This is a genomic window from Pseudarthrobacter sp. NPDC058119 (assembly GCF_042884655.1).
Classification (GTDB): Bacteria; Actinomycetota; Actinomycetes; order Actinomycetales; family Micrococcaceae; genus Arthrobacter.
The window spans coordinates 55,764-166,495 of sequence record NZ_JBHVTN010000006.1 but is presented as its reverse complement, the minus strand read 5'-3'; the positions used below and the strand labels follow the sequence as shown (position 1 = coordinate 166,495).

General features: G+C 67.0%; 109 protein-coding genes, 1 tRNA gene and 1 pseudogene (2 of these 111 cut by a window edge). 46 read left to right on the top strand and 65 right to left on the bottom strand.

Annotation, left to right across the window (positions count from 1 at the left end; genetic code table 11):
• The 5 genes and pseudogenes from ACFVTD_RS14195 to ACFVTD_RS14175 all read right to left on the bottom strand — a co-directional run.
• On the bottom strand, positions 1–213 hold the 5' portion of the coding sequence (locus tag ACFVTD_RS14195) for an urease subunit gamma (RefSeq protein WP_387564066.1). 90 nt of this gene lie to the left of the window's left edge; the window shows 213 of its 303 coding nt (coding positions 1–213); it begins with the start codon at positions 211–213; its stop codon lies off the left edge, out of view.
• A gap of 95 nt (positions 214–308) precedes the next feature.
• Positions 309–866: a cysteine hydrolase family protein gene (locus ACFVTD_RS14190; RefSeq protein ID WP_387564064.1), complete on the bottom strand. Its 558-nt coding sequence runs from the start codon at positions 864–866 to the stop codon at positions 309–311.
• 62 nt (positions 867–928) lie between these two features.
• A complete protein-coding gene (locus ACFVTD_RS14185) occupies positions 929–1,933 on the bottom strand; it encodes a LacI family DNA-binding transcriptional regulator (RefSeq protein WP_387564062.1) in 1,005 nt (334 codons plus the stop codon).
• Positions 1,933–2,520: an HhH-GPD-type base excision DNA repair protein gene (locus ACFVTD_RS14180; RefSeq protein ID WP_387564060.1), complete on the bottom strand. Its 588-nt coding sequence runs from the start codon at positions 2,518–2,520 to the stop codon at positions 1,933–1,935. Before ACFVTD_RS14180 ends, ACFVTD_RS14185 begins: the two co-directional genes overlap by 1 nt.
• 57 nt (positions 2,521–2,577) lie before the next feature.
• Positions 2,578–2,790: pseudogene (locus ACFVTD_RS14175) on the bottom strand (alpha-L-arabinofuranosidase); the annotation flags it as partial.
• A 452-nt stretch (positions 2,791–3,242) separates the two neighbouring features.
• Between ACFVTD_RS14175 and ACFVTD_RS14170 the strand changes: the two are divergent.
• Complete coding sequence (locus ACFVTD_RS14170) at positions 3,243–3,974, top strand: ANTAR domain-containing protein (RefSeq protein ID WP_387564057.1); 732 nt, start codon at positions 3,243–3,245, stop codon at positions 3,972–3,974.
• A 40-nt stretch (positions 3,975–4,014) separates the two neighbouring features.
• On the opposite strand, the gene ACFVTD_RS14165 is transcribed toward ACFVTD_RS14170, so the two are convergent.
• The gene (locus ACFVTD_RS14165; RefSeq protein WP_387564053.1) at positions 4,015–5,037 is read right to left on the bottom strand and encodes a LacI family DNA-binding transcriptional regulator; all 1,023 of its coding nucleotides are present in this window, start codon (positions 5,035–5,037) and stop codon (positions 4,015–4,017) included.
• Between the two features lie 134 nt (positions 5,038–5,171).
• On the opposite strand from ACFVTD_RS14165, the gene ACFVTD_RS14160 reads away from it, so the two are divergent.
• On the top strand, positions 5,172–5,513 hold the full coding sequence (locus tag ACFVTD_RS14160) for a YciI family protein (protein ID WP_387564050.1): 342 nt from the start codon (positions 5,172–5,174) through the stop codon (positions 5,511–5,513).
• 57 nt (positions 5,514–5,570) lie between these two features.
• Entirely contained in the window at positions 5,571–6,149 is a 579-nt protein-coding gene (locus ACFVTD_RS14155; RefSeq protein WP_387564047.1) for a M23 family metallopeptidase, read from the top strand.
• Positions 6,150–6,198: 49 nt separating this feature from the next.
• On the opposite strand, the gene ACFVTD_RS14150 is transcribed toward ACFVTD_RS14155, so the two are convergent.
• Positions 6,199–6,271 (bottom strand) — tRNA-Lys (locus tag ACFVTD_RS14150).
• Between the two features lie 209 nt (positions 6,272–6,480).
• Here ACFVTD_RS14150 and ACFVTD_RS14145 point away from each other — a divergent pair.
• The 4 genes from ACFVTD_RS14145 to ACFVTD_RS14130 all read left to right on the top strand — a co-directional run bounded on the left by ACFVTD_RS14145 (position 6,481) and on the right by ACFVTD_RS14130 (position 9,661).
• Positions 6,481–7,140: a hypothetical protein gene (locus ACFVTD_RS14145; RefSeq protein WP_387564044.1), complete on the top strand. Its 660-nt coding sequence runs from the start codon at positions 6,481–6,483 to the stop codon at positions 7,138–7,140.
• A 315-nt stretch (positions 7,141–7,455) separates the two neighbouring features.
• The gene (locus ACFVTD_RS14140; protein ID WP_159634237.1) at positions 7,456–8,073 is read left to right on the top strand and encodes a DUF47 domain-containing protein; all 618 of its coding nucleotides are present in this window, start codon (positions 7,456–7,458) and stop codon (positions 8,071–8,073) included.
• Position 8,074: 1 nt separating this feature from the next.
• Positions 8,075–9,085, top strand: a complete 1,011-nt coding sequence (locus tag ACFVTD_RS14135) for an anion permease (protein ID WP_387564041.1) — start codon at positions 8,075–8,077, stop codon at positions 9,083–9,085.
• A gap of 168 nt (positions 9,086–9,253) precedes the next feature.
• Positions 9,254–9,661 carry a hypothetical protein gene (locus ACFVTD_RS14130; protein WP_387564038.1) on the top strand — a complete coding sequence of 136 codons (408 nt, stop codon included), beginning with the start codon at positions 9,254–9,256 and terminating at the stop codon, positions 9,659–9,661.
• 12 nt (positions 9,662–9,673) lie between these two features.
• Here the strand turns inward: ACFVTD_RS14130 and ACFVTD_RS14125 are convergent, their stop codons facing one another.
• From ACFVTD_RS14125 to pstS, 5 genes are all read right to left on the bottom strand, one after another.
• The gene (locus tag ACFVTD_RS14125) at positions 9,674–10,081 is read right to left on the bottom strand and encodes a hypothetical protein (RefSeq protein WP_387564035.1); all 408 of its coding nucleotides are present in this window, start codon (positions 10,079–10,081) and stop codon (positions 9,674–9,676) included.
• Between the two features lie 93 nt (positions 10,082–10,174).
• Positions 10,175–10,954 (bottom strand): phosphate ABC transporter ATP-binding protein PstB, encoded by a 780-nt coding sequence (gene pstB, locus ACFVTD_RS14120; protein ID WP_387564033.1) that lies wholly within the window; start codon positions 10,952–10,954, stop codon positions 10,175–10,177.
• 72 nt (positions 10,955–11,026) lie between these two features.
• A complete protein-coding gene (pstA, locus tag ACFVTD_RS14115; RefSeq protein WP_387564031.1) occupies positions 11,027–12,139 on the bottom strand; it encodes a phosphate ABC transporter permease PstA in 1,113 nt (370 codons plus the stop codon).
• Positions 12,140–13,072: a phosphate ABC transporter permease subunit PstC gene (gene pstC / locus ACFVTD_RS14110; protein WP_387564028.1), complete on the bottom strand. Its 933-nt coding sequence runs from the start codon at positions 13,070–13,072 to the stop codon at positions 12,140–12,142.
• A gap of 101 nt (positions 13,073–13,173) precedes the next feature.
• Positions 13,174–14,295: a phosphate ABC transporter substrate-binding protein PstS gene (gene pstS, locus ACFVTD_RS14105; protein WP_387564025.1), complete on the bottom strand. Its 1,122-nt coding sequence runs from the start codon at positions 14,293–14,295 to the stop codon at positions 13,174–13,176.
• A 251-nt stretch (positions 14,296–14,546) separates the two neighbouring features.
• Here pstS and ACFVTD_RS14100 point away from each other — a divergent pair, with 251 nt between their 5' ends.
• From ACFVTD_RS14100 to ACFVTD_RS14090, 3 genes are all read left to right on the top strand, one after another.
• Positions 14,547–15,674, top strand: coding sequence for an aromatic acid exporter family protein (locus ACFVTD_RS14100; protein WP_387564022.1), 1,128 nt, complete (start codon positions 14,547–14,549; stop codon positions 15,672–15,674).
• Positions 15,675–15,703: 29 nt separating this feature from the next.
• Positions 15,704–17,077, top strand: a complete 1,374-nt coding sequence (radA, locus tag ACFVTD_RS14095; RefSeq protein WP_387564019.1) for a DNA repair protein RadA — start codon at positions 15,704–15,706, stop codon at positions 17,075–17,077.
• Between the two features lie 124 nt (positions 17,078–17,201).
• Positions 17,202–18,884, top strand: a complete 1,683-nt coding sequence (locus ACFVTD_RS14090) for a sensor histidine kinase (RefSeq protein ID WP_387564016.1) — start codon at positions 17,202–17,204, stop codon at positions 18,882–18,884.
• Positions 18,885–18,935: 51 nt separating this feature from the next.
• Here the strand turns inward: ACFVTD_RS14090 and ACFVTD_RS14085 are convergent, their stop codons facing one another.
• Complete coding sequence (locus ACFVTD_RS14085; protein ID WP_387564013.1) at positions 18,936–19,175, bottom strand: hypothetical protein; 240 nt, start codon at positions 19,173–19,175, stop codon at positions 18,936–18,938.
• 121 nt (positions 19,176–19,296) lie between these two features.
• Here ACFVTD_RS14085 and ACFVTD_RS14080 point away from each other — a divergent pair, with 121 nt between their 5' ends.
• The gene (locus ACFVTD_RS14080) at positions 19,297–19,773 is read left to right on the top strand and encodes an NUDIX domain-containing protein (RefSeq protein ID WP_387564010.1); all 477 of its coding nucleotides are present in this window, start codon (positions 19,297–19,299) and stop codon (positions 19,771–19,773) included.
• Between the two features lie 123 nt (positions 19,774–19,896).
• On the opposite strand, the gene ACFVTD_RS14075 is transcribed toward ACFVTD_RS14080, so the two are convergent.
• The 4 genes from ACFVTD_RS14075 to ACFVTD_RS14060 are packed head-to-tail and all read right to left on the bottom strand — an operon-like array spanning position 19,897 to position 23,446.
• On the bottom strand, positions 19,897–20,301 hold the full coding sequence (locus ACFVTD_RS14075) for a universal stress protein (RefSeq protein WP_387564007.1): 405 nt from the start codon (positions 20,299–20,301) through the stop codon (positions 19,897–19,899).
• Positions 20,298–21,845: a tripartite tricarboxylate transporter permease gene (locus ACFVTD_RS14070; protein ID WP_387564004.1), complete on the bottom strand. Its 1,548-nt coding sequence runs from the start codon at positions 21,843–21,845 to the stop codon at positions 20,298–20,300. Before ACFVTD_RS14070 ends, ACFVTD_RS14075 begins: the two co-directional genes overlap by 4 nt.
• Before the next feature lie 9 nt (positions 21,846–21,854).
• Complete coding sequence (locus ACFVTD_RS14065) at positions 21,855–22,430, bottom strand: tripartite tricarboxylate transporter TctB family protein (RefSeq protein ID WP_387564001.1); 576 nt, start codon at positions 22,428–22,430, stop codon at positions 21,855–21,857.
• A gap of 5 nt (positions 22,431–22,435) precedes the next feature.
• Complete coding sequence (locus tag ACFVTD_RS14060; protein ID WP_387563998.1) at positions 22,436–23,446, bottom strand: Bug family tripartite tricarboxylate transporter substrate binding protein; 1,011 nt, start codon at positions 23,444–23,446, stop codon at positions 22,436–22,438.
• 142 nt (positions 23,447–23,588) lie between these two features.
• Between ACFVTD_RS14060 and ACFVTD_RS14055 the strand changes: the two genes are divergently transcribed.
• From ACFVTD_RS14055 to ACFVTD_RS14035, 5 genes are all read left to right on the top strand, one after another.
• Entirely contained in the window at positions 23,589–24,473 is an 885-nt protein-coding gene (locus ACFVTD_RS14055; RefSeq protein ID WP_387563995.1) for a LysR family transcriptional regulator, read from the top strand.
• A 142-nt stretch (positions 24,474–24,615) separates the two neighbouring features.
• The gene (gene kdgD, locus ACFVTD_RS14050; protein ID WP_387563992.1) at positions 24,616–25,530 is read left to right on the top strand and encodes a 5-dehydro-4-deoxyglucarate dehydratase; all 915 of its coding nucleotides are present in this window, start codon (positions 24,616–24,618) and stop codon (positions 25,528–25,530) included.
• A 28-nt stretch (positions 25,531–25,558) separates the two neighbouring features.
• Positions 25,559–27,172: an aldehyde dehydrogenase (NADP(+)) gene (locus ACFVTD_RS14045; protein ID WP_387563989.1), complete on the top strand. Its 1,614-nt coding sequence runs from the start codon at positions 25,559–25,561 to the stop codon at positions 27,170–27,172.
• Entirely contained in the window at positions 27,169–28,497 is a 1,329-nt protein-coding gene (locus ACFVTD_RS14040; protein ID WP_387563986.1) for an enolase C-terminal domain-like protein, read from the top strand. The genes ACFVTD_RS14045 and ACFVTD_RS14040 overlap by 4 nt, the downstream gene beginning before the upstream one ends.
• A gap of 78 nt (positions 28,498–28,575) precedes the next feature.
• The gene (locus ACFVTD_RS14035) at positions 28,576–29,928 is read left to right on the top strand and encodes an MFS transporter (protein ID WP_387563983.1); all 1,353 of its coding nucleotides are present in this window, start codon (positions 28,576–28,578) and stop codon (positions 29,926–29,928) included.
• Between the two features lie 38 nt (positions 29,929–29,966).
• On the opposite strand, the gene ACFVTD_RS14030 is transcribed toward ACFVTD_RS14035, so the two are convergent.
• Both ACFVTD_RS14030 and ACFVTD_RS14025 read right to left on the bottom strand, forming a co-directional pair.
• On the bottom strand, positions 29,967–31,193 hold the full coding sequence (locus ACFVTD_RS14030; RefSeq protein WP_387563980.1) for a beta-ketoacyl-[acyl-carrier-protein] synthase family protein: 1,227 nt from the start codon (positions 31,191–31,193) through the stop codon (positions 29,967–29,969).
• A gap of 7 nt (positions 31,194–31,200) precedes the next feature.
• Complete coding sequence (locus ACFVTD_RS14025) at positions 31,201–32,814, bottom strand: peptide chain release factor 3 (protein WP_387563977.1); 1,614 nt, start codon at positions 32,812–32,814, stop codon at positions 31,201–31,203.
• A 194-nt stretch (positions 32,815–33,008) separates the two neighbouring features.
• Here ACFVTD_RS14025 and ACFVTD_RS14020 point away from each other — a divergent pair, with 194 nt between their 5' ends.
• From ACFVTD_RS14020 to disA, 3 genes are all read left to right on the top strand, one after another.
• Positions 33,009–33,254 (top strand): hypothetical protein, encoded by a 246-nt coding sequence (locus ACFVTD_RS14020; RefSeq protein WP_387563974.1) that lies wholly within the window; start codon positions 33,009–33,011, stop codon positions 33,252–33,254.
• Positions 33,255–33,294: 40 nt separating this feature from the next.
• On the top strand, positions 33,295–33,795 hold the full coding sequence (locus tag ACFVTD_RS14015; RefSeq protein ID WP_387563971.1) for a 2'-5' RNA ligase family protein: 501 nt from the start codon (positions 33,295–33,297) through the stop codon (positions 33,793–33,795).
• A 269-nt stretch (positions 33,796–34,064) separates the two neighbouring features.
• Positions 34,065–35,141 (top strand): DNA integrity scanning diadenylate cyclase DisA, encoded by a 1,077-nt coding sequence (gene disA, locus ACFVTD_RS14010; RefSeq protein ID WP_141183018.1) that lies wholly within the window; start codon positions 34,065–34,067, stop codon positions 35,139–35,141.
• 87 nt (positions 35,142–35,228) lie between these two features.
• On the opposite strand, the gene ACFVTD_RS14005 is transcribed toward disA, so the two are convergent.
• Positions 35,229–35,912, bottom strand: a complete 684-nt coding sequence (locus ACFVTD_RS14005) for a hypothetical protein (protein WP_387563968.1) — start codon at positions 35,910–35,912, stop codon at positions 35,229–35,231.
• A 274-nt stretch (positions 35,913–36,186) separates the two neighbouring features.
• Here ACFVTD_RS14005 and ACFVTD_RS14000 point away from each other — a divergent pair, with 274 nt between their 5' ends.
• Genes ACFVTD_RS14000 through ACFVTD_RS13990 form a run of 3 tightly spaced genes read left to right on the top strand, consistent with a single transcriptional unit; the run spans position 36,187 to position 38,048 of the window.
• On the top strand, positions 36,187–37,005 hold the full coding sequence (locus ACFVTD_RS14000) for an A/G-specific adenine glycosylase (RefSeq protein WP_387563965.1): 819 nt from the start codon (positions 36,187–36,189) through the stop codon (positions 37,003–37,005).
• A 60-nt stretch (positions 37,006–37,065) separates the two neighbouring features.
• Complete coding sequence (locus ACFVTD_RS13995; RefSeq protein WP_387563962.1) at positions 37,066–37,497, top strand: DUF3592 domain-containing protein; 432 nt, start codon at positions 37,066–37,068, stop codon at positions 37,495–37,497.
• 29 nt (positions 37,498–37,526) lie between these two features.
• On the top strand, positions 37,527–38,048 hold the full coding sequence (locus ACFVTD_RS13990) for a hypothetical protein (protein ID WP_387563959.1): 522 nt from the start codon (positions 37,527–37,529) through the stop codon (positions 38,046–38,048).
• Here the strand turns inward: ACFVTD_RS13990 and ACFVTD_RS13985 are convergent.
• The 10 genes from ACFVTD_RS13985 to lysS form a co-directional block, all read right to left on the bottom strand.
• Positions 38,026–38,199: a hypothetical protein gene (locus ACFVTD_RS13985; protein ID WP_387563956.1), complete on the bottom strand. Its 174-nt coding sequence runs from the start codon at positions 38,197–38,199 to the stop codon at positions 38,026–38,028. The genes ACFVTD_RS13990 and ACFVTD_RS13985 overlap by 23 nt on opposite strands.
• A gap of 35 nt (positions 38,200–38,234) precedes the next feature.
• Positions 38,235–38,948: a dihydroxyacetone kinase phosphoryl donor subunit DhaM gene (gene dhaM / locus ACFVTD_RS13980; RefSeq protein WP_387563953.1), complete on the bottom strand. Its 714-nt coding sequence runs from the start codon at positions 38,946–38,948 to the stop codon at positions 38,235–38,237.
• The gene (gene dhaL, locus ACFVTD_RS13975; RefSeq protein ID WP_387563950.1) at positions 38,945–39,577 is read right to left on the bottom strand and encodes a dihydroxyacetone kinase subunit DhaL; all 633 of its coding nucleotides are present in this window, start codon (positions 39,575–39,577) and stop codon (positions 38,945–38,947) included. Before dhaL ends, dhaM begins: the two co-directional genes overlap by 4 nt.
• A gap of 2 nt (positions 39,578–39,579) precedes the next feature.
• Positions 39,580–40,581: a dihydroxyacetone kinase subunit DhaK gene (dhaK, locus tag ACFVTD_RS13970; RefSeq protein ID WP_387563947.1), complete on the bottom strand. Its 1,002-nt coding sequence runs from the start codon at positions 40,579–40,581 to the stop codon at positions 39,580–39,582.
• A 248-nt stretch (positions 40,582–40,829) separates the two neighbouring features.
• Positions 40,830–41,339, bottom strand: a complete 510-nt coding sequence (locus ACFVTD_RS13965; RefSeq protein WP_387563944.1) for an amino-acid N-acetyltransferase — start codon at positions 41,337–41,339, stop codon at positions 40,830–40,832.
• 27 nt (positions 41,340–41,366) lie between these two features.
• The gene (locus ACFVTD_RS13960) at positions 41,367–43,487 is read right to left on the bottom strand and encodes a prolyl oligopeptidase family serine peptidase (RefSeq protein WP_387563941.1); all 2,121 of its coding nucleotides are present in this window, start codon (positions 43,485–43,487) and stop codon (positions 41,367–41,369) included.
• A 388-nt stretch (positions 43,488–43,875) separates the two neighbouring features.
• Complete coding sequence (locus ACFVTD_RS13955) at positions 43,876–46,368, bottom strand: ATP-dependent Clp protease ATP-binding subunit (RefSeq protein WP_387563938.1); 2,493 nt, start codon at positions 46,366–46,368, stop codon at positions 43,876–43,878.
• Positions 46,369–46,713: 345 nt separating this feature from the next.
• Complete coding sequence (locus tag ACFVTD_RS13950) at positions 46,714–47,043, bottom strand: Lsr2 family protein (protein WP_387563933.1); 330 nt, start codon at positions 47,041–47,043, stop codon at positions 46,714–46,716.
• A 140-nt stretch (positions 47,044–47,183) separates the two neighbouring features.
• A complete protein-coding gene (locus ACFVTD_RS13945; RefSeq protein ID WP_387563930.1) occupies positions 47,184–47,360 on the bottom strand; it encodes a hypothetical protein in 177 nt (58 codons plus the stop codon).
• A gap of 2 nt (positions 47,361–47,362) precedes the next feature.
• A complete protein-coding gene (gene lysS / locus ACFVTD_RS13940) occupies positions 47,363–48,901 on the bottom strand; it encodes a lysine--tRNA ligase (RefSeq protein WP_387563927.1) in 1,539 nt (512 codons plus the stop codon).
• A 68-nt stretch (positions 48,902–48,969) separates the two neighbouring features.
• Here lysS and ACFVTD_RS13935 point away from each other — a divergent pair, with 68 nt between their 5' ends.
• A complete protein-coding gene (locus ACFVTD_RS13935; protein ID WP_387563924.1) occupies positions 48,970–49,884 on the top strand; it encodes an alpha/beta fold hydrolase in 915 nt (304 codons plus the stop codon).
• A 61-nt stretch (positions 49,885–49,945) separates the two neighbouring features.
• Positions 49,946–50,782: an alpha/beta fold hydrolase gene (locus ACFVTD_RS13930; RefSeq protein ID WP_387563921.1), complete on the top strand. Its 837-nt coding sequence runs from the start codon at positions 49,946–49,948 to the stop codon at positions 50,780–50,782.
• 63 nt (positions 50,783–50,845) lie between these two features.
• Here the strand turns inward: ACFVTD_RS13930 and ACFVTD_RS13925 are convergent, their stop codons facing one another.
• Both ACFVTD_RS13925 and ACFVTD_RS13920 read right to left on the bottom strand, forming a co-directional pair.
• A complete protein-coding gene (locus tag ACFVTD_RS13925; protein WP_387563918.1) occupies positions 50,846–52,348 on the bottom strand; it encodes a DHA2 family efflux MFS transporter permease subunit in 1,503 nt (500 codons plus the stop codon).
• 130 nt (positions 52,349–52,478) lie between these two features.
• Positions 52,479–53,045 (bottom strand): type 1 glutamine amidotransferase domain-containing protein, encoded by a 567-nt coding sequence (locus ACFVTD_RS13920; protein ID WP_387563915.1) that lies wholly within the window; start codon positions 53,043–53,045, stop codon positions 52,479–52,481.
• Positions 53,046–53,342: 297 nt separating this feature from the next.
• Here ACFVTD_RS13920 and ACFVTD_RS13915 point away from each other — a divergent pair, with 297 nt between their 5' ends.
• Positions 53,343–54,956 carry an HNH endonuclease gene (locus ACFVTD_RS13915; RefSeq protein ID WP_387563912.1) on the top strand — a complete coding sequence of 538 codons (1,614 nt, stop codon included), beginning with the start codon at positions 53,343–53,345 and terminating at the stop codon, positions 54,954–54,956.
• 59 nt (positions 54,957–55,015) lie between these two features.
• Here ACFVTD_RS13915 and ACFVTD_RS13910 read toward each other — a convergent pair.
• Both ACFVTD_RS13910 and ACFVTD_RS13905 read right to left on the bottom strand, forming a co-directional pair.
• A protein-coding gene (locus tag ACFVTD_RS13910; protein ID WP_387563909.1) for an IS5 family transposase occupies positions 55,016–55,898 on the bottom strand; the annotation gives its coding sequence in 2 pieces (ribosomal slippage) (positions 55,016–55,537 and positions 55,539–55,898; 882 coding nt in all).
• 46 nt (positions 55,899–55,944) lie between these two features.
• Positions 55,945–56,562 (bottom strand): TetR/AcrR family transcriptional regulator, encoded by a 618-nt coding sequence (locus ACFVTD_RS13905; protein WP_387563907.1) that lies wholly within the window; start codon positions 56,560–56,562, stop codon positions 55,945–55,947.
• Positions 56,563–56,689: 127 nt separating this feature from the next.
• On the opposite strand from ACFVTD_RS13905, the gene ACFVTD_RS13900 reads away from it, so the two are divergent.
• Positions 56,690–56,956: a hypothetical protein gene (locus tag ACFVTD_RS13900; protein ID WP_387563904.1), complete on the top strand. Its 267-nt coding sequence runs from the start codon at positions 56,690–56,692 to the stop codon at positions 56,954–56,956.
• A gap of 91 nt (positions 56,957–57,047) precedes the next feature.
• Here ACFVTD_RS13900 and ACFVTD_RS13895 read toward each other — a convergent pair whose 3' ends face one another.
• The 14 genes from ACFVTD_RS13895 to dacB all read right to left on the bottom strand — a co-directional run bounded on the left by ACFVTD_RS13895 (position 57,048) and on the right by dacB (position 71,174).
• Positions 57,048–57,989, bottom strand: coding sequence for a 4-phosphopantoate--beta-alanine ligase (locus ACFVTD_RS13895; RefSeq protein WP_387563901.1), 942 nt, complete (start codon positions 57,987–57,989; stop codon positions 57,048–57,050).
• Entirely contained in the window at positions 57,990–58,883 is an 894-nt protein-coding gene (locus tag ACFVTD_RS13890; RefSeq protein WP_387563898.1) for a Rossmann-like and DUF2520 domain-containing protein, read from the bottom strand. It abuts the gene before it with no gap.
• Complete coding sequence (locus ACFVTD_RS13885) at positions 58,876–60,531, bottom strand: PH domain-containing protein (protein ID WP_387563895.1); 1,656 nt, start codon at positions 60,529–60,531, stop codon at positions 58,876–58,878. Before ACFVTD_RS13885 ends, ACFVTD_RS13890 begins: the two co-directional genes overlap by 8 nt.
• Positions 60,528–61,040 carry a PH domain-containing protein gene (locus tag ACFVTD_RS13880; RefSeq protein WP_387563892.1) on the bottom strand — a complete coding sequence of 171 codons (513 nt, stop codon included), beginning with the start codon at positions 61,038–61,040 and terminating at the stop codon, positions 60,528–60,530. The genes ACFVTD_RS13885 and ACFVTD_RS13880 overlap by 4 nt, the downstream gene beginning before the upstream one ends.
• Positions 61,021–61,569 (bottom strand): DUF3180 domain-containing protein, encoded by a 549-nt coding sequence (locus ACFVTD_RS13875; RefSeq protein ID WP_387563889.1) that lies wholly within the window; start codon positions 61,567–61,569, stop codon positions 61,021–61,023. The genes ACFVTD_RS13880 and ACFVTD_RS13875 overlap by 20 nt, the downstream gene beginning before the upstream one ends.
• Entirely contained in the window at positions 61,566–62,111 is a 546-nt protein-coding gene (folK, locus tag ACFVTD_RS13870) for a 2-amino-4-hydroxy-6-hydroxymethyldihydropteridine diphosphokinase (protein ID WP_387563886.1), read from the bottom strand. Before folK ends, ACFVTD_RS13875 begins: the two co-directional genes overlap by 4 nt.
• A complete protein-coding gene (gene folB, locus ACFVTD_RS13865; protein WP_387563883.1) occupies positions 62,108–62,500 on the bottom strand; it encodes a dihydroneopterin aldolase in 393 nt (130 codons plus the stop codon). Before folB ends, folK begins: the two co-directional genes overlap by 4 nt.
• 13 nt (positions 62,501–62,513) lie before the next feature.
• The gene (gene folP / locus ACFVTD_RS13860) at positions 62,514–63,452 is read right to left on the bottom strand and encodes a dihydropteroate synthase (RefSeq protein ID WP_387563880.1); all 939 of its coding nucleotides are present in this window, start codon (positions 63,450–63,452) and stop codon (positions 62,514–62,516) included.
• 9 nt (positions 63,453–63,461) lie between these two features.
• Complete coding sequence (gene folE / locus ACFVTD_RS13855) at positions 63,462–64,106, bottom strand: GTP cyclohydrolase I FolE (protein ID WP_387563877.1); 645 nt, start codon at positions 64,104–64,106, stop codon at positions 63,462–63,464.
• Positions 64,107–64,115: 9 nt separating this feature from the next.
• Positions 64,116–66,179 carry an ATP-dependent zinc metalloprotease FtsH gene (gene ftsH / locus ACFVTD_RS13850; protein ID WP_387563874.1) on the bottom strand — a complete coding sequence of 688 codons (2,064 nt, stop codon included), beginning with the start codon at positions 66,177–66,179 and terminating at the stop codon, positions 64,116–64,118.
• Between the two features lie 222 nt (positions 66,180–66,401).
• The gene (hpt, locus tag ACFVTD_RS13845) at positions 66,402–66,953 is read right to left on the bottom strand and encodes a hypoxanthine phosphoribosyltransferase (protein ID WP_141158593.1); all 552 of its coding nucleotides are present in this window, start codon (positions 66,951–66,953) and stop codon (positions 66,402–66,404) included.
• Between the two features lie 29 nt (positions 66,954–66,982).
• Entirely contained in the window at positions 66,983–68,056 is a 1,074-nt protein-coding gene (gene tilS, locus ACFVTD_RS13840; protein ID WP_387564391.1) for a tRNA lysidine(34) synthetase TilS, read from the bottom strand.
• A 108-nt stretch (positions 68,057–68,164) separates the two neighbouring features.
• Positions 68,165–69,316 (bottom strand): zinc-dependent metalloprotease, encoded by a 1,152-nt coding sequence (locus tag ACFVTD_RS13835; RefSeq protein WP_387563871.1) that lies wholly within the window; start codon positions 69,314–69,316, stop codon positions 68,165–68,167.
• 361 nt (positions 69,317–69,677) lie between these two features.
• Positions 69,678–71,174 carry a D-alanyl-D-alanine carboxypeptidase/D-alanyl-D-alanine-endopeptidase gene (gene dacB / locus ACFVTD_RS13830; protein WP_387563869.1) on the bottom strand — a complete coding sequence of 499 codons (1,497 nt, stop codon included), beginning with the start codon at positions 71,172–71,174 and terminating at the stop codon, positions 69,678–69,680.
• Between the two features lie 156 nt (positions 71,175–71,330).
• Between dacB and ACFVTD_RS13825 the strand changes: the two genes are divergently transcribed.
• The 3 genes from ACFVTD_RS13825 (at position 71,331) to ACFVTD_RS13815 (ending at position 74,044) form a co-directional block, all read left to right on the top strand.
• Positions 71,331–71,819 (top strand): inorganic diphosphatase, encoded by a 489-nt coding sequence (locus ACFVTD_RS13825; RefSeq protein ID WP_018762663.1) that lies wholly within the window; start codon positions 71,331–71,333, stop codon positions 71,817–71,819.
• Positions 71,820–71,959: 140 nt separating this feature from the next.
• Positions 71,960–73,285 carry a carboxylesterase family protein gene (locus tag ACFVTD_RS13820; RefSeq protein WP_387563865.1) on the top strand — a complete coding sequence of 442 codons (1,326 nt, stop codon included), beginning with the start codon at positions 71,960–71,962 and terminating at the stop codon, positions 73,283–73,285.
• A 6-nt stretch (positions 73,286–73,291) separates the two neighbouring features.
• Positions 73,292–74,044, top strand: coding sequence for a DUF429 domain-containing protein (locus tag ACFVTD_RS13815; protein WP_387563862.1), 753 nt, complete (start codon positions 73,292–73,294; stop codon positions 74,042–74,044).
• Between the two features lie 4 nt (positions 74,045–74,048).
• Here the strand turns inward: ACFVTD_RS13815 and ACFVTD_RS13810 are convergent, their stop codons facing one another.
• Positions 74,049–76,487 carry a phosphoketolase gene (locus ACFVTD_RS13810; protein ID WP_387563859.1) on the bottom strand — a complete coding sequence of 813 codons (2,439 nt, stop codon included), beginning with the start codon at positions 76,485–76,487 and terminating at the stop codon, positions 74,049–74,051.
• 188 nt (positions 76,488–76,675) lie between these two features.
• Between ACFVTD_RS13810 and ACFVTD_RS13805 the strand changes: the two genes are divergently transcribed.
• Both ACFVTD_RS13805 and ACFVTD_RS13800 read left to right on the top strand, forming a co-directional pair.
• Positions 76,676–78,913: a catalase gene (locus ACFVTD_RS13805; protein ID WP_387563856.1), complete on the top strand. Its 2,238-nt coding sequence runs from the start codon at positions 76,676–76,678 to the stop codon at positions 78,911–78,913.
• A gap of 148 nt (positions 78,914–79,061) precedes the next feature.
• Positions 79,062–79,661 carry a hypothetical protein gene (locus ACFVTD_RS13800; RefSeq protein WP_387563853.1) on the top strand — a complete coding sequence of 200 codons (600 nt, stop codon included), beginning with the start codon at positions 79,062–79,064 and terminating at the stop codon, positions 79,659–79,661.
• A 68-nt stretch (positions 79,662–79,729) separates the two neighbouring features.
• Here the strand turns inward: ACFVTD_RS13800 and ACFVTD_RS13795 are convergent, their stop codons facing one another.
• On the bottom strand, positions 79,730–80,314 hold the full coding sequence (locus ACFVTD_RS13795; RefSeq protein ID WP_387563850.1) for a histidine phosphatase family protein: 585 nt from the start codon (positions 80,312–80,314) through the stop codon (positions 79,730–79,732).
• A 121-nt stretch (positions 80,315–80,435) separates the two neighbouring features.
• Positions 80,436–81,323: an HAD family hydrolase gene (locus ACFVTD_RS13790; protein ID WP_387563847.1), complete on the bottom strand. Its 888-nt coding sequence runs from the start codon at positions 81,321–81,323 to the stop codon at positions 80,436–80,438.
• 260 nt (positions 81,324–81,583) lie between these two features.
• Here ACFVTD_RS13790 and ACFVTD_RS13785 point away from each other — a divergent pair, with 260 nt between their 5' ends.
• A complete protein-coding gene (locus tag ACFVTD_RS13785; RefSeq protein WP_387563844.1) occupies positions 81,584–82,606 on the top strand; it encodes a hypothetical protein in 1,023 nt (340 codons plus the stop codon).
• A gap of 40 nt (positions 82,607–82,646) precedes the next feature.
• On the opposite strand, the gene serS is transcribed toward ACFVTD_RS13785, so the two are convergent.
• Positions 82,647–83,927: a serine--tRNA ligase gene (serS, locus tag ACFVTD_RS13780; RefSeq protein WP_387563841.1), complete on the bottom strand. Its 1,281-nt coding sequence runs from the start codon at positions 83,925–83,927 to the stop codon at positions 82,647–82,649.
• A gap of 88 nt (positions 83,928–84,015) precedes the next feature.
• Between serS and ACFVTD_RS13775 the strand changes: the two genes are divergently transcribed.
• Positions 84,016–85,113 (top strand): diacylglycerol/lipid kinase family protein, encoded by a 1,098-nt coding sequence (locus ACFVTD_RS13775; RefSeq protein WP_387563838.1) that lies wholly within the window; start codon positions 84,016–84,018, stop codon positions 85,111–85,113.
• 6 nt (positions 85,114–85,119) lie between these two features.
• Here the strand turns inward: ACFVTD_RS13775 and ACFVTD_RS13770 are convergent, their stop codons facing one another.
• The 3 genes from ACFVTD_RS13770 to ACFVTD_RS13760 form a co-directional block, all read right to left on the bottom strand.
• Positions 85,120–85,344: a hypothetical protein gene (locus tag ACFVTD_RS13770; RefSeq protein ID WP_387563836.1), complete on the bottom strand. Its 225-nt coding sequence runs from the start codon at positions 85,342–85,344 to the stop codon at positions 85,120–85,122.
• Positions 85,345–85,438: 94 nt separating this feature from the next.
• A complete protein-coding gene (gene pheA / locus ACFVTD_RS13765; protein ID WP_387563833.1) occupies positions 85,439–86,410 on the bottom strand; it encodes a prephenate dehydratase in 972 nt (323 codons plus the stop codon).
• Entirely contained in the window at positions 86,410–86,736 is a 327-nt protein-coding gene (locus ACFVTD_RS13760; RefSeq protein WP_387563830.1) for a rhodanese-like domain-containing protein, read from the bottom strand. Before ACFVTD_RS13760 ends, pheA begins: the two co-directional genes overlap by 1 nt.
• A gap of 207 nt (positions 86,737–86,943) precedes the next feature.
• Here ACFVTD_RS13760 and ACFVTD_RS13755 point away from each other — a divergent pair, with 207 nt between their 5' ends.
• From ACFVTD_RS13755 to ACFVTD_RS13745, 3 genes are all read left to right on the top strand, one after another.
• Positions 86,944–88,350: an amidase gene (locus tag ACFVTD_RS13755; RefSeq protein WP_387563827.1), complete on the top strand. Its 1,407-nt coding sequence runs from the start codon at positions 86,944–86,946 to the stop codon at positions 88,348–88,350.
• A 154-nt stretch (positions 88,351–88,504) separates the two neighbouring features.
• Positions 88,505–88,729 (top strand): hypothetical protein, encoded by a 225-nt coding sequence (locus tag ACFVTD_RS13750; protein ID WP_387563824.1) that lies wholly within the window; start codon positions 88,505–88,507, stop codon positions 88,727–88,729.
• Between the two features lie 585 nt (positions 88,730–89,314).
• Positions 89,315–89,767: a lipopolysaccharide assembly LapA domain-containing protein gene (locus tag ACFVTD_RS13745; RefSeq protein ID WP_387563821.1), complete on the top strand. Its 453-nt coding sequence runs from the start codon at positions 89,315–89,317 to the stop codon at positions 89,765–89,767.
• A gap of 16 nt (positions 89,768–89,783) precedes the next feature.
• On the opposite strand, the gene ACFVTD_RS13740 is transcribed toward ACFVTD_RS13745, so the two are convergent.
• The 3 genes from ACFVTD_RS13740 to ACFVTD_RS13730 are packed head-to-tail and all read right to left on the bottom strand — an operon-like array spanning position 89,784 to position 93,927.
• Positions 89,784–91,298, bottom strand: a complete 1,515-nt coding sequence (locus ACFVTD_RS13740; RefSeq protein ID WP_387563818.1) for a carboxyl transferase domain-containing protein — start codon at positions 91,296–91,298, stop codon at positions 89,784–89,786.
• A 1-nt stretch (position 91,299) separates the two neighbouring features.
• A complete protein-coding gene (locus tag ACFVTD_RS13735) occupies positions 91,300–92,508 on the bottom strand; it encodes a CaiB/BaiF CoA transferase family protein (protein ID WP_387563816.1) in 1,209 nt (402 codons plus the stop codon).
• 48 nt (positions 92,509–92,556) lie between these two features.
• Entirely contained in the window at positions 92,557–93,927 is a 1,371-nt protein-coding gene (locus ACFVTD_RS13730) for an SLC13 family permease (RefSeq protein WP_387563813.1), read from the bottom strand.
• Between the two features lie 133 nt (positions 93,928–94,060).
• Between ACFVTD_RS13730 and ACFVTD_RS13725 the strand changes: the two genes are divergently transcribed.
• Together ACFVTD_RS13725 and ACFVTD_RS13720 are read left to right on the top strand one after the other, a co-directional pair.
• Positions 94,061–94,759, top strand: a complete 699-nt coding sequence (locus ACFVTD_RS13725; protein ID WP_387563810.1) for a FadR/GntR family transcriptional regulator — start codon at positions 94,061–94,063, stop codon at positions 94,757–94,759.
• A gap of 137 nt (positions 94,760–94,896) precedes the next feature.
• On the top strand, positions 94,897–96,342 hold the full coding sequence (locus ACFVTD_RS13720; RefSeq protein ID WP_387563807.1) for a purine-cytosine permease family protein: 1,446 nt from the start codon (positions 94,897–94,899) through the stop codon (positions 96,340–96,342).
• A gap of 90 nt (positions 96,343–96,432) precedes the next feature.
• Here the strand turns inward: ACFVTD_RS13720 and ACFVTD_RS13715 are convergent, their stop codons facing one another.
• On the bottom strand, positions 96,433–96,984 hold the full coding sequence (locus tag ACFVTD_RS13715) for a DUF4190 domain-containing protein (protein ID WP_387563804.1): 552 nt from the start codon (positions 96,982–96,984) through the stop codon (positions 96,433–96,435).
• A gap of 34 nt (positions 96,985–97,018) precedes the next feature.
• Positions 97,019–97,615, bottom strand: a complete 597-nt coding sequence (locus tag ACFVTD_RS13710; RefSeq protein WP_387563801.1) for a LysE/ArgO family amino acid transporter — start codon at positions 97,613–97,615, stop codon at positions 97,019–97,021.
• 70 nt (positions 97,616–97,685) lie between these two features.
• On the opposite strand from ACFVTD_RS13710, the gene ACFVTD_RS13705 reads away from it, so the two are divergent.
• A complete protein-coding gene (locus ACFVTD_RS13705) occupies positions 97,686–98,612 on the top strand; it encodes a LysR family transcriptional regulator ArgP (RefSeq protein WP_387563798.1) in 927 nt (308 codons plus the stop codon).
• Here the strand turns inward: ACFVTD_RS13705 and ACFVTD_RS13700 are convergent.
• Complete coding sequence (locus tag ACFVTD_RS13700) at positions 98,572–99,507, bottom strand: nuclease-related domain-containing protein (RefSeq protein WP_387563794.1); 936 nt, start codon at positions 99,505–99,507, stop codon at positions 98,572–98,574. The two genes, ACFVTD_RS13705 and ACFVTD_RS13700, sit on opposite strands and share 41 nt — an antisense overlap.
• Before the next feature lie 241 nt (positions 99,508–99,748).
• Between ACFVTD_RS13700 and pgm the strand changes: the two genes are divergently transcribed.
• A complete protein-coding gene (gene pgm, locus ACFVTD_RS13695) occupies positions 99,749–101,401 on the top strand; it encodes a phosphoglucomutase (alpha-D-glucose-1,6-bisphosphate-dependent) (protein WP_387563791.1) in 1,653 nt (550 codons plus the stop codon).
• Here pgm and ACFVTD_RS13690 read toward each other — a convergent pair.
• Both ACFVTD_RS13690 and ACFVTD_RS13685 read right to left on the bottom strand, forming a co-directional pair.
• Complete coding sequence (locus ACFVTD_RS13690) at positions 101,398–101,928, bottom strand: 2'-5' RNA ligase family protein (RefSeq protein WP_387563788.1); 531 nt, start codon at positions 101,926–101,928, stop codon at positions 101,398–101,400. The two genes, pgm and ACFVTD_RS13690, sit on opposite strands and share 4 nt — an antisense overlap.
• A gap of 129 nt (positions 101,929–102,057) precedes the next feature.
• A complete protein-coding gene (locus ACFVTD_RS13685; RefSeq protein ID WP_387563785.1) occupies positions 102,058–102,663 on the bottom strand; it encodes a malonic semialdehyde reductase in 606 nt (201 codons plus the stop codon).
• Positions 102,664–102,864: 201 nt separating this feature from the next.
• On the opposite strand from ACFVTD_RS13685, the gene ACFVTD_RS13680 reads away from it, so the two are divergent.
• Together ACFVTD_RS13680 and ACFVTD_RS13675 are read left to right on the top strand one after the other, a co-directional pair.
• On the top strand, positions 102,865–104,217 hold the full coding sequence (locus tag ACFVTD_RS13680; protein WP_387563782.1) for a uracil-xanthine permease family protein: 1,353 nt from the start codon (positions 102,865–102,867) through the stop codon (positions 104,215–104,217).
• 77 nt (positions 104,218–104,294) lie between these two features.
• Positions 104,295–104,762, top strand: coding sequence for a hypothetical protein (locus ACFVTD_RS13675; RefSeq protein ID WP_387563779.1), 468 nt, complete (start codon positions 104,295–104,297; stop codon positions 104,760–104,762).
• Positions 104,763–104,779: 17 nt separating this feature from the next.
• On the opposite strand, the gene ACFVTD_RS13670 is transcribed toward ACFVTD_RS13675, so the two are convergent.
• Positions 104,780–105,685: an SGNH/GDSL hydrolase family protein gene (locus ACFVTD_RS13670; RefSeq protein WP_387563776.1), complete on the bottom strand. Its 906-nt coding sequence runs from the start codon at positions 105,683–105,685 to the stop codon at positions 104,780–104,782.
• Entirely contained in the window at positions 105,682–106,566 is an 885-nt protein-coding gene (locus tag ACFVTD_RS13665; RefSeq protein WP_387563773.1) for a GAF domain-containing protein, read from the bottom strand. The genes ACFVTD_RS13670 and ACFVTD_RS13665 overlap by 4 nt, the downstream gene beginning before the upstream one ends.
• Before the next feature lie 180 nt (positions 106,567–106,746).
• Here ACFVTD_RS13665 and ACFVTD_RS13660 point away from each other — a divergent pair, with 180 nt between their 5' ends.
• The 4 genes from ACFVTD_RS13660 to ACFVTD_RS13645 form a co-directional block, all read left to right on the top strand.
• A complete protein-coding gene (locus tag ACFVTD_RS13660) occupies positions 106,747–107,634 on the top strand; it encodes a LysR family transcriptional regulator (RefSeq protein ID WP_387563770.1) in 888 nt (295 codons plus the stop codon).
• 208 nt (positions 107,635–107,842) lie between these two features.
• The gene (locus ACFVTD_RS13655; protein ID WP_387563767.1) at positions 107,843–108,940 is read left to right on the top strand and encodes a tartrate dehydrogenase; all 1,098 of its coding nucleotides are present in this window, start codon (positions 107,843–107,845) and stop codon (positions 108,938–108,940) included.
• Positions 108,941–109,070: 130 nt separating this feature from the next.
• Positions 109,071–110,513, top strand: coding sequence for a C4-dicarboxylate transporter DctA (dctA, locus tag ACFVTD_RS13650; protein WP_387563764.1), 1,443 nt, complete (start codon positions 109,071–109,073; stop codon positions 110,511–110,513).
• Position 110,514: 1 nt separating this feature from the next.
• Positions 110,515–110,732, top strand: partial view of a glycerate kinase gene (locus ACFVTD_RS13645; RefSeq protein ID WP_387563761.1) — the start only. Its footprint extends 928 nt past the window's final position; the window shows 218 of its 1,146 coding nt (coding positions 1–218); the start codon lies at positions 110,515–110,517; its stop codon lies off the right edge, out of view.

Below are 110,732 nucleotides of genomic sequence, written 5' to 3'. Positions count from 1 at the left end.
TTCCATCACGTCCTCGCGGGTGAGCAGCGTGGTGCCGTAGCTCATGAGGTCCGCCACCGTCCTGCCGTCCCGGGCGCCCTCGATCAGCTCGTAACTGATGATGGCCACCGCCTCGGGGTAGTTGAGTTTGAGGCCGCGGGACTGCCTTCGGCGCGCCAGGTCGGCGGCCACCACAATCAGGAGCTTTTCCTGCTCACGCGGCAACAAATGCATGGGATTCCCTTCGACGGCCTGCGGCGTGCTGCCAGCGTAAGCGGGCCACGTTTCCGCCAGGTTTCATGACTATCAACAAAGGCTGTGGATCAGGACTACGTTGCCCGGTCAATCCGCGCCAGGATCTCCTCGGTGGACTGGATGGGCTGCCGATAGGTGGTGGACAGGATCCGGAGCATGTCGGCGGCATCCTGGTCGGCTTCCGAGGCCATGGCGTCCTTGGCGTAGGTGACCCGGATGTTGTGCGCGAACGCGTCAGCAGCCGTCTGGGCGATGCAGTTGTGGGTGGAGACGCCGGCCAGCACCACGTCGTCGGCGGCCCAGTTCCGCAACCTCGCCAGCAGGTTGGTTCCCACGAAGGCGCTGTCACGTGTCTTGTTCAACTGGGGCAGGTCCTCCTTCATGAGGCCGGGCACGGAGTGGGCCTGTTCGCTGCCACGGAAGATGAAACCCTGGCCGTCGTCCAGCATACTGAGGGTCCACGTGGATTTGTCCCGCTCGTGTTCGGTTCCGATCAGGAGGGCGGCCTGCCCGGCAGCCTTGAACCCTTCCAGCAGCCGGTTGCACTCCCCCACCACGCGCTCCTGCTGGGCGGCCAGTTCGGGCGCCTCGAAGAATGCGTTCTGCATGTCGATGACAAGGAGGGCGATCATGTGGGCACCTTTCCCTGGTGGGCCGGTTGGAAAAAGTTACCCGCCTGCAGGGCGTCGAAACCCTAGGGAGCCGATTCCCTGGTTTTCAGTTCGAACCCAGCCTCCACGTGCACACCCTGGGCCGAGGTCTCCCGCCCGGCGAGACGGTCCAGCAACAGGCTGATGGACCGCTCCGCAATCTCGTCCATGCCCGGCGCGACAGTCGTTAGGGAAGGGGACGCAAACCGCGATTCGTCGAGGTCGTCAAACCCTGCCACCGCCACATCCTGCGGTACTTTCACCCCGCGGACCTGTAATTCGTGCATGGCACCCAGGGCCAGGACGTCGTTCAGCCCGAACACGGCGTCGAACTTCACCCCGCTGTCCAGCAGCCGGGCGACGGCGGCGGCACCGGTGTCGCGGCGCCATTCAGCAGGTGCCACCAGCGCGGGGTCGTAAGGGATGCCCGCCTCCGCCAGCGCCGTCTTGTATCCGCCCAGGCGCAGGCCACCGGTGCCGGCGGACTGGCCCGCGTCCGCTCCGATCACGGCAATACGGCGGCGGCCGCCGGCCAGCAGGTGCCTGGTCAGGGCAGCCGCTGCTTCCCCGTTCTTCATGGTCACCAGGTCGAAGCGGGGATCCACAATGTGCTCACCCAGCATCACCAGCGGCTTCCTGCCCGCCCGCGCTGCTATGGCCTCCGCATCCACCGCCAACGGCGTGAACAGCAGGCCGTCCGTCAGCTGGCGGAAGGTCCCCTGGAGGGCGCCGAGTTCAGCGGCGGGCTCCGCGTCGGACTGCTCCACCAGCACCCGGTAGCCGTGCTTCGCCGCGGCTTTCATCAGCTTCGATGCCAGCTCGGCGTAATACGGTACGGAGAGGTCGGACAGCACCAGGCCCAGCATGGACGTCTTGCCGGACCGCAGGCTGCGGGCGGTGAGGTTTGCCTCGTAGCCCAGATCCGCTATGGCATCCTGCACCCGCTGCTTGGTGGCGGGACGGATGAATTCATAGTCGTTCAATACGTTCGAAACCGTTTTGAGGGACACCCCGGCCGCCCTCGCGACGTCGTTCATGGTTACTGCCATTAACGCTCTTTTCCAGCCTTCGCTGCCGCCTTCGCGGCCTGCTTGCTGGCGCGCACCTTGGCCAGGGATTCCGGGTCCACAATGTCAGCCACGGACAGGTAGGCGCCCTCGTCGCCGTAGTGGCCCGCTGCCTCGCGCCACCCCGTGGCCGTGAGGCCGCGCTGCTTGCCCAGCAGGGCCAGGAAGATCTTTGCCTTCTGCTCCCCGAAACCGGGCAGCGCCTTGAGCCGGCGCAGCACCTCGGCACCGTCCGGCGAACCCTTGGTCCAGATGGCGGCGGTCTCGCCGTCCCATTCGTCCTGGACGGCGGCGGCGAGCGCCTGGACACGGGCAGCCATGGAACCGGGGAAGCGGTGGACGGCGGGACGCTCCTTGAACATCTCCACGAATGCCGCCGGGTCATGCGTTGCGATGGCATCGGGTTTGAGCGACCCCAACCGCGTCCGGATCTTTTCCGGCCCGGCAAATGCAGATTCCATGGTGACCTGCTGGTCCAGCAGCATGCCGGTCAGGAGGGCGAAATCGTCCTCAGTCAGCAATTTGTCCGCGGCGGGATCACCCGTGATGTGCAGTTCCATGCCGTCCATCCTCCCACCTGCGGCCCGCCGTCGTCATAAGCGTTCCCGGCATTGCGTCCGGGCACGTCAGGACTCCACGGCCAGCCGGATCATGGACCAGGACACTGCCGGAAGCTCGGCGGTGAGCCCTCCGCCGTCGGCCTTGACCGTGGGGTTTCCGGACGGCAGGACCGAGGTGGAATCGTCGGCGCTGGCCCGCCAGTAGGGTTCCTTGTTGGCGTAGGTCACCGCTTCCAGCACGCGCACGTTGTTTGCCGTGCCGCTGCGTGCGTCAAGGGTGGCCCCGGCCATCCTTCGCAATGGCTCCGGCGCCTCATGATCGGGCCACGGAGCTCCTCACCTGCGGCAACGTCCCGGGCGCAGCGAACGGCCAGTCTCCAAGTACTACCTAATCGAAAAAACAGGTATCGGCTACGCATTCACCGGAGGCAGGAGGGCCATTAGGTTTTTCACAGGGACAAGGCCTCCAGGCTCTCGGCACTTGTCCCACTAGGGGGGTTCGAGACTTGGCTATGCATCAATCACAACATTTAGGCCCAAGCTTCCCGGTCCACAGGACCCGGGGTATAGGCGGGGCCGGCGACGAGGAGTCCTTCGAGACCAAGGGCTCTCCCCCAGCCGTCGCCGGCCCTCCGGCCCGCCTGGCCCCCCGCAGAGGCCATCCGCGGCTGACCTCCGCTGCCGGCCACGTAAAGGCCCCTCCGCGGAACAACGCCCTGCTCCTTGACCTGGTGAACGGCGCGCAGACCCTGGCCGATTCCCTGGACCTGCTGGTGGCGGCATCGGCTGCCCATGTGGTCGGGACCGCCGGCATCGACGTGGGCTGCGGGCTGGTGCTGCTCCAGCCCAAGCGCGGCCCTGCCATCACCGGTACCACCGACGAGGTGGTCCGGCTGCTCGACTGGGAGCGGGAAAGGGCTGAGGGGCCGGTGACCGATGTGATGTCCGGCGGCCACCCCGTGGCGGTCCTCCAACGCAACGGCGACTTCCGGTGGCGGCAGTACTCAGGCGAGCTGCAGGCGGCCGGCTTCGGCAGCACCCTTGCCGTCAGGCTCCGCCTGGACGCCGGTATTCCGTCCGACGACGGGGTCCCCGGCACCAGCGACCTCGGCCAGTCGAGTGCCGCCCTTGCCTTCTTCGCCCAGGACACAAAAGCGTTCCCACTCCAGGTCATCGCCGAAGCACGAAGCTTCGCGCAGCTGGCCACGAGAAGCCTCCAGATGGCCATCAACCTGCACACTGCACGCTCGCTGGCCACCGACCTGCGTTCGGCATTGGACAGCCGCACGTCCATCAACGTGGCGTGCGGAGTGATCATGGCCCAGAACAGGTGCTCCTACCAGGAGGCCTTCGCCATCCTTGCCAAGGCTTCAAGCCACCGCAACATCAAGGTCCGCAAGGTGGCCGAAGACATCCTTGAGCGCCTGCCCGAAGGTGCGCCGCACTCGCACTTCGGCCGCTGACCCGCAGACGCCCCTTCACGAACGGTTTACCGCCGCCTGCTCAGGAGGCCGACGCCGGCGCCGCGGTGCTGGCCCGGAGGACCAGCTGCGGCGGCACCACGGTGGAGCTCACCGCGGCCCCGGACTCGATCTCCGCCAGCATGATGTCCATGCAGCGGCGTCCCAGTTCCTCGAAGTCCTGCCGGACGGTGGTCAGCGGCGGCGTGAAGTACCCGGCTTCCGGCTGGTCGTCGAAACCCACCACCGAGACGTCGTCGGGCACCTTGACGCCCGCCTCCGTGAACGCCCGCAGGAGGCCCAGCGCCATCTGGTCATTTCCCACGAAGATGGCTGTCGCCGTGAGTCCGGACGCGAGCCGGCGGCCGATCGCGTAGCCGCTCCCCGCGCTCCAGTCCCCCTCCACCAGGAGGGATTCACCCAGGCCTGCTTCCCGGAGCACGGCCCGCCACCCCTCCGCCCGTTCGGCCCCGTCCGTCCAGTCGGGCGGACCCGCGATGTGTCCGATCTGCCGGTGGCCTTCCTTGACCAGATGCTCGACGGCGAGCCTCGCCCCGGCGCGCTGGTTCACCATGGCCCCGCTCACCGTCGCGCTGCCCGCAGAGCCCACGGCCACCACGGGCACCGGAAGGTTCATCTGCTCCAGCACGGCCAGGGTGTCCGCGTGCGGCACCAGCACCGCGATCCCGTCCACGGCCTGGTCCATGAAGTGGCCCACGGCGTCGGAAATGGCTTCCCGGCTGACCTCCCGCAGTGCCGCGATGCTGACAAAGTAGCCGGCGTTGCGGGCGGCATGCTCAACGCCCAGCAGGGTGTTGGCCGGACCGTACTGGGAAAGCTCACTGGCCAGCACACCGATGGTCTGCGAGCGCCGCGTGACCAGGCTCCGGGCCGCGGTGTTGCGCCGGTATCCCAGTTCCGCGATGGCTGCCTCCACCTTTTCCCGGGTTGCCTTGCTGACATTGGGGTGGTTGTTCACCACGCGGGAAACGGTCTGGTGGGAGACGCCGGCCACCTTGGCCACGTCTTCCAGGCGCGGCATCCGGCCCTTGCTGGTATTTGCCATGAGCCTATTGTGCCTGTGACCCCGGCGCCCCGCGTGCGCAACATGGGCCGGCGGTTCCGGATGGATCCTTGCGCGGCAGCTGTCCGGTGGAAAGGATGGGGAAGATCCCTGTTTGCAGTGAAGGAGCCGGCGGAATGACCAAATACCTGATCTCGTTTCCCAGCGGAGCCATGGACATCCCCGACGGCGGCCTGCAGGAAGTGGCGGACGCCGCGCACGCCGTGGTCCAGGAGGCAAAGGACGCCGGCGTCTGGGTTTTCGGCGGCGGGATCGACGAAAGCGTCCCACCCGTCATGGTTGACGCCGGCGGTACCGTCACGGCGGGCACCTACCCCCAGACGGCGCAGATCGAAGGTGGGTACACGGTGCTGGAGTTGCCGTCGTACGGGGATGCGGTGCAGTGGGCCGCGAAAATCGCCACGGCCTGCCGCTGCGCGCAGGAGGTGCGGGCTTTCCAGTACGACCCCGCCAGCTGAACCATGCACCCGGCGGAACCGTTTGTCCTTGCGTACCATTTCACGGGGCCTTGGCGGGTGCAGAACCCGCCGGCCGACCGTGTTCCCAGCCATGGGACACGGCTCTTCGCCACGAGCTTTGCCATCGATTTCACCCCGGTGGACGGGAATGGCCTGACCGCCCCCATCACCGTGGCCTCGCTGTTCCGGCCCGAGTCGCCGGAACGCTTCGTGGGGTTCGGGCGGCCCGTTACGGCCCCGGTGGACGGGCTGGTGCGCGCAGCCCATGACGGGGAGCCGGACCACCCCGCGCACCGCGGCTTTCCGTCGATCCGCTATGCCGCAACCCAGGCCCGCCGCGTACGGGAGGGGTGGCCAGGCTTGGCCGGCAACCACGTGATTATCGAGTCCGGTGGGGTGTTCATCGCCCTGTGCCACCTTCAGCGCGGGAGCGTCTGCGTCCAGGACGGCCAAGTGGTTGGCTGCGGGGCAGTGGTGGGCCGGTGCGGCAATTCCGGCAACAGCACAGAACCCCACCTGCACGTCCAGGCCATGGACTCGCCAGATCCGGCCCACGCATCCGCGGTTCCCATCACGTTCCCAGGCGGGCTGCCGCCGGGCGGGACGGTGGTGGAACCAGGGCTACGGGGCGGTTAAAAAGAAAAGTCCGCCTGCGTCAGCGGCGGACCTTCGTGGTCTTGATGGGTGGGCCCTGTGGGGCTCGAACCCACGACCCACGGATTAAAAGTCCGATGCTCTACCAACTGAGCTAAAGGCCCCTGCCGGCCGGTCAAACACGCTGTGCCTGCCCGTACGGCCCAATCCATTTCTGGACGTTAATACTCTAACCCATGGTTCCGGCCACTTCGCACACGCCGCGGCCCCGCCGTCGTGCCTTCCCACCCCTTGGTCCAGGCCTTTCCGGCCACCGGCGGACAAGCTCTACAGATGCTCGATTTCCCCGGCGGCACAGGAGTAGCGTGGGGGCATGAGCGAGCAAGCAGGAACCACTCCGTACGGCGGCAGCAACCGGCACCACAAGCCCAAGCCCTTCGCGCCGATGGACTTCGAGCCCTTCGCCGGTGGCGCCGATCCCGCCCGCGTGTCGGAGGCCGCCCACCTTGCAGCACAGGCGCTGGTCCGCCATGGCCGCGACAGCGACGATCCCGTGATCACCGAACGGCTGGTCAAGCTCGCCGACGAACAGGGGCTGGATGCGATCGCCGAGTTGTGGGCCGAGAGCCCTGCCCGCTCGCTTCCCGGCGCACTGTGGCGGCTCTACGCACTCCGTGCCGCCACCGTCCAGGACCCCGAACGCATCAGCGTCTATTTTCGCGCGGGACGGGACACCGCCCAAGTATCCAACGTGGTGGCCGGCGCGGCTGAGCCGCCGGGCGCGGACGAAATGCGCACCATGGCGGACGCCATCCTTTCCGGTGCGTTCGACGGCGATTTCGACGTCGCGCTGGAACGCTCCGCTGCGTTCTGCCGCGTGGTGGCACTCGGCCAGGCCACCCTGGCCGACGGCGCCGAGCACGCCAACGAGGCCCACGCCAGCAAACTGACCCGCAACTCCCACCAGCTGGTGAAGACCGCCGAGGACCTGGAACACGCGGCCAACGCGTGGCGCCTGGGCGAACTGGACTGAGGCGTCTTTTCCCCCGGCGGACCGGATTTCCGGGACGGACCAAGCCCCCACTGTCAAGATTGACTTGGGCCGGGGTAAGTAGAAGACTGAAACCGGTGCCGAACCGCGAAACCCCCGGGCTTCAACAATTAGCCGCCTAGAGCGGCCTACCGCCGAGAGGCGTATCCGGTTCGGCACCATTTTTCTGCCCTCTTCCAGGTGCCCGATTCCGGGGGTGCAGCCACGGGCCGGTAGAGTAATCCCCAGTTGCCCGCCGCCGTCAAGTCACGCGGCAGCAACCCCCGCCTTGATAAGTCCCTGGAGACCGGTAATCACGTGAAGCTGCGCCTTTTTCCACAGGAGCCCGCAGGGCTGAACCTGCTCTCACAAATGGCACAACAGATCGTGCTGGCCACCGCCACGCTGGCCGAGATCCTTGGCGTACCCGCGGACGAGCACGGCAAGCTTGTCGAGGACATGCACAACATCGAGGCCAAGTCCGCGGAACTGCATTTTGCGCTGCTGACCCATATGCGCACCAGCTTTGTGAACCCACTCCCCCGCGAGGACATGTACGCCCTGTCCCGGTACCTCAACGAGGCCATGGAGAAGATGGACGCGGCCGCGGAACTGGTGGCCCTGTACCGGCTCGACCGCCTGCCCAAACGGGCTGCCGACCAGCTGGAGATCATCAGCCGGCAGGCCGAACTGACCGTTGACGCCATGCGCAGGCTCAATGACCTGGACGACCTCGAGGATTACTGGATCGAGATCCTGCGCCTTGCCAAACGCGCGGAGCGGACACACCGCGTGTGGGTGGCGGACATGATCGCGGACATGAAGTGGGCGCAGTATTCCCGCAACCGCGACATCGCCAACCAGCTGGTGGAGGTCACCAAGGACATGCGGCGGGTGGCCACCCAGGTAGGCAGCATCATCGTCAAGGAATCCTGACGTGGCGGCCGTCATCTTTGGCGCCGTGGTCCTGCTGGCCGCGGCGTTTGCCTTCCTGAACGGCTTCCGTGACGCGTCCACGTCGGTGGCCCTCGCCGTGCGGAACCGGGCCCTCACCCCCAGCGTGGGCATCCTCCTGGCCGCGTTCTTCAACTTTGTCGGCGCCATCCTCAGCGCCCTGCTCGCCGTCGCTGTCAGCCGGACCTGGATCAGCCTCCCTGCCGGCACCGGCGGACTGGCCATCCTGGTGGCGGGCCTGGCCAGCGCCTGCGCGTGGGGCATCCTGATGTGGTGGCGCGGCATTCCCGCGTCATCCACCCATGCCCTGGTGGGTGGCCTGGCCGGCGCAGGCCTGGCCAGCCTGGCTGTCGGCGGCCCGGGGGTGGCCGGCGTGGACCAGTCGCTGCTGTTCCAGGTGGTCCTGCCACTGGTCCTGTCGCCACTGGTGGCCTACAGCGGTTCCTTCCTCCTGGTGTATCCGGCCACCTGGGTAGCCCGCTACACGCAGGCCAACGTGGTGAACCAGCGTTTCCGCCGGGGCCAGGCCGTCGCCGCGGGAGCGGTGGCGTTCGGCCACGGCCTGCAGGACGGGCAGCGCGTCAGCGCGGTCCTGCTGCTGGCCCTGCTGGCGGCAGGCTATGCCGACGGCGGGATCCCCACCTGGGTGGCGGCGCTCTCCGCGGTGATGATGACCGCCGGGACCCTTTTCGGGGGGTGGCGGATATCGCACACCATCGGCTACAAGATCACACGGATCGATCCCCTGCGCGGCTCCGTGGCCCAGACATTCAGTGCGGTGATGCTCTTTGTGGGTGCCATCGGGCTGCACTGGCCGCTCTCCACCACCCACACCGTCACCGCCGGCGCCCTGGGTGCCGGGGAGAACCAGCATTTTTCGGTCACCAACCGGAAGCTGGTCATCCGGATCCTCTGGCTCTGGGGGCTGACCCCGCTGGCCACCTGCGCCCTCGGCTTCGTGCTTGCGCTGGCCCTCTCCCCTATATCCATGTAGGCGGGGCGGCTCCCCTATACAGGGAATCCGGCGTGACGTACATTCAAAGTGCGCCCCCGGGGCAACGGTGCCGGGGACCGGCGTCCGCGCCGTGTGCAGGGCTGCGGACGACGCGCCGCTGCAGCCAACCGGCGGTCCGGATGCACAACGCGGAAAAGAGCAGGCGTCATGTCTCCCTCGTATTCCCGGCGCCCCCTTCCAGAGCCCCGGCAGCCCCGGTGCGAGGCCTGCGGAACCGAGCACCAGCTCACCATCCATGCGATCACGGCCATCGGCGCGGCAGGCGGTGACCTGGTCACGGTCTCCTACACCTGCAACGACTGCAATTTGTTCCAGGAACACACCGCGTACGCTACGGACGTGGCGGCTGCGCTGAACCAGGTGCACTGGATGACCCAGGTCATCCTCTTCGGGGACGACTACATCCACTGCGGCTTCCCCATGGAAGAGGCGGAGTTCGAGGTTGAGCGGCTCTGCTACCGCAGCGGCAGGCCGGGCAGTACGCTCAGCGCCGTGTCCCTCCCCACCCGAGTCCTGCGCTGCCATTGCGGGTTCCAGCTGGAGGTTCCGGAATAGCCACAGGGTTTGCTAGAGCTCCAGGGTGACGGGAGCTGCAGCCATCAGCACCGTGGTGAGTTCGTCCTGTGTCAGGTTGGCCGCCGTGCACAGTTCATGGTCCGCTACTCCGGCTGCCGAAGCTTTGCGGACCGCCTGCCGCAGGGACTCCTGGGCGGTATCCAGCTCCCACTGCATGCTTTCAAGGCGGGAACTGGTGCGCCACACCTCTGCCAGCACATCCTCTTCCTCAACGGGGGCCACGGCCAGCGAGAGATGCGGTTCGAGCTCCGGCGCCAGCGGCCCGGCTGCGAGGGGCCCCGCCAGCCCCGCCGCGGCGGCGAACGCCTGGGCCGGTTCCACGGCTTCCTGCACGGCGTCCAGTTCAGGTACGGAAACAGTAAGCTGGGGGCCCATGGGGTCACTGGCCGTCTGCGTCATGGCAAAACTCCTTTAGCGGGCTTACTACTAGTTCCGAAAGTATCTCGATTAGCGTACTAAACCCGTCAGTAGATCGCCAACGATGCCAATGGCTTACCCGAAACGGCCGGAGACGTAGTCCTCAGTGGCCTTCTCCACGGGGTTGCTGAAGATAGTGTGGGTGTCGCCGTACTCGATCAGCTTGCCCGGCTTGCCGGTGCCCGCGATGTTGAAGAACGCCGTCTTGTCGGACACACGCGCGGCCTGCTGCATGTTGTGGGTCACGATCACCACGGTGTACTGGTCCTTGAGCTCGTTGATGAGGTCCTCGATGGCCAGGGTGGAGATGGGGTCCAGGGCGGAGCAGGGCTCGTCCATGAGGATCACCTGCGGCTCCACTGCGATGGCGCGGGCAATGCAGAGGCGCTGCTGCTGGCCGCCCGAGAGGCCTGAGCCGGGCTTCTCCAGCCGGTCCTTGACCTCGTTCCACAGGTTGGCGCCCTTGAGCGAGCGTTCCACCAGGACGTCCGCCTCGCCCTTGGAGATCTTCTTGTTGTTCAGCTTCACGCCAGCCAGCACGTTGTCCCTGATGGACATGGTGGGGAACGGGTTGGGGCGCTGGAAAACCATGCCGATCTGCGAGCGCACGGTGACCGGGTCTACGCCGGGTCCGTAGAGGTTGTCGCCGTCCAGCAGGACCTCACCCTCGACGCGGGCGCCGGGGATGACCTCGTGCATGCGGTTCAGGGTGCGGAGGAAGGTGGACTTTCCGCAGCCGGACGGGCCGATGAACGCGGTGACGGACTTGGCTTCGATGTTGATGCTGACGTCCTCAACGGCGAGGAAATCGCCGTAGTACACGTTCAGGTCCTTGACGTCGATGCGCTTAGACATGGTGTTCCTTCACTTACTGGGTATGGATTGAAGTCTAGGATCCGCCGGGGTACGGCGGAAGGGAGTGCCTGGCTACCGGCCCGTTTTGGGAGCGAAGATCCTGGCGATCAGGCGCGCCACCAGGTTCAGGACCATCACCAGGATGATCAGCACCAGCGCCGCGCCCCAGGCCCGCTGCGATGACGGGTCCGGGTTGGAGGGCGAGGTGGGGTTCAGGATCTGGGTGTAGATGAACGTGGGCAGCGAGGCCATCCAGCCGCCGAACACGTTGGAGTTGATGCTGGTCGCAAAGCCCGCGGTAACCAGGATGGGCGCCGTCTCACCGATGACCCGGGCAATGGCCAGGGTGACGCCGGACGCGATGCCCGAGATCGCCGTCGGGATAACCACCTTGAGGATGGTCCGCCACTTGCGGACGCCCAGGGCGTAGGCGGCCTCGCGGAGCTCGTTGGGCACGATCTTGAGCATTTCCTCGCTGGAGCGCACCACCACGGGGATCATCAGCACGGAAAGCGCGACGGCGGCCACCGCACCGGTCTTGGTACCCGGGCCCATGACCGCGAAGAAGAACGCGGCTGCGAACAGGCCGGCCACGATCGAGGGGATGCCGGTCATGACGTCCACGAAGAACGTGATGGCCTTGGCCAGGCGGCCGTCGCGGCCGTACTCCACCAGGTAGATGGCCGTGAGCAGGCCAACAGGAACGGAGATGACGGTGGCCAGCAGAGTGATCTGCACGGTGCCCAGGAGGGCGTGGTAGATGCCGCCCATCACCGGGGCGCCGCTTTCCACAGCCTTGTTGTCGAAGGCGCCGGTGACGCCGTTCATGGAGGTGGTGAGGAATCCGGGGTCGATAAGTCCGGGGATGCCGCTGACCAGCACGGTCCAGATCACCGAAACGAGGGGCAGCAGCGCCACCAGGAACGAGCCAACCACCAGGCAGGTGGCCAGCTTGTCCTTGGCCTTGCGGGAGCCCTCCACGGCGGCGCTCCAGGAAACCAGGCCAACCGCGAACAGGATCGCGGAGACCAGGCCCCAGCCGAACGCGTTGAAGCCGATCAGGGCGAGGATGGCGGCGCCGACGATCAGGGCGCCGCCGAGCACCGCATACGGTGCGTACTTGGGCAGCTGGCCCTTGGTGAGGGCAGACCGCTTGCTGCGGACCGGGGTAAGCGTGGAGGTCATTTAGTTGGCTCCCGAGAATTCTTTGTGCCGGGTGATGACCCAGCGCGCGATCATGTTCACGCCAAGGGTGATGATGAACAGCACCAGGCCGGCGGCGATCAGGGTGCTGACCTTGAGGCCGCTGGCTTCGGGGAAGTTCAGGGCGATCTCGGCGGCGATGGTCTGGTTTCCGGACTGGATCAGGCTGGCAGTCAGTGCACCGGAGGAGAGCACCAGGGCAACGGCCATGGTCTCGCCGAGCGCACGGCCCAGGCCCAGCATGATGGCACTGATGATGCCCGGGCGGGCGAAGGGCAGTACGGCCATCCGGATCATTTCCCAGCGGGTTGCGCCGAGTGCCAGCGCAGCTTCCTCATGCAGCTTGGGGGTCTGCAGGAAGATCTCGCGGGACAGCGAGGTGATGATGGGCAGGACCATGACGGCGAGGACGATGCCCGCAGTGAGGATGGTCTTGCCGGTGGTGGAGGCGGGACCCTGGAAGATGGGGAGCCACCCAATGTTCGCCGCGAGCCAGCCGTAGGCCGGGGAGATTTCCTTGGCAAGGAACGCGGCACCCCACGCGCCGTAGACCACGGAGGGGATGGCGGCGAGCAGGTCCACCACGTATCCGAGCCCGGAGGCGAGGCGGCGCGGTGCGAAGTGGGAGATGAACAGCGCCACGCCGATGGCGATGGGGGTGGCGATCACCAGTGCGATGGCTGCGGCGATCAGGGTGCCGATCACGATAGGCCAGATGTAGGCGAAGAAGCCCTGGCCGCCCTGGATCTTGTCCGCGGGCGCGGTCAGCGCCGGAATTGCCTGGACTACCAGGAAGAGTGCGACGCCGAAAAGGACGGCGAGGATCAGGCACCCTGCGGCGAGCGTGGCACCGGAGAAGACTTTGTCCCCGGCGCGCCCAGCGCCTTGGGTACTGGTCAGGGAGGTGGCGGTCATTCGACGGCCCTTCGGTTCGTTGCTGGATTAAGGAAGCGGTGCAAAGCCAAGTTCCCCGCACTGCCGTCCGGCAGGCGGGGAACCCGGTTTTACAGCGTTGGCTAGGACTTGACCTTGACCGAGTCGATGGCCTTGGCGGCCTTTGCTGCGAGGTCGGAGGACAGCGGGGCGGACTTGGCCGAGTCAGCTGCGGCCTTCTGGCCCTCGCCGGAAATTACGTAGTGCTCGAAGGCCTTGACCAGGTCAACGGTCTCCTGCTTGTCGTAGGTGGTGCACAGGACGTGGAAGGACACCAGGACGATCGGGTAGGCCCCAGCGATGGTGGTCTTGCGGTCCAGCTTGATGGAGAGGTCGTTGGCGGCACGGCCTTCGACGGGCTTGCCGGCATCGACTGCCTTGGCAGCAGCGTCGGCGGAGATCTTGGTGAAGGAGTCGCCCACCTTGATCTGGGCAACGCCCAGCTTGCCGCTGACGGCGGAGTCGTCAGCGTAGGTCACGGCACCGGGGGTGTCAGTGACGGTCTTGACCACACCGGAGGTGCCCTTGGCGTTTTCGCCCTGGAGGCTGGCGGGCCAGATGCCGGCGGCCTTGTCGGTCCAGACGTCGGCCGCAGCGGCGGACAGGTAGTCCGTGAAGTTCTGCGTTGTGCCGGAGTCGTCGGACCGGTTTACCGGGGTGACCTTCAGGTCGGGGAGCGTTACGCCGGCGTTGAGGGCAGCGATGGCGGGATCGTTCCACTTGGCGATCTGGCCGCGGAAGATCTTGGCCACGGTGGTGGCGTCCAGCTTCAGGTCGGTGACGCCGGGAACGTTGAAGGCCACGGCGATCGGGGAGATGTAAACGGGGACGTTGATGGCGCCGTCGGGGCCGCACTTGTCCTTGGAGGAAGCGAACTCGGCGTCGCTCAGGTAGGCGTCCGAGCCTGCGAACTGGGCCGAGCCGTCCAGGATCGCCTTGCGGCCTGCGCCGGAGCCGTCCGGGGAGTACTGCACGCTGGCGCCGGAGTTGGCGGAGGCGAAGTTGGTCTTCCAGGCGTCCATGGCTGCGCCCTGGGCGGAGGAACCAATGCCGGTCAGCGTGCCGGTGACCTTGGGGCCATTGGCAGACTGGCTGCCTGCAGGCGCCGTGTTCGTGGCGTTGTCTGAACCGCAGGCGGTAAGCGCGAGTGCGCCGGCTGCGATAACAGCGATAGCCGCGTGGCGGCCGAAGCGGAGTGCCTTCACTAGATGTACCCCTTCCAGGGTTATTCAGGTGCGGGACAGGGACGGAGAGCCCTGCTGCGCGATGCGTACTTTTTGTACCTTCAAGCAAGTTATGGGCCGCAGGTAACGGGATGGGCTGTCCAAAGTGAACGGAGGATTAACGACGGCGGGATTTTGGCTGACAAATACCGGGTCACCATTGCGCAGATCACATGCGCGGTCGTAGTGCACCTGCGCAAGGCAGTGGATCGGCACTGAATAGTATTGGACCCATGGCCATCCCAGCAGGACTCTCAGCAACCAGGCGGTTCCTGCGCAGCCGAGTCCGGACCGGGCTGATCCGCAGCCGCAACTCGTTCGTTCCCGCCATCCAGATGACCGTCTGCGCCGTGGGCGCGTACGCCTTCGCGGAGTACATCCTCGGCCACACCGGGCCGCTCTTCGCCGCCACCTCGTCCCTGATCGCCCTTGGCTTCTCCCGCGAACCCCGGCTCCGGCGGGTGATGGAAGTGGGCCTTGGCTGCACCCTGGGCATAGTGGTGGGCGACCTACTCCTACACTGGCTTGGCGGCGCCATCTGGGTGGCCGCCGTCGTGCTCCTCTTTTCCATCCTGCTGGCCCGGTTCCTGGACAGCGGAAACATCTTCACCACCCAGCTGGCACTGCAGTCGCTGTTGGTGGTCCTGCTCCCGGCACCGTCCGGAGGCCCGTTCACCCGCAGTATCGATGCGGTGGTGGGCGGCCTGTTCGCCTTGCTGGTGACCATCCTGGTGCCCAAGGATCCCCGCCAGGAGCCGCGCCGGGACGTGCAGAAATTGCTGCATGAACTGGCGGAGGTGCTGCGCGAATGCGCCGGCGCGCTGGCCAACAGTGACTCCACGCAGGCCTGGCACGCCTTGATCCGCGGGCGGAACTGCCAACCACTGGTTGATGCCATGCGCCAGTCCCTTCGGGCGTCCGGCGAGGTGGCCACTCTGGCTCCCGCCTACCGCCGGCACCGCGATGAACTGGACCGGCTCAAGCAGTCCCTCGATTTCATCGACCTTGCCCTGCGGAACAGCCGCGTGTTCGCCCGGCGGCTGACCAGCGCCATCAACCACACGGCGCTCTCGGACGAGGCGACGGACAGCATCGCCGGCGTTCTGCAGGAGACGGCCGCCGCCATCGATGAGCTGTCGCTGGGGCTCGCGGAAACGCACGAAGGCGTCCGCCGCGCCCACCTGCGCACTGCCCGCCGGGACCTGAGCGAGATCGCCCTTCGCCTGCATCCGAAGCTGCTGGAGGTCCAGCGGCTGGAAGGCGAAACCGTTGTCATGCTGTTCCGGCCGCTGATGGTGGACCTGCTCGAAGCCACCGGCATGGACGCAGCCGAGGCCAGGGACGTCCTGCCCGCCCTCTAGTGTCAGTGCCCGCCACTAGTGTTTAACACATGGCAACAAAGACTTCCCGGGCGTCCAAGGCGCCCGCGTACAAATGCGCCGAATGCGGCTGGACCACCGCCAAGTGGGTGGGCCGCTGCGGCGAGTGCCAGGCGTGGGGCACCGTTGAGGAAACAGGCACGGCTGTTGCACGTACGACGGCGGCCACCACCGTTGTGGAGCCGGCCCGGCGGATTGCCGAGGTGGACGCAACCACCGCGGCGTTCCTGCCAACCGGCGTGGACGAACTGGACCGGGTCCTGGGCGGCGGCCTGGTGCCGGGTGCCGTCATCCTGCTGGCCGGCGAACCCGGTGTCGGCAAATCCACCCTGCTGCTCGACGTGGCCGCCAAGTTCGCCCGGACCGCCCAGGATGTCCTGTACGTGACCGGCGAAGAGTCGGCCGCCCAGGTGAAGCTGCGCGCCGAGCGGATCGACGCCGTCGCCGAATCCCTGTACCTGTCCGCGGAAACAGACCTGGGCCAGGCCCTGGGCCAGGTGGAGAAGATCGAACCCCGGCTGCTGATCGTGGACTCGGTGCAGACCCTCAGCAGCGCCGACGTCGACGGCAGCGCGGGCGGTGTGTCCCAGGTCCGCGAGGTGGCGGCGTCCATCATCGCGGCCGCCAAACGGCGGAACATGACCACCCTGCTGGTGGGGCATGTCACCAAGGACGGATCCATCGCCGGGCCGCGCCTGCTGGAACACCTGGTGGACGTGGTCTGCCAGTTCGAGGGTGAGCGCCACTCCCGGCTGCGTCTCCTGCGAGCCGTGAAGAACAGGTATGGGCCCACCGACGACGTCGGGTGTTTCGACCTCAACGAGAACGGCATCGAGGGCCTGGCCGATCCGTCCGGCCTGTTCGTCAGCCGCACCAAGGACCCGGTTTCCGGGACCTGCATCACGGTCACCATGGAGGGGCGCCGTCCTTTGCTGGCGGAGGTGCAGTCGCTGCTGGCCGAGAGCCCTAATTCCCAGCCGCGCCGCGCCACCAGCGGCCTGGACAGCTCGCGGGTGTCCATGCTGCTGGCGGTGCTGCAGCAGCGTGCGGGGACGCTCCTGCACAAGGACGACTCCTACGTTGCCACCGTGGGCGGGGTGAAGCTCAGCGAACCGGCCACGGACCTTGCCGTGGCCCTTGCCGTGGCCTCAGCCAAGGCCCGCAAGCCGTTACCCATCCGCCTGATCGCCTTCGGCGAGGTAGGCCTGGCGGGCGAGGTCCGGCCCGTTCCCGGAATCAACCAGCGCATCCAGGAGGCGCACCGGCTGGGGTTCACGCACGCCGTGGTTCCTGCCAGCCACACGGGGCCCGGGCCCGTGCCGGCCGGATTCTCCGTGCGGGAAGTGGAGCACCTCACGGAGGCACTCAGCCTGTTGATCGGCTAGCAGCCTGCAGCCCGGGTACTTCCGGATTGCGGCCGTGACGGCGGCCTGGGTCGCTGGCGGGTACTGTAAGGGCAGAACCTTCATGCAGACGGGGGTCGTCGATTTCTGTGCTGGGGGAAGCTTGGTGATCCAGGAAAAGCAGGGCGCCGCTGACGTTGCCGGCCAGGCACGCAGGGCGCCCATGCAGCCTGTTGTGTCGGACCGTCTGGATGGCCTGTTCGGGAGCCTCAGTGCGCGCAAGCGCGTAGCCGTGTGCCAATTGCCTGTTTCGCTGACTGTTGGGCTGGTGGTAGTTGCCGCGGCTGTCTTCAGCCCGGCGACGCTGGCCAGCGACCTGTTCCTTGCGGCCCTGTTGTTCCATCTGGCCATCGCCGCGACATGCGTGGCCATCCCGTGGGGCAGGCTCCCTTCCAATGCATTCGCCGTCATTCCGCTCCTTGACTGCCTGGCCATCGGGTTCACGCGCGAGGCGGGAGGCCCGGCCTTCAGTGTCCTGAGCATGACGTTGCTCTTCCCAGTGATTTGGCTTTCGGCGCAAGTCCGGCCGTACATGCCCGTTCTGGCTATTGCGGGGACCGTCCTCAGCGCGGTCGCCCCCTCCGTCCTCCAAGGGTCGGCGCCGGCGGGCGGATCAATGATCCGAATCCTCATCCTCCCCCTGGTGATGACCGTCCTCGCGGTCAGCGCCCACGTGGTGGCCACCACCATCCGCCGGCACCGCGTGCGGATCCTCCAGAGTGAGCAGGACCTGGCCCGCACCCTGGACGAAAGCATCCGCAGGCAGGGACTGCTCGACGCAGTGCTGAAGGCCGTGGGCGTGGGCGTGTGGGTGGTAGATGCCGGGGGCCGCACCGTGCTGGCCAACAAGGCCATGCGCACGGACCCTGCACTGTCCGGCGTCGTGGATCCTGCCGCCTCGCCGGGCCTGCTGATGGCCGACCGCTGCACCCCCGTACCGCCGGGCCTTCTTCCCGCAGCCCGGGCCGCGGCCGGAGACGCCTTCACCGATGAGCTGTATTGGGCCGGCCCTCCGGACCGGCAGCACGCCTACTCCGTGAGCTCGCACGGTTTCCCGTCGGCCGGGGGCCAGGAAGCCGGAGCGGTCATCACCTTTGTGGACGTCACCAGCCTAGTGAGTGCCCTGGCGGCCAAGGACGACTTCGTCGCCACTGTTTCGCACGAGCTGCGGACACCCTTGACCTCCATCCTGGGCTACCTGGAACTGGTCCTGGACGAACCCGATCACGAGGACATCAGGGAGGAGCTCCAGGTGGTGCGCCGGAACGCCGAACACCTGCTGAACCTGGTCAATGACCTCATCGCCGTGGCATCGGAGCGGGTGGACCTTGCCCTCGAGGAGACGGACCTGGCCCGGCTGCTGGCGCTGGAGGTTGACGCCGCCCTGCCCAAGGCGGCCGGCAACGGGCTCCAGCTTGTGCTTGAAGCGGAGGAGCCGCTCCCCGCCAGGGTGGATCCGGAGCGGATCAGCCAGGTGTTCAGGAACCTGCTCTCGAATGCCATCAAGTACTCCCCCAACGGCGGCGTCATCACGGCGCGGGCCCGCAGCACCGGCTCGGGCATGGCCTGCTCCATCACCGATACCGGGCTGGGGATGACGCCGGAAGAACAGGAACAGGCGTTCACCAAGTTCTTCCGTTCGGCGCGGTCACGCGAAACCGCCATCCCCGGCGCCGGGCTGGGACTGCCCGTCAGCAAGACCATCATCGAAGGCCACGGAGGTTCCATCAGCCTGGACAGCGAGCCCGGTGTGGGCACCACGGCAACGTTCATCCTGCCGCACGCCTAGCCGGCCCGGAACTTTGCCCACGCCGGCGCCGGCAGCAGGCGGGCTGGCAAGTCAGGACGGGGCGCCGGCCAGCCAACTGGAAACGTCGCTGCGCAGCACCAGCAGCGGGCCGCCGGTGGCGCTTACGTTGCCGTCGGTCACGTAGTACCCCCGGCCCGAGCCCGTTCCACCGGCCGCGCGGTCCAGGGCATCCACCAGGTGCCGCGGCAGGTGGCCCTGCGGACCAAGGCTGCGGAGCTCGTCCACTTCTTCCGGCGTGAGCCGTCCCAAAACCTCAGCAATGTTGGCCACGAGTGCTCCTTTCGAGCGGGGTGCCTGGCAGAGTGCCTGAAGGAATAACCTAGAGCAGCGCCGTGAACTCCACGTTAACGGTGGACGGCACCTGCACTTTTCCTGAAGATCCGGAGACCCAATGCCCATTCGAAGCGCAGGCATCCTGCTGTACCAACAGGACCCGGGCGCCCGGGTCGGGTTGCAGGTGTGGATCGCCCACATGGGCGGCCCCTTTTGGGCGCGCAAGGACACCCACGCCTGGTCCATTCCCAAGGGTGAGTACAACGACGGCGAGGACCCGCTGGCCGCAGCGCTGCGGGAGTTCGCGGAAGAGATGGGGACGGCCGCACCGGAGGCCGACTACCGGTTGCTGGGCGAGTTCCGGCAGTCCTCCGGAAAGCTCATTACGGCCTACGCCGCCGAGGCTGGGTTCGCCCCCCAAGTAATCACCAGCAACACGTTTCCGCTGGAATGGCCCAAGGGTTCCGGCAGAATCCAGCACTATCCCGAAATTGATGACGCCCGCTGGTTCCCGGAGCAGGAGGCCCGGACCAAACTCGTGAAGGGGCAGCTGCCCATCCTCGATGCACTGGTCGGGGGCTTGGCAACCAGCTAGGACACCTGCGCCAACGCACGGGGGCCGGGAACCCCCGCGGGGATGCCCGGCCCGGCCTGATGCGCCCCCGGTGTGGGGGAACAGCTGCAGCGGTGGAACGGCCTGCATGGGCAGGCCGGGTGGCTAGGAGCGGACCCCGTCGGCCTTGACCGCCAGCACCGGCCGGTCCGCCTGCATGAGGATCTGCTGCGCGTGGCTGCCCAGGATGAACTTGCCCACCTGGGTGCGGTGCCGGAGCCCGATCACGATCAGCGAGGCATCCACCTCCCTGGCCACGTCCAGGAACTCGTCAGCAAGGTCGTGTTCGTAGGGCGGCTGAATGACCGTGGCGGTGACGCCGGCATCAGCAGCCTTCTTCGCGGCCAGCGCCAGCACGCCTTCCGGCGCCACGGATTTGTCCACCAGGGCACCCTGGCGGGCAGAGTTCACGATGTACAGGTCCTTCTGCCGGAGCTGCGCTTCGGCGATGCCCGCGGCCAGGGCTGCCTCGCCGGCGGGGGTGGGAACGAAGCCGACGATGATGCTCATACCTTCTCCTTGATGTTCTGGTTGGTGAGGTTCCCGGCCGTGGCCGCTGCCGCCGTCGTGCCCTTGCGCCTGGCGACCAGGCTGCGGAGACCCGGCAGCACCGCCACGACGACAAAGACCACCAGCAGGGTTGCCGAGATGGGGCGGGTAAGGAATCCGGTGGGGTCGCCGCCGAAGACCAGGAGCGAGCGCCGCAGCGAGCTCTCCAGGAGCTCACCCAGGACGAAGGCCAGGACCAGCGGCCCCGGTTCGAAACCGAACTTCTTCATGAGGTAACCCAGCACGCCGAAGAACACCACGAGGGCCACATCGAACATGCTGTTGTTGATGGTGTAGGCGCCCAGCAGCGTAATCAAGGCAGTGATCGGTGCCAGGATGGCTGCGCGGACACGGAGGATGCGGACGAAGATGCCCACCAGCGGCAGGCTCATGATCAGCAGGAGGATGTTGCCGATGTACATGGAGTTGACCACGCCCCAGAACAGCTCCGGGTTTTGCTCCACCAGCTGCGGGCCCGGGGTCACGCCCTGGATCAGCAGCGCACCGAACATCAGTGCCATGGTGGCGTTGGCGGGAATGCCCAGGGTCAGCAGCGGAATGAACGACGACGTTGCTGCCGCGTTGTTCGCTGTTTCCGGCCCCGCCACGCCTTCGGGGGCCCCCTTTCCGAAGCGCTCCGGGTGCTTTGCCCGCTTTTTTTCCATGGCGTAGGAGGCCATGGATGCGATGGTGGCGCCGCCGCCGGGCAGGATGCCCAGGAAGAAGCCCAGGATGGAGCCGCGGGTGATGGCACCGGAGGCGTGCTTCAGGTCGGACCTGGCGGGCCAGACGTTGGAAACCTTCGACGGCGCCTTGGCGGCGCGGTGCCGTTCCTCGAGGTTGTAGAGGATCTCGCCCAGGCCGAAGAGGCCCATGGCGATGGGCACGAAGTCGATGCCGTCGGCGAGTTGGAGGCTGCCGAAGGTGAACCGGCTCTCGCCGGTGAAGACGTCCCGGCCAACGGTGGCGAGCAGGAGGCCCACGGCGGCCGCGATCAGCGCCTTGGCCTTTGAACCGCCGCTGATGGTTGCCACCAGCAGGATGCCCAGCATGGCCAGCGCCGAGTACTCCGCGGGCCCGAAGTCCAGGGCGAATCCTGCCACGGCGGGCGCCAGGAAGGTCAGGCCGATGATGGCAGCGGTTCCACCAATGAAGGACCCGATCGCGGCCAGGCCCAGCGCGGTGCCGGCCTTGCCCTGCCTGGCCATCTGATAGCCGTCAAAGACCGTCACCACCGAAGACGCCTCGCCGGGAAGCCGCAGCAGGACGGAGGTGATGGTCCCGCCGTACTGGGCACCGTAGAAGATGCCTGCGAGCATGATGATCGCGGTGACGGGCTCCACGCTGTAGGTCAGCGGAAGCAGGATGGCGATGGTGGCGGCCGGACCCAGCCCGGGCAGGACGCCGATCAGCATGCCGATCACGACGCCGATCAGGCAGTACAGCAGGTTCATCGGTTCCAGGACCACTGAAAAACCGTTGATCACGGGATTGAAGAAATCCACGGTGGTCTCCTAGAAGAGGTGGGGAATGGACGTGCCGAGGGCCAGGACGAAAATCCCGTAGAACGCCGCAACGACGATCGCGCTGACCAGGAGCGTGGAGCGCCAGGTTTCGCTGCCCAGGAACTTCATCCAGATGATGCAGAGGATGAGCGATGGAATCTCGAAGCCGATGACGGGCATGAGTGCCACCATGGCGGCCAGTGTGGCGAGGCCGGTAAGCGGTGCGAAGGAAAGCCTGGTGAATTTCTCTGCGTCCCGGTTATGCCGCCCCCACACCAGTTGGAAGATGGCCAGGGCCACCATCACGCAGCTGGTGAGGAACGGCCACAGCCCGGGCTCGGGCTTCTCCGGGGTGCCAAGGCCCATGGCAACGGAAAGGGCCAGGGCCCCGGTCCCGACGGCGAGCACCACCAGGGAGGAGGCCGCGTTGGCGAGCGGTCCTGCGGCAGGAGGCTTTTCCTCCTCCCACTGTGCGGCGAGTTCCTCGGGGGTCAAGGCTTCGGGCATCTCGTCCGGGCCGTCCCCGGCGGACTGCCGGGCGGACCTTCCATCCGGTCCGGCAGCCACTGCTGGAGTTGCTTCCATCGCGGTTACTTGTTCCCGCCAAGGCTGATGCCGTACTTCTCCACCAGTGACTTGTACCTGCCTGCGTAGTCCTTCCACTGGGTGAGGACTTCCTCGCCGGAAATCTCCTTGGGCGTCAGGAGGTTCTTCTTGTTGAATTCCTTGTAGGCGTCCGTCTCGAAGGTGTCCTTGAAGGCCGCGGCGAGCTTGTCCTTGACGTCCTGCGGGGTTCCCTTCGGAGCCGCGACGGCCCGGTACTGCGCCACCGGCACGTCATAGCCCGCTTCTTTGGCCGACGGGATGTCCGGCAGGAAGCTGTTGCGCTCTTCGGAGAAGACCATCAGCGGAGTGACCTTTCCGGCCTGGATCTGGGCCATGGCCTCGCCAAGCTGGATGGTGGTCAGCTCAACCTGGTTGCCCAGGACGGCGGTCAGGGCTGGCTTGCCGCTGTCGAACGGAACGTCGGTGCCCTGCACGTTTGCCTGCTTGAACAGGACGGTCTGAGCAAGCTGGCTGCCCGTACCCACGCCGGTGGTGCCGAACGTAACATTCCTGCCTGCGGAAGTGACGTCCTTGAAGCTCTTGAAGCCCGAGCCTTGGCTGGCGACCAGCACGTAGTCGTCCTGGGAGAGGCCGGTGATGATGTCCAGATCGTCCAGGTTGACGGCTTCCTCCTTGCTGACGGCAAGGGGCGTGATGGTGATCAGGGAGGCGGTGAGGAGGACCAGTTCCTGGCCGTCGGCGGGCTTGCCCGCAACTTCCTTCGTCGCCAAGGCACCGTTTGCGCCCGGCTTGTTCACCACGGGCATTGGTGCGCCGAGGGTCTTGGCGGCTCCGTCCGCAAGCGCCCTGGCGATGAGGTCGGTGCTTCCACCGGCGGCCTGGCCAACCGTCATTGTGACCGGGCCCGACGGGTACTTGGCGGAATTGCCGGCAGCGGCTCCGCCGGCAACGTTGCCACCGCAGGCTGTCAGTGCCAGCAGGGTGAAAGCCGACGCCGTTCCAAGGACGGCGCGGCGGGAAAGGAAGTGCATCATTGGAACTCCTAGGTGCAAGTGCGGGCTGGGGCGCCCGGGCGACTGTGAAGGGGGTCACCCCGCTTCGCTTTGTCGAGTGTAGGGAGCAGCTATGATGCCTGTCTAAGCCCTTATCTGCATCATTTGATACCCGGAAGGCATCATGTTTACGTTTGACCAATTGGCCGGCTTTATCGCCGTCGCGGAAGAGCTCCACTTCGGACGGGCCGCCGAGCGGCTGAACATGACGCAGCCGCCGTTGAGCCGCCAGATCCAAAAGCTGGAAAAGATCGTGGGGGCCGAACTGCTGGAACGGGACAACAGGAAGGTGGAACTCACCCCCGCCGGACACACTTTCCTGAAGGAGGCCCGCCGGCTTATGGCGCTGGCGGAAAGGGCCCCCGTGACAGCGCGGCGGATTGCGTCGGGGAAGTCCGGCGTCCTGCGCATAGGCTTTACCGCCGCCAGCGGCTTCAGCATCCTGGGACCCCTGCTGGAGGAACTGTCGGGCATCATCCCGGATGTGGAGATCGAACTGCAGGAACTGGTGACTGGGGACCAACTGGCCGGACTGGTGACCGGAGAACTGGACCTGGGGCTCGCACGGCCACCATTCGACACGGAAACCTTCGACTCCCACCTGCTTTACCGGGAGTCGATGATGCTTGCCGTACCCGAGGGACACCGCCTCACTTTGCTGGACCGGAGTATCACGGCAGACGATTTCAGCGACGAGCCCCTGATCATGCATTCCCCCACGCAGGCCCGCTACTTCTACGACCTCGTGGTCCGCATGCTCCCTATCCGACATGCCAACGTGGTGCATACCGTCAGCCAGATCCTCACCATGGTCTCGCTCGTGGCGGCCAAGCGGGGGCTGGCGTTCGTGCCACACTCCGCGACCCTGCTGGGCATTCGCGGGGTACAGTTCCTCCCGTTGGAGGACGGAGGCCACGAACAGGTGGAACTCCACGCCCTGTGGGGACGCAGAATCACCAACCCGGCGCTGTCACGGCTCCTGAAGGACCTCGAGTTCGCCATGGAGTGACTTCGGTGGGTGCGCTTGGCAATGCAGCAAAGGTATCAATGAATACAAAATTGCACTTAGACAGGCATGAGTGGACCCTCCTACGCTGGGGACGAACCATCACCCCTGCCGCCGCGCGGCGCACACACCAAAGGACCACACCGTGGCAAAGTACACTCCCCGCGAACTGGCGGACACCCTCAAGGAAGGCCTGCTTTCCTTCCCCGTCACCTCGTTCGATGCAAACCTGCAGTTCGATGAGGAGAACTACCGCAAGCACCTTGCCTGGCAGGCCAGCTTCCCCGTGGCCGGCCTCTTCGCAGCAGGCGGCACCGGCGAAGGCTTCTCCCTCACCCCTACGGAGTCAGAGCGGGTGGTGCGCACCGCCGTCGAGGAAGTAGGCGCCAGCGTGCCGGTCCTCGCCTCCGCCGGAGGTTCCACGGCCCAGGCCATCGAAAACGCACAGGCAGCCGAGGCAGCCGGCGCAGAGGGCATCCTCCTCCTGCCGCCGTACCTGACCGAAGCAGACCAGGGCGGCCTGGTGGAGCACGTCAGTGCCGTATGCCGTGCCACCTCCCTGGGCGTCATCATCTACAACCGCGCCAATGCCATCTACAAGGACACCACCGTGGCAACCCTGGCGGACCGCCACGAAAACCTCATCGGCTTCAAGGACGGCGTGGGCGACCTCGAACACGACGCCCGGGTGTACGCCAAACTGGGCGACCGCCTGTTCTACCTCGGCGGGCTCCCCACCGCCGAAACGTTCGCACTGCCCCTGCTGCAGCTGGGCATGAGCACCTACTCCAGCGCCATGTACAACTTCGTCCCCCAGTTCGCCGTGGACTTCTACCAGGATGTGCGCAACAACGACCGCGCCGCCGTCAACAAGAAGCTGAATGACTTCGTCATCCCGTACCTGGACATCCGAGACCGCGTGAAAGGCTACTCTGTGTCCATCGTCAAGGGCGGCCTGGACGCTATCGGCAGGTCGGCAGGGCCCGTCCGGGCGCCGCTGCAGAACCTGGCACCGCAGGACCTCGAGGACCTTAAAGCCCTCATCGCCGCCATTTCCTAGCCGTCACCGAAGACACAGGAGCAACCCCATGACCCTCACCGGGCATTCACTCATTGCCGGCCGGCCGGTTGCCGGCAACGGCAAGACCACCAATGGCTTCAATCCCGCCACCAACCAGCCTCTGGAGCCTGGGTACTCACTGATCACCGAAGAGCAGCTCACGACGGCGACCCGCGCCGCTGCGGATGCGTTCGCCTCCTTCAGCAGCCTGGCCCCGGACACCCACGCCGCGTTCCTTGAGTCCATTGCGGACAACATTGAAGCCATCGGCGAGGAACTCATTACCCGTGCCGGGCAGGAAACCGGTCTCCCCGCAGCCCGGCTCACCGGCGAACGCGCCCGCACCACCGGCCAGCTGCGCCTCTTCGCCACCGTCATCCGCCAGGGCGACCACCGCGGTGTCCGCATCGACCCCGCTATCCCCGACCGGGCACCCCTGCCCCGGGCCGACATCCGCCAACGCCAGGTCCCGCTTGGCCCGGTTGCGGTATTCGGCGCAAGCAACTTTCCGCTGGCCTTTTCGACGGCGGGCGGGGACACGGCGTCGGCCCTCGCCGCCGGCTGCCCGGTGGTGTTCAAAGCCCACAACGCCCACCCCGGCACCAGCGAACTCGTCGGCCAGGCCGTCACCAAGGCGGTCAAGGACCACGGCCTGCACCCCGGCGTGTTCTCCCTGATATACGGCCCCGGCTCCAGCATCGGCCAGGCGCTTGTGGCGGACCCCGCCATCAAGGCCGTCGGGTTCACCGGCTCCCAGTCCGCAGGGATCGCCCTCATACGCACCGCCGCCAACCGGCCCGAACCCATCCCGGTCTACGCCGAAATGTCCTCGCTGAACCCGGTCTTCGTCTTTGACGGCGCCCTTTCCGGCGACGCCGCAAGCATCGACACCCTCGCCGCCGCCTACGTCACCGCGGTCACCGGAAGTTCCGGCCAGCTCTGCACCTCCCCCGGCCTCCTGTTCGCCCCCACAGGCGAACTTGGGGACAAACTCGCCGCCGCCGTCGGACGCGCCATCGCCGCCTGCCCCGGCCAGACCATGCTCACCCAGGGCATCGCCAACTCCTGGAACGCCGGAACCGAGGCACTCAGCGCAGCAGCCGGCGTCGAACTCATCGGTCAAGGTACCCCCGGCGAAACCCGGAACGCGCCCGCACCCGCCATCTACGGCACCCAGGTCAGGGACTTCGTCACCAACGAGGTTCTGCACCAGGAAATCTTCGGCGCCGCATCCCTGGTGATCCGCTACAACACCACCGATGACCTCATCCAGGCGGCCGCACGGATCGAAGGCCAGCTCACCGCCTCCCTGCACCTGACCGAACAGGACTACGCGACGGCAGCACCCCTAATCCCCGTCCTCGAACAGAAAGTGGGCCGCATCATCGTCAACGGCTGGCCCACCGGCGTCGAGGTCGGCCACGCCATGGTCCACGGCGGCCCCTTCCCTGCCACCTCCGACTCCCGAACCACCTCCGTCGGAACCCTCGCCATCCACCGCTTCCTGCGGCCGGTCGCGTACCAGAACCTCCCCCAGGAACTCCTCCCCCAGCCGCTGCAGGACGCCAACCCCTGGCACCTGAACCGCCGCATCGACGGCGACATGGTCCCCGCAGCAGAGAAAGCAGACGTCAGCGCATGAGCACCCAGCCCACCATTGCAGGCATCGAGGTGGTGCCCGTCGCGGGCCACGACAGCATGCTGATGAACCTCAGCGGCGCGCACGGCCCGTTCTTCACCCGCAACGTGGTCATCATCACTGATTCGGACGGCCGCACCGGGCTGGGCGAGGTGCCCGGCGGCGAGAAGATCCGGACCACCATCGAGGAGGCCGGCGCCCTGATCAAGGGCAAGCCGGTGGCCCGGTACCGTTCGCTGCTCCGGGACGTCGCGGCCGAGTTCGCGGACCGTGACGCCGGCGGCCGCGGCCTGCAGACCTTCGACCTGCGCACCACCGTGCACGCGGTGACGGCTGTGGAATCGGCGTTGCTGGACCTGCACGGCCAGTTCCTGGGCGTCCCCGTGGCCGAACTGCTGGGCGACGGGCAGCAGCGCACGTCGGTGCCCATGCTCGGCTACTTGTTCTTCGTGGGCGACTACCAGCGCACGGACCTCCCGTACCTGGTGGAAACCAACCCCGCGGACCGGTGGGAGGAACTGCGCCGCCAGGAGGCCATGACGCCGGACGCCGTCGTCGCCCTGGCCGAAGCGGCCCAGGAGCGCTACGGGTTCAGCGACTTCAAGCTCAAGGGCGGCGTGCTGTCCGGCGACGACGAAGTGGATGTGGTCACCGCCCTCGCCAAGCGCTTCCCGGACGCCCGGGTCACCCTGGACCCGAACGGCGGCTGGCTCCTGGACGACGCCATCGGGCTGGGCAAGCGGATGCAGGGCGTGGTGGCCTACGCCGAGGACCCCTGCGGTGCCGAGGGCCGCTTTTCCGGCCGCGAGGTGATGGCGGAGTTCCGCCGGGCCACGGGGCTGAAGACGGCCACCAACATGATCGCCACGGACTGGCGCGAAATGTCGCACGCCATCCGCAGCAACGCCGTGGACATCCCGCTGGCGGACCCGCACTTCTGGACCATGCACGGTTCAGTCCGGGTAGCCCAGCTGTGCAACGAGTTCGGCCTGACGTGGGGCTCGCACTCGAACAACCACTTCGACATCTCGCTGGCCATGTTCACGCACACCGGTGCCGCTGCCCCGGGTGAGATCACCGCCCTGGACACGCACTGGATCTGGCAGGACGGGCAGGGCCTGACGAAGAGTCCGCTGCAGATCAAGGGCGGGGCCATCGAGGTTCCGGCCACGCCCGGCCTGGGCATCGAACTGGACCGCGAGGCACTGGACAAAGCCCACCAGCTGTATCTGGAGCACGGCCTGGATGCCCGCGATGACAGCATCGGCATGCAGTACTACGTCGACGGCTGGTCCTTCGACCCCAAGCGGCCCTGCCTGGTCAGGTAACAACCCTCTGGCCAAGGACCATCCGGAACATTTCTCCAGGGTCCCCGCCCTGGATCCCCATCCCAAAGGAAAAATTCAATGAAGTCTGTGGACAACGCCGTCCTGGACCTGGCATCCGCCACCAGGAAATTCTTCAAGCGCGTACTCCCCATCATGCTGGTCATGCTGGTCTGCAACCAGCTCAACCGCTCCAACATCGGCTACGCCCAGGACCACCTCCAGGCCGACGTGGGCATCGGCGCCGCCGCGTACGGTTTCGGTGCCGGCCTGTTCTTCATCGCCTACGCGATTTTCGAGCTCCCCAGCAACGTGATGATGGAAAGGTATGGTGCCAGGGTCTGGCTGACCCGGATCATGGTCAGCTGGGGCATCGTGTCCTTCCTCATGGCGTTCGTGCAGAACGAGGCCATGTTCTACATCCTGCGGTTCCTCCTGGGCGCCGCCGAGGCCGGTTTCTTTCCGGCTGTCATCTTCTACTTCGCCCGCTGGGTGCCCGCAGGCCAGCGGGGGAAGGCAACGGCGGTCTTCATTGCCGGGTCTTCCGTTGCCGCTGCCATCTCCGGTCCCATCGCGGGCATGCTGCTGAGCCTCAATGGCGCCTTGGGCATGCACGGCTGGCAGTGGCTTTTCGGGTTCGAAGGCGTGGTTTCGGTGCTGGTGGGAATCGTGGTGTTCTTCCTGCTGGACGCGAAGATCCAGGACGCCAAATGGCTGTCTCCCGCTGAAAAGGATGCCCTCTCCCAGGCCATCAACGCAGAGGACGCGGAACACACCAAGGCGGACGGCGGCAAGGCCAACCGCTGGAAAATGCTCCTCAACCCGCAGATCCTGCTCCTGTGCGGCATCTATTTCGCCATCCAGCTGTCCATTTACGCCAACACTTTCTGGTTGCCCAGCATCGTCAAGCGGATCCCCGGGACCACCGATCTCTCCGCCGGCTTCCTCTCCGCTATCCCCTGGGTCTGCGCCGTGTTCGCCATGTACTTCGCGGCGAAGTGGCAGGACAAGGCCAGGTCCAAGAAGCCACTGCTCGTTGCAGCGCTCCTGGTGGCCGCCGCCGGAACGTACGCGGCTGCCGTGGCCTCACCCGTGCTGGCACTGGTGTTCCTGGCCATCGCGGCCATGGGTTTCAAGAGCGCTTCGCCGCTGTTCTGGACCATCCCGCAGTCAGGCCTGCACCCGCTGGTCCTGGCGCCGGCCATCGCCATCATCAATTCGCTGGGCAACCTGGGCGGATTCGTGGCGCCGTTCGGCTTCGGCATTATCAAGGAACAGACCGGCAGCGTGATCCCCGGGCTCTTCGCCCTGGCCGCCGCCTCCGCGGTGGCCGCAGGGCTGGTCTACTTCCTGAAGGAACGCCGTAAGGGCAGCCAAGCCGAGGCTGGGTCCCAGGACGTGGACGCCGAAACAGCAGTCCCCGCCCGCGCCTGAAACCTGGGCCCGCTCCATCCGGTGTTTTCGGCGTCCGGCTAGCTTCCGGTGATCACCAAGGCAACGCTGTGGCCGCCGAAGCCGAAGGCATTGACCAGTCCGGCCCGGGCAGAGGCGGGCAACGCGTGGGCAGCTTCGGTAACGACGTTGAGATCCAGCTCCGGGTCCAGGGACTCCACGTTCAGCGTTCCGGGCAGCTGGCCGGTGCGCAGCGCTTCGAGGACCACGACGGCGGCCAGCGCACCGGCGCCGCCCAGCAGGTGCCCGGTGTGCCCCTTGGTGGAGGTCACCGGCACGTCGGTGCCGAAAACGTCATTGATCGCCTGGCCTTCCAGCCGGTCCCCCACCGGAGTGGACGTGGCGTGGGCATGGACGAAACCGATATCCGCCGGTTCCATCCCCGCCGAAGTTAGGGCCTTCTGCATGACGCGGCGCTGCATCGCGGGATCGGCGGCCACGATGTCGTTGGCATCCGAGGTCACCGCGCCGCCGGCCACAGCCCCAAGGACGGCGGCGCCGCGGGCACGGGCGTGCTCCTCACGCTCCAGCACCACCACCCCGGCGCCCTCGGCGAGCACAAAGCCGTCCCGGCCGCCGTCGAACGGGCGCGAGGCCCGCTGCGGATCATCCGAACGGGTAGACAGGGCGCGGATCTGGGCGAAGCCGCTGATCACCAGGTCGTTGACGGAAGCATCCACTCCGCCGGCGATTACGACGTCGGCAGCACCGGAGCGGATCAGCTCGGCTGCCTGGACAATCGCCTCAGCCCCGGAAGCGCACGCGCTGACAGGCGTCCGGGCGCCCCCGCGGGCACCAAGGTCGATGGACACCCACGCGGCCGGGCCGTTTGCCATCAGCCTGGTAAGGGTGTGCGGTGACACCTTGCGCGGGCCTGACTGGTTCAACGTGCGGTCCTGCTCGATGGTGGAACCCAGCCCGCCGTAAGCCGACCCGATCACCACCGCAAACCGTTCAGGATCCACGTCGGGGCTCCCGGCCTGCGTCCATGCCTCACGGGCTGCCACCAAGGCAAGTTGCCCGCACCGGTCCATCCGCTTCATTTCGCGGGTGCTGAGGCGCTCCGAAAGGTCGGCAATAATTTGCCCGGCGATTTTGACCGGCAGCTGCTCCGCCCAGTCGTGGTCCAGGGCGGTGATTCCGGAGCGGCCGTCCAGCAGGCCTTCCCAGGTTTCCTTGACCGTCGAGCCGAGGGGATTGATGGTTCCGGCGCCGGTTACTACGGCGCGGGGTGCAGGAGTTTCCACAAGTGCCTTACTTCGCCGGGTTGTGCGTGCCGATGGGCAGCAGCGTCAGGTCCGGGTGGTTCTTCTCGATCCGGCGCAGCGCCCAGACATCGGTGAACAAGGCGAGGTATTCGCCGTCGGACCGCAGAAGCACCTCAGCGCCCGGTACATTTGCCAGCGCGGGCATGGCATCCGCCGTCGAAATCCTGGCCAACGAGTAGGGCAGGCGCTCCAGGCGCATGGGGGCGCTGAAGTCGTGCGCCATGCGGTCCTCCACCACCTCGAACTGCATAGGCCCGACGGCGGCAAGCACCGGCGCCTGGTCTCCGCGGAGGTCGGAGCGGAGCAGCTGGATGACGCCCTCGTGCTCGAGCTGCTCGATGCCGCGGCGGAACTGCTTGAACTTGCTGGGGTCCTTGGACCGGGCCACCTGGAAGTGCTCAGGGGCGAACAGCGGGATGGCCGGGTATTCCACCGCGTTCTCCAGGAAAAGGCTGTCGCCGACGCGCAGCGAGGAGGCGTTGACCAGGCCCACCACGTCCCCGGGGTAGGCCTCGTCAATGACTTCGCGTTCGCGGCCGAACACCTGCTGGGCGTACTTGGTGGCAAAGGACTTGCCGGTGCGGGTCTGCGTGACCACCATGCCGCGCTCGAAGACGCCGGAGCAGACGCGGATGAAGGCCACGTGGTCGCGGTGCGCCTTGTTCATGCCCGCCTGGACCTTGAACACGAAGCCGGAGAACGGGGACTCGACCGGTCGCGGATTGCCGTCGATGTCCGGGCGGGGCGCGGCCGGCGGCGCGAAGTCCACCAGTGCGTCGAGCAGTTCCTTCACGCCGAAGTTCAGGGCGGCGGAGCTGAACAGGATGGGGGTTGCCTTCCCGCCGTGGAAGGCCTCGACGTCGAACTCAAGGTTGGATTCGATCACCAGGCCGGCTTCGTCCACGGCGTCGGACCAGTTGCTGCCCTCGTTTGCAGCGGCCTCTTCCGGCGTGAAGTACTCTGTGAGGGCGATCTGGGCGCCGGCGTTGTTGCGCTGGAACCGGGCGAAACGGTCGTTGCGGAGGTCCCAGACGCCGCGGAAGTCACCCGAGATGCCCACGGCCCAGGTCAGCGGCATGGGCTGCAGCCCGGTGCGTTCGGTGATCTCGTCCATCAGCGCCAGGGCGTCCAGGCCGGGCCGGTCCCATTTGTTGATGACGGTGATGATGGGCAGGTTCCGCTGCTTGCAGACCTCGAAGAGCTTCATGGTCTGGGTTTCCAGGCCCTTGGCGGCGTCCACCAGCATCACGGCGCAGTCGACGGCGGCGAGCACCCGGTAGGTATCCTCGGAGAAGTCGGCGTGGCCGGGGGTGTCCAGCAGGTTGATGACAGTGTCCCGGTACGAGAACTGCAGGGCCGCGGAGCTGATGGAGATGCCACGGTCCTTTTCCATCTGCATCCAGTCCGAGACCGTTTCCTTGCGGTTGGCCTTGCCGCTGGAGGCGCCCGCGGTTCCGATCACCTTTGCATGCAGGGCCAGGGCCTCCGTGAGCGTGGACTTACCGGCGTCAGGGTGTGAAATGACGGCGAAGGTCCTGCGGCGGCCCGCCTCCTTGTGAATCTCGGAGATCCGGGCTGGGGTCAGGACATCTTGGGACACGGTGCTACTTTCGCTGCGGTTGTGGCTGCCCAGGGCCTTTCGGGTTCTGCACTGCGGCTCAAGGGCGGGAATGTCATTGGCAAACGACCAAAGTACAAGTTTATCGCAGGGCCGCAAACCGGTGCCGGCTGCGCTTAACGCGGGCGAAACCGGACGTTCAAAGCCTCGAAATGCCGGGCCGTTAGCTTTGGCGCATGATGCATGGCGCCATTTTCCCGGGCAACCTCTTCTTCGATCCGCTCGCCACCAACCTGGCCGCGGCCCCTGTCGGTGCGGGCACGGTTGGTGCGGGCACGCAGGGGCCCGCCGCTGCCCTTCCTTCAGCCCCGAAGCGAAAACGTGGCGTCCAGACGGCGGCCGAGCACAAAGCGCTCAGGGCGGCCTCCCTTTCCAGGGTCAGCCGGGATTTGGAGCGGATGCTCCGGGACCGCAAGCGTTGACATTTCCCGGGCCACCCCGCGGGACCGGCATGATGTGCTTATGCGCAGCATCGAACTGGTCTTTGATGACAGCACCGACGCCGTTCTGCGGGCCGACTGGGCGAGGCTCGAGGCCGCCGGCCTGCCAAGCCTGGCTGCGCACACCTCCCCCAGCAACAGTCCGCACGTCACCCTGGCCGCAGGCATGGATTTGCAGGCCGCCGAGGAAGGGCCCTGGGCGGCATTGCCCCTGGACGTAACCTTTTCGGGCGCCATCGTTTTTCCGGCAGGCCCGGGCAAATATGTGCTGGGCCGCTCGGTCCTGGTGACCGGCCCCCTGCTCGACCTGCACCGACGCCTGCACCAAGGTCTTTCCGGTGCGAAGCCGCTGACATTGCCCGGCTCTTGGACGCCGCACGTCACCATTTCCCGCCGCATCCCGGGCCAGCAGCTGGGAACGGCCATTGACCTGCTGGACCTGCGCATCGACGGCCGCTGCACAGCCGCCCGGCTGTGGGACAGCAGCACCAAAACGGTCACGCCACTGGCCGGCCCGGCCTGAGCAATGGTCCCGCCTGCGGGTCGGGAGCAGCAGACCTGCGGGCCGGGAGCAGCAAAAAGTGCCCTTTGCGTGCGGGGTCCAGACCGTACTTTCCCCGCTGTCGGGGCCACCCCCTAATGAGGCACTTTGGGGCTTGCCCGTGCGGAACTTGGACTTCTTACCCCTATCATTGAGCTTGCGGGAACCAGAGCACTTTTTGGTCCTGCCGGACAACTGCAGATGCCGGCATTCCTGCGGGCGGCGGTCCGCACCTTTGAAGGGAAACACCTATGGCGCGGAGCCCCGAAGAATCGCTGAGGGCCACTCTGGGCCGGGTTGCACCCGGAACTCCCCTCCGCGACGGCCTGGAACGCATCCTCCGTGGGCGCACGGGCGCACTGATCGTCCTGGGCTCGGACCGCACCATCGATTCCATCTGCTCCGGCGGCTTCGATATCGGCATCGAGTTTTCGCCTACCCGCCTGCGGGAACTGGCCAAGATGGACGGTGCCATCATCTGCGACAAGGACGCCGGCAATATCCTGCGCGCGGCCGTCCAACTGGTCCCGGATTCAAGCATCGAAACGCAGGAATCAGGCACCCGCCACCGGACGGCGGAACGGGTGGCCAAGCAGACCGGAGTTCCCGTCATCTCCGTCAGCCAGTCCATGCAGATCATCGCCCTGTACGTCAATGGTTTGCGGCATGTCCTCGAGGGCTCCGAAAACGTCCTGGCCCGCGCCAACCAGGCCCTGGCCACCCTGGAGCGGTACCGTGCCCGGCTGGACCAGGTCACCAGTTCGCTGTCCGCCCTGGAAATCGAGGCAATGGTGACGGTCCGGGACGTCGCCGTCACCCTCCAGCGGCAGGAAATGGTCCGCCGCATCTCGGAGGAAATTTCGCAGTACGTCCTGGAACTGGGCGAAGACGGCCGGCTCCTCTCCCTCCAGCTCGACGAACTTACCGTGGGAAGGGGGCCCGGCAGCGACGTGATCATCCGCGACTACGCCAGCCCCAATGCCTCCGCGGATGACATCGACAAAGCCGTGCACGAACTGGTCAACCTTGGCCCCACTGAGCTGATCGACCTTGGCAAGATCGCGGCAATCGTTGGTTTCGCGGGCGGGGAGGCCAATCTCGACGCTGTGGTCCAGCCCCGCGGCTACCGGCTGTTGTCCGGCCTGAAGGCAGTTCCCAAGGCCGTGGCCGACCGCCTGGTGGACCATTTCGGTGGCCTGCAGTTCCTGATGGCCGCCACCATTGACGACCTCATGACCGTTGACGGGATCGGCGATCAGCGCGCCCGCACCGTCCGTGAAGGCCTCAGCCGCATGGCCGAAGCCAGCCTCCTGGACCGCTTCCTCTAAACACCCCGGATAACACCCATCGATTGCTCCGTAACTGCCGTTTTCAGCCCTCAAAACGGCAGTTAGGGAGCAATCGATGGAGGGGCGCTAGTTCAGCTGGAAGACGGCCTTGGGGCTGGCCCGCGAACCGAGTTTTGCGGTGAAGATGTAGTACGCCCCGCCGCCGCCGGGGGCAGCGGCCACGGCTTTACAGCCATCGGCGCTGCGGTTCCTGCCCCATGGGAAGTTGGCGGTTTCGCTGGCGCCCGGCGCAATCACCTTCACCAGGTCCTCGCTCGAGGCCTGGCAGTCCTTCGAAGAGAAGATCCGGTCGGCACCGCTGGTGACCAAGAACTCCATCTGGGAGGTTCCAATGTTGACCTCGCACGGGACGGTGCCGCCGTTGGTCACTTTCAGGGTGAGGAGCGGGTTTTCGCCCGGGCCGTAGGCGGGCTTGTCGGTGGCGGCGGTGACGGTCACCAGGTTCTGGTTGCAGGTTGGGGTGGCCGCCGCAGTGGGCGTCGGCGTGGCAGACGGTGATGCCGGTGCCGAAGCTGAAGGGGCAGCCGCGGAGGCGGAATCGGCGGCGGAAGGCTGGGTGGACGAGGCCTGCTGCGAACCGCCGCGGAAGGCACCGGCCAGCGCGAAACCGCCGGCCACCAGCACGATCACCAGCAGGAGCGCGCCGCCAACCACCAGGCGCCGCCGCCGGTACACGGCGGCACTCGGTTTCCGGACGCTGCTGGAACCCGCTGCCGTGCCGCGCGCTGATGAATTGCCTTGCCTGCCCATCCTCCTAGGCTAGGGAAACCCGCCGGATCCGCACTGCCACCACGCCGCCGCATCAGCATCGCTCTGGTCACAACCGGTTTGCCGGCCGCCCGAACCCATCCATTACAGTGTTGGAATCGACACTCAAACCTCCCCCATCACGCCTGCCCGGGCGGACCAGGCAGAACTCGACCTGCTCCACCACCGGATCAACGGGTGGTTCGCCGGCATTGCCCGCGATTTGCCCTGGCGTGAAGCCGACTGTTCCCCGTGGGGCGTCCTGGTCAGTGAGATCATGCTGCAGCAAACCCCTGTGGTCCGGGTACTGCCTGTGTGGCACGAGTGGCTCAAGCGCTGGCCCACCCCCGCCGGACTCGCTGGCGAAACGGCCGGCGAAGCCGTCCGCTCGTGGGGCCGGCTGGGCTACCCCAGGCGGGCCTTGCGGCTGCACGCCGCTGCGACGGCGATCGTGCAGGACCATGGCGGCAGGGTCCCGGACACCCACGCCGAGCTGCTGGCCCTTCCCGGGGTGGGGAGCTACACGGCCGCCGCGGTGGCTGCGTTCGCGTACGGCCGCCGGGAAACGGTGGTGGACACCAACATCCGCCGGGTGCATGCACGGCTGGTGGCCGGCGTCGCGCTGCCCGCCCCGGCGCTGACGGCGGCGGAGATGCGCCTGGCCGCCGCCCTGCTGCCGGACGACGACGAAACCTCCGTACGCTGGAACGCCGCGGTCATGGAGCTCGGGGCTTTGGTGTGCACGGCCCGGGCGCCCAAGTGTGCCGCCTGCCCGGTCAAGGACTCCTGTGCGTGGCTGGCGGCGGGTGAGCCACCGCCGTCGTACGTTCCCAAGGGGCAGGCCTGGCACGGCACCGACCGCCAGGTCCGCGGTGCCGTGCTGGCCGTGCTCCGGCTGGCGGAATCGCCGGTGCCGCCGGAGATGTTCCAGCACGAACCAGCCGACCTTGGCTTCGCCCCGGAGGGAATCGGCGTGCCGTTGGCCGCGCTGCACCGGCTCAACTCTGCGCCCGAGCAGCTGGACCGGGCGCTGGCAGGGCTGCTCACGGACGGTCTGGCGGAAATGCACGACGGCGGTTACCAGCTTCCAGCCTGACTCACCGGGAGTGCCGGCCCGTCGATGGCATACTTCTTGGTGACCGGAACTGGGGGAAGCATGAAGACCATTCTGTACATCGTGTGGGCGCTGTTCGTTGCCGGCGTGGTGTTTTCGCTGCTCGTCGCGGCGCGCAGGACCAAGCGCCAGCAACACCAAATGGCATCCTGGCCGAAGGCCCAGGCAACCGTCACCGGCAGCGCTACCGGCTGGACCAGCGGCATTGGCGGCGCCAGCCGGAACCTCCGCCACTTCCCCACATACCAGTTCACGGACCCGCGCGGCACCCTCTTCATGGGCAAGTCGGAGATCTCCGGCGTGGAGCCGCCCGTGCCCGGTTCGCTGATCGAGGTGGCGTACAACCCGAATGATCCCACCGAGTCGCTTCAGGTCTCATCGGAGCCGCGTACAGCCATGGGTTGCCTGATCGCGTTTTTCGCCGTGTTCGCAGTGGCGTCGTTCTGGTTCATCGGCATTTTTCCGCTGGGCTGACCGGCCTGCCGGCGCGGTAGCCTGAAGGCATGCACAAGCCCGGGCTGCTGGTGGCGGCTGTGGCGGCGGCCCTCGTGTCCGGTTGCGAGCCCGCCGGCACCGCCTGCCCTGCGATTGCGCAGGCCACCTCCGTGGCCCTGACGGTCACCGCCGGCTATGCGCCGAAGGTGGCGGCGCTCCACCTGCGGGCATGCCAGGACGGCACCTGCAAGGAGGCCGACGTCGAACTGCGCCCCGGAAGCACCTCCGTCGACCAGGGGTGCACGGCAGAGGGCGCCTGTTCGGCCACCGCATCGCCGGACGGCACCAAGGTCGCAGCGCTGATGCTGGAGACGCTTACGGAATCACCCCTGGTGGTCACCGCTTCCGGCACCGCATCCGACGGGACCACACTTCCTGCCCGCACCCTGGAGTTCCGCCCGCAGGCGTCGTATCCGTTCGGTGAGCAGTGCGGGAAGTTCCTCTCGGCATCACTCACGCTGGACGGCGACGGGCTGCACCAGCAGCAGGCACCCAAAAGTGGCGGGGCTAGAAAAGCGCCGGCTGGGTGAAGGTGCCATCCTCAGGTGTTCCGGGCAGGAGTCCGCCGTCCACCGGTTCAGCGCTCCAGTCGAAGCCGAGTTCGGCGAGCAGTTCCTCCACGGAGGCCTGGCCGTCCAGCACTTCGATTTCCTGGGAGTTCTCTGCAAGCGGCCGTTCCATGGCATCGAGCTTATTCGCAGGAACCCTTCAGCGGCTCAGGGCTCGCCGAAGCCGGCCTCCACCAGGCCTCCGACATACTCCACGGCCCTTTCCGCGTCGGCACCCCACGCTTCGACGTGCAGTACCGTTCCCTTGCCTGCACCGAGCGTCATCAACCCGGTCATGGACGCTCCGTCCACCCCGTTGATGGTGACCTCCGCGTCGAGGGACGCCAGTCCGCCCGCCACCTTCGCGGCGGGCCGGGCGTGCATGCCGGCCTGGTTGACCAGTTCGAAATCCCCGGTGAAGTCAGGGACTGCGCTGGTGGGAGGTTCCAGGTGCTCCATTCCGCCGTCGGCCGGTGCCGGCTGGCCAGCGGGGCTCCCCGCTTCTTCAGCCGCCTTCCGGACCGCCTGCACGTCAGCGCCGCCCTGCGCCGCGACAGCCGCTGCCACCAGGCCTTCCACGAGCGGCGCGTCGGCAAGCAGGACGCCGGCGGGATTCTCCAGGAACTCGAGTGCCGATTCCGCTGTCATCACTGCCGAGCCGAGGTCCGTCAGCACGACGGTGCCCTCCGCACCGGTTCCGCCCCCCTGGCCGCTGGCTCCTTCAAGGGCGGCGAGGACCTTCTCCAGGCTGGTACCGATCCTGCCGTCGTCGGTGCCCCCGGCCGTCAGGATCATCACATCCGGCGCCATTTGGGCGGCAAGTTCCACGGCGCCGTCGGCAATCTTTTCGCTATGGGAAACCACCACGATGCTTACAGTCACGCAGCTGCCCCAACGGCCGCACGCAGGATCAAAGCGCTGGAGGCTGCCCCGGGGTCCCGGTGGCCCGCGCTGCGTTCGCCAAGGTAGCTGGCGCGGCCTTTCCGCGCCACCATGGGGTCGGTGGCTACCGCTCCCGCCTCGGCCGCCTCGGCGGCCGCCACCAGCACGCCCAGGACGTCCGCGCTGCCGCCGTCCGCTGCCGCCCGGGCAGCATCAACTGCCGGCGTCCACGCATCCACCATGGTCTTGTCCCCGGACTCCGCCTTGCCGCGCGCCACGATCCCGTCCCGTGCGGCTTCCAGGGCACCTGCCCAGGCGGAGGCATCTATCTCTGCCGAGTCGCCGAGAGAGGTGGCAGCGCGAAGGAACGCGGTCCCGTAAAGGGGGCCGGCGGCACCGCCGACCTTCGACATCAGGGTCATGGCGGTCATCTTCAGCGCGGCCCCCGGGGTCTCGGGCGTCGATTCGCCCAGCTTGGCCAGGACCGCCTGGAAACCGCGGTCCATGTTCTCGCCGTGGTCCGAGTCCCCGATGGCGCGGTCCAGCTCAATGAGTTCGACGCGGTGTTCAGCCATGGCCTGCGCGCACAGCGTCAGCCACTTCACGGCCCAGTTGGCATCCAGCACCACGGCTACACGCCCCAGCGCAGGGCGGGGGTGTGTACGGGCGCGTCCCAGAGTTCAGTGAGTTCGTCGTCGAGCCGGAGGACCGAGATGGAGCAGCCCTGCATCTCCAGTGCGGTGATGTAGTTGCCCACCAGTGACCGTTCCACGGTGGCGCCTGCGTCAGCCAGGACCTGCACCGCCCGCCGGTACACGATATACAGCTCGCTCAGCGGTGTGCCGCCCATGCCGTTGACGAACAGCAGGACCTTGTCACCGGAACTGATCTTGAGGTCGGCCAGCACGGGTTCCAGCAGGCGGTTGGTGATGCTGTCGGCGTCTTCCATGGGGATCCGGTGCCTGCCGGGTTCGCCGTGGATACCGATCCCGATTTCGATTTCGTCGTCGGCGAGGTCGAAACTTGGCGTCCCCGCGTGCGGCACCGTGCAGGCTGAGAGCGCGACGCCCATTGTCCTGACGTTGGCGTTGACCCGTTCGCCGACCGCGGCCACGGCGTCCAGGCCGTCGCCACGCTCGGCGGCAGCGCCGGCAATCTTCTCCACGAGGACCGTGCCGCCCACTCCCCGGCGGCCCGCGGTGTACAGCGAGTCCTCCACCGCGACGTCGTCGTTGACCAGTACGGTCCGGACACTCACCCCCTCCGCCTCGGCCAGTTCGGCCGCCGTCTCAAAGTTCAGGACGTCCCCGGTGTAGTTCTTGACGATATGCACGACGCCGGCACCTGAGTTGACGGCGAGGGTGGCGGGAAGGATCTGGTCCGGGGTGGGTGAGGTGAACACCGCCCCGGGCACCGCGGCGTCGAGCATTCCCCTGCCCACGTAACCGGCGTGCAGCGGCTCGTGCCCGCTGCCGCCGCCTGAAACAAGCCCCACCTTGCCGGCCACTGGCGCGTCCTTGCGCGTGACGTAGATGGGGTCTTCGCTGACGGCGACCAGTCCGGCATGCGCCAGGCCGAAGCCCTGCACGGATTCCTGGACGACGGATTTTGGATCGTTGATGAGTTTCTTCATGGCGGTGCTCCTGGCTGTGCTCCTGAAGGATGTGTCTCCGACCCTACTACCGGGATCGCGGCTGGCGGTAGGTTCCTCCGGCCCCGGTTTTCCGGCCGCCTTCCGGAGCGGCCAGTCCGGGACGCAGGAAAGGGACAGCCCCCAATGACTGTCCCTTTCCTGAGGCCCCCACCTAACGGCCTCCAGAAGTTTATCCATCAATTCGAATAAAGCAAAGAGGCGTTTGCCCTGGTGGAGGGCACAGCTGCCTAGAGGGTGCGGATCATCCGGGTGTTTCCAAGGGTGTTGGGCTTGACCCGGGCCAGGTCGAGGAATTCGGCCACACCTTCGTCATGCGAGCGCAGGAGCTCGGAATACACCTCGGGGTCCACCGCGGACTGGTCCGCCATCACCTCGAAGCCGTGGCGCTTGAAGAAGTCCACCTCGAAGGTCAGGCAGAAAACCCGGGACACCCCGAGGGCCCGGGCCTCCTCCAGCAGGCTTTCCACCAGGACGTGGCCCACTCCCTTGCCGCGCCACTGCCCGGACGCGGCAAGGGTGCGGATTTCGGCGAGGTCCTCCCACATGACGTGCAGGGCTCCGCAGCCGATCATTTCGCCGTCGCTGGACTCGGCGATGCGGAACTCCTGCAGGCTCTCGTAGTACGCCACTGTCTCCTTCGCCATGAGGATGCGCTCCTCGGCCAGGGGAGCCACAAGCTTCTTGATGGCGTGGACGTCGCTGGTGCGTGCTGGGCGGATGTGGAAGGAGTCGCTCACTAGGCAATCCTACGAGGTGGCCCGGAGTTACAGCCCCAGTTCGGCGGGCAGCTCGAGCTCCTCCCCCAGGACGTTCTTTGCCAGGAACCACTCCACCACCTGGTACCAGACCTTGGCATGCTGCGGCTGGAGGACCCAGTGGTTCTCGTCCGGGAAGTAGAGGAAACGGTGCGGGGTTTGCCCGTCCTGGTCCGCTGCGAGCCGGGACTTGGACAGGAGCTCGTACCAGAGGCGCAGGCCTTCCCCGATGGGAACGCGGTAGTCCTTGTCCCCGTGGATCACCAGCATGGGCGAACTGATCTTCTCCGCGTGCAGGTGCGGTGAGTTTTCCAGCGCCATCTCTTCGGTCATTTCCTTCAGCCAGTACTGCGAGGCGTCCGTGGTGGGGCCGAACTGGTCCAGCGCCCACAGGCTGGCGTGGGTGACCACGGCCTTGAACCGGTCCGTGTTGCCTGCGACCCAGTTGGCCATGTACCCGCCGAAGGAACCTCCCATCGCAGCGGTCCGGGCTTCATCGATGTCCGGCCGTTCCGCTGCGGCGTCCGTGACGGCCATGAGGTCGGTGAACGGCGCCTTGCCCCAGGCTCCCCAGCCGCGCTGGATGTAGGCCTGGCCGTAGCCCGTGGACAGTGCCGGGTCGGGAAGCAGCACCGCGTAGCCCTTTGCCGTCAGGAGCCATGGGTTCCACCGCCAGGTCCAGGCGTTCCAGGATCCCAGGGGGCCGCCGTGGATCCAAAGCAGCATCGGTGCGGGCGCGTCTGCCGATGCACCCTCGGGCAGTGCGAGGTAGGCGGGAACCCGGGAGCCGTCCGGTGCCGTAGCAGCGATCCGCTCCAACCGGCCCGGGCGGGATGGCCGTTCAGCCGGTGCGGGCAGCCGGGTCGTTTCGCCTGTGCCCACGTCGATCCGCACGGCTTCGGGCGGAATTTCGTAGGAGCTGCGCAGGGCGTAGGCATAGCGCCCCTCCGGCGAAACCACGACGTCGGAGTAGGCCGCCGCGTCCTGCGTCACCCGGGCGACACCCGCCTCAGCGGCAGCCGACGGAACGCTGACCCGGAAAACCGGCGACGCGCCGTCGTCGTCCGCCGTGACCAGGAGGGCGGACCCGTCCGGAAGCCAGGCTGCCGGCTTGGGCCAGCGGTCCCAGTCGTGGGCAAGGGGCTGGAGGCTCCCGGGTTCCCCTGCTGCGCCGGAGACGTCCAGGAGGTGCATCCTGATCTCTGGAGCCCGCTGCGGGGTGGAGTCGCTTTCGCTGACCACCACCAGGGTCTTGCCGTCGGGGCTGACCGGACCCGGGAAGTAGCTCATGCCCTCCTGGTCAAGGAGCACCTTGAGGCTGCCCGACGCCACATCCACCGCCACCAGGACGGAGCGGCTGTCTGCCTTGGCGAGGGGTTTGGTGTAGCTGCTGTAGACCGTCTTCCCGTCCGGGCTTACCACCGTCTCCGCTTCCCTCAGCCGCGGGCCGGCGTCGGGCGTGAGGTTGCGCAGGACCAGGGGAGCTGTGGCGTCGAGCGTTGCGGGCTTCCCCTGCCCCTTCTCTTCGCCCGTTTCCACGGCGAAGATGCGCGGCTGGCCGGGGCCAAGGTCTGCGTCCCAGAAGCGCACCGGGTACTCGCTGTGGAGGATGGCCGAAACTTTCCTGTCCTTGCGGGATTTGCGCCGTTCGGCGTCGTCCTCCTCATCAGCGGACCCGGCCAGGACCTCCGCCGTGACGAACGCGGCGTCGGCATCCTTGGCCGTCAGAACCTTGCCGACGCCGCCGGGCCGGGTGAGGGCCACCCTGGCCTCCCCTCCGTCTGCCGGAAGGCGCCAGAGGGCGTTGACCGGCTCTTCATCGGGGCTGTCCGGATCGGGCCGTGCGGACGTGAAGTAGACATCGCCGTTCGCGGCAAATGCCGCACCGGCCTCACCCTTGGCGCTGCGGGTGATGCGCCGCGCGTGCTTCTGCCCGGCGGGGTCCAGCTCCCACAGCGCGCTGGCAAATTCGGTGCCCTTGCCGTTCAGGGTGCTGACGGCGGTGACCAGGCGGGTGCCGTCGGGACTCAGGGCCAGGCCGCTTACCCGCGGGATGGACAGGTAGTGGTCGAGGTCGTGGAAAGGGTTCAGTGGTCGCTCGTCCGGGATCGCCGGATTCTGGTTAGCCATGCCCCGATTCAACACGTTTTGTGCTGCCGATCACAGTCGCCACGCGCCCTTCCTCTCCCGGCCCGGCGCCCGTGCGCGTTTCCGTGGCTGGGTCCGGTACCGGCCACCGGAGATTTCCCGGCGCCTGCTCCTTCGTCGCTTTGACGGCGCCTACATAAATCCCCGATGCCCGGCACCTCGTGCGCAGCGTGGCATAAGCCCCCCGCGAGGCACCGAGCGAGGGCGCCGGGGCCATTTGTGTAGCTTGCGTCAAAGCGAGGAACGAGCAGCAAGCGGCAAATGACCCCGGTGCCGGAGCGGACCCAGCCACCGGACCCAACCACGGTGTCGTTGAAGAGCGAAAGCCCCGCCGGTCCTTTTTGGAGTGGCGGGGCTTCCAGAGTGGAACTTAGACGCTCGGGGCGATTTCCGGGATGCGCGGCTTGGTGTTGCCGGCGAAGGTGAACTTCGCGTCGTCGCCTTCGCCTTCGACATCCACCACGACGATGTCGCCGGTGTGGATCTCGCCGAAGAGGATCTTCTCGGAGAGCTGGTCCTCGATCTCGCGCTGGATGGTGCGGCGCAGCGGCCGGGCACCCATGGCGGGATCGTAGCCGCGGGTAGCCAGGAGCACCTTGGCGGCCTTGGTGAGCTCGATGCCCATGTCCTTGTCCTTGAGGCGCTTCTCCAGGCGGGTCACGAACAGGTCCACGATCTCGATGATCTCGTCCTGGGTGAGCTGCGGGAACACCACGACGTCGTCAACACGGTTCAGGAACTCGGGGCGGAAGTGCTGCTTGAGTTCCTCCGTGACGCGGGCACGCATGCGGTTGTAGCCGGTCTGCGTGTCGGTGCCGGACTGGAAGCCGGTGGCAACGCTCTTGGAGATGTCCCGGGTACCGAGGTTGGTGGTCATGATGATCACGGTGTTCTTGAAGTCCACCACGCGGCCCTGGGAGTCGGTCAGGCGGCCGTCTTCCAGGATCTGCAGCAGCGAGTTGAAGAGGTCCGCGTGGGCCTTTTCAACCTCGTCGAACAGCACCACGGAGAACGGACGGCGCCGGACCTTCTCGGTGAGCTGGCCACCCTCTTCGTAGCCCACGTAGCCCGGAGGGGCACCGAAGAGCCGCGAGACCGTGTGCTTCTCGGAGTATTCGGACATGTCCAAGGTAATGAGGGCGTCCTCTTCACCGAACAGGAACTCCGCGAGGGCCTTGGCCAGCTCGGTCTTGCCGACGCCGGTGGGGCCGGCGAAGATGAACGAGCCACCGGGGCGCTTGGGGTCCTTGAGCCCTGCACGGGTACGGCGGATGGCCTGGGACAGTGCCTTGATGGCCTCGTCCTGGCCGACGACGCGCTTGTGCAGCTCGTCTTCCATCTTGAGCAGGCGCGAGGACTCTTCCTCGGTCAGCTTGAAGACGGGGATGCCGGTGGAATTGGCCAGCACCTCGGCGATGAGGTCCTCATCCACCTCGGAGATGTCATCCATGCCGCCGGACTTCCAGTGCCGCTCCTTCTCCGACCGCTCGGAGATCATCTTCTGCTCCTTGTCGCGGAGCGCGGCAGCGCCTTCGAAGTCCTGGGCGTCGATGGCGGATTCCTTCTCCATCTTCAGCTTGGCGATGCGCTCGTCCATGGCCTTGAGCTCCGGCGGAGCGGTCATGCGGCGGATGCGCAGCCGGGCGCCGGCCTCGTCGATCAGGTCGATCGCCTTGTCCGGAAGGAAGCGGTCCGAGATGTAGCGCTCGGCCAGGCTCGCTGCGGAGGCCAGGGCGCCGTCGGTGATGGTGACGCGGTGGTGTGCCTCGTAGCGGTCACGCAGGCCCTTGAGGATCTCGATGGCGTGCGCCACTGAGGGTTCCTTGACCTGGATCGGCTGGAAGCGGCGCTCCAGGGCGGCGTCCTTCTCGATGTGCTTGCGGTACTCGTCCAGCGTGGTGGCGCCAATGGTCTGCAGCTCGCCGCGGGCCAGCATGGGCTTCAGGATCGAGGCTGCGTCGATGGCGCCTTCGGCGGCACCGGCACCCACCAGGGTGTGGATCTCGTCGATGAACAGGATGATGTCGCCGCGGGTACGGATCTCCTTGAGGACCTTCTTCAGGCGCTCTTCGAAGTCACCGCGGTAGCGGGAGCCTGCCACCAGGGAGCCGAGGTCCAAGGTGTACAGCTGCTTGTCGCGGATGGTCTCCGGGACATCGCCGCGCACGATCGCCTGGGCCAGGCCTTCGACGACGGCGGTCTTGCCGACGCCGGGCTCGCCGATGAGGACCGGGTTGTTCTTGGTCCGGCGGGAAAGGACCTGCATGACGCGTTCCATTTCCTGCTCGCGGCCGATGACCGGGTCCAGCTTGTTCTCCCGGGCAGCCTGGGTCAGGTTGCGGCCGAACTGGTCCAGGACCACGGAACCGGCCGGCGCGCCTTCAGGCTGTCCGCCGCCAACGCCTGCGCCGGTGGTTTCCTTGCCCTGGTAGCCGGAGAGGAGCTGGATAACCTGCTGGCGGACCCGGTTGAGGTCGGCGCCGAGCTTGACCAGAACCTGGGCGGCAACGCCCTCACCCTCGCGGATGAGGCCGAGCAGGATGTGCTCCGTGCCGATGTAGTTGTGGCCCAGCTGGAGGGCTTCGCGCAGCGAGAGCTCCAGTACCTTCTTGGCACGGGGGGTGAAGGGGATGTGGCCGGAGGGAGCCTGCTGGCCCTGGCCGATGATCTCCTGCACCTGCTCGCGAACGCCGTCGAGCGAAATGCTCAAGGACTCAAGAGCTTTGGCGGCAACGCCCTCACCCTCATGGATCAGACCCAAGAGGATGTGTTCGGTACCGATGTAATTGTGGTTCAGCATGCGTGCCTCTTCTTGGGCAAGCACAACTACGCGACGGGCACGGTCCGTAAATCGCTCAAACATTTCGCCACACTCCTAGCTACGACGTACTTTGATGCTACGTGGCCGCCCCTGCGTTGTGGAGCGTGTTCGCCACAGGGGAAACCGCGCCCCTTGCGGGAATAACCGTTGCGGCCCCGGCACAGCAGCTCGCGCCGGACCGGCGGAGCAAAGAATTATCCTGCCCCGCCCCGTGCGGGCGTCCCCGAAAACGGCCAAATAGTCCCGGCGAGGCGCGCGAAGGCCACCACTCCAATTGCACCTATTGGACAAGTCTGCCAGCGCAGCCGGGCGGCGATATCCGCCAAATTGAAAAAACCCCGCTGCGCCTTGCGGCGGCAGCGGGGTTCGATGGAGCTAAAGCCCGTACTAGGAATTTGCCTTTTGGTAGGCTTCCTGGATTTCGGCCTGAATTCGGCCGCGGCTGTTAACGGTGTATCCGTTGTCCCGGGCCCATTGCCGGATTTGCGCCGAATCGTGGCTGCGGCTCCCCGTGACCGCTTTTGCCCGCTGCGTGCGGCCGCCGGATGCCTTGCGTGCGGCAGTGATGAACCTCTCCAGTGAAGACCGAAGTTCAGCGGCATTGGCTGCGGACAGGTCAATCTCATAGTTGGCCCCATCGAGGCCGAACTTCACATTCTCGTCTGCGGATCCCCCATCCAGATCATCAACGAGGATGATGTTTACTTTCTGTGCCATTAAAGTCTTCCTCTTGCTGGAAAGTCGGTTTTCAGAAAAGCAGGATGTTTCCCGGAAAAAGTATGACTCTTATCTTGGCAACGCGTCAAAGCGCCTAATGGTTCCTTGGGGATAAAGGCAGAAAAGTTGGGGGGTTTTAGCTATTTGGATTCGGGGCCCTGGTGGTCCGCGGGCCGCACGGCAAGTGAATCGGCTTCGGCCTGGGCACGGGCTTCCGCCTGCCGTTCGGCCTTGTCCGCATTAAAGATCGCCTTCATGGCAAACCAGAACAGCAAACCCACCACCAGGGAGGGAAGGATGACTGCTACGTACTCCATGGTCAGTGCCCTTCAGGCTTCAACAGGGGGAACAGGATGGTTTCGCGGATCCCGGCGCCGGTGAAGAGCATCACCAGCCGGTCGATGCCCAGGCCGATGCCGCCCATGGGCGGGGCACCGTATTCGAGGGCGCGCAGGAAGTCCTCGTCCAGCTGCATGGCCTCCACATCACCGGCAGCCGCGTGCAGGGACTGCTCGGTGAGCCGTTCGCGCTGGATCACGGGGTCGATCAGTTCGGAGAACGCGGTGCCGCGTTCCATGCCGCCGATGATCAGGTCCCACGCCTCGATCAGGCGGCCGTCCTCACGGTGAGGGCGGGCCAGCGGCTGCGCGGACGGCGGGTAGTCGTAGACGAAGGTGGGGTTCAGCAGGGTGGGCTCCACGATCTCACCGAAGAGCTCCACGGCCAGCTTCTCGGCGTCCCACTTGGGATCCACCCTGACCTCGTGTTTGGCCGCAATTTCCCGAAGCACCTCAGCGGAGGTGTCCGGCGTGATTTCCTGCCCAACGGCGTCGGAAAGTCCGGGATAGACGGCCAGCCAGGTCCACTCGCCGTCGAGGTTGATCTCCCCGGCTTCGGTCTGCAGGACGCGCCCGGCACCCACGGCGTCCGCGGCGTCGAGGATGATTTCCTTGATGCGTTCGGCCATGACGAACTGGTCCGCCCAGGCCTCGTAGCACTCGAGGGTGGTGAATTCGGGGCTGTGGGTGGAGTCCACGCCTTCGTTGCGGAAGACCCGGCCCATGTCGTAGACGCGGTCGATGCCGCCCACCACTGCGCGCTTGAGGTAGAGCTCCGTGGCGATACGCAGGGTCATCTTCTGGTCGAAGGCGTTCATGTGGGTCTCGAAAGGCCGCGCGAGGGCACCGCCGTGGACCAGCTGCAGGATGGGCGTTTCCACTTCCACGTAGCGGTGCCGGAACAGCGTCTCGCGGATGGACCGGGTGATGGCGGCGCGGGTGTAGACCATCTCGCGGGCCTCGTCGCGGACCATCAGGTCCACGTAGCGCTGGCGGACGCGGGTTTCCTCGTTAAGGTCCGCGTGCAGCACCGGCAGCGGGCGCAGGGCCTTGGAGGCCATGGACCAGGAGTCGGCCATGATGGACAGTTCGCCGCGGCGGGAGGAGATGACCTCGCCCTTGATGAAAACGTGGTCGCCCAGGTCCACCAGGGCCTTCCAGTCGGCGAGTGCTTCCTCACCCACGTTGGCCAGGCTCAGCATGGCCTGCAGGCGCGTTCCCTTGCCGTCCGTGCCGCCTTCCTGCAGGGTGGCGAAGCAGAGCTTTCCGGTGTTGCGGACAAAGACCACGCGGCCGGTAACGCCCACAGTGTCGCCCGTGGTCTCGTCAGCCTCGAGGCGGCCGTACTTCTCCCGGATCTCTGCGAGCGAGTGCGTCCGTTCCACTCCCACGGGGTAGGCCTCCGTGCCGCGCTCAAGAAGTTTGGCGCGCTTGTCCATGCGGATCCGCATCTGCTCGCTGGCGTCGACGGGCTCTGGGGCATTCTTGGGCGCGGGGGTGTTTTGGGAAGTCACAATCATCAAGTTTACCGGGATTTGGCTGCTGGGACTTTCAGCTGCCCCGCAGGCTTGCGCCCTAAGATGGCCGGGTGAAAGAACGGGTACTTCCAACGCACGACGGCGGCAGGCTGGCTTTGTACAGCTACGGCACCGAGGATGCGCCAGGCGAAAAGCGTGTGCTGCTGATCGGCGGGGCGTTCCTGACTGCCCTGATCTACCGGCCTTTCTCCGTTGCGCTGGCGAAGGGCCTGGGAGAGGGCTGGGCTGTTGACGTCTATGACCGCCGGGGCCGCGGCAACTCGTCGGAGCAGCCGCCCGACTACTCCATGGCCACCGAGATCGAGGACGTCCGGACTGTGCTCAAAGCCACTGGCACCCGGAACATCCTGGGCCACAGCCTGGGCGGGTCCGTGGCGCTGAACGCTGTGCAGGAGTTCACCGGGACAGCGTTCGTTCCGGACAAGCTCGCGGTGTACGACGCGGCGGTGAACATCGACGGCAGCATCGACACCTCGTGGCTGGACGGATTCGAGGACGCCGTGAACAACGGCAAGGTGGGGCACGCGCTGGCGCACATGAAGAAGGCCACCAGTGCCGGCTCGGCCATGGCCAGGATCCCGGAACCGGTCCTGGCCGGCCTGATGGCGGTGTTGTCGCGGACCAAGGTCAACAGGATGTTCCAGCAGGTCATGCCCAGCGGGGTGGGTGAGCTGCGCGCGGCCTTCGACGAAAAGGACCACGCCCGCGACTTCAGCGTGCTGCCATCCGGAACCCACTTCATGGCAGGCGGAAAGAGCCCCAGCTATTACCGGGTGACGGCGGAACGCCTCCACACCGCAGTCCCGCAGAGCACCTACCAGCTCTCCCCCAAGTGCTTCCACGGGTCCATCCCGGCAGCGGTGAAGGAACTGGTGGCTGACATCTCGGCGTACTTCAAGGACGAAGGTCCGGACGGAAACGCGCGCCCGGACACTCCTGACGCCATCCCCGTCCACCGCGGCTGAACCCGGCGTGCACAGCCGCGTCCGGGATGCCCGCAACCACTTGCTCAGCTAGGCTCGAAGCATGACGCGAGAGAACATCAGGACCCCCGACGGCGGCACGATTGAGCTCTTCTCCACCGGCGCGGAACTGGCTTCGGCGGGTTCGGGCGTGGTGGTGGTGCCGCCCTCAATGGTGACGGCCGCGGACTACACCAAATTCGCGCAGAAGCTCAGCGCCGCCCTGGGCCGGCCGGTGCACACGTTCAACCGGCGCGGCCGGGGATCGTCGTCCCCGCAGCCCGAGGATTACACGCTGGACGTGGACATCCGGGACCTGGACACCGTCATGAAGCACACGTCCAGCACGGATGTTTTCGGCCACAGCTTCGGCGGTGCCGTAGCCCTGCACGCCGCGCGGACGCTTCCGGTGGAGCGCCTTGCGGTCTACGACCCCGCGGTCTCCGTGAACGGCAGCGTCACCGCGGACTGGATCGTGGAGTACGAGCGCGCCATCAAGGCAGGCGACCACGACCGCGCCCTCGCCGTCATCCAGCGCGGCCTGGAAGCGGGCGGTTCCTTCTCGTCAAGGATGCCGCTCTCCATGCTCACCCTCGCCAACAAGCTGACGGCGGGCACCACGGAGGGAAAGCAGCAGCGTGAGCTGATGCGCACCGGCGTCCGCGAAATCAAGGCCATCATCGCCGCGGACATGCCCGCCGAACCGTTCCTGGACCTGCCCCTGGAAACGCTGATCGTGGTCGGAGAAAAGAGCCCGGCCTACTTCGGCATCGCCTGCGGGCAGATCCACGACGTCCTCTCCGGTTCCAGCTACACCATCCTGCCCGGTTTCGGCCACGACGGCGCCATCAAGGCCCCGGACAAGCTGATCAAGGAACTGAGCGATTTTTTCGCCGGCTGAACCGGCACGAAAAGGCCGTTGCCCCACTGGGAGCAACGGCCTTTTTGGTTGGGCCTGGACCCGTCAGTGCGCCGGGCCGTGGCCCGGGCCGGCGCCTTCGGTCTTGCGCATCATCGCGGAAAGTACGACGGAGGCGAGGGCTATGACTGTTGCCGTCAGGAAGGCGGCGCTCATCCCGGCGACGAGGCCCGACGTCGCACTCACCACCGCGAAGATGGACACCAGCAGTGCGGTGCCCGCAGCGCCGGCCACCTGCTGCGTGGTGCTCATGATCGCCGAGCCGTGGGAGTACAGGTGCGGCGGCAGCGGGTTAAGCCCGGTGGTGAATGCCGGGGTGAACAGGAGCGCCAGGCCGAAACTCAGCCCCACGTGCAAGGTGATGATCCACCACACCGCAGTACCGGCGTCCAGCATGGAAAACTGCCAGAGCGTCACCACCATGAGGATGGAACCGGTGACGGTGAGCGGCAGCGGTCCTACCTTGTCGAACGCCCGGCCGATGACGGGGCCCAACAGCCCCATGGCCAGGCCGCCGGGGAGCAGCGCGAGGCCGGTCTCCAGCGACCCCAGGCCGCGGACTTCCTGCAGGTAGAGCGGGAGCAGGATAACGCCGCCGAAGAGCGCCATCATGGCCACCACCATCAGCAGGACCGAGACGGTGAACATGCGGAAGTTGAACGCCCGAAGGTCCAGCAGCGGCGCGGCGGCCTTCTGGAGCCGGACCTGGCGCAGCACGAAGACCGCGAGGGCAGCGACGCCGATGACGAGGGCGGCGATGGCTCCGGCGCTGGGGCCGGCCTGGCCGCCGTGGCCGCCGCCGATCTGGCTGAGCCCGTAGACCAGGCCGCCAAAGGCGGGAACGGTGAGGATGACGGACAGGAAGTCGAGCTTGCCCTTCTCAACCTCGCCCACGTTGGTGAGGTATTTGGCGCCGATGGCCAGCGCGGCGAGGGCCACGGGCAGGACGAAGACGAACATAAAGCGCCAGGTGAAGTGCTCAAGGATCAGCCCGGAGACGGTGGGCCCCATGGCCGGTGCCACCGAGATGGCAATGCTCACGTTGCCCATGACGGCGCCGCGCTTGGCAAGCGGGACCAGGGTGAGGATGGTGGTCATCAGCAGCGGCAGCATGATGGCGGTGCCGCCGGCCTGGACGATCCGTGCCAGGAGCAGGACTTCGAACCCGGGGGCCACTGCGGCGAGTGCTGTTCCGCCGGCGAACAGTCCCATGGCCAGCATGAAGACCGCCCTGGTGGAGAGGCGCTGGAGGATAAAGCCGGTTGTGGGGATCACCACGGCCATGGTGAGCATGAACCCGGTGGACAGCCATTGGACGGTGGGGGCGTCCACCCGGAGGTCCACCATGAGCCGCTGCAGGGCGACGTTCATGATGGTCTCGTTGAGGATCACCACGAACGTTGCCACCAGCAGCGTGCTGATGATGGTCACGGCCTCGTGGGACATCTTCTCCGGCGCTGCGGGCGGGGTTCCTTGGCGGATTCCTTCGCCAAGTCCCTGGTGAGGGGCGGGCTGTCCGCTGGCGTTCGGAGAGACTTCGGTAGACATGGGTGTTCCCTCAGGGGTGTTTTAAGAGTGATGCGCGGTCGGCGCCGCTGCAGATTCCAACACTCTACCCGCTGGAGTAATTCCTCTGCATGGGTTCTTTTTACCCCCGAGGGAACACTAGGGGGTCCCTCTAAGCGGTCTGCCCTGCGTGCTGGCCTTCGGAGATTTCCTCGATCAGCTTGCTGTTGAACGCCGGAAGGTCGTCGGGGTTGCGGCTGGTGACCAGGCCCTGGTCAACCACCACTTCCTGGTCCGTCCAGTTGGCGCCGGCGTTCTTCAGGTCGGTTTCGAGCGTGAAGTAGGACGTGACGTTCCGGCCCCGGATGACTCCGGCTTCGATGAGCAGCCACGGTCCGTGGCAGATCGATGCCACAGGCTTGTGCTGCTCGAAAAAGCTGCGGGTGAAGCTCTGGGCGTCCTTGTCGACGCGCAGGTGGTCTGCGTTCACCACACCACCCGGAAGGACCAGTGCGTCGAAGTCCGAGGCGTTGGCGTCCGCGACAGTGAGGTCGACGTCGAAGGTATCGCCCTTCTCCGTTCCGTCGTAGCCCTGCAGCTTGCCACTCTTCGGGGCGATGAGGGTGGGATCTCCGCCGGCATCCTTTACGGCCTGCCAGGGGCTGGTGAGTTCCACCTGTTCCACTCCATCAGTCAGCAGGAATGCCACCTTCTTGCCCGCGATGCTGTGCTCTGACATGTTTCCTCCTCGCTGGAGCGGTCCACAAAGCGTCTGGGCGCGTCGGGTCCCGCTCGAGAGTTGATTGCCTGACGTGTTCCAGCCTAGGAAAGAGAAAAGTAATAAGCAAGCTGACTATCTATGTTGGTGAGTCCGCGCAGTGGGACGCGTATTTTGGGGTGCGCGGAGGAGCCTGCGCAGCGGGAATGCGCACGACGGCGGCAGGCGGGTTAGCGGGTCAGGGCGCCAGCCGCTGCAGAAGGTCTGGCGGCCACGGTTTCCGGCCTAAATGTCAGTGGGTCGTTGGATGATGTGGGTATGGGAATCGGCGGTGGTGTTGGGGTGGTTTTGGAGGGTGTTCGTGCCTCTGTTGCTGCCCTGGATGGGCTCACTTTTGAGGACCAGAACCTGGAAGATGCTGCAATGACCGCCGTTGGTTCCGGTGTTGATGTGTTGCAGCGGCGGTATGAGATCCGGCTGGAACGGTTGGAGGTTGCGGCCCGGCTGGAGGCGCAGCTCGCCGCGGTCAAAGCACAGGATGCCGCCGAGTCGGTTGGGTTCCAGGAGGCGCTGACTCCGCCTGACGCCTCCGACTCTGACCGTACCTACGTGCAGATGTCGGTGGTGGAGGAGATCGCCGGGGTCCTGGCCATCAGCTCCGCGGCCGCGGGGGCGTTGGTGGAGCAGTCACGGCGGGTCTGTTCCCTCCCGCTGGCCTTCGAGACGCTGGCCGCCGGGGCGATGTCGTGGCAGCACGCCCGCATCATCGCGGACGAAACCGAAGGCCTCGATGGGAGTGGTGCAGCTGCGTTGGTGGCGCACTTCTTCGACCCGGCCGCGCCCCACCCCGCCCGGGGTGCCGCCCCGGGGGACCTCGTTCCGTCCAGGTTCCGGGCCAAGGTCCGCAGCTGGCGGGAACGCCACCACCCCGAATCAATCCAGAAACGCCACGCCAAAGGGGCCGCTGACCGTCGGATGGAATACACCCCCGACACGGACGGCATGGCCTGGCTCTCCCTCTACCTCCCCGGGGACACCGCGTGCGCGATCTGGAACCGCACCACCGCCACCGCCCGCGGCCTCCAAGGCCCCAACGAACCCCGCACCCTCACCCAACTCCGCCCCGACATCGCCGCCTCCCTGCTACTCGGCGCAGGCAAGCCTGCCGAAGTCGGCAAGGTCCCCACCCCGCGGGCCGACGTACTCGTCCTGGTGCCGGTACTCTCCATGCTCGGGACGACGGATGAGCCGGCCGAACTCGACGGCTTCGGCCCCATCCCGGCGTCCATGGCGCGGAGGCTGGTCGCGGACGGGGCCGACTCGTTCTACCGGGTCCTGGTCGACCCAAGGGACGGGGCACCGCTGGAGATCGGCCGGAAGAACTACCGGCTCACCGGCCCCATCAAACACTGGATCAGGCTGCGCGATGCCAAATGCACCTTCCCCGGCTGCACCAACAAGACCCCTGACAACGACACCGACCACCTCCAAGCCTGGGAACACGGCGGCACCACCGATGTCAGCAACCTGGCCCAGCTCTGCCCCAAACACCATCGACTCAAACACCACAGCCAATGGACACCCGGCCCGGCCAACAAGAATGAACCACCCGGCTGGACCTCACCCACCGGACGCCACTACAACCCAGAACAACAAGACGCAGAACCAACCCACTGGCCACAATGGCTACTGGCACTGTTCAGCGACGCCTCAGAACGAGACACCTCGACAGGCGCAACCAAGCAGGCGGACGAGTACGCAGCCACCCCATGCCCGTGCCTGGAAGCCAGCCTCGAAAACCTCCCTCAGTGGGAACCCGACGACGAAGCATCCATAGACCCCAGCGACCTCTCCCCCGACGATCCCCTATGGGCCGAACTCCTGAGCACGTCGTTCGCCCTCTTCCCCGACGCCATCGGTGCCCGGCCGTAGGCTGCCGCAGTCAGTCCGTAGACCCGTTCTGCAACTCTGGTCGACTAGGGCGTGTCTCCTTATTGTCGTAACCAGATGACGACGGCATAAAGGACAACCCCTGCGCGGTAGGTCAGCGCGAGTTTGTCGTAGCGGGTGGCAATGGCGCGCCATTGCTTGAAGAGGCTGAAGGACCGCTCGACGGTATTGCGGCCTTTGTAAATGTTGGAGTCGAAGTTCACGGGGCGACCGCCCCGTGAACCGCGGCGTTTGCGGTGCCGAATCTGGTCGGAGGGCTCGGGAATAACGGTCTTAATGCCCCGGCTCCGCAGCAACGACCGGTTCGCCCGAGACGAATATGCCTTGTCGCCCAGCACCGCTTCGGGACGGGTTCGAGGCGGGCCGCCGCCAAGGCGGGGTACCCGCACCGCCTCCATGACAACCGGGAACATGGGCGAGTCGCCGGCCTGGCCAGGGCCGACAATCATCGCCAGTGGACGGCCCTTACCGTCGCAGGCGTGATGGATTTTGGTGCTCAATCCGCCCCTGGACCGGCCGATGGCGTGGTCGGGAGGTTCAGCAAGCAGTTTCTTGTAATTCGGGAGTTCCTCCTGCGCTTCGGGGAAGGTTCGTCCCGTGCTGGTGTGCCCGGTTTATGGTCGAGTCCACCGAGACCGTCCAGTCGATCTGCCCTGCGGCGTCGGCCTCTGCCAAGAGGCTGGCGTGGATCCGGTCCCAGGTTCCATCGGCAGCGAACCGGCGGTGCCGCTTCCAAACCGTCTGCCAGGGGCCAAACTCTGCTGGCAGGTCGCGCCAGGCCACGCCGCAGCGATACCGATAAATGATGCCTTCGACAACCTGCCGGTGGCCCCGGAACGGCCGGCCCCGTCGCCCATCAGAACTCGGCAGCAACGGCTCAATCCGGGACCACTGATCATCACTCAACACAGATGTACGAGACACCCATCAAGCAGTTCAGTTAGGGCGTCGCTGATTTTGGAGACACGCCCTAGGACTGGTGGTGCTCGATCAGCCACGCCGCCATCTGCCGTGCACGCTTCCCTGCGTCCAGGTCGCCACCGGTGGCCGAGATGATGGATCCCTTCATGAGGATCTGCCAGGAGCGAGCAAACCCATCGGGGTCCTCAAGTTCCGCTTCCTCGGCCAGCGCCTGCACATGACCCCGGAGTTTCGCCAGGTAGTTGATGCTGGCCTGGCCCAAGGGGTGCGACGGCCCCATCTCCAGCAGGACCTGCGTGAAGGTACTCCCCTCAAAGTCATCGCGCTGGAACCACTCCCCCAGGACGTCGAAGATGGCCAGCAGGCGCTCAACCGGTGTTTGGCCGCGGCGGCGGGCCCGGGACACGATTCCTTCCACGGTCCACAGCTTGTCCCGCTGCTCCAGGAACGCCAGGACCAGCGAATCCTTGGACGGGAAATGCCGGTAGAACGTGGCTTTTGCCACTCCTGACCGCTCGATCAGCTCATTGACGCCAACGTCCCGGATTCCCCTGCGCGAGAAAAGTTCGTAGGCCACCGTAAGGATCCGCTCCACGGTATTGGTGCTGCCCTCCGGCGCCCCCGCGGAGGACGCATCGGATGTCGGGACCTTCGCCTCTGTGCTCATAGGACTTGGAGTCTATCCGAGAGGAAGACAGACCGGTCTTTCCCGCTGTAGTGTTTTCCCTACGCAGTTCTTTAGGACACCGCACAGGCGCACCAAAGGTCCGCCGGTTTGGAGCAAGGAGGCCCCAATGTCAGCAGAGCGGATGTTCCAAAGTGTCCCGTCGGACCCTGATCCCTGGATGTCCGGCGAGACGCCCGCCGAGGTCAGGCAGTTAGCCATCGAATCGCTCCGGTGGCAGGCCCAGGAAATCATCGATGAACTGCTCGGCGGCCAGGATCCGGGTGAAGAGCTTGCCAGGGCACGCCTGCGCCGGTGCGTCGCCAGGAACCCGGGCCAGCCCGAACGCGCGCTGCTTGAACAGCTCATGATCAACCGGGACCATCCGGTCCTCTAAGGTGTCCCACAGGGCTGCGGTAAGGGTCCGGCAGGGCCGCCGGCCAAATCCAGCGCGGCAGCACCCCGCCCCGTACCTGTGTGCCCCGTACCTATGAACTGAGCGGCAGGTTGTCGATCAGGCGCACGGGCCCCACCTTGGCCGCGATGAGCGCCAGGCCCTCGCCACGGAAGGGTGTCTCCCGGCAGTTCTCGGCCAGCGGTTCAAGCGTGCCCGGGTCCACCACATCGAAATAATCCAGTTCCACCAACGGCTGGGACTCCACCATCGCCAGCGCAGAGTCGAGGCCCAGGGGTTCGTGGGCGTTGGCCCGTTCCTCCAGCAGCCGCAGCGCCCTGGACAGGACCAGCGCCGCATCCCGCTCGGCATCGGACAGGAAGCGGTTCCGGCTGGACAGCGCCAGGCCGTCCTCCGCGCGGACCGTAGGAACGCCAACGATCTCCACCGGGAAATCCAGGTCGGCAACCATCCGCCGGACCAGGGCCAGCTGCTGGGCGTCCTTTTGCCCGAAGTAGGCCCGGTACGCCGGCAGGCCGCCGCCGGCGGGACCGGCAGAACCGGCAGAACCTGCCGCTCCAGACGGAAGGCCTGCCGCCGGCATGCCGTAGTGCAGCAGTTTGGCCACGACGGTCAGGGCACCGTCAAAGTGGCCGGGCCGCGAGGCCCCCTCCCACATGTCCCCCAGGCGGCCCGAAGTGATCCGCACCAGGGGCTCGCCGCCGGGGTAGACCTCCTCCACGGAGGGGACGAACGCCAGGTCAACGCCCTGCTCCTCGAGCAGGGCAAGGTCCGCGTCGAGCGTCCGCGGGTAGCGGTCCAGGTCAACGGCGTCGCCAAACTGGAGGGGGTTGACGAAGATGCTGGCCACCACCACATCGTTCTGCTCGACGGCGGTGCGCGCCAGCGTTGCATGCCCTTCGTGGAGTGCGCCCATGGTGGGCACCAGCCCCTGGGAAACGCCGTGCTTCGCGCCCAGCAAGAGGGCGCTTTCAGCTTTCAGGCCGGCCGCGGTGGTGACGAGTTGAATGGGCATTCAGTCTTCTTTCGGGTCGAGGGCCTCGTGCAGCCCCTTCAGCTGGTCAGGTTTCAGCAGCCCCCGCCCTTCGGCGCGCAGGGCGGTGGCGCGGGCCATCGCAAGGTAGGCGGCCAGCACGTCGCCGTGCCCGCCGCCGTCGAACTCCCGCAGCGCCTCAGCGTGGGCACGCACGGTGCCCACGTCCCCACGGGCCACCGGTCCGGTCAGCGCGGACTCCCCCGAGGCCAGCGCGTTTTCGAGCGTGGCCCGCAGCAGCGGCCCCAGCATCCGCTCAGGTGATTCCACTCCCACCTCGCGCAGGAGCTGTGAGGCCTGTGCCACCAGCGTGACCAGGTGGTTGGAACCATGGGCCAGGGCTGCATGGTAGAGCGTCCGGTCCGCCTCGGCGATGGCCACCGGCTCCGCCCCCATCTCCACCACCAGTGCCTGCGCGATGGGGAGCATGGCGGCGTCGGCGGTCACGCCGAAGGTGCAGTCGAGCAGCCTGGTGAGGTCCAGGCTCATTCCCGTGAAGGTCATGGCCGGGTGCAGCGCCAGCGGAACCGCCCCGGCGGCACGGACCGGATGCAGCACGCCCACGCCGTACCGGCCGGAGGTATGGGCCACAAGCTGTCCCGGCTGCCAGGCGCCAAGCTTCGCCAGCCCTTCCACCAGGTCCGGCAGGGCGTCGTCGGGCACCGCCAGCAGCACCAGTTCGGCACGCTCCACGATGTCCTGCACTTCCAGGACGGGCACGCCGGGGAGGAGCGCCTCGGCCCGGTCCCGGCTGGCGTCGGAGACGGCCGACACTCCTACGACGGCGTGTTCGGCGGCGCGCAGGGCCGCACCAAGCACGGCGCCCACCTTGCCGGCACCGATGATTCCGACGCCGAGGCGTCCGGGCTTAGCCATGTTGCTGGCCTTCCTGTTGGTAATGGGGGCGGGCTTCACGGGCGGGTGTCCCAGGATGCGGCGCCCCGGGAACCGGGGTGCCCGGCGTTGCCGCAGGCCCCGATGCCGGAACGACCTGCCGCAACCATTGTTCGGTGGTTTGCCGCCTCCTGGCCAGCCGGGCACGCGCGGACTGCTCGTCGAAGAGCTGCCGGGCCTCATCCAGTCCCGCCTGGGTCAGCCGCGGGGCCACGGGACCGGCCGTCGTGTGCAGCACCAGGTCAGCTACCCGGAACCGGCGCGCCAAAGGGCCCTGGTGGATCGCCAGCGACTGCGTCCGCTGATGGGGTACCAGCACAAGGTCCCGCCACCAGCGCCCGGAACGGATCAGCAGGGCCGTGTCCGTGGCGGCGAACCCGTTCCGGCGCCATGCAAGGGGCGCCAGCAGCCTTGCCCGCCGCGGCGTGGTGGTGAATCCACCGCCGGAATCCCTGCCTGTAAGCCCCGCGGCGAACATCTCAGCAGGACGTTCGGTTCCCGGGTCCGGGAGGACCAGTGGGAGCATGGCCATGATGTCGGCGAACTTTCCGACGGGCAGGAGGATGGTCCTGGTGTTCCCTTCCGCGGCGTTGCCGGACGTGCCGTATCCGGCAACGTTCACCTGCATCCGGTACCAGCCGAACGGACGCCACAGCGGCGGCTGGGCGATCTTGACCGCCTGGATCCGGCCGGGCGGAAGCGTCTGCGCCTGCGTATCGAGCAGCCCGTACCGCAGCCGGATGCCGTCCGGTGAGACCGCGGCGGTGAAGTTGTAGCCCTTGTTGAAGAAGTTCCAGTAACCTGCGGCGAGGCCCAGCGCGGCGGGCACCAGGTAGAAGTAGAAAGCGCGGTTGTCCGTCAGCGCTGACAGGAGCACCGAGACGATGCCGCCCACCACAATGAAGAAGCTTTGCTCGCTCAGCAGGAGCGATCCGATAAGGCGCGACGGCGGCACGCGAAGTACCTGGAGTTCCGGCGCCTCGGGTGCAGGCGGGCCAAAGGACGCCGCCGATGGGCCGCCGGGACCCCGAACCGCCGCGGCGTCGATGCCGGCGGCCGGACCTGCACGGAAATTTTCCTCAGCCCCGGACGCCCCGGCAAGGATCGTGGCGCGCAGCCGGCGGGCGTCGCCGATCGGCAGGTAGGCAAGGCGCACCGCTGATTCACCGGCGTCCGCGACCTCGAACTTGAGTTCGGCCAGGCCAAAGATCCGGGCCAGCAGCGGCTGCTCGATGTCGATTGCCTGGACCCGGTCCAGCCGCGCCTGCCGGTGCTGGCGGAAGAGGAAGCCGGTGTTGACGCGGACGTAGCCGCCGGAGACCTGGTACTTGGTGAAGTACCAGGTCAGGACGAACCCCAGGACCGCAACGGCCAACACCGCCGCGCCGCCGCCCAGGAGCCATGGAGCACGGCGGGCGAACCCGTCTTCGAACACTGGCTGGCCCTGGAGCGTCCGCTCAAACAGGTCGCGGCCGAAAAAGAACAGAATGGCCGCCAGCGCCACCCAGCCGCGGACGAAAGGTGAGGCAGGATGCACGCGCAGCCACTCGCCGTCGGACGTTCCCTGGCTCTCCGGTACCGCGTCAGGTGGGAGCGGGGGCACTCCGGGCAACGGGCCGTCAGTGGTCACAGTCCTGCCAGCCTGGCTTCGCCGCGCGCGGCCAGCTGTTCGCGTAGCCGCGCGCCCTCCGCTGCCGGGAGGCCGGGAATCCGCGCATGGGTGCCGGGGGCCGCGGTATGGAGCTTCACGGTGCACAGGCCCAGCCCGCGCTCCACCGGCCCCACCGCGATGTCCACGTACTGCATGCGGCCGTAGGGGACGGCCATGGTGCGCTGGAAGAAGATGCCGCTCCTGACCAGGAGGTCGTCGTCGCGCTCGGCGTATCCTATGGCCCGGACCTGCCGCGGGATGAGCACCAGCCGCCACAGGGCGACCACCAGGGTGGCAGCCGGAACGGTGACGGCCAGCCACAGCGGCGGCCACCGCCACCACCCCAGGAGGACAAACACCAGCGGCGCGGACAGGACCAGCACCGCAAGGACGTTGGCCAGGGCCCACTCCACCAGCCGGACCGTCACGTACTTCGGGGAAACCCGCTGCCAGGCAATACCGGGCGGGTCAATCGCCTCGATACGCATACTCGCCTTCCCCGGCGGCCTCCCCGCGGGCGGTACGGCCCTTCTTCCCGTCAACACCGGGGGTATCACCGTCCTCCGGGGGAATCCTGCAGAACCGCTCAACGAGGAGTCCCACCACGATCATCACCAGGCCGCCGCCGGCCATGGCAAGGGCAAGCCAGGTGATGCCCTGGTCGCTGCGCAGGCTCCAGATCCGCAGCTGGTCCAGGAAGATGCCCGCGTGCCAGCCCAGCAGCACCGTCCCGGCGTACGCACACGCCTGTGCCAGGACCAGGGTCCGGGCGGCCAGCAGGGGGTCCAGCTGCGTCTTCTTCGCCTTGCTGTTGGGCTGGTGGCTGTTCCGCCACCTCAGGATCCGGATCCCCAGGATCAGGGTAATGACGACGATGACGCCCATGGTGGCAAGCGCGGTGGAAGGCAGGACAGGCGTGGCCATGCTGAAGCGGCTGGTGACAACCGTGGCCGACCAGCCGGCGATGGCAAGGATGACGCAGATCAGCAGCAAACGCAGCGGATTGATGGGCTTCATCGCTCGTCCACAGCTCCCGCCGTGGGCAGTCCGTCAAAATCCCCGAACCCGTCAAACGGGGCCAGGTCCTTGAAATCGCCGGCCTGGACTGCCAAGGTGCTGATCCGTTCGCCGTTCAATGTGGCGGCGGGTTCGATGAGGGACCACGGATAGAGGACGAAAGCACGTGATGCTGCGCGGGGGTGCGGGATGGTCAGGACGGGATCGTCGCTACGGAGCTCGCCGTAGGTGATGATGTCGACGTCGAGCGTCCGCGGCCCCCAGTGGACCTCGCGGACCCGGAGGTGCTTGTTCTCCACGGCCTGGCAGTGTTCCAGCAGTTCCGCAGGGGTGAGGATGGTTTCCACGGTGATGACCATGTTCAGGAAGTCCGGCTGGCCGGAGGGTCCGCCCACCGCCTTGGTCTGGACGATGGGCGAGACGGCGAGGAGCCGGACCTCCGGCGGGTCCACCAGGTCCGCCACGGCCTCGGTCAGGGTCTCATTCCGTTCGCCGAGGTTGCTGCCCAGGGCCAGCACGGCCTTGGTGTAGATCCTGTTCATGCGTGTGCCCCGGCCGGCGCAGGGGCGGTGGAGGCCCGATCCCGGTGGACCGTCACTGCCACGTCACCGAACGGAACCTCGATGGGGGCCTGCGGTTTGTGGACCGTGATGTCCACGGCATGGAGCGCGAATTCGGACAGGAGGCCTTCGGCGATCCGCACCGCGAGTGCCTCAATGAGGTTGAGCGGCTCCCCGGTGATCCAGTCGGTAATACGCTGGGCCACCTCACCGTAGTGGGCGGTGTCCCGGACGTCGTCGGACTGCGCGGCTCCGGTGAAATCCAGGTAGAGCACAGCGTCCACGACAAAGGGCTGGCCCTCCCGGCGTTCGAAATCGAAGACACCGTGGTAGCCGACGGCCGTCACTCCGGTCAGCGTAATCCTGTCCATGGGTCCCCCGGCCCTATTGCGTTTTGGGTACGGCTTGTGTCGAAGGTGCCGCCGCCATGCGCGCCGCCACCTTGACCGCGTCGAGGCTGGAGGCGACGTCGTGTACACGGACGGCCCATGCCCCGCGGCTGGCGCTGATCGCCGTGATCGCGGCCGTGGCAGCGTCCCGCTCATCGGGAGCTGCGGACTTTCCGGCAACGGTAAGGAGTGTGCCGAGGAAACGCTTGCGGGAGGCGGCCACCAGGACTTTGTGCCCCAGGCTGTCCAGCTGGTCCAGGTTCTGCAGCAGTTCCCAGTTCTGGGCGTCGTTCTTGGCAAACCCCAGGCCCGGATCGATGATGATCTGTTCCTGGCTGACGCCGGCAGCGTAAAGCTTGTCCCGCACCCCTGCCAGCTCCGCCACCACTTCACCGGCAACGTCCGTATATTCGGCGAGCGAGTTCATGGTCCTGGCGTCGCCCCGGCGGTGGGTGAGGACGTAGGGCGCCTTGGAGGCTGCCACAAGCTCCACCATCTCGGGTTCGATGGTCAGGCCGGAGACGTCGTTGATGATGGCGGCGCCGGCCTTGAGGGCAGCGGCTGCCGTGGAGGCGTGCGTGGTGTCGATGCTGACCAGGGCGCCGGCCTTGACCAGCGCTTCGATCACAGGCAGCACGCGGCGCTGCTCTTCCTCCGGGGTGACGTCGTCCGCACCGGGCCGGGTGGACTCGCCCCCGACGTCGATGATGTCAGCGCCGGCATAGAACATCCGCAGGCCGGCCGCGATGGCCGTGTCCGCGGTCGCGTGCTTGCCGCCGTCGCTGAAGGAGTCCGGGGTGACGTTCAGGATGCCCATGACCAGGGTGCGGTCGGTGGGCAGGTCTTCGAAACGCGCGGCCGGCCGCGGCTTGCGCAGGATGGGCAGCGGGGATGTTGCGGGCCCCGTTCCGGGGGCTGCAGCGAGTGTATCCATGGTCTGTGGTTACCTTCCGAGGATGAGGCTCATGGCTTCGGCACGGGTGGCCGGGTCATGAAGCTGCCCGCGGACCGCACTGGTGACGGTCTTCGCTCCGGGCTTGCGGATGCCGCGCATGGACATGCACATGTGTTCGCATTCGACAACGACGATGGCACCGCGGGGTTTGAGGTGCTGTACCAGCGCCTCGACGATTTCGGTGGTGAGCCGTTCCTGCACCTGGGGGCGGCGGGCGTAGATGTCCACCAGCCGGGCCAGCTTGCTCAGCCCGGTCACCTTGCCGTCATGCGAGGGAATGTACCCGACGTGGGCCACCCCGTGGAACGGCACCAGGTGGTGCTCACACGTTGAATAGAACGGGATGTCCTTGACCAGGACCAGTTCTTCGTGGTCCAGGTCGAAGGTGGTGGACAGGACGTCCGCCGGATCATGGTGCAGCCCGGCGAACACCTCCGCATAGGCCTTTGCGACCCTTTTGGGGGTGTCCAGGAGGCCGCCGCGGTCCGGGTCCTCGCCGATGGCAAGGAGGATCTCACGGACGGCCGCCTCAATCCGTGGCCGGTCCACCTTTTCGCTCTTGGAGTGGTGGGAACCGGCCTCCGCCGGGTGGGCGGCGGAGGCGGAAACGTCGTCGTCGTCGAAGGAAGTCACAGGGAAAGCTTAGCCGCGAAGGGTGTCAGGCCCCGAGTCGGGGGTGCCCCCATGAAACGGAGCGTCCTCCGGCACGCCCTGCGGATGCGGCGGCTGTGCGTCCAGCGGTTCATCCATACGGGCCTTCTTGGCTTCCTCCTGGGCTTCGCGCTCGGCACGCTCCTGGCGGCTCTCCACCGGTCCGGTCAGCTGGACGGGGCGGGTCTCCTTGGACAGCCACACCTCACGGAAATCGCGCTTGCGGACATCCCGGAAGATGTCTGCGATCTCTGCCTGGTTGAGGGTTTCCCGCTCCAGCAGTTCCAGGGCCAGGATGTCCAGGATGTCGCGGTTTTCGGTGAGGATTTCGTAGGCCTCGTCGTGCGCCTGCTCGATCAGGCGGCGCACTTCCTCATCCACCACGTAGGCGATCTGGTCCGAGTAGTTGCGCTCGTGCCCGGCGTCGCGGCCCAGGAAGGGTTCTCCGCCGCCCTGGCCCAGGCGCACGGCACCGACGCGTTCGCTCATGCCGTATTCGGTGACCATCTTGCGTGCGGTGCCGGTGGCCTTTTCGATGTCGTTGGATGCGCCGGTGGAGGGATCGTGGAACACGATCTCCTCTGCCACGCGGCCGCCCATGGCGTAGGCCATCTGGTCGAGGAGTTCGTTGCGGGTCACGGAGTACTTGTCGTTCTCCGGAACCACCATGGTGTATCCCAAGGCCCGGCCGCGGGGAAGGATGGTGATCTTGGTGACCGGCGCCGAATTCCGGAGGGCAGCTGCCACCAGGGCGTGGCCGCCTTCGTGGTAGGCGGTGATCTTGCGCTCGTGTTCCTTCATGACGCGGCTGCGCTTCTGCGGGCCGGCCATGACGCGGTCAATGGCCTCGTCCAGGGCACGGTCGTCAATGAGGTTGGCGTTGGAGCGTGCCGTGAGCAGGGCGGCCTCGTTCAGGACGTTGGCCAGGTCCGCACCCGTGTAGCCGGGTGTCTTCTTGGCCACGGCCTTCAGGTCGACGCCGGGGGCCATCGGCTTGCCCTTGGCGTGCACCTGCAGGATCTGGTCGCGGCCGATCAAGTCCGGCGCTTCCACGGATACCTGGCGGTCGAAACGGCCGGGACGCAGCAGTGCCGGGTCCAGGACGTCCGGCCGGTTGGTGGCAGCGATCAGGATGACGTTGGTCTTGACGTCGAAGCCGTCCATCTCCACCAGGAGCTGGTTGAGGGTCTGCTCGCGTTCGTCGTTGCCGCCACCTATGCCGGCACCGCGGTGCCGCCCGACAGCGTCGATTTCATCCACGAAGATGATGGCCGGCGAGTTGGCCTTGGCCTGTTCGAAGAGGTCCCGGACGCGGGAAGCACCGACGCCGACAAACATTTCCACGAAGTCGGAGCCGGAGATGGAGAAGAAGGGGACCCCCGCCTCACCTGCGACAGCGCGGGCCAACAGGGTCTTGCCGGTACCTGGCGGGCCGTAAAGCAGCACGCCCTTGGGGATCTTGGCGCCGACGGCCTGGAACTTGGCCGGTTCCTGCAGGAATTCCTTGATTTCCTGCAGTTCCTCCACGGCTTCGTCCGAGCCTGCGACGTCCGCGAAGGTCACCTGCGGCATGTCCTTGCTGACCATCTTGGCCTTGGACTTGCCGAACTGCATGATCTTGGAGCCGCCACCCTGCATGCGGGTCATCAGGAACCAGAAGAGTGCGCCCAGCAGGATCACGGGGATCAGGAGGGAAAGCAGGCCTGAGAACCAGTTGCTTTCAATCGGCTGGTCCGTGAAGCCCTGGGCCGGCTTGGCGTCGGTGACAGCCTTCACCACGTCCTGCGCGCGGGCATCCACGAAGAAGAACTGGACGCTCTTGCCTTTGTCCTGCCCGTTCACCTGCAGGTTGTCCTTCAGCGTGAGGTCAACGCGGTTCTCGCCATCGAAGATCTTGGCCTGCTCCACCTTGTTGCTGGAGAGCAGTTCCAGGCCCTTGTCAGTGTCGATCCGGGCCGCACCGCCGGGGGCGAGCGTTGCAAAAGCCACAAGGAGCAGACCGACCACAACGACGATCCAGATGCCCGGGCCTTTGAAGAAGTTCTTAGCTTTCATCTGTTCGGGGGCTGGCCCCGTCCCTTCCGGTAGTGCTTCACGGCGAGTAATCTGCGCGCGTGATGGTGCTGCGTCAGCTTCTAGCTATACACCGTCCGGAGTAAATCACGCATAGCGAAAAGCAAAAGTTCCCTGTGGGCGTAGCGGGACTACCCTCCGCCGCCGGGCGCGCGGAAGGGTGCGCGCCGGGCGGTGCCGGCCGGGGCTTTCCGCGGCCGGGGCCTACTCGTAGACGTGCGGGGCCAGGGTGCCCACGAAGTCCAGGTTGCGGTACTTCTCGGCGTAGTCCAGGCCGTAGCCCACCACGAATTCATTGGGGATGTCGTAGCCGACGTACTTGACGTCGATCTGCACCTTGGCGGCGGTGGGCTTCCGGAACGCCGTGCAGATCTCCACGGAGGCAGTGCCGCGGGATTCCAGGTTGGTCTTGAGCCAGGAGAGCGTGAGCCCGGAATCGATGATGTCCTCGACGATCAGCACATCCTTGCCCATCAGGTCGGTGTCCAAGTCCTTGAGGATCCGCACGACGCCGGAGGACTGGGTACCGGAGCCGTAGGAGGACACGGCCATCCAGTCCATGGAGATGTGGCTGTGCAGCGCCCGGGCCAGGTCAGCCATGACCATCACGGCACCCTTGAGGACGCCAACGATGAGGATTTCGCGTCCCTCGTAGTCTTTGTCGATCTGCGCGGCGAGTTCGGTTATCCGCTGCTGGATCTGTTCCTTGGTGTAGAGAACGTGCTTGAGATCTGCCTGGACGTCGTTTGAATCCACCAATGGCTCCTGTTAGATGCGGGGTGCGACTATTTTGCGGGCGGTTTTTGAGGCCGGAATACTAGCTTCCCACAGCGCGCGGGTTCGCGGGGAACGGAACCGGCGCTGCCCGGGGCCCCTGCAGCGGCAGCGTCCTTCGATTCCTCCAGCTGCGCGAGCGACAACCGGTACACCGCCACGTTGCCCGGAAGCTGCACGGGACCGGCCGAACCTCGCCGCCGCAGCAGTGCTTCCGCCGCCAAAAGGCGCCGGTAGCTGGGCTGCTGCCCGCCGGCGTCGGCCGCTGCCTTGGCGATGACGCGGAACCTGATGGCAGGCGCCAGCGCGCGCAGCTCCTCCTCCGGCAGGCCCAGTTCCCTGCCGTTCCGCTCCACCAGGGAGGCGTACGTGCTTTCCGCCACATCCTCGAGGTAGTCGGCATCCTGCTGCAGGATGGCGGCGGTCCGGGCAAGCGATTCGGCGACGCCGGGACCAAGTTTTTCCTCAAGGTGCGGCAGGACTTCCACCCGCGTCCGCGACCGGGCAAAGGAGGGGTCGGAATTGGTGGGATCGTGCCAGGGATCCAGCTCCTCCACGGCGCAGATTTCTTCCGTGTCCGCGCGCCGGAGCTCCAGGAAAGGGCGGAGGAGGACGGCGTTCCCCGTCCCGGGACGGGCGGGCCGCATACCGGCCAGGGACCGCGTGCCGGAGCCGCGGGCCAGGCCGAGCAGTACTTGCTCCGCCTGGTCGTCCAGGGTGTGGCCCAGCAGCACTGCCTGCGCGCCCTGCCCTGCGGCTGCGGCTTCCAGTGCGGCGTGCCGGGCTTCGCGGGCGGCGGCCTCGGGGCCCATTCCGGCACCGGCCACCGTGACGGTACGGATTTCCACCGGCTGCAGGCCCAGGCTCTCCAATGCAACAGCGGTGCGGGCGGCGACGTCGCCGGACCCCTCCTGCAACTGGTGGTCCACCACCACGGCGCCGACGGTCAGTGAGTGGCCGTCCACGTGGCCGCGGCGGGCGAAGTAGGCGGCGACGGCGGCGAGCGCCAACGAGTCCGGTCCGCCGCTGCAGGCGACCAGGACGTGGCGGGGATAGCCGGCGCCGGCCAGGGCGTTCTGCAGCAGTTTGCGCGCAGTGCCGACGACGGGTGCCAACCTGCCGGGCCGTCGTCGACCGCTCCGGGCGCCCGGCGCTTCAGCCGCCGGGGCGCCCTCCGGTACGTCTGACGGCAACTAGAGGCCCATCCGGTCGAGCCACAGCTTGGCGTCGTGGATTTCTGGCTCGGTGGGGAGGTGGTCCACCGAGTCCCACACCTTGTTGAAGCCCTCCATGCCGGCCACGTCCACCACGGCGCGGACAAAACGGGCGCCGTCGGAGTACTGGCGCATCTTGGCATCCAGGCCCAGGAGGCTGCGGATGAACTTTTCGATCACGCCGCGGTCCTTGCCGCGGTCGTTGAAGCGCTGCCGGATGGTCTTCACGGACGGCACGATGCTGGCGTCCACGGCATCCATCACCACATTCGCGTGCCCTTCAAGGAGGCTCATCACGGCGGTGAGGTGCGAGATGGCTGCCTTTTCCTCGGGGTCCTGCAGCAGGTCCAGGATGGCGCCGCGGCCCGGCGTGTTACCGCTGGCCGAACGGTCCTTCAGTGAGCGCGCGGCAGCCGAGGCGCGCTCCATCAGCGAATCGACGTTGCCCAGGAGGTGCCCGCTGAGTTCGTCGATTTGCTCCAGCATGTGGTGGCGCAGCCAGGGTGCCGCCGCGAACTGCACCCTATGCGTCTGCTCGTGCAGGCACACCCAGAGCCGGAAGTCCTCCGGGGCGACGTTGAGTTCGCGCTCCACTGAGATGATGTTTGGCGCCACCAGCAGGAGCCGTCCGGCAGCAGGGGCCGTGGAGTTCTCTGCCAGCGCTGCAAAGGGATCGTACTGGCCCAGGACCTTGCTGGACAGGAACGCCAGGACGGCGCCCAGCTGGCTTCCCGTAATGGCGCCGCTGACCTGGGCGGCCGCGGGGCTGAGGTTTCCGCGGCGGGTGTCCAGCATCTTTTGCATGGCGGGCTTGAGCATCACCGCGAAGCTTTGGGTGTTGGCCTTGGCCCAGGATGCCCGGTCCACCACCAGCACGGAGGAGTCCCGGAGGTCCCGCGCCGCTTCCAACCCGGTGATTTCGTGGACGTGGGGAACGGAGGCGTCCGCGAGCCGGCGCAGGCTGTCCACCGCCTCGCCGATGGCTTTTCCGTCGAGCACGGGTCCGGCCGGGGCCAGCCGCGCCGCGGCAGAGGCAGCGAGGTCCCAGTTGATCAGGGCCTGCGCCTGGTTGGACTGGGCTGCCTGGTTCGAGGACAACGTCGGTGCGGACTCGCGCGCAGTGGACTCCATGGTTCCCATCAGAACACAGCAGGCCCGGGATCGTCCTTAAGTTCGCTGACCGGCGAAACTTCCACAGCCCCTGCACAGGGAGGCAAAAGCGCCGTCCCAGTCCGGGCCCGCACAGTGGAGACCACGAAGCATCCCGCCCGGACAGGAGCGGCGCTTACCCGCACAACCGTTGCCACCCGGCACCGGTTATGCGGGGCAGGGCCGCCCATACGGTCCACGGCCGGTCATAACCATCGAAGGAGGACACCATGATCCCCTACCGTCCCATCGCTCCCCTTACCATCGGCCCGCGCACGGGCTGGAGGTCGGTGCTGGCCGCCGTCGTGATGGCCGCATTGTTGGGCACCACCGGAAGCCCGCGCTAGCGGCAGCCGCAGCCTGCCAGGGCGGTGGCTGCCCGGTCCAACGCCACCTTGTTTCCGGCAGCTCCGGGCGTCAGTCCGTTGCCGATGAAGGAGAACACCAGGAGCCGGCCGTCTGCGTCAACCACATAGCCGCTGAGCGCCAGCACGGTGTTCAGGGTTCCGGTCTTGGCGCGGACCAGCCCCGCACCGCCTGACGTGGTGGAGTCGCCGTAGCGGGTGTCCAGGGTGCCCGACAGGCCGCCGACCGGGAAACCGTCCAGGGCAGAGCGGAGCCTGGTGTCTGCGCCCGTGGTCATGGCGCGCACCACGTCCGTGAACTGGCGGGCCGTAACCTGGTTACCCAGGGCCAGCCCGCACACATCCACCAGCTTCACGGCGTCCGGGGTGACCCCCGATGCCGCAATCTCGGCAGTGACTGTGGCCGTGGCGCCGTCGTTGCTGCCGGGCCGCCCCGTGGCCACGGCCGCCATCCGGCCCATGGTTTCAGCCAGGTAGTTGTCCGAGACCTGCAGCATTAGGTCCACCTGCTCCGCCACCGTGGCCGAGTCGACACCGGCCAGGGTTGCAGCGCCGGCCTTGGCTGCTCCGGGTGAACGGTCGACGCCGGCCGCGACGGTCAGTCCCGTCCCGGCACCTGCCGTGCGGAGCTGGGCCGCGAACGCCTCCGCCGCAGCCATGGCCGCATCCTGGGGGCGCGGACCGGTGGGGACGGCGGGATCGAAGCGCGCGGAATTGAGGGCCAGCGGGTAGAGCGGGGCGATTTCGCCGGCCTCCACGTCGCCGGACAACCAGTTGGGGTTCAGCGAAGGGCCGGTGAAGAGGGAGTCGTCCAACAGCACCTTGATGTCCCCGGCGGTACCGGCGGACCGCAGGGCCTGCACGGTGAAGGCCGCAAGCGTGGCCAGGCCGGCGTGACCCATGACCTGACCGGGCCGCGACTCCCCGGCGCCAAGGAGGACGTCGCCGCCGCCCACCAGGACCACCTGGCCGGGAGCAGGGCCCTGCACCACCTTCGTGGCGAACCGGTGGTCCGGTCCCAGGGTGCGCAAAGCCGCCACGGCAGTCAGCAGCTTGAGGTTCGACGCCGGTACCCGGCCTTCCGAGCCGCCCCGGTCAAAGAGGACCTGGCCCGTGAGCGCATCCTGCACCATGCCCGTGAAAGTACCGCCGCCGTCGGCCGACAGTACCGGTTCCACCTGCGCCGCCACGGCAGCCGGCACGGGCACCGGGGCCGAAGGCTGGAGGGGCGCAAGCACCTGCGGGACGGACAGTGCGGTGGGAGCCTGCTGCCAGGCTGGCACGGTGGGGGACGGCGCCGGAGCGTCCGGGCCGCGGAAGCCGGGGGCCACGAGCAGGACGGCCGGGAGGGCCAGCGCGAGCAGGAACAGGGCGGCCAGGACCAGGTGCCAGGGCTTCCCCGCCTCCGGGACCATGCCGCCGGAGCGTCGGGAACGCCGGTCGCGCAAACGTTCTCCGCCGGTTGGTGTGGTCATGATGGTGCTGGTCCTCAAGTCCTGAAATTTCCCCACAAGTTCCTGATTCCAGGGCCTCTCGCTATATCCTCAATTGTAGTCGGCGGCACCGACACGCTTTTTGATGGGCCCGTCCTGTGTGCCGCGCACCCCCTGCAATTGCCGAGGAGCATTCCCATGAAGCACGACGTGACCATCGAGATCCCCAAGGGATCACGCGTCAAGTACGAAGTTGACCACGAGACCGGCCGCGTCCGCCTGGACCGCGTCCTCTTCACCTCCATGCAGTACCCCACGCACTACGGGTACTTCGAGAACACCCTCGGCGAGGACGGCGACCCGTTGGACGCACTGGTGCTCCTGCAGGACTTCGACCTGCACCCCGGCGTCATCGTCGAGTCCCGCCCCATCGGCGTCTTCAACATGACCGACGACGGCGGCGGAGATGCCAAGATCCTGTGCGTGCCCGTGGACGCCCGCTTTGACCACATCCAGGAAGTCAGCGACGTCAACGAGTTCCTGATCAAGGAAATCGAGCACTTCTTCACCCGCTACAAGGACCTGGAGCCGGGCAAGTGGGTCAAGGCCGAGGGCTGGGGCGACCGCGCCGCCGCCGAAGCCGAGCTGGAAGCCTCCATCAAGCGCTACGTCCCCACCGGCCACTGATCGGCCCACACCAGAAGTCCCCGTCTGCTGGACAAATCCCCGCGCAACGCGAGGGGGAATTGCCCGGGAGGCGGGGATTTTCCGTATGAACCGCCTTCAGGAACTTGTGGCATGGTGGGGCTGTGAATTCCGAGCCAGCCGTGACATCCCAGCTTCTGTTCCATCCCGCGTGCGGGCCCGTCAGCGGCTGGCGGGACGGCGATGTTGTCCGCGCCTCCGGCATCCCCTACGCCCGGGCCCCACGGTTCCAGGCGCCTGTACCGGTCCCGGACTGGACCAGCGAATATGCCGCCATGTCCCCCGCTCCCGCATGCCCGCAGGCGCCGGTGCCGTTCCTGGACGACGTCCTGGGCACGAAGTACGGCGAGCTCCCGGGCAGCGAGGACTGCCAGAACCTGTCCATCACCATGCCCGTCGACATCTCGCCCGGCGAGAAGCTGCCCGTCATGGTCTGGATCCACGGCGGCTCCTACACCACGGGCTCCGGGGACTTGGCCATTTTCGACCCCGCCCGGCTGGTGGCCGAGAACCGGGTGATCGTGGCCTCGGTGACGTACCGGCTTGGGCTGTTCGGCTTCCTGGCCACTCCTGCAGGGCGGCCCGGCAATCTGGGACTCCTGGACCAGCTCGAGGCCTTCCGGTGGGTGCAGCGGAACATCTCCGCCTTTGGGGGTGATCCCGGCCGGGTCACCGCGTTCGGGCAATCCGCCGGCGGCGACGCGATCGCCCACCTGATGGCCACACCCGAGGCTCCAACCCTTTTCCAACGCGCCATCATCCAAAGCGCCCCGCTGGGGATCACCCGCGGCCGGGCGAAGATGAACCACGCCATGGGGATTGCCGCGGACGGCGTCACGGAACAGACCCCTGCCATGGACGTAGTGGCTCTCGAAACGCAGGTGGCCCAGGTGGCCAAAAAGTTCGGGATGTTGGCCGCCATGCCGTTCGGCACCCAGTACGGGCACGATCCGCTCCCCGGGGAGTCCGGCATCGAGGCTGCCTGGAACCGGACCGCGCCGGCCATCGACGTGCTGATCGGCCATACCTCCGAGGAGGCCCGGCTGTTCCTGCCCCGCAGCCCGCGCCTGATGCGCGTGGCCAAGGTTCCGTTGGTGGGCAAGGCCGCCGTACGCGCCATCGACTGGGTGGTGACCGAGACCGTGTACGGCCGGGCCACCCGCAGGTTCGCGCGCCGGCATGCCAAGGCGGGCGGCCGGGTGCACCGGTACGTCATGGACTGGCACGCCCCCGGCAACCTCTTCGGCGCCGCCCACACCATCGATCTGCCCCTGTTGCTCGGCAGCCGCAAGACCTGGGACGGCGTGGGCCTGATCGCCGGCGCGCGCTGGGAAGATGTGGACGTGACCGGCAGGGCGGTGAGGTCATTGTGGGCCGGTTTTGCCCGCGGGGATGACCTGGGCGGGGCAGGCGGAGTCGACGGCGCCCTGCACTACATCCGGGTCTGACAGCCCATGAAAACCCTCGGCGTGGACCTGGCGGCAGCCACCAAGAAAACCGCCGCGGCCGTCATCGACTGGAGCGATGACCGGGCCCGGCTGTCCCATCTGGCCCTGGACGTGGATGACCAGGAGATCGTGGACCTGTTCGGCAGCTGCGACATGACCGGCGTCGACTGCCCCGTGGGCTGGCCGGACGCCCTGATCCCGTTCCTCACCGGCCACCTGGAATTCAATGCTGGACCCGTCCTGGAACATGACGGCATCGCGGGCCGCCGGCTGCTTGCCTACCGGGACACGGACCGGTTCTGCACCGCACAGACCGGCCTGATTCCGCTGAGCGTCTCCGCGGACCGGCTGGCGCACCCTGCCATGCGCTGCGCCGCGATCCAGGCGAAGATAGCGCAGCTCCACGGCCCGCAGCCAAGGGACGGCTCGGGCCGGCTTGCCGAGGTGTACCCGGCGGCATCACTGAAAATTTGGGGCCTCAACGGCCGCGGCTACAAGGGCCGCGGCGTCCCCGAAGCCGAACGCCTGGGCCTCCTGCTGGCGACCCTCGAGGAGCAGGCGCCCTGGCTGGACCTTGCCGGGCACCGGGAGCAAATCACCGCTTCGGACGACCTGTTCGACGCCGTCATCGCCTCGCTGACCGCCCGGGCCGTGGGCCGCCGTCGTACGCTCCTGCCCGATGACGCCCACGCAAAAGCCGGCCGCAGCGAGGGCTGGATCCATTTGCCCTCCTGTGGCCTGGACGGGCTCCGGGGCTAGGAGCTCAGCCGCCCAGCTTCCAGTTGCGGATCTCCTCAGGGTCCTCGCCGTGGCTGCGGGTGTGCTCGCGGGCGCGGTACCGCCGGTCCTGCAGGTCCTGGCGCAGGAGCGCGTGCGTTCCCGCGAGGCCCGGCACCCTGTCGATCGCGTCAATAGCCAGGGTGAAGCGGTCGATTCCGTTGAGCATGGCCATGTCGAACGGCGTGGTGGTGGTCCCCTCCTCCTTATAACCGTGCACGTGCAGGCCCTGCTGGTTGGTGCGCTTGTAGGCCAGCCGGTGGATCAGCGCCGGGTAGCCGTGGTACGCGAAGATCACGGGCTTATCCGGGGTGAAGATTCCGTCGAAATCATGGGCGGGCAGGCCGTGCGGGTGTTCGCTTTCGTCCTGCAGCCGCATCAGGTCCACCACGTTCACCACGCGGACTTTGAGCCCGGGGGCGCCTTCCCGGAGCAGTTCCGCGGCCGCCACGGTCTCCACCGTGGGGACGTCGCCCGCGCAGGCCAGAACGACGTCGGGCTCCTCGCCGGGGACTTCGGAGCCGGCAAACGTCCAGATTCCCAGGCCGCGGCGGCAGTGGTTGGCGGCATCCGCAGGGCCCAGCCAGGTGGGCGAGGGCTGCTTGCCACTGACCACGATGTTCACGTAGTCCGTGGACGCCAGGCAGTGCTCCATGACCGACAGCAGGGTGTTGGCGTCCGGCGGCAGGTAGACCCGGATGACCTCGGCCTTCTTGTTGACCGCATGGTCGATGAACCCCGGGTCCTGGTGCGAGAACCCATTGTGGTCCTGCTGCCACACGTGCGAGGACAGCAGGTAGTTCAGGGACGGGACCGGCTGTCGCCACTGCAGCTTGCGGTGCACCTTGAGCCACTTGGCGTGCTGGTTGAACATCGAATCGACGATGTGGACGAACGCCTCGTAGCAGTTGAACACCCCGTGCCGTCCCGTGAGGAGGTAGCCTTCGAGCCAGCCCTGGCACAGGTGCTCGCTCAGCACCTCCATGACGCGGCCGGAGCGCGCAAGGTGCTCATCGACGTCGTCAATCCGGTACTGCCACACCTTGTCGGTGACCTCGTAGACGTTCTGCAGCCGGTTGGATGCCGTCTCGTCCGGGCCGAAGAGCCGGAAGTTCTCCATGTTCTGTGCAATCACGTCCCGCATCCAGGAGCCCAGCGTAATCATCGGGCTGACACGGTCGGTGCCCGGGCTGGGAACCTCGACTGCATGGTCCTGGTACGCGGGCAGTTTGAGCGCACGCCGCAGCAGTCCGCCGTTGGCGTGCGGGGTTGCGCTCATGCGGAAGTCCCCGGTGGGCGCGCCCCTGGCGACGTCGGGCCGGAGCCTTCCCTCGGCGTCGAACAGCTCGTTGGGGCGGTAGGACTCCAGCCACTCCCCCAGCTGCTTCAGGTGTTCCCCATTGGTTCGGACCTCGGACAGCGGCACCTGGTGCGCCCGCCACGTCCCTTCCACCTGGAGGCCGTCCACCGTGCGCGGCCCGGTCCAGCCCTTTGGCGAGCGCAGGACGATCATGGGCCAGCGGTGCCCGCCCTCCCCCTCCTTTTCGGCGCTGGGATGCTGCCGGTGGGCGTCCTGGATGGCGCGGATGTCTGCCAGGCAGCGGTCCAGCACGGCGGCAAAATCGCGGTGTGCCTGCTCCGTGTTGTCCGGATCCTGCACGGTGACGAAGTACGGTTCATGGCCGTAGCCGCGCAGCAGCTGCTCCAGCTGGTCCTGCGGCATCCGGGCCAGGACGGTGGGGTTGGCGATCTTGTAGCCGTTGAGGTGCAGGATGGGCAGCACGGCCCCGTCCATGGCCGGGTCCAGGAAGTTGTGCGAGTGCCAGCTGGCTGCCAGCGGTCCGGTTTCGGCCTCGCCGTCGCCAATCACGACGGCGGTCACCAGCTGAGGGTTGTCGAACACCGACCCGTAGGCGTGGGCCAGGGAGTACCCCAGTTCTCCGCCTTCGCTGATGGAGCCGGGGCTTTCCGGGGCCGCATGGCTGGGGATGCCGCCGGGGTAGGAGAACTGCCGGAACAGTTCGGCCAGGCCCGCCTCGTCATTGCCCACGTGCGCATAGATTTCCGAGTACGTTCCCTCCAGCCAGGCATTGGCGACGACGGCGGGGCCGCCATGGCCCGGACCGGCCACAAAGAGCATCTCCACGTTGTCCCGGCGGATGACGCGGTTCAGATGGGCATACACGAAATTGAGCCCAGGGGTGGTGCCCCAGTGGCCCAGCAGGCGCGACTTGGTGTCCTCAGCCTGCAGCGGCTCGCGCAGCAGCGGGTTGGAGCGGAGGTAGATCTGGCCCACCGAGAGGTAATTCGCGGCACGCCACCAGCGGTCCACGAGTTCCAGTTCCCCCTGCTCGATGCCTTCCTGCCTCACATCGTCCTGCTGCATCGTGTCCTGCATTCCATCGCGCCCAGTGCTGCCGGCCATAACCATCCTCACCTCGGGTGTGCCGCTGCAGGCGGCCGTTTCCCCATCGCAACAGATGGAGGGGCAGGGAGGCAACCCCCCGCCGTCGGACCTTGCCTTGGGGACGTGGCACCCCTGTAGGGTACTAAGCAAGCTTAGTTTTCGTTGCGGCGAAAGCTGGGAAAATCGAAAAGTGGGGAGATCGAGACATGCCAGCCGAAGACGACGTTGTAATTCCCGGGGTTCCGTCCAGCGAACCGCCGGCGCTTGAGGAGCCCACCAGCCCTCGGGAGCCACTGCCGCCAAAACCGGACCAGCGCGGCCCCGAGGCCGTGTCCCCCACGGGCAGCCCTACCGGCGCGCCGGCCACCGCCCGCGCCCAGTCCGGGCAGTACCTGACCACGGCCCAGGGCCTGCGGCTGCAGGATACGGACCATTCACTGAAGGCCGGCGCACGCGGTCCCATCCTGCTGCAGGACCATCATCTGCGCGAAAAGATCACGCACTTTGACCACGAGCGGATTCCCGAGCGCGTTGTCCATGCCCGTGGAGCGGGAGCACATGGCGTGTTCCGTTCCTATGGGACGGCTGCCAAAGTCACGCGCGCCGGTTTCCTCGCCCCGGACGTCGAAACGCCGGTATTCGTCCGGTTCTCCACGGTGCTTGGGTCCCGCGGGTCAGCCGACGCGGTGCGGGATACCCGGGGGTTCTCCACGAAGTTCTATACCGATGAGGGCACCTACGACCTCGTGGGAAACAACATTCCGGTGTTCTTCATCCAGGACGGCATCAAGTTCCCGGATGTGGTGCACGCGGCCAAGCCCCACCCGGACCGCGAGATTCCGCAGGCCCAGAGCGCGCACGACACGTTCTGGGATTTCGTCTCGCTGCACACCGAGGCGCAGGCCCACACCTTATGGAACATGTCGGACCGCGGCATCCCCCGCTCCTACCGGACCATGGAGGGCTTCGGCGTCCACACGTTCCGGCTCATCAACGCGGCCGGCGACACCACCCTGGTCAAGTTCCACTGGAAGCCCAAGCAGGGCGTGCACTCGCTGGTGTGGGAGGAAGCCCAGATCATCAACGGCATGGACCCGGACTTCCACCGGCGGGACCTGGCGGATGCCATCGAGGCCGGCGCCTATCCGGAATGGGAACTTGGTATCCAGGCGTTCCCGGACACGGAAGACCAGATGTTCGAAGGCATCGACCTGCTGGATCCCACCAAGTTCGTCCCCGAGGAACTGGCGCCGGTGCAGCCCGTCGGGCTCATGACCCTCAATGCGAACCCCACGAACTACTTCGCTGAGACCGAGCAGGTGGCCTTCCATCCGGGACACCTGGTGCCGGGCATCGATGTCACCAACGACCCCCTGCTGCAGGTCCGGCTGTTCTCCTACCTGGACACCCAGATTTCGCGCCTGGGCGGCCCGAACTTCGCGCAAATTCCCATCAACAGGCCGCACGCCCCGGTCAACGACATGCTCCGAGACGGCATGCACCAGACGGCGGTCCATGGCGGTGCCGCGCCCTACCGGCCCAATTCGCTGGATGGCGGATGCCCGTTCCTGGCGGGGCAGGACATGGGGGCATTCGTGGACGTGCCCCAGTCGGTTGCGGAATCCATCAAGGAACGGCGCAACCCGGCATCCTTCGATGACCACTACAGCCAGGCACGGCTGTTCTTCCGCAGCCTGAGCGACGTGGAGCAGGACCATGTGGTCCAGGCGTACACGTTTGAGCTGGGCAAGTGCTACGAAACGGCCATCCGCGAACGCCAGCTCCAGGCCCTTGCCAACATCGACGCCGCGCTGTGCGCCGCCGTCGCCGCGGGCCTGGGCATGCCGGCCCCGGAGGCCACCGAGGAGGTTCCGGACCGGGATCCCAGCCCTTCCGTGTCCCAGGTGGGTGGGACCTGGCCGGTTGCCGGGCGCGTGGTGGGCATCGTCGCCGACGCTTCCAGCGATCTTGCCGAGGTGGAGGCTGCACGTAAGGCGCTCGACGGCGAGGGCATGGTTCCGCTGGTCATCGCACCAACCGGCGGCGCACTTTCCTCCGATGGGCTTTCGGTTACCGTGCAGCGGACCTTCCTGACGGCAAGGTCCACCGAGTTCGACGCGTTGATCGTCGCCGGAGGCAAGCAGCCCGCGCCCGATGCGTCCGCGGGGCGTGATGCCAAGGCCGGGGAACCGGTTGGAGCGCCGGATCCGCGGGTGGCCCTCATGCTGTCCGAGGCCTACCGCCATGCCAAGGCCATCGCTGCCTGGGGCTCTGGCTCGGCCGCCCTGGAAGCGGCCGGCATCCCGGAAGGGGCGGCAGGTGTCGTGGCCGGCAGCGACGCGGCTTCGGTGACCGCCGCGGTTTCCGGGCTCGTCGCCGCGCACCGCGCCTGGGACCGTTTCCCGGCCGCGGGAGTGACAACGTCCGCCTCGGCGGCGCAGTAGGCCTGCACAGGCCTTCCACTCCGCCGGTTTTGGCTGGGGCCCGCATCGAACATGATGCGGGCCCTTTGGCGTTTCCTGGCGGGACTCGAGCGGTCCGGGCAAAACCACCGGTTTCGCAATTACTACTTCCGGGTAGTGTGGACCCAGAATGTTCACCCTCACCATCAACCAGACGGACAGCCGGCGCGACGGCGACCAGGTGCCGCAGCTGCTCAGGGCGCTGCGGCACATCCCCGCGCGCCTGGATTTCGACCGGTCTGTGGAGGACGAAGTCCAGGGCATTGTCGACTGCCCGCACCAGGCCGTGGAGGCCGCGCTGATCGCCTTGCGGAGCGGGCATTGGTACGTGGGCATCGGCGCCGGTCCAGTGGACGAGCCGTTGCCGAACCAGATCAAGGACGCCTCCGGCCACGGGCTGGTCTATGCCCGTCGGGCGGTGGACCGGCTCCGCAACAGCAAGGAGCGGGTGCCGGTTGCGGTGGAGGGTCCGCTGGCGGATGTTGCCCATGACGCGGAAGCGATCCTGCGGCTGCTGGGCCATATCGTTCGGGAGCGGTCCGGTGCGGAGTGGCGCGTGCTGGACCTGCTGACCCCGGGAGTCCGCGGCCAGCAGAAGGCCGTGGCGCAGGAACTTGGGATCACTACCCAGGCGGTCAGCAAAGCCGTCGCGAGGGCGCAGTGGAACGAAGAACATGCCGCCCGGCCCGCAGCTGCCCGGTTGCTGGCGCTGGTCCTCACGGTGTTCTGACCATCGGTTGGTTGACCGCCTGGGCCGCGTCCCGCCGTCGTAATAACTGCCGGGGCGCTGCCCGGCAGTTAGCTGCCCGTAGCGGCCAGGACCGGCTCGCCGTTGAAGTACTCCAGTTTCCAGCCGTCCACCGCGTGGTGGTGCGCCAGGTTCAGTGCCGCGTTGTCCACGCTGGCCAGGGCCTGGCCGATGGCGCGGCTGAGGCTGACCCGCAACAGGGTGCCGTGGGTGACCACCAGGACGCGCTGGCCGCGGTACTCCTCCGCGAGGGCTTCCAGTGCTGCGAGGCCGCGGTCCGCGGCTTCGTCTTCGCTCTCGGCGCCCTTGAACCCGCCGGGCACGCGCAGCGCCTCCAGTTCGGGACCTGCCTGCATCCCTTCGGCAGGCCCGAAGCTGCGTTCGGTGAGTTCCGGGACCCGCCGGGAAACCGTGAGCCCGAGCCCTTCTGCGATCAGGTCCGCGGTCTCGGCCGCGCGGCTCAGCGGCGAGGAGACAATGGCGTCCCATTCGTAAGCTTCAAGGATGGCGACGGCGTCCCGCGCCTGGCCGCGTCCGACGTCGTTCAGGGGGATGTCGGTTGATCCCTGCAGTCGGCGCTCGGCATTCCAGTCGGTCTGGCCATGGCGGACGAGGGCGAACGTCGTAAGGGTCATGCCTCTATTCTGCCTTGGCCCGGCGGCAGGCCCTGAATCCCCGCTTGCCCTATCAGTTATGGCTCCCAAAACGGGGGCGGTTTAGGAGCCATATTTGATGGAGCAAACTGCCAGGTCCTGCTTAGAGGAGGCTGCGCAGGACGTGGGCGGCGCCGTCGTCGTGCACTGAGTGGGTGACTTCGTCCGCCGCGGCGACCACTTCCGCCGGGGCCTGCCCCATGGCGACGCCGCGGCCGGCCCACGTGAGCATTTCGATGTCGTTCCGGCCGTCGCCCACCGCAACCGTCAGGTGCTCTTCGAAGCCAAGCCGGAGCCGGAGGTTTTCCAGGGCACTGGCCTTGGTGACACCCGCAGCGGCGATGTCCAGCCACGCGGTCCAGCCCACCGAATAGGTCACCCCCGCAAGTCCCACGTGGTTGATGGCCTCGTTGAACTCTTCGGGCGTGTTTTCGGTGCTGAACACCACCACGCGGACGGCTGTTGCCTCCAGCATGGTCTGGAAGTCGACTCCCACCGCCTCGACGCCGAAGCTGGCATCCTGGAACCGCTCGGTGGAGAGGAACCTGCCGTCGGCGTCCTCAAGCGCGTACTTGGCGGACGGAAGGCGTTTGCGGAGCGCACGCAGGGCCGGTCCCGGATCGAACGTGGCCTTGTGGATCACCTCGTAGCCGTTTTCCAGTTCGGGGTGCAGCCGGAGGGTCACCCCGCCGTTGCAGCACACGGCGTACCCGCGCTCGATCCCGATCTTTTCGATGATGGGCAGCGTGGCGTTCAGGGAGCGGCCGGTGGCGATCATCACCTCGTGCCCGGCGGCCACCACGGCCTGCGCAGCGTCCCGTACGCCAGGGGACATGTGGCCGTCGTGGTTCACCAGCGTGCCGTCCACGTCCAGGGCGACCATGAACTTCCGGTCCACCGCGGCGAAGCCGATGCCGTTGCGGTTATAGTCTCGATTGTTGTCTCGCCGGTCATCGTTGCCGGCGACTGAGGTTTCAGTCAGCGTTGTCATTCACACAGTGAAGCAGACGTAACTGACACGCGCTAGGACGCGGACCACAGGTTTATTGAACTGTTGGTTAACACGGCGGGTTTCCACATCGGGGCCGTTCCTCATGGCCGCTCTGGCCGGCTCTCCGGTTCCCCCTGCCGCGGTCAAGTCCCCTCAGCGTTTTGCAGGGAATTGTCCGCTCCGCGGGGAGTTGCCGCCCAGTTTCCACATACGCGGTCCAGGTTGGCCCTGCCGGCGCCTGACCCGCCCACCATGGGCTTATGGAATCGAATGAAGCTGTCCTGGTTTTGGCAAGCCGGCGCCGGGTGCTGACCGGCGACAGTCGGGCGCTGAGCCGTGGCTACAGGAACGGCACCCTGGTCAGGGTCAGAACCGGCGTGTATTTCGGCAAGAGCGCCTGGCTCGCCCTCAAGCCTTGGGAGCGGTACGGGACCACCATGGCAGCTATGGCCGCCGTCGATCCGTCCACCACCTTCTGCTATCTGACGGCTTTGCGCATTTGGCGTCTTCCCGCCCCGGGAGTTCCGACCCACGTGCATGTCATTACCCTTTCACCCCACAAAGCGGGCAAGCAGCCATCAAGCACCACCGCAGCGCGGGATGCGAAGACCAGGAAAACCGGCATCGAACACATCAGCGGCTACGGTATCAGCCGGCACTTTTGGCGTGCGGATTCAGTCCACTCCCGGGGCTTCTCTGTCACGTCCCTGCCGCAGACCGTCATGGACTGCATAGTCAGGCTCGAACTTCCGGACGCCGTGGCGCTGGCAGATGCAGTACTCAGTCCGGACAGGCGCCCCGGTGAAGGGCTGACGCGCCGGCAGCTGATCGACGCATCTGCAGATCTGCCGTCGGAGGCCAAGCGCCGCCGGATCGAGTGCGTGCTGGCCTTGGCGGATGAGACTTCAGAGTCCGTTGGGGAATCCCGCAGCAGGGCCATCATCCACGTGCTCGGACTGCCCGCACCCGTCCTCCAACGCGTATTCCATGACCACGACGGTTTTATTGCGCGGACGGATTTCTTCTGGCCTGATGCCGGAGTGATCGGCGAGTTCGATGGCGACGCAAAGTACCTCGATGAAAGCTTGCTGAGCGGACGAACTACCCAGGAAGCCATCCTGGCGGAGAAGAAGCGGGAAGACAGGTTGCGGGCCCTTGGCTACAAGGTGGTCCGCTGGGACTGGAAGACCCTGGCCACCCCGGACCTCCTGCGTCAACGGCTCGCGGCTGCTGGCGTCGTGCCACAGAAAACCCCGCCCCGTGGTCGAGACCCCCGTGCATGACAGGGGGAATAGTCCACAAGGCGGGGTGTTTCCGCACCCCCTACAGGACCGGCAGGACCTCGAGGCCGCCCAGGTACTTCTGCAGCGCCTTGGGGACGTTGACGGAGCCGTCCGGGTTCTGGTGGTGCTCCAGCAGGGCCACGATCCAGCGGGTGGTGGCCAGCGTGCCGTTCAGGGTCGCCACGGCGCGGGTGCCCTTGGCGACGCCCTCCGAGTTGACCACTCGCTCACGGATGTTCAGGCGGCGGGCCTGGAACGTGGTGCAGTTCGAGGTGGAGGTCAGCTCACGGTAGGCATTCTGCGTGGGGACCCAGGCTTCGCAGTCGTACTTGCGCGCGGCGGACGTGCCGAGGTCGCCGGCGGCGGTGTCGATGACCCGGTACGGCAGCTCGCACTTGGCCAGCATCTCCTCTTCCCAGGCCAGAAGCCGCTGATGCTCGGCGGCGGCCTCTTCAACAGTGGTGTAGATGAACATCTCCACCTTGTTGAACTGGTGCACGCGAATGATGCCCCGGGTGTCCTTGCCGTGGGATCCGGCTTCGCGGCGGTAGCAGGAGCTCTGGCCCGCGTAGCGGATGGGGCCGGCGGAGAAGTCCAGGATCTCGTCGGCGTGGTACCCGGCCAGGGCCACCTCCGAGGTGCCCACCAGGTAAAGGTCGTCTTCGGCGAGGCGGTAGATCTCGGCGTCGTGCTTAACGTCGAAGCCGGTGCCCTGCATGGTCTCGGGGCGCACCAGGGTGGGGGTGATCATGGGGATAAAGCCGGCTTCGATGGCCTGGTCCATGGCCATCTGCAGCAGAGCCATCTCCAGCCGGGCACCTACACCGCGCAGGAAGTAGAAGCGCGCACCGGAGACCTTGGCACCGCGCTCCATGTCGATGGCGCCGATCAGCTCGCCGATCTCCAGGTGGTCCTTGGGCTCGAAGTCGGGGAATTCGCGCGGGGTGCCCACGGTCTTGACCACCACGTAGTCGTCCTCGCCGCCTTCCGGCACGCCGTCCTCGACGAGGTTGGGGATGGTGCGCAGCAGTTCTTCCTGCTTGGTCTGGGCGGCATCGGCTTCCGCGGAGGCGGCCTTGACCGAATTGGCGAGTTCCTTGACCTCGGCCAGCAGGGCCTGCTTCTCGTCGCCCTTGGCCTTCGCCACCTTCTTGCCGAACACGTTCTGCTCTGCGCGGAGGTTCTCGAAGCGGAGCAGGGCGGCACGCCGCGCGGAATCCGCGGAGATGATCGCGTCCACCACTGATTCGTCCGCGCCGCGGGCGCGCTGGCTGGCACGGAACTTGTCCGGGTTTTCGCTGAGGTCTTTTACGTCGATCACCAGACAAGGGTATCCAATTCACTGCACGACGGCGGGCGTGCGGCGCCGTGCCGCGGCCTGCCGCGCGCCGGGCTACTGTTGAAGCACCATGAGCGACTGGATTCTCTACCTGCTGATTGCGGTGGCGCTTGCCTTCGCCACCTCCAGCTGGTGGGGGGTGCGCCGCCTCAAGGCCCTCCATATGCGCAGCGCGGTGGCCGGGGAAGCCTACGACTCAGGGCTGGCGCAGCAGCGGGTTGCCGTGGTCCTGAACCCCATCAAGGCGCGGGCCGACGAAGCCAGGGGGATGATCCACAGGGCATGCCTGGCGGCGGGGTGGGAGGAGCCCGTCTTTTTTGAGACGACGGCGGATGACCCCGGCTTTTCGCAGATGCAGGCCGCTTTGGCGGCAAAGCCCGACGTCGTCCTAGTGGGCGGCGGCGACGGCACAGTCCGCGTCGTGGCTGAGGCGCTGGCACGCACGGATGTGGCCATGGGTTTGATTCCGCTGGGCACGGGCAACCTGCTGGCCCGCAACGTGGACCTGGACGTGAACGACCTCCACGGCAATGTCCAAACGGCGCTTTTTGGGCGGCAGCGGTACATCGACACCGCCCGGATGGCCATCGAGAACTCGCGGACGGGCCACTATTCGGAACACGTCTTCCTGGTGATCGCCGGAATCGGCATGGATGCCGAGGTCCTGGCGGACACCAACGCCGGGCTGAAGAAAGCCGTGGGCTGGCTGGCCTACACGGAGGCCGGGGTGCGCCACCTCCCCGGCCGGCGCAAAAAAGTATCCATCGCCCTGGATGGCAGCCCGGAGCAGATCCGGAACATCCGCAGCGTGCTGTTCGCGAACTGCGGCCTGGTCCCCGGCGGTATCGATTTCATCCCGCAGGCCATGATCGACGACGGCATGCTGGACGTGGTGGTCATGAGCCCCCGCAGCGCCCTGGGGTGGCTGCTGATGTACATGAAAATCATGTTCAAGCACAGCGGGAAGCTGCCCATCATGACCGTGTACCGGTCAGCCAAGGTGGTCATCAAGTGCCCGGAGCCCATGCCCACACAGCTCGACGGCGACACGTCGGGTGAAGCGACCCAGCTTACGGTTCACGTGGAGCCCCGGTCACTCCTGGTCAGGGTCAGGGCACAGGAACAGGGCGGCGGCCCAGCGCACGGTAGCACGCGCGTAGCAAGGTAACGGGGCTCAGGAGCCGGATTTCTTCTCGTCCGCTGCAGCAGGTTTTGCGTCCGCGTGGCCATGCTTGGCAGCAGCGTGGGCTTCGGACTGCTCGCGGATCATGGCCTGCTCCTCTTCGAAGCGCAGGCGGTCAGCGCGGTCGGCGTCGTCCCCGTCCCAGTCCTGGTTGTCTCCCGTCGGCTTGGGGTTGACGATCATCCCCTGGCCGTCATTGTCAGTGCTGCTGGTCATGACCCGCTCCCTTCGTCAGGGGCCATACCCCGTGTGGATCAGGCAAGCATACGCACAGTCCACAGCCCACGGAAGTATTTTCGTGGGCATTTGCCTACGCTTTGGGCGAAGCTCCGGAACCGCTTTCACCTGCGGCGGATTCCTCGGCGAGGACCGATTCCACCCACGTCCGGGCGGCCGCGAAAGCTGCATCTGAGGTGTGGGCCGGCACCGGCGTAGCGTGCTGGTCTGCCCTGGCGTAGGAGCCCAGGAAGCGGGTACCGGGGCTGATGCGGTGCAACCCGGCCAGTGCATCGGCCACCCTGGCCTCACGGGCATGGCCGTCGGCGTCGATGCTGAAGAAGTAGTGGCCCAGGTATTGTCCGGTGGGCCGTGACTCGATCCTGCTGAGGTTGACGCCGCGGCTGGCGAACTGGTCAAGGATCTCCATGAGGGCGCCGGGCCGGTCCTCCGGCAGCGGAACCACAACGGTGGTCTTGTCCGCCCCGGTGCGTTCCGGCAGTGGAGCCGGGCGGCTGACCAGGATGAAGCGCGTTACCGCCCCGGGGTTGTCCCCCATGTCTTCCGCCAGGACCGACAACCCGGCATGCTCCCTGGCAACCAGCGGCGCGCAGATTGCCGCATCGTACTGGCAGTCCGCGTCAAGCAGCCCCAGCGCGGAAGCCGCCGTCGACGACCCGGGGACGTATTCCGCGTCAGGTATGTTCCTGTCCATCCACAACCGGCACTGCGCCCACGCATGGCCGTGGGTGGAGACCCGGCGCACGTCCTCCAGCTGCACGCCGGGGCGGGCAGCCAGGACAAAGCTGATGGGAACCAGGACCTCGCGGATGATCCGCAGTTCCGGGCCTGTGGCAATGGCGTCCAGCGTGGCAGTCACGCCGCCCTCCACTGAATTTTCGATGGGGACCATGGCAGCGTCAGCGGTTCCCGCGCGTACCTTGTCCAAAGCAGCATTGACGTTCGACGCCGGCATCCGGACCGCCTGGCGGGCGCCGGGAACCTGCAGCAGGGCGGCCTCGGTGAATGTGCCTTCGGGGCCGAGGAAGGTATAGGCGTAGGGCACTAAAGCACCAGCGGCTTGAGTCCGTTGTCCGATACCAGGGGTTTGCCGGATTCCAGCCACTGGTCCATGCCGCCGGAGACGTTGATGGCGGTATACCCCTGGCCGGTGAGCCACTGTGCCACGCGGAAGGAGCGGCCACCCGTGCGGCAGATGACATAGACGTCCTCGTCCGGATCGATTTCGCCCAGCCGGGCCGGGATCTGGTCCATGGGGATGTGCAGCGCGCCTTCGGCGTGGCCGGCAACCCACTCGTAGTCCTCCCGGACGTCCAGGATCACGGCGTCGGCGGGGACGTCATGGACGGGGACGGTATCGAAATCGCTCATCGGAGTCCTGTTCTTGGCGGATCTGGCGGATCAAAGTCAGGTTTAAGCCTAGCCCTTCCGCCTCCCTGCACCCGGAACACCTCCAGAAATAGGGGCGGGTTAGGCTGGTGAAGGCCCAGGAGGTGTCCATGTCCCAGCAGCTGACCGCCCTTTCAGCACCACCCACTAATGCCTGCCGGAAGGCCGGACCTCAGCCGACGGGCCGCCATGCCTGAACTCCACGAACTTCCGGCGCTGGCGCTGCGGGACCTCCTGCGGAGTGGAGCCGTTTCCGCCGCTGAGGCCGCCACCCATTTCCTGGAGCGGATCGGGCGGGAGAACCCCCTGCTGGGCGCCTTCATCACCGTGACGGCGGACCAGGCCCTCGAGCAGGCCGCGGCGGCGGACACCCGCCGCCTTCATTCCGACGCCGGCGACCTGCCGCTGCTGCACGGCATGCCACTTGCCTTCAAGGACCTCACGGACGTGGCCGGAGTGGTGACCACGCACGGCAGCGCTGCCCTTGACCACAAAGCCGCCCCCGCCGACAGCCCGCTGGTTTCCCTCTTCAAGGACGCCGGCGTGGTTTCGCTGGGGAAGACCCAGGTGCCCGAATTCGGGCTGACGGCCTACAGCGAAAACCGCATCGCGCCGCCGTCGCGCAATCCGCACGCACCCGGCAGGAGCTCGGGCGGCTCATCCGGCGGCAGCGCCGCCGCCGTAGCGGCAGGGCTGCTGCCCTTCGCTCCCGGGACCGACGGCGGCGGATCGGTCCGCATCCCGGCCGCTGCATGCGGGCTGGTGGGGCTCAAGCCGGGCCGGGGCCTGGTGGCGGCGGGCGAAAGCGCCGGCGATCCTGCCCGGCTGGTGACACCGGGACCCCTTGCCCGGAGCGCAGAGGACGCTGCACTGATGATGGACGTCCTGGCCCCGGGGAACCAATACCTTAAGGCAATCCGGCAGGAGCCGCCGCGGCTGAAAATCGGCATCACGCTGGACAGCCCCTGGTCCGGTACTTTTCCGTTCACGCCGGATCCGGAGGCCCTGGACGCGCTCCAGGCCGGCGAAGCCCTCCTCGAACATGCCGGCCACAGCCTTGGTGACGCCGGCGTCCGCTACGACAACCGCTACCCGGACGCCTTCACCACCGCCTGGACCGCCGGAGTGGGGGCCGCCCGGATCAGCCCATCCCGGGAAGCGCTGCTGGCGCCCCTGACCCGGACCTTCCGACGGCGCGCGCAGCAGCGCAGCCCTGCCAAACTTGCCGAGGCGCTGGCGTTCCTGCGGCAGTTCCAGCACGACACCGTGGCGCAGTACCGGCAGTGGGACCTGATGTTGATGCCCGCGCTGGCGCAGACGCCCCGGCCGGTGGGCTGGTTCACCGGGACCGCCCACGGCAGCGACCGCTGGCCGTCGGCGCAATGGCCCGGGGACGCCGATGGCGACTACCGGAAGCAGTGCGAATACGCACCCTGGTCATCGATGGTGAATGTGTGCGGCCTGCCGGCCATCACCATTCCGGTGCATTGGACCGGCGGTGCCCCCGGGAGCGGACTTCCGATGGGAATCCAGCTGGTTGGGCCCATGGGTTCAGAGGCCCTTCTCCTGCAGGTAGCGCGCCAGCTGGGCTACTGAGCCGGTCCGGAGCGCAAATGGGAACCGCCGCGGTTGCTGTTGTTGACCTGAACCTAACACCGGATTAACCGGCTTGTAACCCTGGCGGCGAAGACTGGAACATACCTTTCAGCACCCTCCATTCGCCCTCCGCCCGATGAGGAGTTGCCCCACCATGAACGCCGAATACCCCGCCGCAAGCACCGGAACCACTGAGACAGCAGAGGATGGACGGCCGGACCTCAGCAACTCCAACGTCCGGGAGGATCTTGCCATGGCAGGCCGCTGCGCCCTGATGCACCTGCCGACGGGCCGGACCTGCCTCCTCCCCCTCCGCCACCAGGGGCCCTGCGAATTCCACCGCCCGCAGGAAGCGCAGGACATCGTGGCCGGGGGCTGACAGGCCGCGGCGTTCTTCCTCCGGCGCCTCTCCGGTCCTCCAGGCCCCTCCGCCCTGGCCGCGCTGCCTGCGGGACAGTGCCGCCCGCCGTCGGATAACCTCCCAAACCCTCGACTCGAAGGCTAACCGGGAGGACCATTAAAGGGCAGTCACCATGAGGAGGTCTGTATGTGCTACGCATCGAACAAGGACTTCGGATGGGGCGCCAGGAAAGAAACGACGCGCCGGCCCGAAGCCGAAGCAAAACCGGAAACCCCCGCGGAAGCTCCCGGGAAGCCGGCGAAGGAACAGGAATTCACCTTCTGGGCCTTCCCCAACTGGCGCCGGACGCCTGCGCCGCGCACCCCTTCCGCTGAAAAGAGTCGGGAGAGGGTTTGACGCCGGGCAAAACAGCCCGGCAACAGTAAGCAAGAGCAGACGGAGGGGCTCCCCGCGAGGGGCCCCTCCGCCGCGTCGGCCCCGTCTTCGGGCCCGTCCCCAAACGGCCCCCGCCAGCGGTCAACCGCTGCTGCCGTTGTGTTCCGCCGTGACGGGCGTCTATGGTTGAACCATAAGCATGCTTAGCATTCTGGGAAAGGGACGAGCATGAGTGAAGGACAGTACACGCCGGGGCCTGACCGCGCGCCGGAGACGGAAACCGGCCGCACGCCGTCGGGCCTTGGACAGCCTGCGGCAGACCGGGCCACCACCCAAGGGACTGCCCCGTCCTACCCAGCCGGAGGCCCGGCAACACCTGCCACGGCAACGGCTCCTGCACCCGCCGGCGGCGCGCCGGAGCGGAAGGTCACCCGCGCCGGAGTCATCTGGGCGGCGGTGGTTGCCGCGCTGGTGCTCCTGATCCTGCTGATCATCTTTATCCTGCAGAACCAGGAGCTGGTCCTGGTGAAATTCCTGGGCTTCGAAGGCTCCGTCCCCTTGGGCATGGCCCTGTTCATCGCCGCCGTGACCGGTGGCGTCCTGGTGGCCGCAGCAGGCGGTGCGCGCATCCTGCAGCTGCGCAGGAGCACCCACAGGTCCAGGACGGCCGTGCGGCGGTAGTACCGGGACGCAGGCCCTAGCGGGCGCCCAGCGTCGCAAATTTCCCGGCGCGGGCAGCCACCAGTTCCGGCACGGGAACTCCCACCACGGACGCCAGCTCATACTCAATCGCTTGTGCCATCCGGACGCAAAATTCGCGCGGCTCAAGGGAAGCATCACCGCGCTCATCAACGATATGGTCCACCAGCCCGTTCGCGTACAGGGCTTCAACATTCACACCCTGCGCCTGGGCCATGGCGGGAGCGAATTCGGTGGTCCGGTGGACGATGGCGCTGGCCCCTTCCGGCGGCAGCGGCGAGAGCCAGCTGTGCTGCGCGGCGATGGTCCTGTCCGCAGGCAGCAGCGCCAGCGCCCCTCCCCCGGCACCCTGGCCAAGCAGCACGGAAACCGACGGTGACCCGAGTCCGATCAGTTCGTGCAGCGAGCGCGCAATTTCGCCGGCAAGCCCGCCCTCCTCCGCTTCCTGCGAAAGGGCGGCACCGGCAGTGTCGATGACGGTCAGCAGGGGCAGACGCAGTTCTTCCGCCAGCTTCATCCCCCGCCGCGCTTCACGCAATGACCCCGGACCCATGCCGGCGGCGTCTTTCCGCAGCGGGCGTGCGTGCCCCAGCACGATGCAGGATTGGGCGCCGAAGCGTGCCAGGGCCAGCAGCAGCCCGGGGTCCTTCTCCCCCTGCCCGGTTCCATTGAGGGGCAGCGCGTCCGTGGCACCGAATTTCAGCAGCTGGCGAAGGTCGGGCCGCCGCGGTCGGCGGGAGAGCTCGATGGATGTCCAGGCGTCCACGGACGATGACCGGACGTTCACGGTGTCGGGAGCCGCGGGGCGGGCGGGCCGCTGGTCCGCCGGCGCGAGAATGTCCAGGGCCCGGCCCACCAGGTCGGCAAGGTCGCCGGGCTCCACCACGCCGTCGATCAGCCCCTTGTTGAAGAGGTTTTCCGCCACCTGCACGTTTTCCGGGAACGCTTCGCCGTACAGTGCCTCGTAGACCCGCGGGCCGAGGAATCCCAGCAGGGCACCGGGCTCGGCCACGTTGATGTGCCCCAGCGAACCCCAGGAGGCCATGACGCCGCCGGTGGTGGGGTGGCGCAGGTAGACCAGGTAGGGAAGCCCGGCCTGGCGGTGCGCACGGACCGCCCCGGTGATTTTCACCATGGACAGGAACGCGAGCGTCCCTTCCTGCATCCGGGTGCCGCCGGAGGCGGGGCCGGCCAGCAGCGGCAGGCCCTCCGCAGTGGCGCGTTCGACGGCGGCAACAATCCTTTGCGCCGCCGCGTGTCCGATTGATCCGGCGAGGAAGGAAAATTCGCTGACGATGAGCGCGACCCTGCGGCCGCGGATCAGCCCGGCGCCGGTGATCACTGATTCGTCGGCGCCGCTGCGCTCCCGCGCCTTGGCCAGGTCCCGGGCATACTCGTCGGACAGCGCAGGCTGCTCCGGTTCCGTGTCCCAGGAAACGAACGAGCCCGGGTCCACCACGGCCTCCAGCAACTCGGTGGCGTTCATGTGCCGCACCTTCTCTGCCGTCGCCACGCTACTTGGCACCCGGAGCCGCGGGGGCCAGGCCCAACCATTCCCTGATGGCGGCGCCGTCCTCATTGAGCAGCGGCGGCGCATCGTGCCCGGTCGGGGTGGTTTCCGCGGCATCGCCGGGTGCGAAGAACCGCAGCGGCGGCCCGGGCAGGCTCACCTTTCCCAGCAGCGGATGGTCCACATCCACCACCAGCCCCTGGGACGCCACCTGGTCCCAGGCGTACACCTCGTCAAGTGAGCGGACCTTCCCGGCCGGGATCCCGGCGTCGTTCAGCTTCTGCAGCAGTTCCACTGCCCCGTACCCCGAGAAGGCGCGTTCGACGGCGGCAATCACCCCGCCGCGGTTCCGCACCCTTTCGGCGTTGCTGGCAAAGCCGGGAGCTGCAGCGTCCAGGCCAAAGGCTGCCGCGAAGGACTGCCACAGCTTCTCACTGCCGACGCTGATCTGGACGCTGCCGTCCTTGCAGTTGAACAGGCCGTAGGGGGCGATGGACGGGTGGTGGTTTCCCTGGGCCTGCGGAACTTCACCGGCAACGGTGGCCCGGGTGCCCTGGAATGCATGGACGCCAATCAGCGAGGCCAGCAGCGATGTCCGCACCACTTTGCCCTGGCCGGTCCGGTTCCGCTCCACCAGGGCCGCCAGGACGCCGAATGCCCCGTTCATGCCGGACAGCAGGTCGGCGATGGGGACGCCCACGCGCTGCGGATCGTCCGGCCCGGAGCCGGTGAGCGACATAAGCCCGGCTTCGCCCTGCAGGATCTGGTCGTAGCCGCTGCGCTGGGATTCCGGCCCGTCATGGCCAAACCCTGTGATGGACAGGATCACCAAGCGCGGGTTGAGCTCATGCATCGCCGCCGTTGAGAAGCCCAGCCGGTCCATGACGCCGGGCCGGAAGTTCTCGATTACCACGTCCGCCCGCTCCAGCAGCCCGCGCAGCACCGCCTGGCCGTCGCCGCTCTTCAGGTCCAAACTGATGGATTCCTTGTTGCGGTTGCAGGACATGAAGTAGGTGGACTGCAGGTCATCTTCAGGGCCGACGAAGGGCGGCCCCCAGCCGCGGGTGTCGTCCCCGGTTCCCGGGTTTTCCACCTTGATCACGCGGGCGCCGAGGTCCGCCAGCATCATGCCGGCGTGCGGTCCGGCCAGTGCTCGGCTGAGGTCGACGACGGTGTGCCCGGCCAGGGGGCCTTGGCGGTTCTCGGCGCTCATATTCAAGTTTCCTTTCTAAAAAAACAGGCTGGGGCGGGGCGGTGGCCGCTAGAGCCAGCCGGGGACCACCAGTGCCAGCCATGCCAGGACGGGTCCGGCCACGATGACGATTCCGCTGTAGCCGAGGATCCGCTTGTAGAACTGGTCCTTGTCCACGCCTTCCGGGGCGTTGGCGAGCACCAGGGCGCCGTTTGTGGAGAACGGCGAGACGTCCACGATGGTGGCGGAGACGGCGAGGGCGCAGATGACACCCACGGCACCGATTTCACCGGTGGACAGGAACGGGACTGCGAGCGGGATGAGAGCCGCCAGGATGGCGGTGGAGGAGGCGAAGGCGGAGACTATGGCGCCGATGAAGCAGATGATGAGGGCTGCCAGCAGCGGCATTCCCATTCCGGCCACGCCGCTGGACACGAACTCGATGGTGCCGGCCTCTTCCAGCACTCCGACGAATGTCAGCATGCCGCAGATGAGCAGCACGGTGGACCAGCTGATCTTGTTGATGGCACCCTTTTGGGCGGCGGGCGAGACCAGGGCCAGCACGATGGCGATGGTGATGGACACGAAACCTACATCCATCTTGAAGCCCAGGGCCACAACGGCCAGCACGATCAGGCCGGCGATGGTGACCAGTTGGGGAATCCGTTCGGAACGTTCCTTGGTGGCAGCAATGCCGTCGCCGGCGGGGTCGCGGGGGCCGTACATGCCGGAGCCGAAGCCCTTGAAGGGGACGTCGCCGCCGGCCGCCTTGGCGCCGACGCTGACCGCCATGCGCGCCTCGGCCGCCTGTTCCACGAAGTGTCCCACCTTGGAGGACAGGAGGTTCTTGCCGCCCAGGACCACGAAGAGCACCAGCGCGATGACCAGGTTGAAGATGAAGCTGGACAGGAAGAGTGCGGTGGGGCTGAAGGCGAGGTCGGTCTTGGCCAGGATGCCGTTGACCGTGACGCCGTAGACGGCGATGGGCGAGAAGCCGCCGGCCTGCGCGCCGTGGATCACCATCATGCCCATCAGCAGGGGGCTGATTTTGTACTTGCCGGCGAAGCTCAGGGCGATCGGGGCAATGATGGCGACGGCGGCGGGAGACAGCGCGCCCACGGCCGTGATCACGGCGGTGATGGCGAACATGACCCAGGGAATGAGGGCAACGCGGCTGCCCACGAGTTTGACGGCGCCCCGGACCAGGAGGTCGATGGTGCCGTTGTTTTGCGCGATGGCGAAGAGGTAGGTGACGCCCACGATGGTCAGGAAGAGGCCGCCGGGGAAGTTGGCCAGGATCTCATTGGTGGACATGCCCAGCACCACGGCGCCGAGCAGGAAGGCCCCGACGAAGGCGAGCGCGCCCATGTTGAGGGGCAGGACGGTGGCGAGCAGGAACATCGCGGCCAGGATGATGATCGATAAGACAGGAGCGGACATCGTTGGTCCTCCGTTGGGGGTACGAGAGTGTGACGTGAGTTACTGGCTCACTGGACTAGCCTCTTAGACAGTGAGTCTATCTGTCAATAGACGGTGCCGGTATTCTGGACGGATATACCCAAGGGAGGGCTTTGTGGAGAAGACGGCACGGATGGGCCTGGAACGCGTGACGCGGCCCCGGCTCTATGAGCAGCTGGTGGAGCAGATCCTGGCGTATATAGAGTCCGCGCAGCTCAAGCCCGGCGACCTCCTGCCGGCGGAGCGCGACCTCGCCGAGCGGCTGGGCGTTTCCCGAGCCACCCTTGCCCAGGCGCTGGTTGCCCTTGAGGTACTCGGAGTTATTGACGTGCAGCACGGCACCGGCGCCGTCCTGGCCAGGCGCCCCAGCGTGGCCTCGGTGGTCAAGGGCCTGCGGGAACACCGAAGCCGGCTGCCGGAAATCGTGGAAGCCCGGAGCACCCTTGAAGTGAAGCTGGCAGCCCTGGCTGCGGAACGCCGGACGGACCAGGACCTTGCCGCCATCGACAACGCCCTGGACGTCATGGCCGGCGAGATCAGCGATGGCGACCGCGGAACCCACGGCGACGAACTGTTCCACCAGGCCATCACCGCCGCGGCGCATTCCTCGGTCCTGGCGCAGCTGATGGCCTTCATTGCGGAAATGATCCTGGAGACCCGGATGGAGTCGCTGGGCCAGCCCGGCCGGCCGGAACAGTCCCTGGCATCGCACCGGAAAATCGCCGACGCCGTGCGCGCGCAGGACGGGGAGGCTGCCGCGAAGGCCATGTTGTCGCACATCGAACTGGTCTCCGACGTGGAGCTTCTCCGCTAGCAACCCCGGGCAGGCCAACCCACGGCGACACGCCGGGCTGTCTGGATTCCCGGACAGCCGGTGCCGGATGGCGGTGTTGCGGCGCCCCGAAACCCGCTGTGATGGACCTTACGTTTTCATCACTGAGGAGTTTGGCCATGGCCGGAGGCAGTACCGCCGTAGAGGCACGATCAATCGACATGATTCCGCCGGGTGAGCGCCACGGCCACCCACGGGGTCAGTTCACCCTGTGGTTCGGTGCCAACGCGCAGATCACCGCCATCGTGGACGGCGCCCTCGCCGTGGTATTCGGGGCGGACGCTTTCTGGGCCATTGTGGGCCTGCTGGTGGGGAACCTGCTGGGCGGCGCCGTCATGGCCCTCCACTCTGCCCAGGGCCCCAAGCTGGGGCTGCCCCAGATGATTTCCAGCCGGGCCCAGTTCGGCGTCTACGGGGCCGTGATTCCGCTGGCACTGGTCATCCTGATGTACATCGGGTTCGCCTCCACCGGCACCGTCCTCTCGGGGCAGGCCATCAACCTCATGCTGGGAGTGGACACGCCCGCCGTCGGAATCCTCATCTTCGGTGCCGCAACCGCCCTGCTGGCCATCCTGGGCTATAAGTACATCCACGCGCTTGGCCGCATTGCCACCGTGCTGGGCCTGGCCGGCTTCCTCTACCTGACGTTCGCCGTCGCCACCAAGTTCGACGTCACCCAGGTGATGATGGTGAAGGGCTTCGAATGGCCCACCTTCCTCACCGCCGTCGCCCTGGGTGCCGGCTGGCAGCTGACGTTCGGACCGTACGTCGCTGACTACTCCCGCTACCTCCCGGCCTCCACCTCGGAGCGCAAGACGTTCTGGTACACCTTCGCCGGCTCGGTGGGCGGCGCCCAATGGGCCATGACCCTGGGCGCCCTGGCCGGCGGACTGTCCGCCGCCAAGCTGGGTGGGGACTTCCTGAAGAACCAGGTGGGGTACATGGGCGACCTCGCCGGCGGCGGCCTTGTCGCCGTCTTTATCTACCTGATGATCGTCACGGGCAAGCTGACGGTGAACTGCCTCAACGCCTACGGAGCCTTCATGTGCGGCGTGACCATCAGCACCGCCGTCAACCGCCGGGACACCGTCTCGAAGGCCGTCCGGATCGCGTTCATCGTGGCGGTCATCGGCGCCAGCGTGCTCATCGCGCTGTTCGCCAGCAAGGACTTCCTGAACCTGTTCAAGAACTTCGTCCTCCTCCTGCTGATGGTGTTCACGCCCTGGTCCGTGATCAACCTCGTGGACTACTACAAGATCTCCCGCGACCGGCTGGACATCCCCGCCCTCTACAACCCGGACGGCCGCTACGGCCGCTGGAACGCCGCGGCCCTGATGTCCTATGGAATCGGCGTCGTCATCCAGGTCCCGTTCCTGGCGCAGGCCCTGTACACCGGACCGGTCACCAAGCTGCTGGGCGGCGCTGACATCTCCTGGCTCGTGGGGATCGTGGCCACCCTCGCCGTCTACTACCCGTGGGCCAAGGCCACCAACCGCGCCCCGTCGGAGTCGATCTACCCGGCGGACAGGGTTGGGGAGCCGGCGGCCGCGGCAGTGCAGGGGTAGGCAGGCGGCCAAGGAAAGCACGACGGCGGTACGGGCGCAGGTGCCCTGGCCGCCGTCGGTGCCGGGCCGGGGCGGCCCGGCGCCTGCCAGCTAGAACGTGCCGGTGTTCGAACCGGCAGTGCCGGCGACGGCCACGCCAATGATGAACAGCAGCCAGAGTGCCCCGTAGCCCAGCAGGCAGAGGTAGCCCAGCACCAGGCCGGTGATGGACATCCCCTTGCCCGAGGGTTCCCGGCGCAGGGCCAGGTGGCCGGTGATGATGGCGGCGAACTGGGGCAGCAACAGCCACCCCATGATCACCGATGCGATGCCGCAGACCATGCTGGCGATGCTCAGCGTCTTGGGTTCCACCTGCTGGCCGTAATAGGACGGCTGGCCGAAGTACTGGGGCTGGCCATACTGGGCCTGGCTGTACGACCCTTGACCGTACTGCGCTTGGCTGTACTGCCCTTGGCCGTACTGCGGCTGGCCATATTGGGCAGCCTGGTTGTTCCGGGCCTGCCCGTATTGGGATTGGCCGTATTGGGATTGGCCGTAGCCGGCGCCGTACTGGGCCGGCGGCTGGTACCCGGGCCACGGCGAACCGCCGGGCTGGTTTTCGGGACGCTGGTAGTCGGGCCCCTGGGATGGCTGGTTGCTCATGGTTTCTCCCCTGTAAATCTGGCTACAGCCTACTTCAGTGCAGGACCAGCCGGACGGCCAGGACCACCATCAGGACGCCGATGGCGGCGTCGATCCACCGCCAGGTCCGGGGGCTCGAGAGAACCCGGGCCAGTGCCCGCGCCCCGTACCCGAGGGCCGTGAACCACAGGACGCTTCCGGCCACGGCGCCGGCGGCAAAGGTCCAGCGCAGGCCGGGGCCCTGCTGGTTGGCGAGGCTGCCCAGCAGCACCACGGTGTCCAGGTAGACATGTGGGTTGAGGAAGGTCAGGGCAGCCGTGGTTGCGAGGACCGAAGTCCTGGACCGGGGCGCCTGCTCCGTCAGCACCCCAGGCTTCGCCGCTGCCAGGAAGGACCGCACCGCGAACCACAGCAGGTAGGCGGCTCCGGCCCAGCGCAGGACTTCCAGCACTGCCGGGAATTGGGTGACCAGCGCACCGATTCCGGCGGTTCCGGCAACGATCAGCAGGGCGTCGCCGGCCATGCAGACAGCCACCACCGCCCCGATATGTTCCCGGCGGATGCCCTGGCGCAGCACGAAGGCGTTCTGGGCGCCGATCGCCACGATCAGGGCCAGCCCGGTCAGCGTTCCGGTGATTCCTGCAGTCCACATCCCATGACCATAGGATCCTGCAGTATCTGTAGACAAATAACGGATTCTTGCTTGTCCTTAGAATATCTTCATGAACCTGGAGCACCTGAAAGCCCTCGTCGCCGTCATCGACGAAGGAACGTTTGAGGCGGCGGCAGACCTGCTCCGCGTCACTCCGTCCGCCGTAAGCCAGCGCATCAAGGCGCTGGAGACATCCGTGGGGCAGGTCCTGGTGCGCCGCCGGCTGCCCTGCACCACCACCGGCGCCGGCGCGCTCCTGCTGCGGATGGCCCGCCAGGTGCAGGTGCTGGAGGCGGAGACCGCGGCGGCACTGGGAGCAGCGTCGGGCCCGCGCGTCCACCTGCCCGTAGCAGTCAACGCGGACTCGTTGGCCACGTGGTTCGTCCCCGTCCTGCACCGGGCCGCCGCCTGGGGGGACTCTGCCCTCGACCTGCACGTGGAGGACCAGGGCTACAGCAGCCAGCTGCTCCGCGACGGCACGGTGATGGGCGCGGTGACCTCCGACCCCGTGCCGGTAAGCGGCTGCCGCGTGGAACTGCTGGGGTCCATGCGCTACATCCCGGTGGCCACTCCGGGGCTGCGCCGGTCCTTTTCCGGCCCGGGAGGACTGGACTGGGCGGCCATGCCGGTCCTGAAGTTCAACGCAAAGGACACCCTCCAGCAGCAACTGCTCGCCGCGAAGGGCGTGCAGCAGGCTCCGCCCACGCATACCGTGCCTTCATCCCAGGGGTTCCTCGCGGCCGTCAGGGCCGGCCTGGGCTGGGGAATGATTCCGGAGCTCCAGCTCTCGGGCGAACTGGCAGACGGCGCCCTGGTCCGGCTGGAGGAAGCGGCCCACCAGGATGTTGCCCTCTACTGGCAGGCCTGGTCCCTCGATTCACACCGGCTCGCGCGGATCGGGACGGCGGTCCGCGAGGCCGCCACGGAGCAACTGCGCCCCGGGACGGGGCAGGAGCCTAGCGGGCCAAGTAGGGCAGGAAGTACACGGCAAAAATGACGAAGGCAGCCAGCAGCGCCAGCTTGGCTCCGCTGGTCCCGCCGTGCTGCTGTGCCCTGGCGTTCCGGCCGTGGCGCCAATGCCCGGCCGGTGCACCGGCATGGTGCCCTGCCTGGACGTCCCGTGGCGGCAGGGCACGGCCTGCCGGGTGCCGGGCTACGCTGTGGGCCCGGGCGGCGTCCTTGGCGGCCTTGCCTCCCGGGCCCGCGGCGGGACCGGCCGGGCTCGCGGCGGGACCGGCCGGGGGCAGGGCTCCCGCCGGGCGCACCACGGTTCCCGGGCGCACGTTTCGCAGGGCAGTGATGCCGGGCTCCTGCTCGTGCGTGAGCTGCCGGCCCAAGTCCTCGTACAGGCCCACCACGGCCTGCTGGTCCAGCACTGCCGGCAGCGACTCGATCGCCGGGACCACCCGCTCCGAACCGGCCACGGCCACGTCCGAGTCGGTGATGCCAAAAAGGTCGGGCTGCGCAGCCATGCAGATCAGTGGACGGACCAGCCTGCGGTGCGGCGGAGCCAGCACCGAGGCGACGGCAGCGCACTGCGCCAAGGCACCTTCCACGGCCTGGGTACGCGCATAACGGCCCTGCCACAGCACTCCGGAAGCCACCTGGACCTCTCCGGTCCAGTCCTTCGAATCCACCACCACCACGCCACCCGGCCCCACCAGGACGTGGTCAAGGGTGGCCTTGGGCCTCCCCGGCCAATAAACGTCATGGAGCACGTACCAGCCGCGGGGAACCAGCTCGCTGAGCTTCTCGGCCACTGTCCGTTCCCCCACCGCGCCGGTATCCCAAGCCCTGGTGGAGTGTTCGGCCTCATCCAGCCGGCGCTTCAGCCGTGCCACGCGCTCGGCAGCAAGCCTGGACTGCTCCGCTGCCCCGTCTCCTGCCCCCATTGGACGTCCCCGTTTCCTTGCCCGAACCGTCCAAGGCGGCGGCCCTCCGTCGTCCGTTCCATTCGGTTGTTTTCGTGGAATTTCCTTGAAATTAGCAGTGGGCGGAAGGGCCGGTATATAGGTACTTTTGCGGCCGTGTACTCAGGTGCACTACTTGGCTCGCGTACGTCACGGCAGGTCACAGCGTCCGGATTCTGGGCGGGTCGTTTTGACTCCTGCCAGCTTCTGGCATGCTGGAGCCATGGCTAGCCGCGCGGGTACAGTTGCCCAACCCCAGGACCTTGTTGACATCACTGCGCTCCTTGACGCGTACTATGACATCGCGCCGGACCTGGGTGATCCCGGCCAGCGCGTTGTGTTCGGAACCTCTGGGCACCGCGGGTCCAGCCTGAAGGCCTCCTTCAACGAACAGCACATCGTGGCCATCACCCAGGCAATCGTGGAATACCGGGCTGCCCAGGGTGTCACCGGTCCGCTGTTCCTGGCCAAGGACACCCACGCACTGAGCGAACCGGCACAGAACTCGGCCCTCGAGGTCCTCGCCGCCAACGGCGTCCAGGTATTGGTGGATGCCCGGCACGGCTACACCCCCACCCCGGCCCTGAGCCACGCGATCCTCACGTACAACCGGAAGGCCGCGCCCGGCGCCCCGCAGGCTGACGGCATCGTGGTGACCCCCAGCCACAACCCGCCGGCCGACGGCGGCTTCAAGTACAACCCCCCGCACGGCGGCCCGGCCGACTCGGACGCCACGGGCTGGATCGCCAACCGCGCCAATGAGCTGCTGGAAAACGGCCTGCGCGGCGTGAAGCGGATCCCGCTGGCCGACGCGCAATCGGCGGAGACCACTGGCAAGTTCGACTTCCTCTCCAGCTACGTGGACGACCTTCCGTCCGTCCTGAACCTGGACGCCATCCGCGAGGCCGGCGTCCGGATCGGTGCCGACCCCATGGGCGGGGCCTCCGTGGACTACTGGGGCGAGATCGCCGAGCGCCACCACCTGGACCTCACCGTGGTGAACCCCACCGTGGACCCGCAGTGGGCGTTCATGACGCTGGACTGGGACGAGAAGATCCGCATGGACTGCTCCTCGCCATCCGCCATGGCCTCATTGATCCAACGGATGTCCGCAGGCGGATCCGCCTTCGATATCGCCACAGGCAACGACGCCGACGCAGACCGCCACGGCATCGTCACCCCTGACGGCGGGCTGATGAACCCCAACCACTACCTCGCCGTGGCCATCGACTACCTGTACCGCAACCGCAGCGGCTGGAACCCGGACTCGGTAGTGGGCAAGACGCTGGTGTCCTCTTCCATCATCGACCGGGTGGCGCAGAGCCTGGGCCGCAAGCTCGTCGAGGTCCCGGTGGGCTTCAAGTGGTTCGTGCCCGGCCTGCTCTCGGGTGAAGGCGCGTTCGGCGGCGAGGAATCCGCCGGCGCCTCCTTCAACAAGCTGGACGGCAGCGTGTGGACCACGGACAAGGACGGCATCCTGCTGGCCCTGCTGGCGTCCGAGATCACCGCGGTGACGGGCAAGTCCCCGTCGCAGCTGTACAAGGGCCTGACCGACCAGTTCGGGGCCCCGGTATACGCCCGGATCGACGCCGCCGCCACGCGCGAGCAGAAGGCAAAGCTGGGCAAGCTGTCCGCCGCTGACGTGACCGCCACGTCGCTGGCGGGCGAGGAAATCACTGCCAAGCTCACCGAAGCCCCCGGCAACGGCGCAGCCATCGGCGGCCTGAAGGTGGTCACGGAGAACGCCTGGTTCGCCGCCCGGCCGTCCGGCACGGAGGACGTGTACAAGATCTACGCCGAGTCCTTTAAGGGCGAAGAGCACCTGAAGCAGGTGCAGGCCGAGGCCAAGGCGCTGGTGGACAGCGTCATCGCCTAGCTTCCACCTTCGCGGCTCCACAGCCGGAGGACGCGCCTGATGGTGTGGTTGCCGCCGGGGGCCATATCCACCAGGGCAACGCGGTCAAGCACGACGGCGTCGCCCGGGTGGAGGCGCTTGGCGCCGGCTCCTGTGGTGCCTTGGTGGGAGACGTGCGGCCGGTAGCCGGTAAGGGTGTGGCCCGGCGTGAGGATCCTTCCCTCCACGACCGGGACCAGCTTCACCAACTGCTCGTGCAGTTCCTGCAGGGCGGCATGCGGTTGCACGAGGTTGACGGGGACCGATCCGTTGCGGCCGAAGCCGGCTTCCTCCCCTATGGTCAGCGGGGCACCAAGCGCTGCCGTGGCAGCACCGTCCGCCAGCCCGGCGATGCGCTCGGCGACGTCCCCGCTCTCCTGGCTCCCGGCGTCGAACCTTACGTCGAACCGCAGCAAAGTGATGTGCAGCGGCCACTCCGTCCGCGGGAAGACCTGGCCCTCGGCCACGGGTTCCACAAAGGCCACAAAGATCAGGTTTCGGACCGGCATGGCCCCAGTCTCCCACCTGCCCCGGTCCAGACGCCCCATCACCTCCCGCCCTTAAAACCCAAACGCCCCACCAGTAGGTGATAGGGCGTTGGGAAAAAGGGGGCCGGAAGTGATGGCGCGTCGGGAAGGTTAGACGGTGCGGACGGCGTCGTCGTAGGAGTACTTGGGCTTTGCCTCGCCCCAGGCTTCCTCACCGGGCTGGCCTATGTTGACCACCAGGAAGCTCTTCTGGTCGCCGGCCGGGAAGAAGGCGGCGTCGATCGCGGCGAAGTCGGCGCCGGTCATGGGACCTGCGGCGAAGCCGAGCGAGCGGACGGCCAGGATGAAGTAGCCGGCCTGGAGGTGGGCGTTGTTGTTGCCCGTGGCGGCCGCGAGGGCGGGATCGGCGTCGTACATGGCCTTGGGGGCGTTGTAGCCGGGAAGGAAGTTATCCCACTTGCCGGCCCAGTCGGTGTCGTAGCTGAGGATGGCCACGAGCGGGGCGGAGGCGGTCTTGGCCTGGTTGCCGCGGGACAAAGCGTCCACCAGGGTAGCCCGTGCCTCGGCGGAGCGGACGTAGGTGACGCGCAGCGGCTGGGAGTTGAAGGCGGTGGGGCCGAACTTGGTGAGCTCATAGATGGCCTGGGCCTGCTCCTCGGTCACCTCGCCGGTGAAGGAGTTGGCGGTGCGGGCCTGGGCGAAAATAGCGTCCACGGCTGCCGAATCGATAACCGCTTCTTCATGGGCAATGGTCATTGGCGTACCTTTCGCTGCGGGTCACCCGCCTGCCGCGGTGGCCCCTGATTGCTTTCCATAGTTGCAACTTCAACCGACCATCGGCTCTTCCCACATCCGGGGTGACCTTGGCCACAGCGGGTGCGCGGGAAAACTTGGCGGTATTCTGGACCGAGTTGATCTTCGCCCCCTCGCGGCACCCCCTGAAAGGCATTCCTTCCCATGAGCATGCTCGGAATCAAATGGAAGCTGCACGGCACCGGCAAAACCATCAAGCCCGGCCAGGTGGTGGCCCCCGATGAGCGCCTGGCGTGGCCCCTGACCATCGGCGTGGGCATGCAGCACGTGGTCGCCATGTTCGGCGCCACCTTCCTGGTTCCCATCATCACCGGGATGCCGCCCGCCACCACACTGTTCTTCTCCGGCATCGGCACACTGCTGTTCCTGGTGGTCACCAAGGGCCGGGTGCCCAGCTACCTGGGTTCGAGCTTTGCGTTCATCGCCCCCATCACCGCCTCGCAGGCCCAGTTCGGGATTCCCGGTGCCCTTGGCGGCGTGGTGCTGGCAGGCGCCACCCTGGCCCTGGTGGGTGCGGTGGTGCAGAAGTTCGGCGCCGGCTGGATCAACCGGCTGATGCCTCCCATTGTCACCGGCGCCATCGTGGCGCTGATCGGGCTGAACCTGGCCCCGGCGGCCAAACAGAACTTCGACGCCGCCCCCATCACCGCCCTGGTCACGCTTGTCACCATCATCCTGGTCAGCGTCCTGTTCCGCGGGATCCTGGGCCGGCTCAGCATCCTGGTGGGCGTGGTGGTCGGGTACCTGGTGGCCATGCTCCGCGGCGAGGTGAAGTACGACAAGATGGACGCCGCCGCCTGGGTGGGCCTGCCGCACTTCCAGACTCCCGAGTTCCACATCGGCGTCCTGGGCCTGTTCGTCCCGGTAGTACTGGTGCTGGTGGCGGAGAACATCGGCCACGTGAAGTCCGTGGCCGCCATGACGGGGCAGAACCTGGACGGCGTCTCCGGACGGGCGCTGATGGCAGACGGTGCCGCGACGGTCCTGGCCGGGTTCGGCGGGGGTTCGGGCACCACCACCTACGCGGAAAACATCGGCGTCATGGCAGCCACCAAGGTGTATTCGACGGCGGCCTACTGGGTGGCGGGCATGTTCGCCATCCTGCTCAGCTTCTCGCCGAAGTTCGGCGAACTGATTGCCACCGTCCCGGCCGGCGTGCTGGGCGGCGCGGCCACCATGCTGTACGGCATGATCGGCATCCTTGGCGTGAAGATCTGGGTCCAGAGCAAGGTGAACTTCTCCAATCCCGTCAACCTGACCACCGCCGCCGTGGCCCTGATCATCGGCATCGCCGACTACACCTGGACCATCGGGGACCTGAAGTTCACCGGCATCGCCCTCGGTTCCGCTGCCGCCCTGGTGATCTACCACGGCATGAAGGCCATCGCGAAGGCGCGTGGAACGGTGGCCGAGCCCGAAACGGAACAGGGCGTCCTGCCGCCCGCCGTGAAGTCGGCGCTGAACGCAGCCGCGAAGCGGGCTCCGAAAAAGCGTTGAGGCTGGATACAGCGGGGCAGCCCTGAGGGCACGGTATAGGTTGGAAGGACGTTTCAAGCACTACGTTCGGGGGATCCATGCTTGAGAGTTTCATGCGCCTGCCGCGGCCAACACCGCCGGCAAACCACGGCCACGTCCAGCAGTCCGACCTGCCGCCGGAGCAGATCCATACCCTGGACCCGGTGCCCAGAGGCCGCTTGGCGGCCTGCGTAATCGCATTCCTTCTGGGCAGCTGGATGCTAGCAGTACCCGTGGCGCTCATTGACCAGCTCAAGGACGCTCCCGGGCCCGGGGCTGCCATTGTTTCCGGGATCGTCATCGCCCTTGGCGTGGCCACGGCCGGCCTCGCGGGTTTCCTCTTTTTCAACGCCAGGGACCGCCGGAGGCCGTTGTCCTTCGCCCTCATCGCCGCCCTGGCTGGAACTATCGGTGCCGCGCTCGTGTCAGCCACCAGCCCCGGATACGGGTGGCTGCTGGCCTTCCCGGCCATTGTGGCAGGGATCCCCGCGCTGCTCGCGCTGGCCAGGGACGCCCGCAGGTCCTGAAGCAGGATTGCCCGCGGCTAGGCTGCCTGCCCTTCCGGCGCGGTCCCGTCAGGGGCGCCAGAATTTCCGCCCGCAACGGGATGCCCCGGCGGGAACGGTCCGGGGAGGCCACGGCCAAACACGGGTCCCGGCTGCGGCCGCTTCGCCGCCAGTCCGTCAGCATGCCGGGGAAGCAACTGCTTTAGTACCCATGGCATAAAGTACTGGCGCGCCCACACCAGGTCCTCGGCCCGGGCCTGTGTCCAGCCGTGAGCCGGAAGCGGCCGCGGCTGCAGGGGTTTCAGCGGGTGCGCCACCTTCAGTGCGTTGAGGGTGGCCACGGCAACGGAGTGGTGGCCCAGCGGGGACAGGTGAAGGCGGTCCGGGTCCCACATCACTGCGTGCTGGAGCTCCGGCAGGCACCACAGGTCCACCATGATGGCGTGGTGCCGGGCGCCGATCCTGTGCAGGTGCTCGTTGTAGATCGCCACCCGTCCGCGGATCTTGCCAAAGACGGGGGTGTCGCCCCAGTCCGGACCGGCGTACAGCAGGACGGTGGCACCGGTGGCTGACAGGATGCCGACGGCTTCGTCGATCTTTTCCGCCAGCTTGTCCGGGTCTCCATGCCGGAACACAATGTCGTTGCCGCCGCCGGACATGGCGATCAGGTCCGGCTTCAGCGCCAGCGCCGGCTCCAGCTGCACATCGAGGATCTGCTTCAGGAGCATGCCGCGGATCGCAAGGTTGGCATACGCGAAGTCCGGCTGGCCGTCGGCGAGTTCTTCCGCCACCCGGTCCGCCCATCCCCGGAGGCCGCCCAGGCTGTTCGGCTCGGGGTCGCCGATTCCTTCGGTGTAGGAGTCCCCCAAGGCAACGAACCGGTGCCAGGGGTGCCTCTCCGGTCCTGCTGCGACGGGGCGCAGTTCCTGCTTCTCTATGGTCATGCTGTCCTCCCTTCAGCCGCGGGCGGGGGTTCCCTCCCTGCCGCAGCATCCTTACGGGGCGACGTTCCGGTTGGAAAGTCCCGCCCCGCCGCCGACGGCCGCGGAAGTTCCGCCACGCCGTCGTACGTTTCCTGCCGCAGCCCCGAAGGCTGCCCGGCCCCGCGGTCCACACCGACGGGGGCCACGACGTTCAGTGCCGCATCCCGCAGGTCCATTTCGTGGTGCAGCGCCTGCGTCTGCAGGAACCGCAGCGCGCCCTCGCGGGTGAGCCCGTATTCGTTCATGAGGCTGCGTACCGCCAGGTCCACCAGGACCAGGGAGCTTTGGACGACGGCGAGACCCGCCGTTGCTTCCGCGCGCTCGGCGGTGCGGACCACAACCCGCAGGGCGCGCGATACCTGGCGGGCATAGCTTTGGCTCAGCACCAGGTCATCGCTGGTGAAGGCGTGCGCGGAGGCCGCGTAAAGGGTGATGGCAGCGCTGGTGGCGCCTTCGCTGAGGATGGGGACCGAGAGCAGGGACTGCACGCCATGGACAGCGGCGGCACTGGAGTAGCCGGGCCACCGCCGGTCGCGGCCCAGGTCCGAGAGCAAGACGAATGCCCCGGTACGCAGGGCTTCCATAACCGGTCCGTCGGCAAACGAGCATTGTTCCCGGTCAGCCTCGCGGGCCTGCTCAGAGCTGGCAGCGAGGGTGCGCGCTTTTCCCAAGCGGAAAAGGGTGGCCGCCCAGCCGATGCTCCGGCGCTCACCTTTGATGCCCGCCATGAAGTCGCGGGTGACTTCCCAGAGGTAGTCCTCGACGTCCTTGCTGTCGAACACCGGCTCTGGGGTAACTGGAAGCGGTCCCCAGCCAACCTGCCCCGAGGGATCAGCGGCCATGTTCCAGCCCTGCTATCAGCGCTTCGGCCCACTGCAAAACCTTTGCTCTAAGAATACGACCGCATGGCGCGTTAGTGGGGGAATCGGGCAAAAGAAGGGGGAGGCAGATTCGCCGAACGGGGCGGGCGTGGATAGGCTTCTACGCACCGTTGCGCCGCCGGCGGGAGAAGGAGCCGTGTTGTGGATACCCGGAAACTGAAGTACTTCCTCGCGGTGGTTGACCACGGCGGATTCAACCGCGCGGCCGAACACCTGCTGATCGCCCAGCCTTCCCTTTCCCAGACCATCGCCGGACTCGAAAAGGAGCTCGGCGTTCCCCTGTTTCACAGGATTGGGCGCAGGGCTGTCCTCAGCGATGCCGGCAAGGAGTTGGTGGGGCCGGCGCGGCTGGTGATGCGCGACCTGGACGCGGCCCGGTCTGCCGTGCAGGCCCTTAGGGGCATCCGCAGCGGGCAACTGGACATCATCACCATGCCCTCCCCGGGAATCGAGCCATTGACCTCCATGATTGCGGCGTTCTCCCGGTCGTACCCGTCCGTCCGGTTGAATGTTGGAGCAGCGTTCACCCCGGAGGAAGTGATCGAATCCGTGCGCAGCGGCAGCACTGAGATCGGCCTGGCGGGTTCGCCCACCGCCATCCGTGTTCCCGGCGTGGAGGTCCTGGAGCTGGAGCGCCAGCCCCTGATCCTCATCGTCAATCCCCAGGCCGACGCATTTGGGGCCGGCGACGCCATTGCTCGGGAGGACCTCGGCGGCCACCGCCTGATTGCCAGCCAGCGGGGCTCCCTCATGCGGTGGCTTGTCGATGACGCCCTGGCCCACGGCATCGACGTCGAAATCGTGGTGGAAGTGGCGCACCGGACCTCCATCCTCCCCCTCGTGCTCGCCGGCGTGGGGCACGCGGTGATGCCGTCGTCGTGGGCGCCCACTGCGCACAAGGCAGGCCTGCGCACGTTCCTGATCGAACCGGTGTCCCACCTTGAGGTGGCCATCCTCAGCCGCAAGGAAGGCCTCACTCCGGCCGCCCGCGCCTTCCTGCAGGTGGCCGCGCAGCACGTCTCCGGCTGATCCCCATCGATTGCTGGGTAAACGCCGTTTTGGGCGCCCATAACGACGTTTACCCAGCAATCGATTGCTGATAGGCCATGCCTATCTAGCGGATCGAATCTTGGTCTTGGACGCTAATGGACCGCCGACCGTCTACTTGAAGAGGAAGACAACAGTGTGAGCCCCGCAACAGGGCTGCACTGCCCACACTCAACGAGGAGGCAGCCACATGGGCGCCAACCAGACATTCAGCATCGCTTCAATCCCCGCGGACGGCGTGGGCAAGGAAGTGGTCGCCGCCGGGCGCCGCGTCCTGGACGCCCTCGCCGAGCATTCCAACGGCAAGTTCGCCTTCGACTGGACCGAGTTCCCCTGGGGCTCCGAGTACTACGCCAGGACGGGCCAGATGATGGACCCCAAGGGCCTGGAAGCCCTGAAGGACTTCGACGCCATCTACTTCGGCGCCGTTGGCTGGGAAAACGTCCCGGACCACATCAGCCTCTGGGGCCTGCGCCTGAACATCACGCAGAACTTTGACCAGTGGGCCAACATCCGCCCCGTGAAATTCCTCCCGGGCGTGCAGTCGCCGCTGCGCAAAGCCGACAACACGGAACTTGACTGGGTGGTGGTCCGCGAAAACAGCGAAGGTGAGTACGCCGGGCTCGGTGGCCGGAACCTCAGCGGCCGCGGCCCGGGCAACGAGGTGGCCCTGCAGACCGCACTGTTCACGGAAAAGGGCTGCGAGCGCATCATGCGCTTCGCGTTCGACCTGGCCCGTACCCGCACCGTGAAGAAGGTGTCCTCGGTGACCAAGTCCAACGCCCAGCAGTACGGCATGGTCCTGTGGGACGAAGTGTTCAACCGTGTGGCCCTGGACTACCCGGACGTGCAGACCGAGAGTGTCCTGGTGGACGCCATGAGCGCCAAGTTCATCCTCAAGCCGGAGGACCTGTCCGTGGTGGTTGCCTCCAACCTGAACGCCGACATCCTCTCCGACCTGGGCTCGGCGCTGGCCGGCAGCCTGGGCCTGGCCGCCAGCGCCAACCTGAACCCGGAACGCCGGTTCCCGTCCATGTTCGAACCGGTCCACGGCTCCGCACCGGACATCGCGGGCCAAGGCATCAGCAACCCGATCGGCGCCATCGCCAGCGCAGCCCTGATGCTGGACCACTTCGGCCTGCACGAGGAAGCCCGCCGGGTGGAAGCCGCGATCGAAGCCGCCACCGGCTCCGGCCACCTGACCCGCGATGTTGGCGGCCAGGCAACCACCCAGGACGTGACCGAGGCCATCGTCAAGGCCCTGACACTGGCGCCGGCCGCGGTCTAAGGCAACGCGAACCAAGGCAGCATCAGCCAAAGGTAAGGTACGACGGCGGCGGGCCGGCCGCCGTCGTACCTCACCTTGGACAACCATCACCAGCACAATTCCGCGACATTCCAACAATGAGGTAGGAATCATGGACCACAACAGCACCGCCGCAGCTGCAACAGCGGCCCCGAAAACCCGCTGGTACCGGCAACTGTATTTCTGGGTACTGACAGCGATCGTCATCGGCATCCTGGTGGGCTGGCTCGCCCCGGCAACCGGCATCGCCATGGAACCGATCGGCACCACGTTCGTGAACGCCATGAAGATGCTCATCGGCCCCATCGTTTTCCTCACCATCGTGGGCGGCATCGCCAGCGTCGCCGACCTGAAGAAGGTGGGCATGACCGGGCTGAAGGCGCTGACGTACTTCCAGATCGGCACCATCTGCGCCCTGGCCTTCGGGCTGGTGGCCATCAACGTCTTCCGGCTGGGCGAAGGCGTCAACGCCGACCCCGGCAGCATCAAGACCTCCGACTCGGCCGCAAAGCTGATCGATGCCGGGCAGCACCAGGAATGGTGGCAATTCATCACCAACATCATCCCCACCAGCGTCGTGCAGCCGTTCGTGGCGGGTGACATCCTGCAGATCATCTTCATCGCGGTGGTCTTCGGAATCGCCCTGAACGCCATGGGCAAGGTAGGCACCCCTGTACTCGACGGCGTCCAGCGCCTCACCAGCGTCATGTTCAAGATCCTCGGCTTCATCATGAAAGCCGCACCGCTGGGCGCTTTCGGGGCCATGGCCTTCGCCGTGGGCAAATACGGCGTCTCCTCCCTCACCAGCATGGGCGGGCTCATCGCGCTCTTCTACGCCACCTCCATCCTGTTCGTGGTGGTGGTCCTGGGCTCGGTCATGGCCTTCCTGAAGCTGAACATCTTCACCATGATCAGGCACCTCAAAGAGGAATACATGCTCATCCTGGGCACCTCCACGGCCGAACCGGCGCTCCCCGGCCTGATGCGCAAGCTGGAGCACGCCGGTGTAAAGAAGGAGACCGTGGGCCTGGTAGTCCCCACCGGCTACAGCTTCAACCTCGACGGCGCCGCCATCTACCTCTCCCTGGCCGCCCTTTACATCGCCCAGGCCACCAACACCCACCTGAGCATCGGGCAGCAGCTGGGCCTGCTCGCCGTCATGCTGCTGACCTCCAAGGGCGCAGCCGGCGTGGCAGGCGGCGGCTTCATCGCCCTCACCGCCACCCTGGCCACCATCGGCACCATCCCGGCCGCGGGCATCATGCTCATCTTCGGCATCGACAAGTTCATGTCCGAGTGCCGCGCCCTGGTTAATTTCACCGGCAACGCCGTGGCCACCCTGTTTATCGCCTGGTGGGACCGCACCCTCGACGCCGACCGGGTCCGCCGCGTCTTCGCCGGCCAGGCAGTGGAACCACTGCCCCTGCAGGTTCCGGAACAGCGGAAGGGTTCCAGCCACCACGACGACGACCTCCACGGGGTGCCTGCGCCCGGGACGGCTTCACCCGTCGTCGAACCTTCCGACCGCCGCCCCGCCTATTCCGAAACGGTCTGACATGCCCCTCTCCACACCGGCGGTGCGCGCCCTCATCGCACCGGACAAGTTCAAGGGCAGCCTGACCGCCGGCGAAGTGGCACAGGCCCTGGCGGCCGGACTCCGGTCCGCCGCCGGGGCTGGCCGGTCCATCCAGTGCGAACTGCTTCCCCTCGCCGACGGCGGTGACGGCAGCGTCGACGCTGCGGTGTCGGCAGGCTTCACCCGGCACTCCTGCCG

What these genes read in the sequence shown, in the direction of transcription:
- ACFVTD_RS14190 (WP_387564064.1), bottom strand. Translation starts at nt 866, where the DNA reads ATGATCGCCCTCCTTGTCATCGACATGCAGAACGCATTCTTCGAGGCG.
- ACFVTD_RS14185 (WP_387564062.1), bottom strand. Translation starts at nt 1,933, where the DNA reads ATGGCAGTAACCATGAACGACGTCGCGAGGGCGGCCGGGGTGTCCCTC.
- ACFVTD_RS14180 (WP_387564060.1), bottom strand. Translation starts at nt 2,520, where the DNA reads ATGGACGGCATGGAACTGCACATCACGGGTGATCCCGCCGCGGACAAA.
- ACFVTD_RS14165 (WP_387564053.1), bottom strand. Translation starts at nt 5,037, where the DNA reads ATGGCAAATACCAGCAAGGGCCGGATGCCGCGCCTGGAAGACGTGGCC.
- ACFVTD_RS14160 (WP_387564050.1), top strand. Translation starts at nt 5,172, where the DNA reads ATGACCAAATACCTGATCTCGTTTCCCAGCGGAGCCATGGACATCCCC.
- ACFVTD_RS14145 (WP_387564044.1), top strand. Translation starts at nt 6,481, where the DNA reads ATGAGCGAGCAAGCAGGAACCACTCCGTACGGCGGCAGCAACCGGCAC.
- ACFVTD_RS14130 (WP_387564038.1), top strand. Translation starts at nt 9,254, where the DNA reads ATGTCTCCCTCGTATTCCCGGCGCCCCCTTCCAGAGCCCCGGCAGCCC.
- ACFVTD_RS14125 (WP_387564035.1), bottom strand. Translation starts at nt 10,081, where the DNA reads ATGACGCAGACGGCCAGTGACCCCATGGGCCCCCAGCTTACTGTTTCC.
- pstB (WP_387564033.1), bottom strand. Translation starts at nt 10,954, where the DNA reads ATGTCTAAGCGCATCGACGTCAAGGACCTGAACGTGTACTACGGCGAT.
- pstA (WP_387564031.1), bottom strand. Translation starts at nt 12,139, where the DNA reads ATGACCTCCACGCTTACCCCGGTCCGCAGCAAGCGGTCTGCCCTCACC.
- pstC (WP_387564028.1), bottom strand. Translation starts at nt 13,072, where the DNA reads ATGACCGCCACCTCCCTGACCAGTACCCAAGGCGCTGGGCGCGCCGGG.
- ACFVTD_RS14100 (WP_387564022.1), top strand. Translation starts at nt 14,547, where the DNA reads ATGGCCATCCCAGCAGGACTCTCAGCAACCAGGCGGTTCCTGCGCAGC.
- radA (WP_387564019.1), top strand. Translation starts at nt 15,704, where the DNA reads ATGGCAACAAAGACTTCCCGGGCGTCCAAGGCGCCCGCGTACAAATGC.
- ACFVTD_RS14080 (WP_387564010.1), top strand. Translation starts at nt 19,297, where the DNA reads ATGCCCATTCGAAGCGCAGGCATCCTGCTGTACCAACAGGACCCGGGC.
- ACFVTD_RS14075 (WP_387564007.1), bottom strand. Translation starts at nt 20,301, where the DNA reads ATGAGCATCATCGTCGGCTTCGTTCCCACCCCCGCCGGCGAGGCAGCC.
- ACFVTD_RS14065 (WP_387564001.1), bottom strand. Translation starts at nt 22,430, where the DNA reads ATGGAAGCAACTCCAGCAGTGGCTGCCGGACCGGATGGAAGGTCCGCC.
- ACFVTD_RS14060 (WP_387563998.1), bottom strand. Translation starts at nt 23,446, where the DNA reads ATGATGCACTTCCTTTCCCGCCGCGCCGTCCTTGGAACGGCGTCGGCT.
- ACFVTD_RS14055 (WP_387563995.1), top strand. Translation starts at nt 23,589, where the DNA reads ATGTTTACGTTTGACCAATTGGCCGGCTTTATCGCCGTCGCGGAAGAG.
- ACFVTD_RS14045 (WP_387563989.1), top strand. Translation starts at nt 25,559, where the DNA reads ATGACCCTCACCGGGCATTCACTCATTGCCGGCCGGCCGGTTGCCGGC.
- ACFVTD_RS14040 (WP_387563986.1), top strand. Translation starts at nt 27,169, where the DNA reads ATGAGCACCCAGCCCACCATTGCAGGCATCGAGGTGGTGCCCGTCGCG.
- ACFVTD_RS14035 (WP_387563983.1), top strand. Translation starts at nt 28,576, where the DNA reads ATGAAGTCTGTGGACAACGCCGTCCTGGACCTGGCATCCGCCACCAGG.
- ACFVTD_RS14020 (WP_387563974.1), top strand. Translation starts at nt 33,009, where the DNA reads ATGATGCATGGCGCCATTTTCCCGGGCAACCTCTTCTTCGATCCGCTC.
- ACFVTD_RS14015 (WP_387563971.1), top strand. Translation starts at nt 33,295, where the DNA reads ATGCGCAGCATCGAACTGGTCTTTGATGACAGCACCGACGCCGTTCTG.
- disA (WP_141183018.1), top strand. Translation starts at nt 34,065, where the DNA reads ATGGCGCGGAGCCCCGAAGAATCGCTGAGGGCCACTCTGGGCCGGGTT.
- ACFVTD_RS14005 (WP_387563968.1), bottom strand. Translation starts at nt 35,912, where the DNA reads ATGGGCAGGCAAGGCAATTCATCAGCGCGCGGCACGGCAGCGGGTTCC.
- ACFVTD_RS14000 (WP_387563965.1), top strand. Translation starts at nt 36,187, where the DNA reads ATGCTGCAGCAAACCCCTGTGGTCCGGGTACTGCCTGTGTGGCACGAG.
- ACFVTD_RS13995 (WP_387563962.1), top strand. Translation starts at nt 37,066, where the DNA reads ATGAAGACCATTCTGTACATCGTGTGGGCGCTGTTCGTTGCCGGCGTG.
- ACFVTD_RS13990 (WP_387563959.1), top strand. Translation starts at nt 37,527, where the DNA reads ATGCACAAGCCCGGGCTGCTGGTGGCGGCTGTGGCGGCGGCCCTCGTG.
- ACFVTD_RS13985 (WP_387563956.1), bottom strand. Translation starts at nt 38,199, where the DNA reads ATGGAACGGCCGCTTGCAGAGAACTCCCAGGAAATCGAAGTGCTGGAC.
- dhaK (WP_387563947.1), bottom strand. Translation starts at nt 40,581, where the DNA reads ATGAAGAAACTCATCAACGATCCAAAATCCGTCGTCCAGGAATCCGTG.
- ACFVTD_RS13960 (WP_387563941.1), bottom strand. Translation starts at nt 43,487, where the DNA reads ATGGCTAACCAGAATCCGGCGATCCCGGACGAGCGACCACTGAACCCT.
- ACFVTD_RS13955 (WP_387563938.1), bottom strand. Translation starts at nt 46,368, where the DNA reads ATGTTTGAGCGATTTACGGACCGTGCCCGTCGCGTAGTTGTGCTTGCC.
- ACFVTD_RS13950 (WP_387563933.1), bottom strand. Translation starts at nt 47,043, where the DNA reads ATGGCACAGAAAGTAAACATCATCCTCGTTGATGATCTGGATGGGGGA.
- ACFVTD_RS13945 (WP_387563930.1), bottom strand. Translation starts at nt 47,360, where the DNA reads ATGGAGTACGTAGCAGTCATCCTTCCCTCCCTGGTGGTGGGTTTGCTG.
- lysS (WP_387563927.1), bottom strand. Translation starts at nt 48,901, where the DNA reads ATGATTGTGACTTCCCAAAACACCCCCGCGCCCAAGAATGCCCCAGAG.
- ACFVTD_RS13930 (WP_387563921.1), top strand. Translation starts at nt 49,946, where the DNA reads ATGACGCGAGAGAACATCAGGACCCCCGACGGCGGCACGATTGAGCTC.
- ACFVTD_RS13925 (WP_387563918.1), bottom strand. Translation starts at nt 52,348, where the DNA reads ATGTCTACCGAAGTCTCTCCGAACGCCAGCGGACAGCCCGCCCCTCAC.
- ACFVTD_RS13920 (WP_387563915.1), bottom strand. Translation starts at nt 53,045, where the DNA reads ATGTCAGAGCACAGCATCGCGGGCAAGAAGGTGGCATTCCTGCTGACT.
- ACFVTD_RS13915 (WP_387563912.1), top strand. Translation starts at nt 53,343, where the DNA reads ATGGGAATCGGCGGTGGTGTTGGGGTGGTTTTGGAGGGTGTTCGTGCC.
- ACFVTD_RS13905 (WP_387563907.1), bottom strand. Translation starts at nt 56,562, where the DNA reads ATGAGCACAGAGGCGAAGGTCCCGACATCCGATGCGTCCTCCGCGGGG.
- ACFVTD_RS13900 (WP_387563904.1), top strand. Translation starts at nt 56,690, where the DNA reads ATGTCAGCAGAGCGGATGTTCCAAAGTGTCCCGTCGGACCCTGATCCC.
- ACFVTD_RS13895 (WP_387563901.1), bottom strand. Translation starts at nt 57,989, where the DNA reads ATGCCCATTCAACTCGTCACCACCGCGGCCGGCCTGAAAGCTGAAAGC.
- ACFVTD_RS13890 (WP_387563898.1), bottom strand. Translation starts at nt 58,883, where the DNA reads ATGGCTAAGCCCGGACGCCTCGGCGTCGGAATCATCGGTGCCGGCAAG.
- ACFVTD_RS13880 (WP_387563892.1), bottom strand. Translation starts at nt 61,040, where the DNA reads ATGCGTATCGAGGCGATTGACCCGCCCGGTATTGCCTGGCAGCGGGTT.
- ACFVTD_RS13875 (WP_387563889.1), bottom strand. Translation starts at nt 61,569, where the DNA reads ATGAAGCCCATCAATCCGCTGCGTTTGCTGCTGATCTGCGTCATCCTT.
- folK (WP_387563886.1), bottom strand. Translation starts at nt 62,111, where the DNA reads ATGAACAGGATCTACACCAAGGCCGTGCTGGCCCTGGGCAGCAACCTC.
- folB (WP_387563883.1), bottom strand. Translation starts at nt 62,500, where the DNA reads ATGGACAGGATTACGCTGACCGGAGTGACGGCCGTCGGCTACCACGGT.
- folP (WP_387563880.1), bottom strand. Translation starts at nt 63,452, where the DNA reads ATGGATACACTCGCTGCAGCCCCCGGAACGGGGCCCGCAACATCCCCG.
- ftsH (WP_387563874.1), bottom strand. Translation starts at nt 66,179, where the DNA reads ATGAAAGCTAAGAACTTCTTCAAAGGCCCGGGCATCTGGATCGTCGTT.
- ACFVTD_RS13835 (WP_387563871.1), bottom strand. Translation starts at nt 69,316, where the DNA reads ATGGAGTCCACTGCGCGCGAGTCCGCACCGACGTTGTCCTCGAACCAG.
- dacB (WP_387563869.1), bottom strand. Translation starts at nt 71,174, where the DNA reads ATGACCACACCAACCGGCGGAGAACGTTTGCGCGACCGGCGTTCCCGA.
- ACFVTD_RS13825 (WP_018762663.1), top strand. Translation starts at nt 71,331, where the DNA reads ATGAAGCACGACGTGACCATCGAGATCCCCAAGGGATCACGCGTCAAG.
- ACFVTD_RS13815 (WP_387563862.1), top strand. Translation starts at nt 73,292, where the DNA reads ATGAAAACCCTCGGCGTGGACCTGGCGGCAGCCACCAAGAAAACCGCC.
- ACFVTD_RS13810 (WP_387563859.1), bottom strand. Translation starts at nt 76,487, where the DNA reads ATGGCCGGCAGCACTGGGCGCGATGGAATGCAGGACACGATGCAGCAG.
- ACFVTD_RS13805 (WP_387563856.1), top strand. Translation starts at nt 76,676, where the DNA reads ATGCCAGCCGAAGACGACGTTGTAATTCCCGGGGTTCCGTCCAGCGAA.
- ACFVTD_RS13800 (WP_387563853.1), top strand. Translation starts at nt 79,062, where the DNA reads ATGTTCACCCTCACCATCAACCAGACGGACAGCCGGCGCGACGGCGAC.
- ACFVTD_RS13795 (WP_387563850.1), bottom strand. Translation starts at nt 80,314, where the DNA reads ATGACCCTTACGACGTTCGCCCTCGTCCGCCATGGCCAGACCGACTGG.
- ACFVTD_RS13790 (WP_387563847.1), bottom strand. Translation starts at nt 81,323, where the DNA reads ATGACAACGCTGACTGAAACCTCAGTCGCCGGCAACGATGACCGGCGA.
- ACFVTD_RS13785 (WP_387563844.1), top strand. Translation starts at nt 81,584, where the DNA reads ATGGAATCGAATGAAGCTGTCCTGGTTTTGGCAAGCCGGCGCCGGGTG.
- ACFVTD_RS13775 (WP_387563838.1), top strand. Translation starts at nt 84,016, where the DNA reads ATGAGCGACTGGATTCTCTACCTGCTGATTGCGGTGGCGCTTGCCTTC.
- ACFVTD_RS13770 (WP_387563836.1), bottom strand. Translation starts at nt 85,344, where the DNA reads ATGACCAGCAGCACTGACAATGACGGCCAGGGGATGATCGTCAACCCC.
- ACFVTD_RS13760 (WP_387563830.1), bottom strand. Translation starts at nt 86,736, where the DNA reads ATGAGCGATTTCGATACCGTCCCCGTCCATGACGTCCCCGCCGACGCC.
- ACFVTD_RS13755 (WP_387563827.1), top strand. Translation starts at nt 86,944, where the DNA reads ATGCCTGAACTCCACGAACTTCCGGCGCTGGCGCTGCGGGACCTCCTG.
- ACFVTD_RS13750 (WP_387563824.1), top strand. Translation starts at nt 88,505, where the DNA reads ATGAACGCCGAATACCCCGCCGCAAGCACCGGAACCACTGAGACAGCA.
- ACFVTD_RS13745 (WP_387563821.1), top strand. Translation starts at nt 89,315, where the DNA reads ATGAGTGAAGGACAGTACACGCCGGGGCCTGACCGCGCGCCGGAGACG.
- ACFVTD_RS13735 (WP_387563816.1), bottom strand. Translation starts at nt 92,508, where the DNA reads ATGAGCGCCGAGAACCGCCAAGGCCCCCTGGCCGGGCACACCGTCGTC.
- ACFVTD_RS13730 (WP_387563813.1), bottom strand. Translation starts at nt 93,927, where the DNA reads ATGTCCGCTCCTGTCTTATCGATCATCATCCTGGCCGCGATGTTCCTG.
- ACFVTD_RS13720 (WP_387563807.1), top strand. Translation starts at nt 94,897, where the DNA reads ATGGCCGGAGGCAGTACCGCCGTAGAGGCACGATCAATCGACATGATT.
- ACFVTD_RS13715 (WP_387563804.1), bottom strand. Translation starts at nt 96,984, where the DNA reads ATGAGCAACCAGCCATCCCAGGGGCCCGACTACCAGCGTCCCGAAAAC.
- ACFVTD_RS13710 (WP_387563801.1), bottom strand. Translation starts at nt 97,615, where the DNA reads ATGTGGACTGCAGGAATCACCGGAACGCTGACCGGGCTGGCCCTGATC.
- ACFVTD_RS13705 (WP_387563798.1), top strand. Translation starts at nt 97,686, where the DNA reads ATGAACCTGGAGCACCTGAAAGCCCTCGTCGCCGTCATCGACGAAGGA.
- ACFVTD_RS13700 (WP_387563794.1), bottom strand. Translation starts at nt 99,507, where the DNA reads ATGGGGGCAGGAGACGGGGCAGCGGAGCAGTCCAGGCTTGCTGCCGAG.
- pgm (WP_387563791.1), top strand. Translation starts at nt 99,749, where the DNA reads ATGGCTAGCCGCGCGGGTACAGTTGCCCAACCCCAGGACCTTGTTGAC.
- ACFVTD_RS13690 (WP_387563788.1), bottom strand. Translation starts at nt 101,928, where the DNA reads ATGCCGGTCCGAAACCTGATCTTTGTGGCCTTTGTGGAACCCGTGGCC.
- ACFVTD_RS13685 (WP_387563785.1), bottom strand. Translation starts at nt 102,663, where the DNA reads ATGACCATTGCCCATGAAGAAGCGGTTATCGATTCGGCAGCCGTGGAC.
- ACFVTD_RS13680 (WP_387563782.1), top strand. Translation starts at nt 102,865, where the DNA reads ATGAGCATGCTCGGAATCAAATGGAAGCTGCACGGCACCGGCAAAACC.
- ACFVTD_RS13675 (WP_387563779.1), top strand. Translation starts at nt 104,295, where the DNA reads ATGCTTGAGAGTTTCATGCGCCTGCCGCGGCCAACACCGCCGGCAAAC.
- ACFVTD_RS13670 (WP_387563776.1), bottom strand. Translation starts at nt 105,685, where the DNA reads ATGACCATAGAGAAGCAGGAACTGCGCCCCGTCGCAGCAGGACCGGAG.
- ACFVTD_RS13665 (WP_387563773.1), bottom strand. Translation starts at nt 106,566, where the DNA reads ATGGCCGCTGATCCCTCGGGGCAGGTTGGCTGGGGACCGCTTCCAGTT.
- ACFVTD_RS13655 (WP_387563767.1), top strand. Translation starts at nt 107,843, where the DNA reads ATGGGCGCCAACCAGACATTCAGCATCGCTTCAATCCCCGCGGACGGC.
- dctA (WP_387563764.1), top strand. Translation starts at nt 109,071, where the DNA reads ATGGACCACAACAGCACCGCCGCAGCTGCAACAGCGGCCCCGAAAACC.